The following is a 115,343-nucleotide window of genomic DNA, read 5'->3' as shown; positions in this document are numbered from 1 at the left end:
ATAAATATACCCTAGCACACCGAGAATAATACCTAGAATAATTAAAAAACCATAATATTTTAACGGTAAAGACGGAATTTTTCCTAGAGACAATACAGGTTTCAAACCGAAAAAATAAAGTGACACAAAATTAGCAGTGATCGCTGATGTAAAGGAGGTCAGCCAAACTAATGGAGAGAAAGAATGATGGATTTCTTCTAAAACAAATAATAACCCAGCAATCGGTGCATTAAATGCTGCTGCTAATCCCGCACTCGCTCCGCTAGAGATAAGAATTTTCTTTTCAGCTGAAGAGCTGTTTAATAATTGGCTTGTTCCTTCACCAACCACTGCGCCTAACTGGATTGATGGACCTTCTCGACCTAAGAATAAACCGGAACCAACCGATAACACGCCTCCAATAAATTTTTTCCATAGAACAGAAAACCATGAGACTGTTAATTCTCCTTGTAATTGTCCTTCAACTTGGGGAATGCCGCTTCCTTTAATATCGGGATCGCTTTTGATAAGAAATCCCACAAAAATAGCAATAATAATTGAAGCTGCTAAGATAAATGCTAAATATAAAGGTTCTTGTTGACTATGAAGGTAAACTTGTTCGGTTAATTTACCAAATTTCTCAATTGCCAAGCGAAAAATGCTAACGATACCGCCAGTGAGCAACCCAACTAAGACCCCTTTTAAAATATAATATAGTTGTGTTTTGTCGACATGTTTAAATAATGTTTTTGCTTTCATTGCTAATCCCTCGTTTCAATTTAATTTAGCGTGATTTTTTCTTTTTTACAAGAGGAAAAGAAAAGAAATTTTTTTTCATTGAAAATTCATCGCTTTGCAAACAAATTTTCATTTCGCTTGCAGTGATCAGATTGCGGTTATTACTACCCTATTCATAGATAATATATGCTTTAATGAAAGCTGGGGAAATGCTATAATTAAACGGATTGATAAAAGAAAGGATGTTGTAAATGTCATCCAAAAGTGAATTATTGAATGGGATGAATCCTCGACAAAAAGAAGCGGTTCTTCATACCGAGGGACCACTATTATTGATGGCCGGTGCAGGTAGTGGGAAAACGAGGGTCTTGACCCACCGAATTGCTTATTTGATTGAAGAAAAGGAAGTAAATCCGTGGAACATCCTAGCGATTACTTTTACCAATAAAGCCGCTAAAGAGATGAAGGAGCGGGTAAATGCCATTTTAGAATATGGTGGCGAAGATGTTTGGGTATCGACTTTCCATTCCATGTGTGTGCGTATCTTAAGAAGAGATGTCGATTTCATCGGTTACAACCGAAATTTTACCATTATCGATTCTTCTGAACAGTTGTCTTTAATGAAACGTATCTTAAAAGAATTGAATATTGATCCAAAAAAATATGATCCAAGAAGTATACTTGGATCGATTTCGCAAGCAAAAAACAACTTGCAAAACCCTCAGGAGTTTGCCAAGTTGCAGGGAAGTTACTATGAAGAAATTGCAGCTAAGTGTTATGTAGCTTATCAAAAAGAATTACAATATAACCAATGTATGGATTTTGATGACTTGATTATGAATACCATTCGGTTATTTGAAGAGCATCCTGATTCTTTGACTTATTATCAAAATAAATTCCATTACATCCATGTGGATGAATACCAAGACACGAACCATGCACAATATACTTTAGTTAATCTACTCGCCCAAAGATTCCAAAATTTATGTGTTGTGGGGGATGCTGATCAAAGTATTTACGGTTGGCGTGGCGCTGATATGCAAAATATTTTGGATTTTGAAAAAGATTATCCGAATGCCACAGTCATTTTATTAGAGCAAAACTACCGTTCGACTAAAACAATTTTAAGTGCTGCCAACCAAGTGATCGAAAATAATAGCAATCGAAAGCCGAAAAATCTTTGGACAGAAAACCGGGAAGGAAATAAAATCACTTACTACCGTGCAGATAACGAGCGAGATGAAACACGTTTCATTGTGGATCGTATGCAAGAGCAAATTCGTGAAAATCAACGGAATTATGGCGACTTTGCGATTTTGTATCGAACTAATGCTCAGTCTCGTGTGATGGAAGAAACCTTACTAAAAGCGAATATTCCTTATAAAATGGTGGGCGGACATAAGTTCTACGACCGTAAAGAAATTAAGGATATTTTAGCGTATTTAAATGTGATTGCGAATCCTCAAGACTCTATCAGTTTTGAACGGATCGTTAATTCGCCTAAACGCGGGATCGGACCTGGCTCAATCGAGAAATTAAGAAGTTTTGCGACGATCCACCAATGGCCACTCCTTGAAGCGGCGCAAAATGTTGATTTAACTAACATTGGTGGAAAAGCCGGTCAACAATTAGCAGTTTTTGGCTATATGATCAATGACGTCACACAAATGGTTCCCTATCTAACAGTGACCGAACTGACAAAAGAAATCTTAGAACGTAGTGGGTATCTAGAGGACTTAAAAATTCAAAATACTTTAGAATCACAAGCAAGAATCGAAAACTTGGAAGAATTTTTAACCGTTACTCAAGAATTTGATAAACAATTTGAAAAACAAAATGAAGAAAATGCGGATGCACCAGAAGAAAAATTAACTGTATTTTTAAATGACTTGGCCTTAGTTTCTGACATCGATAATTTAGAAGAAGAAACCACCCAAGTGACATTGATGACTTTGCATGCCGCAAAAGGTCTTGAATTTCCAGTCGTCTTTCTGATTGGTTTGGAAGAAGGGGTTTTCCCATTGTCACGAGCCTTGATGGAAGAAAGCGAATTGGAAGAAGAACGAAGACTTGCTTATGTCGGGATCACGAGAGCAGAAGAAGCACTCTACCTGACCAATGCTTTTTCCCGTACCTTATATGGCAGGACACAATATAATCGACCTTCTCGCTTTGTAGAAGAAATCGATCAAGAATTATTAGAAGTCCAAGGCATGCGGCCAACGCCAAAACAAACGAGTCCTTTTACGAGCAGAACAGCTAAACCAGCCTACAAACAACCAGTAACAACTGTTGTTTCTTCAAAAACAGCAACTGGTGGAGAAAGCAATAGCTGGAAAGCAGGCGATAAAGTCAATCATAAAAAATGGGGGATCGGAACAGTGGTAAGGGTAAATGGTACTGCCAAAGATTTAGAATTGGACGTGGCATTTCCTAGTCAAGGTGTGAAACGGTTGTTAGCAGCATTTGCGCCAATTGAAAAAGTTTAAACAGGGGGGATAAACGATGGAACATGAAATGACAATTGATGAAGCTGCAAAACGAGCAGAAGAACTACGATCTCGGTTAAATCGTTGGTCCAGAGAATATTATGTTGAAGATAAACCAACTGTCGAAGATTATGTTTATGATCAAGAATATGCTGAATTAGTAGCAATTGAAGAGCAATATCCTGATTTAATCACTTCGGATTCACCAACTCAGCGAGTAGGGGGGAAAGTTCTCAGTGGGTTTGAAAAAGTGACTCATGATATTCCGCTTTATAGTTTGAATGACGTATTTAGCAAAGACGAACTCTTTGCCTTTGATCAACGTGTCCAAAAAGCGATTGGTCGCCCTGTTGATTACTGCTGTGAGTTAAAAATTGATGGTTTATCGGTTTCCTTGCGCTATGAAAATGGCGAATTTGTTCGTGGTGCAACAAGAGGAGATGGGACGGTTGGCGAAAATATCACAGAAAATCTAAAAACAGTTCGTTCTGTCCCATTGAAGTTGAAAGATGCTATCAGTATCGAAGTCCGCGGCGAATGTTTTATGCCCAAAAAATCATTTGTGCAATTGAATCAAGCAAGAGAAGCAGAAGGAAAAGATATTTTTGCAAATCCTCGAAATGCAGCTGCAGGATCACTGAGACAACTGGACTCTAAAATTACTGCAAAACGTAATTTGGATACTTTTTTATATACGGTAGCGGATTTTGGACCGATGAAAGCAACAACCCAATATGATGCTTTAGAAGAATTAGAACAGATCGGTTTCCATACGAATCACGAAAAGCGTTTGTGTCATTCGATTGATGAAGTTTGGTCATTTATTGAAGAATACCATGAAAAACGAATGGACTTAACCTATGAAATTGATGGAATCGTCATCAAAGTGAATGAATTTTCTTTACAGGACCAATTAGGTTTTACTGTCAAAGCACCTCGTTGGGCAACAGCGTATAAATTCCCACCGGAAGAAGTAGAAACGAAGATCGAAGAAATCGAATGGACGGTTGGGCGGACTGGTGTTGTGACACCTACAGCGATTATGACTCCGGTACGAGTGGCTGGCACGACAGTTAGTCGAGCAAGTCTGCATAACGGTGATTACATCAAGTTAAAAGATATAAGGTTAAACGATATTGTTCGTATCTATAAAGCAGGAGATATTATCCCTGAAGTAGCACAAGTCGTGTTGGATCAACGACCTGCTGATAGCGAACCTTATGTTTTACCAACACATTGTCCGATCTGTCATAGTGAATTAGTTCATCTTGATGAAGAGGTTGCTCTTCGTTGTATCAATCCGAAGTGTCCAGCACAAATCAAAGAAGGATTGAATCATTTTGTTTCACGTAACGCCATGAATATCGATGGCCTAGGACCAAGAGTATTGGCACAGATGTATGATAAACAACTAGTTACAGATGTGGCTGATCTTTACAAGCTAACGGAAGAGGAATTGCTGACGTTAGATAAAATCAAAGAAAAATCAGCCAATAATATACTGACAGCGATCCACGATAGTAAGGATAATTCGGTCGAAAGATTGATATTTGGCTTAGGGATTCGCCACGTCGGCTCCAAGGCAGCGAAGATATTAGCAGAGCATTTTGGCGATCTGGAAACATTAAGTAAAAGTGACTTTGAATCGATCATTGCGCTAGACACGATTGGCGATACAATTGCTGATAGCGTAGTGACTTATTTCAGTAATGAAGAGGTCCATGACTTGATGTCCGAACTAAAACAAGCAGGTGTCAACTTTGAGTATAAAGGGATTCGTTCTTCACAGATTGAAACGATCGACTCACCTTTTAAAGAAAAAACAGTGGTTTTAACAGGGAAATTGACTCGTTTTACGCGTGAAGAAGCAAAAGAAACCATTGAAAATCTTGGAGGTAAGGTTACTGGCAGTGTGTCTAAGAAAACCGACATCGTGGTAGCAGGTGAAGACGCTGGTAGTAAGCTGACCAAAGCACAAGAACTAGGAATCGACGTATGGTCAGAAGAAAAAATGGCAGAAGCATTAGCTGACAGTCATTTTAATTAAGAAAATCTGATTTTTTTCAGACAAATTTCAAGAAACAATTTCAGATGGGAATCACTTATGTTAAAATAGAGAGCAAAGTTTTTAACTCGTTTAGAAAGAAGGGGTAGTATGGCGATCAGTGAAGAACAAGTAAAACACGTTGCCAAATTAGCAAAACTTGCGTTCGCAGATGAAGAACTTGCAAGTTTTACTGATCAATTAGGGAAAATCATTGATATGGTGGAAATGCTTGAGGAAGTTGATACAGAAGGTGTTCCATTTACATCAAATGTGGTTGAAACAGTGAACGTTATGCGACAAGACCGAGCAAGTGCTGGTTGGGATCGCGATGAATTGTTGAGAAATGTACCAGAAAAAGAAGATGGCTTTATCAAAGTGCCAGCAATTATTGACAATGGGGAGGCTGGCGCATAATGACAAAACTATATGATCTTTCTTTAGAAGAATTGCACGCATTATTGGTTTCTAAAGAAATCACTGCACAAGATTTAACAAGAGCAACCTTTGAGCGAATCAAAGAAACTGAGCCAGAGATTGAAGCTTTTATTACATTGAATGAAGAAAAAGCTCTGGCACAAGCCAAGGCGTTAGATGAAAAAGGAATTGACGAAAATAATGTCTTAGCTGGGATTCCAATTGGGATCAAAGACAATATCGTTACCAAAGATCTGTTGACGACTGCAGCTTCCAAAATTCTTTATAATTTTGATCCTATCTATGATGCTACTGTCATGGACAAAGTGTATCAAGCAGATATGATTCCAGTTGGTAAATTGAACATGGATGAGTTTGCGATGGGAGGAAGTACAGAAACTTCTTACTTTAAGAAAACAAAAAATGCTTGGGACCATTCGAAAGTTCCTGGTGGTTCTTCTGGTGGTTCGGCTGCTGCAGTCGCTGCTGGACAAATCCCAGTTTCCTTAGGTAGTGATACAGGCGGAAGTATTCGCCAACCAGCTTCATTTAATGGAATCGTGGGAATGAAACCTACCTACGGACGTGTGTCACGTTTTGGTTTGATCGCCTTTGCCTCATCACTAGATCAAATCGGGCCAATGACTCGCAACGTCAAAGATAATGCATTAGCTTTAACAGCAATCAGTGGCTATGATGAAAAAGATGGCACATCTTCTGGTGTTTCTGTTCCTAATTTTGCCGAAGGATTAACTGGCGACATCAAGGGGATGAAGATTGCTTTACCAAAAGAATATCTTGGCGAAGGAGTCGCTCCTGGCGTAAAAGAAAACATTTTGAAAGCGGCAGAAACTTTCCGTTCATTAGGCGCAACTGTAGAAGAAGTAAGTTTGCCACATTCAAAATATGGGGTAGCAGTCTACTATATCATTGCCTCATCAGAAGCAAGTTCCAACTTACAACGTTTTGATGGTATTCGTTTCGGTTACCGTTCAGAAAATGTGAAGAACTTAGAAGATGTATATGTGAATTCACGTACTGAAGGTTTTGGCGAAGAAGTCAAACGTCGGATCATGTTGGGAACATTCTCATTAAGTGCTGGATATTATGATGCTTACTTTAAAAAAGCGGGTCAAGTTCGAACATTGATCAAACGTGATTTTGAAAAAGTCTTTGCAGACTACGATTTGATCATCGGCCCATCTTCTCCAACAGTGGCATTTGGTATCGGTGAAAACATTAACGATCCAATCACGATGTACATGAGTGACATCTTAACAATTCCTGTTAACTTAGCTGGTTTACCTGGAATGTCAGTTCCTGCGGGATTATCTGAGAATATGCCGGTTGGTTTACAAATCATTGGTAATTATTTTGATGAAAAAACAATGTACCAAGCAGCCTATGCTTTTGAGCAAGCAACACAATTCCATAATCAAAAACCAGCAATTTTAGGAGGGAAAGGCGAATGAACTTTGAAACAATCATTGGGCTTGAAGTCCACGTTGAGTTAAAGACCAACTCAAAAATTTTCTCTCCAGCTCCTGCACATTTTGGAGCTGAACCAAACAGCAATACAAATGTGATCGACTGGGGATATCCTGGTGTTTTACCAGTAATGAATAAAGCAGCATTAGAATTTGGTATGCGAGCAGCACTCGCTTTGAACTGTGAAATTTCTAAAGACACACATTTTGATCGTAAAAATTATTTTTACCCAGATAATCCAAAAGCTTACCAAATCTCACAATTTGATCAACCCATTGGGCATGACGGTTGGATCGAGATCGAAGTTGAAGGTAAGAAAAAGAAAATACGGATCGAACGAGTTCACTTAGAAGAAGATGCTGGTAAGAACATGCATGGTATTGGTGGCTATTCTTACGTTGACTTAAACCGTCAAGGGACACCATTGATTGAGATCGTTTCTGAAGCTGATATGCGTTCACCAGAAGAAGCCTATGCTTATCTAGAAGCATTGCGTTCAATCATCCAATTTACTGAAGTTAGTGATGTGAAAATGGAAGAAGGTTCTATGCGCTGTGATGCCAATATTTCTTTACGACCTTATGGACAAGAAGAATTTGGAACAAAAGCAGAGTTGAAAAACTTAAACTCCCTTTCATTTGTTAAAAAAGGTCTAGCCTTTGAAGAAAAACGTCAAGCAAAAGTCTTACTTTCTGGTGGAGAAATCCAACAAGAGACACGACGTTTTGACGAAACAACTAATAAAACGATTTTGATGCGTGTCAAAGAAGGTTCTAGCGATTATCGTTATTTCCCTGAACCTGATATTCCTAAATTTGTGATTGACGATGAATGGATCCAAAAAGTGAAAGCAAGCTTGCCGGAAATGCCTGCCTCTCGTCGTCAACGTTATATCCAAGAATTAGGGTTACCAGAGTATGATGCAATGGTTCTAACTCTATCAAAAGAAATGTCTGACTTCTTTGAAGCGACTTTAGAGAATGGTGCGGATGCAAAACAGGCATCTAACTGGTTAATGGGTGAAGTATCTGCTTACTTGAACAGTGAGAAACTAGAATTAGCTCAAACGAACTTGACTCCTGAAAATCTAGCAGGCATGATTCGTCTGATTGCAGATGGTACGATTAGTTCTAAGATTGCGAAAAAAGTATTCCGAGAATTGATCACAAATGGTGGCGACGCACAAGATGTTGTTGAAAAAAATGGTTGGGTTCAGTTGTCTGATCCAAGCAAACTATTACCAATTATCAACGAAATCTTAGATAATAACCAACAATCAGTAGATGACTTCAAAAACGGAAAAGATCGTGCGGTTGGTTTCTTAGTAGGACAAATCATGAAAGCAACTAAAGGTCAAGCCAATCCAGGTGTCGTTAATAAACTGTTGCAAGAAGAATTAGCAAAACGCTAGGAGTAGATCATGAAAAAAGCTCGTGTTATTTATAATCCAACTTCTGGCAAAGAATTGTTGAAAAAAAATCTAGCGGATATCCTCCAAGCCTTGGAGGATTCTGGCTATGAAGCAAGTGCGTATGCGACAACACCAGAAAAAAATTCTGCCAAAAATGAAGCAAGAAGAGCAGCAGAAAATGGATTTGATCTGGTGGTAGCTGCGGGAGGCGATGGGACAATCAATGAGGTTGTTAACGGTATTGCACCGCTTGAGCATCGTCCTAAAATGGCGATTATCCCAGCAGGTACTACTAACGATTACGCACGTGCGTTAAAGATTCCACGGGATGATATCAAAGCCGCAGCTGAAGTTATCAAGAAGAATCAGACGGTTAAGATGGATATCGGTCAAACGGAAGATAGCTACTTTATCAACATCGCTGCGGGTGGTTATTTAACGGAGTTAACTTATGAAGTTCCTTCAGAACTAAAGAGTATTTTCGGCTATTTGGCATATTTAGCTAAAGGAGCAGAGATGCTGCCTCGAGTGAAACCAATCAAAATGCGCTTGAAATATGATGAAGGAGAATACATCGGGAATGCCTCTATGTTCTTTTTAGGACTCACTAATTCAGTCGGCGGGTTCGAAAAGATTGCTCCTGATGCCAAGCTAGACGATGGTAAATTTTCATTAATTATTGTCAAAACAGCGAATATTTTTGAAATTTTGCATATCGCAGCCTTGATGTTGAATGGTGGGCGCCATGTAGATGATTCTCGAGTGATTTATACGAAAACCAGCAGTTTGTATGTCGAAACAGAAGACGATATCAACCGACCGGTCATGATCAACTTAGACGGCGAATATGGTGGAAATGCACCTATGCACTTCCAAAACCTTCATCAACATATTGAATTTTATGCAAACATCGACCAAATTCCAGATGAAGCAATTACTGGTTCCGAAGAGGAGTTAGAAGAGGTCAGCAAAGAATTTGTCAAAGAAGTTGAGCGTTTGACTGATGAAGACATAGACGGTGACGGCAAGATTGCAGATAAAGAAAAATGACGTAAAGGGTGGGACAAATGATCGTTCCACCCTTTCGTATGATAAAAATTAATTCTTATTTATTGAAGATCATTATGTAACAGTATGTTATTTTTCTTTATTGAATCTAAAGCAGACGGACGAAAGATTGACAATTGGATCGTAAATGAAGTGAAGGCATCAAGTGAATAAATGGACTTGCCAAAAAAAGGCTCTATGTGCCTAAAAAAATGTCCTGAAGCAACCCGGTACCAAGTCCCTATCCAATAAAACACAAATGATCGTTTTTTGGATATGACCGTAGTACTAAAAGCAAAACTGCTTCAGTTACAAACCTAAATGAGGAGTTATTATGAAAGAGAAACTATCAGTTAAAAAAAATGAACGTTACACATTAGATATTATCGATTTAAGTTATGAAGGTATGGGCGTAGCTAAAATCGATGGCTATCCTTTGTTTATTGAAAATGCATTACCAGGTGAACGAGTGGAAGTGCTAGTAGTAAAAGCTGGGAATAAATTTGGTTATGGAAAAGTAGAAAAATGGCTAACCGAATCACCAGACCGTCAACCATTAAAGGATAATCGCCTTCTACGGACAGGAATTGCTCCTTTAGCACATTTAAACTATGAGCAACAATTACTTTTTAAACAAAAGCAAGTGGAAAATGTCATGAGCAAGATCGCAAAGATGCCAGAGGTTGACATTTTACCTACCATCCCAATGGAGAATCCTGTTGGCTATCGTAACAAAGCGCAGATTCCAGTGAGAAGAATGGATGGTCGTCTAGCAACTGGTTTTTATAAAAAGAATAGTCATGAACTAGTTGAAATCGAGGATTATTATATTCAAGATCCAGCAATCGATGAAGCCATCAAACGTGTGAGAGATATTTTGCAACGTTTCCAAGTACGTGGTTATAACGAGGCGAAAAATGAAGGACAGATCCGTCATATTATCATCAGAAGAGGTCATTACTCTCATGAAATGATGGTCGTTTTAGTTACACGAAAAGAAAAATTCTTTAAAGGTAAGGAAATTGCGTCTATTATTCATGAAGAATTGCCAGAAGTCGTTTCAGTCATTCAAAATATCAACGAAGAGAAAACTAACGTGATATTAGGCGATAAAGAGAAGGTTCTTTATGGTAGAAGTTATATTGAGGATCAACTATTGGGCAAAACTTACCGTATTTCCTCAAAATCATTCTATCAAGTGAATACTGAACAAACGGAAAAATTGTATCAAACAGCCATTGAATTTGCAGCGTTACAAAAAGAAGATACCGTCATTGATGCTTACTCTGGTATTGGAACGATCGGTTTATCTTTAGCTGATAAAGTTAAAGAGGTCTATGGCATGGAACTTGTTCCGGAAGCGATTGAAGATGCACAATTCAATGCATTAACAAACAAAATTGAAAATGCTCATTACGAAGTAGGTAAGGCAGAAACAGTCATGAAGAAATGGCAAGACAAAGGGATCAAACCATCTGTGATCGTTGTCGACCCGCCAAGAAAAGGATTAGATGCACGTTTTATTGCGTCAGCCATTGATATGGCACCTGCGAAATTAGTATATATCTCTTGCAATCCAGCAACTTTTGCCAGAGATGCAAAGTTATTTGCTGAGTCAGGCTACGAAGTGAAAAAAGTACAACCAGTCGATTTATTCCCACAAACACATCATGTGGAATTAGTGGCGCTATTAGCACCTAAGGGATAATTCAAACTTAGTGAATCATGTAAAAGAATCAGAAAACTAGAAAATGATAACGTAGCTGACAATCATGAAGAAAGGGGTACAAGATGGATACAAAGGAAAAAATGCTTGAATTGATCAAAAAGAAACAAGGCGGCGGACGTTCAAAAAAAATGGCTGAGCCTAAAAATGATCGACGGAATATGCGAAAAGGACCAAAAATCTATAATAAATAATTAAAAAGAATCAACACGAAACTAAAAATCGTGTTGATTCTTTTTTTGTTACTTGTTCAGCTAATGATCAATCATTGATTGGATAAGCTAATTTAAAAATGTATTGTTGTAGATCGAGCCATTCCTTTTTTGTAGGAAAATAAGAAAGTAAGAGTACTGGGCAAGGGCAGGTTGTACCTAGAAAATCATAATTGCAAACAACCAATGCAACCTCAGTTTCTAAAACCATCTTATGTGAAATAAATTTATTAGAGACAAAAAGAGGAACCACATTTTGTGGAAGCAATTGGCATACGAATCGAGTCAAATAGTCTTCTAATCCGGGTTCTCCTTGGAATGAAAATAAAATCGTCTGTTTTTTTTGGGTAGAGGAAGAGGTTAAATTGGCATAATGAATAATACTTAACGTTAAGGCGATATCTTGATAGTGGGTAACAGAAAAAGGTAATACATGTGTATACTTTTTTAAATAGTTCTGCCATTCTTTAAAAAGTTTTTTGACTTTCATAGGTACGCTGGTATGAAGTTCTAAAGTGATTCGCTCAAAATGAGAAGAGATTTTTGTCAGCAGACGCAGGTTGCTGAGATATCCTTTTAACTTTAGCAGGTCGACATTTGTGATAGTTGTAGAATTCTGTAATGGTCGTAAAAATGGTTCATACTGTTCTAAGGTTGGAATATCTTCTGGATAGCACAGATTCAAAGTTTTGTTAGCTGGGTAGTAAGAAACACAATGTAAGCGTATGAGGTAAGACCAAACAATTTCCTCCTCGGCTACTTGGGTAATACCAAATCTACTTTTAAAATACTTTTTAAAAACCGATTTAAACTGAATGAAACTTGTTCTTGCCTTAATTTCTTTACATAAGGACGGTTCGAGATGAATCATTTGTTTATTTAATAAGCGCTGTTTTAAAATATTCATCCATAAGTTGATGCGAAAATAATTTGTTGCGATTTGCGTTGTCGCTTCTTGGAGTTCTTCGTATGTATTGTTGATTGTTTGATAAGAATGATTGGTCGTAAATGTTTGTCTAAAACCATGGTAAAACTCAAATAAAAAGTAACGGATATCTGCTTCATTTCCTAATAAATCTAATTGTTTAGTCGATAAAGTAAGGCGATAAAATTTTAATTCTTTGTTAATATGGCGAATGGTCTTTCTCAAAACTGAATGCGAGAGATGAAACTGTTCGGTGGCAGTTTGGAATGAATGAATACGACCTCGGTAGATTTCGTCAATCAATTTATAAACAATTGTATCTTTAGCGATCTCCATGACAATGGAATCAATCGTTTTGAATGTAGACACCATCAATCGGTAACCGATCTTTTTATAATATTTGATGGTCATTCCCTTGGGAAGTAATTGTTGTAAAGAATCAATATCCGCGCGAAGTGTCGGTGCTGTTGTTTCAAGTTCTTTCACTAGTTTTTCAGTTGAAGAAATCGAATCACATTTATGTAAATAGTAAAGAATTCTTATCTGCCGCTGTAATTGCTTGTTATTTAATAATCTGAAAAATAGGTTATTCATTCTTATTCCTTCCCGACTTTAATTAAAAGCCGCGTAATTTATTTAGTGAAATCTTTTTTATTTTAACTTGAATAAACGATGAGCTCAATTTTTTTACTAATATTTTTTTTGAAAGAAAAAAATAGAAAACTTTTCCTTCAAGTAATCGTTGATTATATAAATAGCTTTTATTTTAAAAACATGGTGAATTTAGGGGGAAAATCAATGAACAAGAAAAAGTTAGTCAAATGTTCGTTAGCGATTTGGTTGGCGACACAATCTCTGCTTCATCCGTTTTCTTATTCTTATGCCGAAGAATGGAGTAAACCAGACGAAGAGCAAGTACAAACAGCAACTAGTTTAAACGAACCAGGAGGTAAAAACGATCTGGTCGAAAATCCATTAGAAACAATGATCCAGGAACCTGATGAAAATCAGCCAGAGTTAGAAGAGTCAATGACAGAAGTTCCGCAAGAAGAACTGGTAGAGGAATCAGAGAGCCTTGATCAACCAACTGAAAGTCAATCAGCTGTTGACTTAGATCAGGATCAATTGACGGAAAACACAGAACAAGAGGAGACACTTCTCAACACTGCCACACCTACAGAAGAATCCACCGATATTGCCAGTGGTGTTTTCGGAACTTGTTCTTGGCGAATCGATGCAGAAGGTACATTATATATTGGAGGAGGCACATTGGGAGAAACACCGGTTACGTTTTTTCCTCCTTGGTTCAACAGCTATCGATTTAAAATAAAAAAAATGGTATTCACTGGACCAACGATTGCTCCTAAAGAAACTCATCGCTTATTTTATGGATATAGTAATCTTTTGTCCATTGAGAATTTAGCTTATTTAGACGTAAGTCAAGTAACGGATATGACTTCCTTTTTTTCTGACTGTCGTGTACTAAATGGCGTTGATTTGTCAGGATGGGATACGTCAAATGTCACGAATATGTCTAATATGTTTTTTGAAGCATTTGACCAAACAGAGAATCTCATTCATCTTGATCTTTCAAGTTTCGATACAAGTAATGTAGTTGATATGAGTGGCATGTTCAGTCGATGTACCAAAGTACAATCAATCGATCTTTCTAGTTTTGATACGAGTAATGTTGTCAACATGAACAGAATGTTTTTTGCTTGTAATGAATTAATTACCTTAGATATCGCTCACTTTGATACATCAAATGTGGTTTATATGTCACGTTTATTCGCTGAATGTAAGAAGTTGCGCTATGTGGATGTCTCAAATTTCGATACATCAAGTGCGATTGATCTTTCAGTGATGTTTCGTTTGAATTATGAATTAGAGAGTGTGGACGTTTCTAATTTTGATACATCAAAGGTTGTTCATTTGCATTACATGTTTGATCAATGTCGCAAATTGAAAACGATCGCAGTGGAAGGTTTTGATACAAGTCAAGTAACATCCATGAATTATATGTTCAATGGCTGTAATAGTTTAACCTCTTTGGACGTTTCTAATTTTGACACCAGTCTAGTCCAAGCAATGAGATACATGTTTGCTAATTGTGAGTTACTAGAGACGATCGATGTGTCTAATTTCAATACAGAGTTTGTGAATTATCTGACATATATGTTCTTAAATTGTTCGAAAGTAAAAAAATTAGATCTTTCTTATTTTCAGTTTGAGGATCCCGTAGAAATGGCAGAAATGCTGGCTGGAACAACGAGCCTCAATGAATTGACTCTTGGTAAAGGCTATCGTTTTGTAGATTCAGCCAATCTTCCTGCTATTCCAGTAGAAGATGGAAACACTGGTTATTGGCAAAACGTTGGTTCTGGAACGGTTACGAACCCTGCAGGGGAATACGTGCTAACTTCAGAAGAATTGATGACGAACTATACAGGAGCGATGGCAGATACGTATGTTTGGCAGAAAGAGCCAAACTATGAATCAATTTTAGCCAAAGATTCGACGCTTTACCTTGGTGAAACCTGGGATCCACAGGATAATTTTATTTCAGCAACAGATAAGGAAGGAAATCCCCTTCCATTTGATATGAGTATGGTCAGTGGAACAGTGGATACCTCAGTAGCAGGAGTGACACCGATTACTTATACTAATGGTAGCGCTGCTCAAGTCATTCATGTAACAGTGAAAGAAAACCAGGAGAGCATTCAGGCCAAAGACTCAGTTATTTATGTGGGTGATCAATGGGATCCACAAGCTAATTTTGTTTCAGCTACTGATGAAGATGGGATGCCTCTAGCGTTCACTCCAAAAATGGTGGAAGGTTCGGTGGATAGCCAAAAAACGGGCGATTATTTTGTGACGTATACCAACGGAATAGCAAGTAAGACGATCAAAGTAACGGTCAAAGAGAACAAAGAAACACTCGTAGTTAAAGGTTCCACACTCTATGTAGGAGACAATTGGAATCCACAAGACAATTTTATTTCAGCCAATGATAAAGAAGGAAATCCCCTAACATTTGACCAGAAAATGGTTTCTGGTAAGGTGGATACGACAAAAGTTGGCGTTTATCCAGTGACCTATCAAAACGGTCATCAAAAGAAAACTGTTGAAATCCATGTGCTAGCTGAACCAACTAAAGAAAAACCAGATGCGGATACGAACCAATCGGGGGATAAAAAGCCAGTACCAGCAACGCCAAATGAGACAACGAATAACAACGATAAGAGAGATAAAAAAGACGAAGAAGATGAAAAAAATAAAAAAGATGAAAAAGATGATAAAGATGAAAAAGACGAACAAGAAGACAAAAAACTACCTACTACAGGTTATCAAAAATCAAGTCTTTCTATGATTGGCATGGCTTGCTTCTTACTTGGATTATACTTTGTTTACAAAAAAAAGATAAACGTTAAATAAAGCGTAAATCAACTAGTCAATCTCCTCGTTTTACGTCATAATGTAAAAAAGGAGATTGGCAAGATGGATAAAGAATTATTGATTATTGAATTGATGTCAGCAAAAGCAAAGATGTTGTCTATCATCAATCAACGAACGAAAAAAATGACATGGAAAATTGGGATGTGTTTTATCGCTAACTTGTTGTTCTTTGTCGGATGGGGAAACATCTACCATCATTTAAAGCAGAATCATCCACATTCATTTAAAATGGAGCGAATCACTAGTTTGTACCATTTTTCAAGTTATGTTGACTTTGCGATAGGACTATTCTTGTTTTTACTCGTTGCTGTGCTATGGTTCAAAAAGAGGAACATCTCTCGGCATTATGATCAATGGCTGGAAAAACAAGTGGCGAATATGTTACATATTTCAGTTGGCTCTCAGGACGAAAATTATCTCTACTTGAGTGATCATAACAAAAAGGAGTTTACACTTGCGAAAAAGAGGCGTTATTTTCTGCTGCAAACGATGGAGGGTGTCTCACTTTTTCTAGGAGAACAACTTACTTGGTATGGCAGTAATCGATACTATGTTTTTATGCAAGTAAATGAACCGATAGACCGAAAAAACAAAAAAAGAATTGAGCCTTTTTACTCTCATTTAGCAATTGGAGTTGGAACACTCTTGTTGATTGGCGGGGGTGTTTATCAATTCATTAATGCAGGACCAGTAGCAACGAATGTACACTCTATGATGCAAAGCGAAGAAAAAGTAAGAAAAATGCCAACTTCGACTAATCAGGACGGTTTATTGAAACCTGTTCAAACATCCGTCAATTTGACCACTGAGCAAACGAATGACGTAAAAATAGACCCAGAAACACAAGCCTTGTATTTGACGACGAATCAAGGAAAAGACTGGCGTTTCGTTCCAATTGCTGTGGACTGGTTGCGTTTTGGTGACTATACTTTGACTTCGGGTACTGTTGCAAAAGGGGAATGGATGGACAAAACATTTGATGTTTCTCCTACTTTTTCTTGGTTTATCTATTCACCTGATCAAAAAAACGTTTACCTATTATCATCAGCTGATAATGGGAAGACGTGGCAAAAAAGTCAGATTACAGATCAAGGCGGACAGGTTCGTTATCGTAAAGCAAACTTTTTCACAAACGATCAAGGCGTCATGGTATTTTCATCCTCTACAGGAATGTCTGCGGAAAGTCTAAAAATTTATACGACCAACGATAAAGGGCAAAGCTGGCAAAAAAGCGGCAGTACCATCGTAAATCAACCGATTCAAAATGTTAGTTTTGTGACGAAGACATTGGGTTTCCTCTCTACAAGAGAAAACATCTATTATACGAATGATGGGGGACTAACATTCAAAGAATCCTTGGTAGCTATCCCGGGTGAGTATCAATTGGGAGGGATCGATTTGTTCCAGTCACCAAATGAAGTGGTACAAGTAAGTGCCAATAAATTGGAAACCAAGTTTTACCTCCTAAAAAATGGATCGATCGATGCAGGGAAAATGTTTGCTTGTCTTTTTTATTCGACTGATGGTGGAGAAACATGGCAATTCGAACAACAATTATCGCAAGTAGAGAATCGCTAAAAAGGTTTAGATGAATTTCAACACCAAAAAGAAAATGGCGTAAGGAGAGACATTGACAATTTATGTAAGTGAAAGTTCTCTATGTAACGATTGAATTTGTGAATAAGAGAGATTGAAAGAATAGACCCATAAAAAAGAGCCTTGGAAAAAAGTCCAGGCTCTTTTTTATGGGTTTTAAAATAGGTAAAAAGTGTTCAAAATTACTTAGGTCAAAGCGTACTTTTCACAACCTCTTGATATAAACGGTGTTCAAAGTGCTGACCCTCGGTAATAAGTCTAAAAATCTCAAAACATGAGGAGCTGTTTCGAGATTTTCTTCCTTATTACTCGGGTCAAGACGCACTTTTCACAACCTCTTGATATAAACGGTGTTCAAAGTGCTGACCCTCGGTGATAAGTCTAAAAATCTCAAAACATGAGGAGCTGTTTCGAGATTTTCTTCCTTATTACTCGGGTCAAGGCGCACTTTTCACAACCTCTTTTATGTGATTTGAAATTGGCTATTATATAAACTAGCATAAAGTGTTGGTTTGCTTAATAGTGACTGATGAGTTCCTTGTTCAATAATATTTCCATTTTCCATCACTAAAATCAAGTCGGCATTTTCAATCGTAGATAACCGATGGGCGATGATAAAGCTGGTTCGGTTTTCTGTGACAGCATTCATTGCTTTTTGGATCATTGCTTCGGTGCGGGTATCCACGCTGGAGGTTGCTTCATCTAAAATAACTACGGAAGGATTCGCCAGCAATACCCGAGCAATGGTCAATAGCTGTTGTTGTCCTTGTGACAACGAACCATTTTCACTTGAAATAATCGTATCATATCCTTCAGGTAACGTACGGATGAAATGATCACATTGGGCAATTTTGGCAGCCGCAATGATTTCGTCTCTGGAAGCTTGCTGTTTCCCATAAGCAATATTATCTGCCACTGTGCCTTCAAAGAGCCACGTATTTTGCAAAACCATCCCAAAGTGTTTACGTAACTCACTACGAGAGAATTTCGTGATATCGATTCCGTCGAATTCGATTCTTCCATGGTTTAGCTCGTAAAATCGCATGAGTAAATTGACTAATGTCGTTTTTCCTGCCCCAGTTAGTCCCACGATTGCAATTGTTTGTTTTGGTTTAGCCGAAAAGTTGACATTTTCCATCAAGATCTTATCTGGACTATAACCAAATCGAACATCTTTGAACCTGATTGAACCAGCAGGCTGGTCAAGTGATGCTGTATTTTCGTGATCAGAACGCTCATTTGGTTCATCCATAATCTCAAAGATACGATCAATCGCCGCCATAGCAGATTGTAACGAATTGATGACATAAGAAGCGGTCGAGATCGGCTCAGAGATTTGATTGATGTACTGCAGATAAGCTTGTAACAATCCTAGTGTGAGTCCACCAGATATTACTAAGATCCCACCTAAGACAGCACTTAAAATGAACGCTGATTGATTGATCAAGCGAATCGCTGGATAGATGGCAAAGTTCATGAATTGCGCTTTTTTAAATGCTTGGTACTGTGAATGATTTGCTTGACGGATCGACTCGATCGCTTGATCTTGTTGATTGAATGTTTTGATGACCAAGTTACCTGCAAGATATTCTTCCACTTTATTATTTAATGAACCTAGTTCTGTTTGATTGTCATCAGAAATCTTTTTGTTTTTATTCGCAAAGAGTTGAGTGACCCAGGAACTACCAACGATCAATAAAAGAATCAGTAATGTCAATTTGCTGTCAATATAAAACAGCATCAAAATTGAAAATAAAATCGTTACGATGGAAGTGAAAAATTGATTGATCCCTGTTAGCAAGACTTGTGCTAGTTGATTCAAACCAGTCGTTGTTCGGCTGATGATATCTCCTACCTGATGCTGATCAAAGAAGGCCATTGGTAATGTTTTGAATTTCTTGGTCATTTCTTTTCTAACATTAAGTGTGATTTTTTCACTCAATGAAGCCATTGCGTATTCTTGAATGAAAGAAGTAATACTACTTAAAAAAGAAAAAACGAGTAATAAAACAACAGGGAACAAAAGGGAATCCTTGACATCATGAAATGTCATTTCAGCAATCCCGATCGTACGGATTCGACTTAAAAGCTGATCGATACCAACGCCCATGATCATCGGCATTGCAACGACCATCAGGTTACCGATTAAACTACATAATAGTAAGCCATAAAATGTTTTGTGATCAGATTGGATCATTTTCCAAAAGCAGATCAAACTATGTTTATTCATTTTTACATCAGTTGTTTTCATATATTTTCTTCTTTCAAAATCCCTTGTGATTTAGCAAATTCCTGATAAGAAAGACAAGTAGCAAGGAGTGTTTCGTGAGTTCCTTGTCCCACGATTCGGCCATTGTCTAAAACGATGATGTGATCAGCGTTCATGATTGTACTCAATCTTTGAGCCACAATGATTAATGTCTTATCAGCCATTTCTTCATGGAGGGCTGTTCTTAGTTTTGCATCCGTCTTGTAGTCCAAAGCAGAAAAGCTATCGTCGAAAACATAGATATCTGCTGGTTTGATGAGCGCTCGTGCAATACACATCCGTTGTTTTTGTCCGCCAGAATAATTATCTCCGCCTTGTGCAACAAAACTAGCTAATTTTTTGGGCAATTTATCCAAAACTTCCTCTAATTGTGAAATACGTATAGCTGAGGTCAATTCTTCTTCTGTTGCATGCTCATTGCCCATTTGCAGGTTTGATAAAATTGTTCCACTAAACAGAAACGCTTTTTGCGGAACATAGCTGATTTTTGAGCGAATCATTTCTTGTGTTAATTGTTGAAGTGGTTTCCCCCCTAATGTAATCTGTCCACTGGTCACATCATTCAAACGAAGAAGCAATTTGGCAATTGTACTTTTACCAGAACCAGTTCCGCCAACGATGGCAGTTGTTTTGCCTTTAGGTACCTTAAAATGGATATCTTCCAATACAGGTTTCGAATCTTTGGTATAACTGAAAGAAACGTGTTCAAAAGATAACACATGCTCATCATCCATATTCAGCGAAGCTGTTGATGGATTTTCCGGATCAATGATCTCAATAGGTTGATTCAACACTTCTTCGATCCGCCGAAGAGAGGACATCGATTTTGGAACGACGACTAACACCTTAGCTGCAGTCATTAGATAAGCCAACGTGAGCATCGAATATTCGACGATGGCAGTAACAGTCCCGATCTGTAGTGTACCTTCACTGACCAACGAACCACCAAACCAAAGAATGGCGCTGTATACGATCCCCATTAATAAAAATGCAATCGGAGTGACCCAAGCAAATACGCGATTGACTCGGATCATCTGTGTGGCATACTTCTCAAATGTTTGATTGGTGGGCTTCTCCTCATAGTCTTGATTGTTGAAGGCTCGAATCATATTCACACCTGTAAAAAATTCCCTTAAAGTCACTGTGATACGATCCATTTTTGGTTGAATACTGAGAGATAGAAGGGTTCCTTTTTTCATTAAAATGTAAATAACGACAGCATAAATAAACACAGAAATCAATGTAATCAACGTCAATGTCATGGAATATTGAAGCATCATGACAATTGTAAACACCGCAATGATTGGTGCAGGTAAGATCATTTGACAAAAGAGTACAATCATTTGTTGGATATTATCTACATCATTAGTCATTCGAGTCAGGAGTGAGGCACTTCCAAATTCATCTGCATCTTTCATCGATAATTGTTGGAACTTATCAAAATAGGTTTCCCTTGTTTGGTAGCCAAATTTTGCAGACACTAGTGCAGAAAAATAGCTAGAAGCAATCGCTGAAAAAGTACCTAGCAAGGCTACGAATACCATTTGTAGACCAATGGTATAAATTTTACTGTTTTGACCAGTAACTATCCCTTCGTCAATTAATGTTGCCACTAATTTAGGAACACCAAGTGTACCAATGATTTGTAAACAGACGAATAAAAAAGTCATGCCTACGATTTTTTTATTCTTCCATAGGAATTGTTTAAGTAATGTCATTTTGTTTCCTCCTTTTACTAGACAATAATGAATTTTACACCTTAAAGTTACTTGAAGGTCAATAGAAGAAGCGGTAAAATTAACAAGAGGTGAGCGGAAATGCCAAAACTTTACACAATCGGAGAAGTCTCGGAACTACTAAATGTACCAAAGTCAACGATTCGTTTTTGGGATGAGCAAGGGTTAATCCATTCTCTACGCCATGAAGAAAACGGGTATCGGATGTTTAATATTGATGATATTTTTCAGATCTATGACATCAATTTCTATCGAAAATTAGATGTTCCAATCAAACAGATGAAAAATTTATATGGAAAAACGATCGAAGAACATTATGCAACGATTGCAGAAACAGAGCAGCGGATCAAGCAAGAAAAAATAAGTCTGCAAAAAAAACATGAAGAAATCTTGGCTCGAAAAGAACAATTAAAACTTATGATTGACAATCGAGGCATTACCAAAGAAACAATTCCTTTTGCGGCAATCGTCATAGTGGATTCCGACGACATTTTAGATTCGAAAGCCTATCTTGAAAACTATGCCAGCTTCGGTGGGTATTTTGATTTTTCGCTGAGCGATGAAATGATTTATGGCTTCTGTACAGACCAAACATCAGCCACAATTCCACTGTCTAAAATTGTTTGGTACAATCAGCCTGGTAAAACTTATCATCGATTTTTATTACAAGTGGAAGTCAATCATACCGAAAAGAACAATATCGAAGAAGTAAGATTAACATTAGCTCAACGAGGGTATCAAACAGGAAATGTGATTGGACAGTATCTGCTAACGAAGCAAACGGAAGAAGGAGTCTATCATGAATATTATTTAGGATGGATCGAAAGCCAAAAAGTAGAAGCTGATTTAACAAATGAGGATAAGCAAAAGTAGACGAAGAAGGAGCGGGAAAGGATAGTTATCTCGCTCTTCTTCGTCTCTTTGGTTAGGATTTATCAGGATTAAAACTTTCTCTAATGATTAGTCGTGTAGGATAAGTGACAATGATCGGTTCATCTCTCAAACCATCGATTCGCTCCACCGCTAATCGAACAGCAGACTGACCAATGGCTTTTGCATTGATCGCTACACTTGTTAAACTAGGAGATAAATCAGCAATCGCCTCGATGTTATCGAAGCTAACTAGAACAATCTCTTCTCCAATTTTTCGATTGTCTTTTTGTAATGCTCGATAAACACCTAATGCTAAAGGATCGCTACCGATCAAAATGGCCGTCGGTAAATCATGTTTTTGTTTTTCGAGAAGTTTGGTCGCTAACTGCTCTCCGGATTCCTCTGTCCATTCTCCTAAATAATAATTGATCTGTTTGGTCAAATGATGATCTTGCATGAAATGGCGGTAGGCTCTGAGCCTTTTTTCATTCTCAGTTGTTGATTTCCGACCAGCTTCGTTAATATCGATTTGATAACCACCAATATAAGCGATGTTGGTGTGCCCATTGTCTAAAAAAAGTTCTAAAACAGATTTAGTCATTCGTTCGAGATCCCCATAGACCATATCCACTTCTTGTTGGATATCTGGATTATCAACTACAACTAATTGTCGGTTCTGTTTCAATAAATCGGCGATTGCACCTTTATCGATCGTACCGACTACGATTATAGCACCTAATTGATCCAAATCTTTCCACTCGGTCGGGTTATCCGACATATTATAAATTCGATTCATGCCGATATGGAGTCGGCTGGCTTCTTCTTCTAGACCTGCTCGTAATTCTCGATAATAAATATCTTTTTCTTCGCTGGCTTTACTGATTGCTGAAATGACACCGATGGAAGGACGGCGTTTTTTAATATATTTTCGCTTGTTGATATCATAATTTAATGTGGCAGCTGCAGTGAAAATCCGTTGACGAGTAGCAGCAGAGACACTGATCGTTTTGTCTTCATTCAAAACTCTTGAGACCGTAGCAGGTGAAACATTGGCTTTTCTTGCGACATCTCTAATTCCAACCATAAAATGGCACCCCTTACAAAAAAATAAAAATTTTTATTGACATATTTGTTTAGTAAACAGTATACAGGAAATGTAACAAAAGTAAACGGTTACTATTTATTTGAGAGGTGAAACAATGGAACAAGTGATGAAGAATCAAAGAGTAGCTTTAATCACATTTGACGAACAGGAAAAAGTATTTCATCTATCCAATTCAGAAATTTCCTATATTCTTCAAATTGAAGAAAGTGAAGTTCTGGCTCATGTTTATTTTGGTAAAAGAACGACCCATTATCATAATCATAAAAAATATCCTCGCAGAGATCGTGGCTTTTCTGGGAACGTCCCCTTAAATGAAGATCGAACGTATTCAAAAGATACATTACCACAAGAGTATTCAGGGCACGGAGGGATGGATTATCGATTACCTGCCTTGATGATTCGTCGAGAAAATGGATCAAATCTGCTTGATCTACGTTATGAAAGTTTTCAGATCCAAGAAGGAAAGCCAAATTTATCTGGATTACCGCAAGCGTATATCAAGAATGATACAGAGGCAGAAACGTTGATCGTGACGTTGAAAGATCGTGAAGAAAAGATTTACGTGGATCTTTCCTATACGATTTATCGAGAAAGAGCAGTGATTACACGTTCGCTGAAGGTAAGAAATGAAACCAATGATCCAGTGATGATTGAAAAAGCAGCCTCTTTTCAACTTGATTTTACGAATTCAGGCCGGTTTGATGAAGTGATTGCCTTACCAGGAGCGCATGTCAAAGAAAGGCAGATTTCTAGACAAAGCATAACAGATGGCATCAAATCATTTGAAAGCCGTCGTGGTTCAAGCAGTCATCAGATGAATTCATTCATTGCCTTGACAAATCATGCAACAACTGAATTCACAGGGGAAGCGATTGGGATCCATCTTGTTTATTCGGGAAATCATTCCTTTGAGATTGAAAAAGATGCCATTCAACAATTTAGAGTGATCGGTGGGATCAATCCCTATAATTTTTCTTGGGAGTTACAACCATATGAAAGCTTCCAAACACCGGAAATACTCTTAACTTATTCTGATCAAGGGTTGAATGGGATGAGTCAAGTGACCCATCATTTATTACGGGAACGAGTAGCAAGAGGGCGATTCCAATACCAAGAACGTCCGATCCTAGTCAACAATTGGGAAGCGACTTATTTTGACTTTACGAGCAAAAAGATCGAAGCGATCGTTGATGAAGCAAACGAATTAGCGATAGAGATGTTTGTTTTAGATGACGGCTGGTTTGGGAAAAGAGATTCGGACCAATCTTCTCTAGGAGACTGGTTTGAATATCAAGGGAAATTGAAAAATGGCTTAAAAGGGATCGCTGACTATGTTCACCAAAAAGGACTAAAGTTTGGCTTGTGGGTTGAGCCTGAAATGGTTTCCAGCGACTCTCAATTAAATCGGGATCATCCCGAATTTATGATGAAAGAACCAGGTCGTCAACCATCAGCTTCTAGATCTCAACACGTCCTTGATTTTACCCGAAAAGAAGTCCGGCAGACGATTGAAACACAGTTACGGCATTTGTTAGACAGTGTGGAGATCGACTATATCAAATGGGATATGAATCGATCGCTATCTGATGTCTATTCGGTGTCATTGGGCAAACAAAACCAAGGGGAAGTTTTGCATCGTTATCTATTAGGATTATATGAGATGATGGAAAACTTAACAAACGACTATCCTCATATCCTTTGGGAAGGATGTTCTGGTGGTGGTGGACGGTTCGATGCAGGGCTGCTTTATTATATGCCACAGTCTTGGACTAGTGACAATACAGATGCGGTTGAACGTATCAATATCCAATATGGGACAAGCTTAGCTTATCCTATTTCAGCTATGACTGCCCATGTATCAGCTGTTCCTAATCATCAAACGGGTCGAGTCACCAGTTTAAAAACACGTGGAGATGTGGCCATGGGCGGGGTGTTTGGATATGAACTCGATCTAACAAAATTATCTAGTGAGGAAAAGCAGGAAGTAGCCGCACAGGTAGAAATTTATAAAAAAATCAGACAGACAGTCCAATATGGTGATTTCTATCGTTTACAAAATCCCTTTGAGCAAAATATTGCTTCCTGGGAATTTGTTTCAAAAAACCAACAGGAAGTCCTCTTATTTATAAATCGTCGGTTGGCAAATGCACAGCCCGAATTTCATGAGGTACGCCTTGTTGGACTAAGCGAAGAAAAACTATACCAGAACCAGATAGATGGCAAAGTATATTCAGGATCGGAATTAATGACAATAGGTCTTTATTTCCCGGATTTTTATGGCGATTTTCAAACAGAATTGATTCATTTTATGAGTATAGACGAAGGAGAATAGAAAAATGAACGCATTGATTGAATGGTTAGATGATCCGCAAGTGTATCGAGTAAATCAAAGGAAAGCCCATAGTGATCATGTTATTTATGGTGCTAAAGAAGAAGTGGAAACAGGAAATACCAGAATCCAATCGCTGAATGGGAAGTGGCAATTTTGCTATTCCCGCAATGTTTTAGAACGTCCAGTGAATTTTTTTGAAAAGGAATTTGATAACAGTGGCTTCGATCAGATTGATGTTCCTAGGCATATCGAACTAGCAGGATACGACAAGATCCACTACATCAATACGATGTATCCATGGGAAGGGCATGAGTTTAGACGTCCGGCTTATACAACCGCTGGTAAGGAAGAAGCCGAGGGGATGTTTTCTCAAGCCGAGTATAACCCAGTTGGCTCATATGTGACGAACTTTACTTTAAATGAAGAAATGAAAGAAAAGGCGATCACCATTCGATTTGAAGGTGTCGAACAGGCAATGTATGTCTGGTTAAATGGGCACTTTGTCGGCTATGCAGAAGATTCTTTCACGCCTTCTGAATTTGATTTAACTCCTTATCTGGAAGAAGAGAATCGTTTAGCGGTAGAAGTCCATAAAAGAAGTAGTGCCGCTTTTCTCGAAGACCAAGATTTTTTCCGTTTCTTTGGGATTTTTAGAGATGTTTCATTGATCGCCAGAGGGAAAAATCATATAGAGGATATGTGGATCAAACCTCAAGTTGATCCCTCTTTTCAAAGCGGTTGGGTAGATATCGACTTGACTATTGAAAATCTTACTTCAAACGGAAAGCTACGTGTCCGACTCCTCAATTGCAAAGGAGAAGAGATCCATCAAGAAGAAGTGAGAATCGAAGAACAAATCTCGTTGCATATTCCAGTAGATAAAATTACTTTATGGGATCATTTTCAACCCAATTTATACACCGCCGAATTTGAAACGTTTGATGATACTGGGGTGACGGAGTATAGTTACTATCCATTTGGTTTTAGAAAGATCGAGATCAAAGAGCGGATCATTTATTTGAATGACCGACGTTTGATCATCAACGGTGTCAATCGACATGAATGGCATCCTGAAAAAGGAAGAGCTATCGATTTGATGGATATGAAGAAAGATCTAGAAATCATTAAACATGCGAATATCAATGGGGTTAGAACCTCACATTATCCAAATCAAATCCCTTGGTATTATCTTTGTGATCAGGCGGGGATTCACTTGATGGCAGAGACCAATCTGGAATCTCATGGTTCTTGGCAAAAGATGGGCGCGTTTGAGCCGTCTTACAATGTACCGGGTAACGTTCCTCAATGGCGGGAGATCGTTCTTGACAGAGCACAGACAAATTTTGAGACATTCAAGAACCATACGAGTATTTTATTCTGGTCTTTAGGAAATGAATCTTACGCAGAAGAGAATATTCGTTTGATGAATGATTACTTTAAAGAAAAAGATCCCGATCGCCTTGTTCACTATGAAGGAAATTTCCCTAATCCTGCATTCGAAGATTCGATTTCTGATGTCAAGAGTTGCATGTATGCTACGCCAACAGATATCTGTGATTACCTTGAAAATGATGGGAAAAAGCCTTTCATTTTATGTGAATACATGCATGACATGGGGAATTCGTTGGGAGGATTGAATTCTTACATGGAATTATTAGATCGATACCCAATGTATCAAGGTGGCTATATTTGGGACTTTAAAGATCAAGCGATTCAAGTGATCGATCCATTGACGAAACAAAAAGTAATGAGATACGGTGGGGACTTTGATGATCGTCCAAGTGATTATGAATTTTCAGGTAACGGGATCGTCTTTTCTGATGGTCAAGAAAAACCGGCATTACAGGAGGTAAGGTATTATTATGGAAAATACAGCGATTAAAATGAAGATTATTTATGGAGATTGTACATTTGCTTTAAAAGGTGAAGGATTTCATTATATCTTTTCCTATACAAGAGGTGGGTTGGAATCCTTAAATAAAAATGGGAAAGAATGGTTGTATCGAGAAACGCTGCCGACGTTTTGGCGGGCTTTGACGGATAATGATCGAGGGAATGGGTTTGGCTATCGTTCGTCCATGTGGCTAGGGGCTGGGATGTACCCGAAAGTAAAAAATGTTCAAGTTTCCATTGATCAAAAACCAATCGAACAGCCAATTGCTCCGATCAATAATCGCTATTCCAATCATGAATATGCGCAATCAGCAGCGATCAAATTCACGTTAGAAATCAATACGGTGCCCAAAACAGAAGTCATAGTCAACTATGAAGTACAATTTAATGGGGAAATGAAAATTTCTGTCTTTTATCATGGACAGCAAGGGCTGCCTGAATTACCTTTATTAGGTTTTCGCTTTATTATGCCAACCAAAGCGAAATATTTTGAATATGAAGGACTATCAGGAGAAACGTATCCAGATCGAATGGCAGGAGGAATCGAGGGTACTTATAAAGTAACTGGTTTACCAGTGACTCCCTATCTCGTGCCACAAGATTGTGGTGTCCATATGAAGACGAAATGGCTAGAAATCACTAGAGATTCTACGATGAATAATGCGGATCAAGGAAAGGAGGAATTTTCATTACGCTTTGAACAAGTGAACGGCGATTTTGCATTTTCAGCTCTCCCTTATAAAGCCGAAGAATTAGAAAATGCTACGCATCTTGAAGAGTTACCACCAGCTAGAAGAACCGTCTTAGTGATTCAAGGGAAGGTACGTGGTGTAGGAGGAATCAACAGCTGGGGAGCAGATGTTGAAGAAGCGTATCATATTTCAGCGGAAGAAGACCATGAATTTAGTTTTATCGTGAAGTAAAGGTCGTGAAAGAAGCGGTCAGCTCCGAGCAAATAAGAGGCAATTTTTTAAAACACCTTTTCATGTTAAAAAAATTTAGACTTATTTCAAGGAGCTGATGCTTGAATGCTGTCTATCTAGAGGAAGGATTGATAGCTAAGTATCGGTAAAGAACAATAGCTTTTCATATTATTAGCAGACACGAAAAATATAAAACCATAGACAAATAGACGTTGCTTTTCTAAAATCATCTATCTTAGAAGGGCAGCGTCTATTGCTTATAAGTATCAACTAACTGAATTGTTTATTTTTGAATTAACTGATTAATGGCAATGTGATTTTTACCGTTGTACCAACACCCATAATCGATTGGATCTGCAATCCATACTCTGTGCCGTAAAGAAATTTGATTCGCTCGTTCACATTCTTGACGCCGATTCCAGAAAAATAGTCCTTGTTTTTTTTCTTTTGATTTGTATCAAATCCATCACCGTTATCTACGATTTCAAAGATCAATTGTGTTTCATGAATTTTTCCGAATAAAGTAATAAACCCACTTTTTTTTGTTTGAAAAGCATGTAAAAAAGCATTCTCGATAATTGGCTGGATCATCATATTGGGCACTTTAAAAGGGTATAGTTCATCGGGGACCATGATCCGAGTGGCGATATCATCACCATATCTCAATGAAAGAATATGGATATAGCTTTGCACACTTTTTAATTCTTCTTCGACAGTGATTGTTTCTGCTTTTTTCCCAATGGTACTTCTCAACAAATCAATAAAATGATCGATTCCATGAATTGCTTTTTGATTTTCTTTTTGCCAGATCAAAAATTTTAGACTAGTTAACGTATTGTAGATAAAGTGAGGCTGGATTTGGGCTTGCATCGTTTGAATCTCTAATTGGCGTTTTTTCTTTTCGTTTTCAATTGAAGTAAAATAGTTCTCATCGATCGTTGTTAATAGTTGATTGATTGTAGTGCCTAAAGTCTTTGTTTCGTAGGTCCCTTGAACGTCTACTTGGGTATTATTAGGAATTTTTTTGATATGTTTTAAGGACTGAATCAAGGCATAAATCGACTTCGTCTGACGGTTCATATAGCGAAAGACAATAGCACCAACTACCATTAAAGTCATCAAATTAAAAAGGACGATCGGAACAATCAGTCCCATTTGATTGACTAGTGAACGAATATTTACTTTACTAATCAAAGCTAAGTTTTGTCGATATAATGGAACACGTGTTAAACGATTATAATCAACTGTTTTTGTTTCATTGGTATTTAAATCATTTAACAAGTTGGTTTTGGCACCAATCATGCCAGTTTCATTGGAGGTAATGATTTGATTTGCTTCATTGATGAGATAGATTTTGGAGACCTCCGAATGGATCGTTTCATTGAATAAATTCGCTAGCTCATCTGCAGTTATCGCAATGACAGCATACCCATAAATATGATTCAACGAGGAAGTCAATTTCTTAATGAATAGGATGCTGCTTTTTGTTTGGTCACGAGTAGTCAAACCAAAGTCGACAAAGAACATTTGGGTCGATGCTTTATGTGCCTTTGCTTTTTGTACGACATCAGATCTCATGAATGCCGCAGCATCCATACTGGCAAGCATCTCGTTTCCAACGAAGGTATGTCCACTTTCACCATAGATCATCAGATCGTAATTGATGGAAGGAGAGATCGAAGTAAAGCTTCGGTTCATTTGTTGGATTGTTTTTACATTTGCGTAGTTATCTAACGAAGAGTGCGGATCGTTAGAGAAATAATTTTCGACTGCAGGGTTGTTAGCGACCATCGTTAAGGTATTTTCGATATTATCATTCAATCGTTCAAAATCACGTTGTATTTTGCCAAGCGTTAGTTCATTCGATTTATCAAATAGATGGATATAAGCGTTTTTGGATCGATCATAAATGAAGAAGGACAGAATAATCGCTTGAGTAAGAAGCGCAATGACTAGGACAACCAGTAGTTTTGTAACTAGTTCATACTCTTTGAATTTTTTCTTCATGTTTCAAACTTCCTTTTCGATATTGAGAAGGATTTAGCCCAGTTTCTTCCTTGAATACTCTTGAGAAATAACCAAGTTCAGCAAATCCTACTTGGTAAGAGATTTGTGAAAGTGGCTCGGTTGTCTCAAGCAAAAGCCGTTTAGCATGTTGTATCCGGACTTTTTTTAGATATTTAGTGAAGCTAATCCCATATTTCTCGGTAAACATGGTAGATAAATAACTATAGGAAAAATGAAATTTTTCGGAGATGATTTGCAAGGAAATATCTTGATGATAATTTTCTTGAACATAATCATAGATCGCTGTCAGAATTTCTGAGTTTTCATTCTTTTCCGGCGTGCTCCAACGCATCAATTGAGTGATGATTTTAGTAAACGTAATGGAAAAATCTTCGATGGTGGCGACGTTCGTTATAAGTGTTGGTAACGTAATTTTTAATGTCGTCAATTCTTTCGTCGTTTGACCATCTTCTAAAGCATTGATGAGTGCGTAGAGACGATTGATTGTTTCGTGTTTTAAAAATAAAGGGTCAATTTTTAAAGCGATCAGAGTCTCAATCGCTGATTTCATTTCTCTGATAGCGGATACATAATCTTTGTTGACAATCTTTGTTAAGTAGCTTTTCGTGCTCTGATCAAAGTGTGGAATCAAAGGGACTAATTATTCTTCCGATACAACACCAGCACTTTTCTGATAAAAACGTTGTCCTTTGCCTAATTTTTTTAATCTTTGAAAACAATCGAACAGCTCACTTAGCTCTAAACAAGAGGAAATAATCAATAATGCATCAGATTTTTGCGCATATTCACGCAAAGAAGTCTGAATTTGTTCGAAACAATCCATGGAAGAAGCATTTAGTAAGCAACCATATTCATAGTCGAGAGTGGTAAAAGGCTGACAATCAATCCAGGGTTCAGCTCGTTCTTCGTTACTTTTTAGAGAAGCTAGTGGAGCTAAATCATCCATTTCGCTATAGACGATGTAAAATAACGGGAAATGAAAAGGATCGTTAGATATCGTTGTTTTTTGTCCAGAGAAATATTGTGTTAAAGCACTATCTAGAGAGAATTTAGAGTCTAGATTTTTTTGGCCTTTTTTAACCAAATGGTTCAAAGCAGAAAGCAGGTTTTCTGGATTCAATTTTGGTTTAAGTAAATAATCGGATACGCCTTCTTTAAAAGAGTCTTTCACTAGTTGAAACTCATCATGGCTTGATAACACTAATATTTGAATATCAGGCTTGCTTTTTTTTAAGAGGCGAGCAAGTTCAATCCCATCCAGTTCAGGCATGATAAGATCAGTAATGACAATATCAATATCATTAGAATGAATAGAGAAAAAATCAAGCGCTTCCAATGAGTTTGAAAAAGCGCCTTTAATTTGGAATCCGTGGTTTGACCAATCAACCAAATTGACTATGCCATGTAAGATTGTTTTTTCATCGTCGATCAATAATAAATTAATCAAGCTTGTTCCACCTTTTAAACAGTTTCTCTTTTTAAAATACGGTTTAATTGGCAGAAAAGCAAGATGAATTACTCAAAATAAAAAAATTTGAAATCTAAATTTGTGATTTTTTCTTATTTTGGGATATTTTTTGGAACTCTTTTAGAAATCAAGAAAACGATTACATTTTTTGGTATGATTCACATGTAAAGAATAAAAATGAAAAAGGAGGGTTGGATATGAAATTCAAAAAATTAGTAGCAAGTGCGACGCTTTTAGCTTCAGCAGCAGTTTTGTTTGCGGGATGTGGGAGTTCCTCAAATTCAGCAACGAAAGATGAAAATAAAATCAGTGTTTGGGCATGGGATGAAACGTTTAATATCAAAGCAGTCAATGAAGCAAAAAAAGTCTATGACAATAAAGATGTCGAAGTGGATGTCGTTACGATGTCACAAGATGATATCGTACAAAAGTTAAATACAGCATTAGCCAGTGGAAATACGGATGGATTACCGAATATCGTGTTGATTGAGGATTATCGTATTCAAGGTTATTTGAATTCTTATCCGGACGCATTTTCTGAGTTAACCGATATCGTAGATGAATCCAATTTTGCTTCGTATAAATTTGCGGTTAATAAGATCGATGATCAAATTTATGGCGTTCCATTTGATTCAGGTGTTACGGCTAATTTTTATCGAACAGATTTGTTAGAAGAAGCCGGTTACAGTCAAGCAGATATGCAGAATTTAAGTTGGGATGACTATTTACAAGTTGCTCGAGATGTTAAAGCAAAAACGGGTAAAAAAATTACTGAAGTGAATCCCTCAGATCTTGGACGTGTCCGTATGATCATGCAAGAAGCTGGTGAATGGTACACTTCGGAAGATGGAAAGACGGTTACGATCAAAGATAACCAATCATTGAAATATGGATTAAATCTATTTGCTACACTACTTAAAGAAGATCTAGTGGAACAAACTTCAGATTGGAATGCAGGTGTCACGGCTATTCAATCAGGGGCTGTTGCATCCAGTCCAATTGGTGCTTGGTATTCCTCAACGATCCAAGGTGCTGAAGATCAATCAGGGAAATGGGCAATTGCACCGACACCTTCATTACCTGCCAATATGCAAAAAGCACAAGCTTCTAATTTAGGCGGAGCTGGGTGGTATGTGATCAAAGGTGTTTCAGGCGAAGAAAATGCGAAAGACTTCTTGAAGAAGACCTTTGCGACTAACGAAGACTTGATGGGAACCTTAGCGAAAGAAATCGGGTTAGTTTCTACCATGTTAAGTGCAAAAGATCAACCTGCTTATCAAGAGTCTTCTGAATTCTATAGTAGTCAAAAGGTGTTTGAAGACTTTTCTAAATGGACAGCGGAAATTCCACAAGTTAATTATGGACAAGAAACCTATGCAATCGAAGCAGTTGTAGCAGAGTCATTACACCGAATCATCAATGGAGAAGATACTGATAAAGTCTTGGCAGATACGCAAAAACAAGTAGAAGCACAGTTAGCCAATTAAGCAGAGTGAAATGAATTGATTTAGAGGATCAAATTTGTGTTGGCTGGTGATTTTTGAACGGTCATCAGTCACACAAATTTGCTATCTATTAAAAATAGTTTCAATCAATACCGTAGAATTTTCGTGAGGACGCTGTCATTTACTCAGACAATTAGTTAAGAGGGAGGATTTGTGAGACGATGCTTAAATGACAGATAAAACGAAGATGAACGTAACGAAAGTGAGCAAAGCAGATGAAACAAAAAGATTTTTTCAAGAACGGAAATGCGTTTCTTGTTTTACCAGTTCTGATGATCTCGATCATGGTATTTATCCCAATGATTTTAGCGCTGATCACTTCATTTCAAAGTGGTCCCCCAGTTAATATGAGTTTTAATGGTTTGGGGAATTATCAACGCATGTTGAATGATGCGACCTTCAAAAAGGCTTTTTTTAACACCTTTTTATATTTATTGGTACAAGTACCGATTATGTTGTTTTTAGCTTTATTTGTCTCTAATTTATTAAATGATAAAAAGCTTAAAATGAAAGGATTCTTCCGGACAGCGATTTTTTTACCTTGTATCACATCCATGGTTAGCTATTCGCTTATTATGAAAAGCTTGTTTTCTCAATCGGGATTAGTGAATAATTTTTTGATGACGATCGGCTTGATCGATATGCCAATTGGCTGGCTGACTCATCCAGTTTGGGCGAAAGTATTAATCATCATTTCGATTACATGGCGTTGGACAGGTTATAACATGATTTTCTTTTTATCAGGAATGCAAAATATTGATCCAGCAATTTATGAAGCAGCAGAAATCGATGGCGCATCTAAGTGGCAACAATTGATCAAAGTCACGATTCCTAACTTAAAACCAATTATTTTGTTTACGTCAATCACATCAACGATCGGTACGTTGCAACTCTTTGATGAAGTACAAAATATTACGGGTGGTGGACCAGCAAATGCAACAACTACGCTATCTCAGTATATTTACAATTTAAGTTATAAATTTACACCGAATTTTGGTTATGCTGCGGCGGTTTCATTTGTGATCGTAGTCTTTATTGTACTGTTATCAATCATTCAAACGAAAGTCGGAGGTGAAAAAGCGTGATAGATCAAGCAGAAAACAAAGTACTTCTTAAAGAGAATGAAAAAAAAGCGACTAAAACATTCGATTGGTTAGCTGTTTTTAAATATGCCTCTTTGAGCGTGATTTCATTTATTTCGATTTTTCCTTTTGTTTGGATGATCTTAGGAATGACGAATACACCTATCGATATTACTGCCGGAAAATTAAAGATCGGTAGCCATTTAGTTGTCAACTTCCAGAATCTTTTTTCAAATGACTTAAACTTTGCACGCTCATTGTGGAATTCAGCTTTGATCGCTATTGTAACAACGGTCTTAGCTTTGTTGATTTCATCTATGGCTGGTTATGGGTTTGAGATCTATAAAAGTCGAAAAAAAGAACGATTATTTACGATTTTGCTTTTATCGATGATGGTTCCTTTTGCTGCGTTGATGATTCCTTTGTACCGCATGTTTTCTAATTTAAACGGAACGATCTTAGGGATTAATAGCTTCTTAGTCGTCATTTTGCCTTCAGTAAGTACAGCTTTTTTGATCTTCTTCTTTCGACAAAATGTTAAAGCGTTTCCTAAAGATTTAGTAGAAGCTGCACGTTTAGATGGATTAAAAGAATTAAGTATATTTTTCCGTGTCTACCTACCCACTGCTAAAAATACGTATGCAGCTGCTGCAATCATTACTTTTATGAGTAGCTGGAATAACTATCTTTGGCCTTTAGTTGCATTACAATCACCAGATAAGCGTACGGTCCCATTAGTTTTATCTGCCATGGGAGCCTCTTATACACCAGATTACGGAATGATTATGGCCGGGCTTGTGATTGCAACATTGCCAACAGCTATCGTGTTCTTTGTTTTACAAAAACAATTTGTTCAAGGAATGATCGGTTCTGTCAAGTAAACGCGACTCGATGATAAAATTAGTTTGGTATAAACTTTAAATGTATAGGAAAAGCTGTCCCACTAAGGGAGAGCTTTTTTTCTTTTTTAAATAACATTTTGTATCAAAAATATATTTATGGTTAATTATTTAAATAACTGTAATTATTATAGGTTGTAAGGATAAAAAATTATAAATATTATATTGTTGCTATTTATTTAGTTGTTATTTATAATTGAATTGTACAAAAGATAACGTTTTCGTAATGAATGGATAATTATTTTTTTGTTCATAAAATAATTTTAAGGAGTGAGGTAAATGAAAAAATATGCGGTTAGTCTGTTGTTGTTTGTGTTTGGTATCTTTGTACTTTCAGCCAATGTTGGGGCGCAAGAAGTCACGTCAAAAGAGATTTTTAGTATTCCGGAGCCGACGTGGATCTTCAACTCAGGGATGAGTAAAGGGAAAAACCATGATCGTCAGGATCTAGGTTTTATCTTAAGCGAAAATACCGAATTGAGAATGAGACAGACAAATGCTCATTTCAAGAATAAGTTAAAATTGCGACTACTAGGAAACGATAAAAAGAATGAAAAAAGTATCGAAGTTGGATCAAATTGGGTAAGTATACGTGCAGATGAGCCCTTGGTTCCATTTATTGATACACCGTACGGAGAAGGATCAGCACAGATCGAATACGAAGTGGTGACTTCCAAAGAAATGAAAGCGTTACCTGTTTATGAATATCATGGGAATGAGACCATGTTTTTTTCAATGTGGGATACGGAGGATGCAGAGTATGCGCTAATTCAAGGAGTAGATTTCCAATTACTCGTACCCAAATTGGACAAAGAACTAGTGAGAAACTTAAAAGATTTTCCATCAATTGATGCGTTGATTGAGTATCATCACGGTATTTTTGCTTTATTTAACGGTATCGCTGGTTTTGATGGTTCCGCACCAGAAAATCAGAACGGCGCGAATCGTTACTTTTTAAAGGCAGATGATTCTGGCGCAGGTGCTGCTTATTATGGGGGTGATTGGACAGCTAATAGTGAACCTACGACAGATATGTGGTTGAAAGAACTAAGTTGGGCAACATTACATGAAATTGCTCACGGTTATCAAGCTGGTTTTGATGGGCAAGATATGTATACTGGCGAAGTGTCAAATAATTTATTTGGGGTCCAATATCAGTATGAAAAATATGGAAAAAAAGCAGATGACATCGGTTGGTTGTTTAATTTAGGTAAAAAAGAAGAAGTCGAAAACAAGCTATATGATAAGTTGATCCGTGATGGAGACACTTACCATGATGTCGATGTGCGTGAACAACTGATTTTATTAACGATGCTCAAACAAAAAGCTGGAAATGACTCCTTCACTAAGATATATCAGGAATACCGTAAAATGGCTAATCAGAGTGATTTCAAAGATTGGGAATATACATTACCCAATTTAATGAATCGTATCTACAGTGAAAATAGTAAGCAGGATTTTTCTGCTGCCTTAAAAAAACGTGGGTTGTATCTTGATGAATTTCAAGCAGAAAAAAATCGTGTGGCAGGTTATCCAGCTGTGGCTTCATTGGCAGATATTGTCTCTGAAAATGAGTTGGTGCGTGCACGTCAATTGATTGACTCAAACTATTTGATCAATTCTAATTTTGAATTGGTTACTAACGAGGAAATCGCCTCTTTAGGGTTGGCTGGTGATTTGACCATTGAAATTCTTCCTAGCGATTTGAGTAACTTTGAAGGGCTCAAAGTTGAATTAAAAGATGGAGCAACTATTATAGCGAGTCAACCAGTACAACAAAAAATGACATTCAAAAATATTCCTAACGGGGTCTATCATTTAGAATTTTCTGGTGAACAAATGAAGTATTATTTATCAAGCGAAAATTATGTTTATGTAAAGGAAACCCAAAACCATGCTTCTCTTTCATTTATCAAAGCTGAAATAAGCAAGTTAGCCGATGAAGATTTTATCTTTTATGGTTTTAGTGATCAATGGTCGGGTTCATTAAGAACGAATTTGAATTCAAGAGAAGCAACACTTACCTTAAATATGCCAAAACCTCATTATTTATTTAAAGATGAACTTTATGTAAAAGTGACCATCAAATCTCAGGATGGCAAAATTAGGTATGAAAAATCGATTAATGGAGACGTACCAGAACGATTCACCGATGACCATTTGTTGCTTGAGATAGGAGATAGCATAGAAATCTACCATGCAGAAGCAAGAAATCGTTTGAAAGGTCCAGAAAATCTTATTGATCGTGGACAAAATACTAACCACTGGCTAGTTACGGAACATGGGTTAAAACACCTTGGATTAAACAATAATCCAGAAAAAGATCTTATGAAAAAAATTGAAAAATTAGGGAATTCATTAGTAAAAGCTGAGGGTATTAAACCGATGGCGTGGGAAAGATCAATGGCTAAAAAACAATTATGGACAGCCATACAATCTCTATCTCCAAAAGATACAGAACATTATATGTCCCAATATTATGTTTTGTTTAAATAGCTTATGATGAGCAGGCAAGATGAGCAGTCAAAATTATCGAATTGATCGTCTTTAGCAAAAAACTTAGCACCTTAGAGGTTGAGACGAAAGTGTTAATTATCAAGCACCAAAAAAAATTCCGGAACTTGCCAAGAAACACAAACGCTAGTTTTTTCTGTCGATTGTTATCTACTTGGTGCTTCTCCAATTTTTGATTAATTTCGGCTTATCTTTCGAAAATGCTGCTTTTATCTCGTCGTGAACAAGAGCTCTTTAAACACCGTTTATTCATTTTTAGATATAATAGAAGATACTGGGACAAAAAAGTTGTCTCAGTCTCTTCTTTTGTTTTATCACAAGCGTTTGGTTTTAGTGATGTAATAAAAATAAGACCAGTATAAAATATTAGCTAAATGGCTATGCTAGTATAAATGACTTGAATGATCCTAAGATTTACTCAAGAATTTTTTAAAAGAGCTTCTTTTATATAACAAACACTTCTTTTTTGATATAAAAATGGTTACGCTTTCATTGGAATAGAAATATCAAATAAAGGAGTGAGTAGAATGAAAAATAAATGTTGCATGATTACTTTGGCTTCTATTTTATTGTTAGGATGTGCTACACCAAGTATCGTTTACGGAAAGGAACAAGAGGGACTATTGGCAAGAACAAGCCTTGCATCTGTTTCTCAATCCCTCAACAAAGGAAACGAGGGGCAAGTAAAAACAACAACACTTGGACTATCTGACGATGAGCAAGCGATCATTCAAGCAATCGGTAAAGGCAAGAATTTCAAGGGAAAACTTTATTTAAATTATATCCGAGATAAAATAACTGAAGTTTTCAAAGAGTATAATGGAGATATTTTTAAACTTCTAAGTGAATTCTCTTCGTTGATATCAGACCAAATTTCAGAAGTGAATGTAAAAGAACGCTTTGATGTTAGTCCAGAAGTAATCAAACGTTTGATTACAATCAGTGCGATGTATGACATTGCTTTTGCAAAAGACAGTTGTTTTATGAGCTTGCTTGGTGCAGCGAATGATGGAACGGCACCTGCTGAGCCTACAGGTTTTTATCCTAATACCACTCAATTAGAAGGAACGACCGTAAATAAGCAAGATGGAAAATTAATGACGTTGAAATCTTATTATGTGGATCAAAAATCAGATGTAACGGTGATGATTCATGGTGGTTTTCGAGGAAATTGGAATTTAGGGACAGTAACGGATGAGTATAATATCTTTTACAATGCGGGCTATAATTTATTATTTGTAGACCCTCGTGCCACTGGAAACAGTGGGGGCGATTATGTCACTTATGGACAATATGAGTCAGATGATGTGCTCTATTGGATCAATCGAGAAGTAGGAACTAAGCCGACTCAAAAGATTTTACTTTATGGTGGCTCAATGGGGGCTGCAACTATGATGTCAACATTAGCTAAGGATATCCCAGCAAACGTAAAAGGAATCATCGAGAATTGCGGATTTAAATCAATTGATGAACAACTTAGATACACCTACAAAAATACCGTAGCGCCTTTATTAGGTTCTATATTTGGGGAAGAATTTGACATTGTAGCAGACGAAGAACATGAAGATCTATATATGGGATTGTTGAAAGAGTATTACTTTGACCAAGAATTAAAAATGAATGTGAATGAAAATCTACCTGAAATTGGTATGGCCACAACGATCCCCAAATTGATCATTCACGGAGATGCTGATCAAGTAGTTCCTCATGAAAATGCGGATGAACTCTATGATCTTTCCGGGGGCTATAAAGTCAAGTTGATTGTAGCAGGAGCTGGACATGGGGAAGCCCAATCAGTTGATCCCGTAGCGTATCAAACATATGTCACTAATTTTCTAAATTATCTTTTTGGAAGTCAAAGACATTAAGAAAAAATGATTGATCTTTCTGAGGAATGGGACGAAGTTTGACACGATCGAGAGAGTAGCGCCACGCATAATTAGGTTGATGAAATAAGCCGAAGAATCTAAAATCATTTCCTTGATTTTAGTGTTCTTCGGCTTGTTTTTACTACATTTACTCAAACCAAAAGCAGTTAAAAATACATACATGAAAGTATTGAACCTATCTGATCACGATCAAGATAAATGGAGAACGACTTAGTAGTTAAGGCATTTTCAGACTAATGAATGGGCATAGTGGATACTTTTGTATTCTTTTGGGGTACAGCCGGCGACCTTTTTGAACACTTGAATAAAATGACTTTGACTAGAATAAGCAAGCAAGTGACTGATTTCATCGTAAGAATGATCTGTAAACAATAACAAATGTTTTACTTCGGTTATCTTTTTTTCTTGAATGTATTCGTGAATGGTAATCCCCATTTCTTTTTTGAAGTGGCTGCAAATATGTGCTTTATGTTTTTCAGTGATGGCAGCTAACTCGTCGACGGTGATGCGTTCGTATAAATGATTATCAATGTGGTTGACAATCGTTTTTACTAACATGGATTTTTGAGCTAAAGGAAAATTATGAAGAAGTTCCATAAAACGGAAAGTTGCTTCTTTCATATATTGCAGACATTCTTTGACTGAGTGGATATAAATCAGTCCCTGAATCAAAGAGTCGGACAGACCGAAGGCTTGATTGATCGGTACGCCTTCTTCAATACTCATTCTGGTAACGATGGCTACGAACGAGGCAAATTTAAGTTTCAACCCTTCCAATTCAAAGGGGGATAAAGAGACTTTATAGGTTTCTTTCATTTTATTGAAGACCCAAATGACTTTTTCAGGTTCGTTTCGTTTGATGTAATCTAGATAGCGTAATTCAAAATGATACGAATCGAAGGTTTCTTTGTGGATCCGTCGATCATAAAGATTATTTTCCAGGCTGTAATCAGTGGATAGATTTTTTTTATTTTTTTCTTGTTGAAAGTACCAAATAAATTCTTCCTTTTTGGTTGGTCGCTGAGTCAGAATCGTGTGTAATAGTTGGATATATTCTTCAAATGAATACTTGTCTTCTTTGGAATAATGAATATTATAATGGTACTCATGTCCCATAAAAAAACAAGAGGTTTCTTTTGAACCGATAATACCGCAAGGGCCAATGATCATCTGATATTCCTTTTGTTCAGATTTAAAACAAAAATAGCCGTATAAATAGGATGTTGTATGGTAAAGCTGGATCTGCTCTGTTTTTCTAAATGGAAAATAGGTACTGATCGTGATTGGTAAGTCTTCTAAATTTTTTGGATGGATGAGATATCCGTTTTCATCAAATAATAGCATCGGAATCAGATATTTTCGGTACAATAAATCCATAGTTATTTTAATCGTATCGGTAGTCATAATATAAATACTCCTTGTGACGAATTCTTTCTTTTTATTTTACACGAATAAATTTTATATAGCGCGAATATTTTGGTATAAATGCTAATTTTTTTATATAAAATTCGTTTTTTATTCTTTATAATCTGTTATATAAAGCGGTTACAAATGAGGCGCCGATGGAAACAGATCAGTTACAAGCTTTGTTTGATCGATTATCTGTTCAGGAAAAAATCGCACAAACGATCCAACTGAATGGAAGTATTCTATCAGAAAATGATGTGATGAATACTGGGCCAATGGAAGAATTAGGATTACCTCAAGAGTTAGACGTATTTGAGATTGGCTCTATTTATAATATCAACGATCATCAAAAATTAAAAGAACTACAAACAAAAGTTTTAGCAAAAAGTAAACACAAGATACCCATGTTGTTTATGTCAGATGTCATTTATGGGTTTCGGACAATTTTCCCCATACCTCTAGCTCAAGCTGGTTCTTACGATTTTGAGTTAATCCAACAAGCAGCTAAGTTAACAGCAGAAGAAAGTTATTTAAATGGCTTACATGTCTTGTTTTCACCAATGTTAGATTTAGCGCGTGATCCACGTTGGGGAAGGGTAATGGAATCTCCAGGCGAAGATGTTTATACGGCGAAAGAGTTTGCAAAAAGTATCGTCAATGGTTATCAGGGAGATAGTGAGACAAAAATTCCAGAAAAACATGTAGCTGCATGTCTGAAGCACTTTGCAGCTTATGGAGCACCGGAAGCAGGACGGGAATATCAAGCGGTAGATATGTCCCATCAACGGCTTTTCAATGAATATCTACAGCCTTATCAAGCAGCAATTGAAGCAAAATGTGAATTAGTAATGACTGCTTTTAATTTGTTGAATGGAGTTCCTGCAACTGGAAATGAATGGTTGAATCGAGAGATTTTACGTTCTCGCTTTGGTTTTGATGGCGTATTAGTTTCAGACTATGCAGCAATCAAAGAACTGATTCCTCACGGGTATGCCAAAGACGAAATAGATGCAGCCAAAAAGGCACTCATTGCAGGTGTTGATTTAGACATGATGACTTCGATTTATGCCAATCACCTGTCTGAATTAGTACAAGAGCCACAATTTATGCAACTTCTCGATGAAGCGGTGTGGCGTATTTTAATGCTAAAAAATAAATTGGGCTTATTTGAAAATCCTTATCGTGGCTTGGAAGAAGTGAATACTGGAGAAATCTTAACCGAAAAAGCTAAAGAAGCAGCAGTCGAGTTGGTTGAAAAAAGTTGTGTTCTTTTAAAAAATAATGACACACTTCCATTAGTACCAAATCAAAAAATTGCTGTGATCGGTCCATACGGCGAAAGTCCTCTCACTTTAGGTTTTTGGGCTTCAGTCAGCGGAAAGCCACAAGATACGGTTACTTTGAAGGAAGGATTGAGTCGCCATTTTGCGACAGATCACTTAATGTTTGCTAAAGGATACAATTTATTCGATTCTTATGATGGGTTTGGACCTCTGAAAAAAGGAATGGAATTATTGAATGGGCCAATTGCAGAAGAGGAATCATTAATGAAAGAAGCTTACCAGATTTCTCAAAAGGCTGATGTGATTGTATTAACATTTGGCGAACAATTTCTCGAAAGTGGTGAAGGAGCTTCTAAAGCTCACTTACAGATTTCACAAAAACAACGTTTGATCAAAAAATTACATGAATTAAATAAACCAATTATAGGCGTACTATATACCGGTCGACCGCTAGTCATAACGGATATAGAAAAATATTTCGATAGTTTATTACTTGTCTGGTTTCCTGGAACGATGGGTGGGATCGGAATCGCTAATTTACTTGCTGGTAAAGTCAGTCCTTCTGCTCGTCTATCGATGACGTTTCCTAGAAGTGAAGGACAACTACCGATTTATTATGCTCAGACCTCCACAGGCAGACCAATATCAACAAGCAATCATTCTGAGCGTTTTGTCTCAAAATATATCGATGAATCCAATGATCCGCTATTCAAATTTGGAGCGGGAATGAGTTACGCCTCATTCGAAAGTCAATTACTGAGAAGTGAGCAAAAAGACCAATTTATTGAGATCAATTATTTAGTGAAAAATCGATCGGATGTTTCAGCAGAAACAGTGACACATCTTTATCTTCATCAAGAATATGCTTCGATTGTCCAACCGGAAAAACGATTGGTCGGCAGTCAGCGAATCTATTTAGAAGCAAATCAAGAAAAGCAAGCAAGAATCAATATTCCAATTTCTGACTTAGCTATCTTTGATAATAATGGAAATAGTTGGATAGAAGAAGGTGTCTACCATTTTTATTTAAATGTCGACGGGTTAGAAAGTGTTACCACATGGGAATATAAACAATAGGGGGATTACGATGGAAAAATTAGAAGCGTTTTTAGGAAGTAAGTTATTACCATTATCGCAAAAATTACAACAAAATAAAGTGTTAGCTGCTTTGATGGAAGGGTTTATTCGTACGAGTCCAATCACTTTGGGGATTGCGCTGATTACGATCGTAGGGAACTTCCCAATTCCTGGTTGGATTGATTATTTGACTTCATTAGGTATTTACCCACATGTAGAAGCTATTACAAATGGTGCAACTGGGGTATTTTCATTGTATGTCGTTTATAGTCTGGCTTTTTCTTATGCAAAACAACTGGGGACGAATGAGCGAAACGCAGCAATTATTTCTTTAGCTAGTTTTGTGATGTTGATGCCTCAAACTGTCGCAACAATGGCTATGCAAAATGGAGAGGCTGTAGACTCTACGATTGCAGCATTACGTTTAGATTTCTTAGGCGGACAAGGCTTGTTTATTGGAATGATCGTTGCGTTAGTGGTTACTCAACTTTATGCTTATCTATCGAAAAAAATATTGTGCTTAAATTACCAGATAGCGTACCTCCGATGGTTACGCAATCATTGGCACCGGTCTTTGTTGTAACAATCATCTTTGTCTTTGTATTTATTCTGCGTATCTTATTTGGTTTGACAAAATCTGGCTCGATTTTCCAATTCTTTATCGATGTGATCAATGCACCGCTTAACGCGTTGGTTGCTAGTCCATTATCAATTATTATTATCATGGAAGTATTAGCTGTCCTTTGGTTCTTTGGGATTCACAATGCAGTTTTACAAGGACCATTAGGAGCAATCAGTATGACGATGGTTGTCTCAAATATCGCAGCTTTCCAAAAAAATGAAGCTTTGCCTTACTTGATTCCTTCTGTGATCTACATGGGAATGTACGCTGCAGGCTTCATGGGATTTGTGACGTTCTTTATGATTCGTAGTAAATCTGCCAAAATGAAACAACTTGGGAAATTATCCGTGATTCCTGCCATTTTCAACATTACGGAACCCTTGATGTTTGGTATGCCGATTATTTTAAACCCATTGTTTTTCATTCCACAAGTCTTTACACAGTTGATCGCAGGCTTTGTGACGTGGGGATTAACCACAACCATTTTACCGATTTCATTGAACCCAATGATAAGTTTATTGCCTTGGACGACACCAACTTTTGTTAAGATGCCACTTTCTGGTGGGATAAATTATATAATCTTGATGGTTATTTGCATGGGTATCGGGATCTTGATGTGGTATCCATTTATCAAGATTGCTGACAAAAAAGAGTATGAATTAGAATTAAAAGCAGAAGCCGAAGCTAAGGAAGCAAAAGAAAAGATGGCTGGTGTGATTGCAGAAGAAGTTCAAGCATAATGGAGGAGAGCAAATGGTCGTTTTAGGGATTGATATTGGAGGGACGATGATCAAGACCGCTCTGATTTCTCAGAATGAAGTTTCTTTTAAAAAGCGTTTTCCAACACCTTCAGACAAAGAGCAATTTCAACGATTATTATCACAAATGATTCGTGACTATCAAGAGATCCAATCATTCCATAAAATTGCTTTTTCAGTACCTGGATCGGTTGATCAGTCTGGGACAGTTCGCTTCGGTGGTGCTGTTCCTTATCTGGATCAACTCCAATTGCAATCGTTTTTAGAGTTGGAGAATTTCGAAGTGTTCGTTGAAAATGATGCCAAAGCTGCTACTTCCTGTGAAATGAAATATGGCAATTTAAAAGGGATCCAACAAGCCGCAGCAATTATTTTAGGAACTGGAGTTGGCATGGGCATTTGTATCAATGGACAGCTTTATAAAGGAACGCACATGCAAGCCGGTGAAATTAGCTTTATGATCCGTGATCGTCAGATTACTGGTCAAGACTCGTTTGTAGGTATGGGACTGTCGGCTGTTTGGTTGATCAAACAATTAGCTGAATTATTAAAAGTAGACAACGAGGGCGAACAGGTCTTTGCTGCCTTAAAAGACAGTGAGAATGAGTCAGCCAAAGCTTTATTTCATGATTATTGTAAACAGGTTGCTTTTCTTTGTTTCAATGTTCAAACGCTGCTAGATGTTGAAAAGATCGTCATTGGTGGAGGAATCAGTCAACAAGAATATTTGGTCCAGACGATTCAACAAGCTTATCGAGAGCTGTTTACAGTAGCGCCAATCATCAAAAAAACATTACAACCAATGACGATTGAAGCAGCAAAATTTCAAGCAGACGCCAATTTAATTGGTGCGGCCATAAAGGAGAATGAAGATGAAAAATAAATTTCCAACAGATTTTTTATGGGGAGCTTCTACCAGTGCTTATCAAGTAGAAGGCGCTTGGAATGAAGAGGGGAAAGAACCATCTGTTCAGGATATCAAGTCTATCCCAGAAGGAACGACTGATTTTAAAGTTGCCTCTGACCACTACCATCGATTGGAAGAAGATGTCCGTTTATTTAAAGAGTTAGGACTAAAAGCTTATCGTTTTTCGATTTCATGGAGTCGTGTAATGCCTAATGGAAAAGTGAATCCAGCTGGTATTGCTTTTTACAAACGTTTGATTGAGTTATTGAAAGAAAATGATATCCAACCAATCGTAACTGTTTTCCATTTTGATTTGCCTGCGTCCATTGCCGAAAAAGGTGGTTGGGAAAATAGAGAAACGATTCAAGATTTTGCGGATTATTGTCAGGTATTATTTGACCATTTTGGGCAAGATGTTCCACTTTGGCAAACAATTAATGAACAAAATGTCATGGCATTGGCTGATTCTGTAATTGGGACAAGTAATAAAAGTATGAAAGAAAAATTCCAAGAAAACCATCATATGTTAGTCGCACAAGCCCTCGTGACCAGTAATTACCACAAAGGAAATTATAACGGCAAAATTGGACCAGCACCTAACATCGCTAGTGTGTATCCTGCTTCAGATAAACCAGAGGATCAGATGGCCGCTTTATATATGAGTGCGCTTAGAAATTGGCTCTTTTTAGATGTTGCTGTTTTTGGGAAGTACAATCATAATGCTTGGCATTTATTAGAGAAGATTGGTGCGGAACCAGTGATTACTGCAGAAGATCAAACGATTTTAGCAGAAGGAACAGGAGACTACATTGCTTTTAACTACTATAATACAATGACCGTCTCCAGTTATTTTGCTAAAGAACAAAAAATAGATCAGCAATCCGGTTTTGGGATTCCAGGATTCTTTCAAACAGTCGAAAATCCACATTTACCAATGACGGAATTTGGCTGGCCTATTGATCCAGAAGGGTTTCGTTTTACTTTAAATGAAATTTATTCTCGCTATCGCTTACCACTCTTGGTGACAGAAAATGGGATCGGTGCATCAGAACAACTCATTGACGGGAAAATCCATGATGATTATCGGATTGATTATTTACATCAACACATCCAGCAAATGGCTTTAGCGATTGAAGATGGCGTTGAGGTGATCGGTTATTGCCCATGGAGTGCGATTGATTTGATCAGTACCCATGAAGGAATCAATAAAAGGTACGGATTTATCTATGTCAATCGGACCGATGAAGAGTTACTCGATTTAGCACGGTATAAAAAGGATAGCTTTTATTGGTATCAACAAGTGATTGAGGAAAATGGCTTAGGAGAATGAAGCAATGAGAACAAAAGAAATTATTTTTGATCGCAAGGCAAATACCGGTCTCAAGCTTTACTTACAAGAAGAATTGTTTGAATCGCAGCCAATCGAAAAACGTCCGTTTATTTTAGTGATTCCTGGGGGTGGGTATTCTTTTTGTAGTGAAAGAGAAGGGGAACCGATCGCATTAAGCTTTCTGTCAAAGGGCTATCATGCAGGTGTTTTACATTATCATGTAGGAGAACATCGTCATTTTCAAAAAGCATTGTCTGATGGACAAAAAGCAATGGAATTACTTCAAGAATGTGCGGAAGAATGGCAGATTGATCGTCATAAGATTGCGGTCATTGGCTTTTCAGCAGGTGGGCATTTAGCAGCAGCCATGTCGACAATGTTAGCGACTAAACCCGCTCTATGTTTATTAGGTTATCCAGCTATCCTCTCTTCTTTTTCGGAGGTCATGGGTATTTCTGCTCCTTCTTTGGAAGAATGCGTGACGAGTGATACGCCGCCGACGTTTTTATTCTCCACATTTGAAGATTCGATCGTTCCTATCGAAAATTCCTTACTATATTTACGTGCGTTAGAAGAAAATGATGTTCCTTTTGAATCACATATTTTTCAAAAAGGACTTCATGGACTTTCTTTGGCAACTAAGTGGTACCGCACAACTGATGAAGTGACAGACGAACGTTTTGCTCGCTGGTTTCCATTTGCGATGGAATGGATGGAATCACAGTGGGAAGAACAAGAAAAAGGCAACGAATTATCGACCAGAGAGATCATCGACATACCGATTTTTCAACTCGTAAAAGAGGCAGAAAATCAGCAAGTTCTCCAACGATTTTTCCCTAGCTGGCAAGATCCTAGTCGTTTCAAATTGGTAAAAAGACTTAATTTAAAGCAATTACGGCGAATGATTCCAGATCAAATGACGAATGAACGATTTGAACAATTGATCGATGGATTGAATCGACCAAAGGAGGAGCATTGAATGCAAGCTTACCTTGTCCATGAAAGTTATAAAGCGACCAATCGTCTGACGGCTGAACAGCCTCAGGAACTTACGGAGTTAACTTTTTATAAGAACAGTAAAAATGCTTGTCAGTTACTACTTCATGACGGGCGAAAAAACCATTTCGTACTATCGGATGAATTTTCGATACCAGATGCTATTGAGATACCGATTTATCGTATCGCTATCGAATCCTCGTTACCAGTAAAAGCTCAATTTATTGACTATTATTTAGGCAACGAAGATATATTGTATGCTGATAAGTTGTTAGAACAAACAGTGAAAACTTATTCAGGCGATCGTTATGCGCCAATTTATCTGGAATTTCCTTTGGATACTGAAATCAAGTCTGGCAGCTATTCACTAGAAATAACAGTTTACCGTTCATATTTGACAGCCGGTGACGAAGAAGTAGTGACGAAAAAATTAATGATTGACGTTTCAGATTATTGTTTTCCAGATAACGTGACTCAGAAATTTAATTTGGACATCTGGCAACAACCGTCTAATTTAGCGAGAAGTTTTCAAGTCCCACTTTGGAGTGAGACTCATTTCCGATTGATTCGCGAAATGGCTGCCAGTTTAGCAGCTATTGGGCAAAAAGCGGTAACGGTGATCGCAGGCGAGATCCCTTGGAAAGGTTGGTTCAATTATATCGTCAAAGACTATCCAGCGAATCTCTATGAGTATTCAATGATCAAAGTCAAGAAGGATCTCAAAGGAGAATTGACGTGTGATTTCACCATTTTAGATCGCTATCTTCAAACAATGGCAGAAGCAGGTATCGATCAAGAAATCAACGTCTTTGGTTTGTTAGGTGTGTGGCAAGTACCCTTCTTCCCATTGATCCAACAATTAGATTACCCAGAAAAAATCGTGGTTCGTTATTTTGATGAAGCCTTGCAAAAGATCGGATTCATCGAAAACAAAAATGAATTGAAGTCCTATTTCAACCAATTATTTGAGCATTTCAAAGAGATTGGGGTATGGGACAAAGTCAGGATTATCTCTGATGAGCCGAAGATTCACGAAATAGACACCTTTAAAGCTTCATTAGCAGAATTAAAGTCAGTGGATACTAGTGTTCAGATAAAAGTCGCTTTTGATAAAGAAAACGTCTTGGAACAATTGCTGCCAGATGTCGATTTTCCGGTCACTTCTTTTTATTGTACGTGCAACCATTATCAGCAGTTAACACAAAGCCATCCAGGAAAGACACAATATTATATTTGTAATTATCCTGATCGTCCGAATACCTTTTTACACAGCTCATTACTAGAGACTCGTATCCAAGGAATTTTAGCGCATTGCTTCAAAACAGATGGTATGCTGCGTTGGGCATATAATTGCTGGCCAGAAAATGTGCGAGAAGATATCCGCTATAATACTAGTTCGTTACCGATCGGTGATACTTGTCTCATTTATCCTAGCTATTCTGGACAGTTATTGTTGTCTTTACGTTACAAACAATTGCAAAGAGGAATTGAAGATTTTTATCTGATTAAAGAAGCAGTGAAAAAGAATCCGATTGTCACACAACAATTGTTAGATGCATTTCTAGGCAGCAGCGAACCAAAAGAATGGATGCAAGATAGCCATACAAGCAACCAACGTTTGTTTAATCAACAGGCAGACGAATACGAAGCATTTCGAAAACACTTGATTGCTTCCTTGTCTTAGAGCTGAGTACTTGTTTTGTGGTTACTTCCCACAGGTGAAACAAGAAGAGACTCTTAGTTCCAGACGCTTTTTGATCACCTTGCTAAACAACATGCCTTTCTTTTAAAATCAAGCCCCAAAATTTGAAAAGTTCTTTCTGATTTTTCATTCTTGATTTGAGGCATTGTTGCTTATAACATAAAGAGAAGCCAAAGGAGCCGAAACCAAGTTTGATTTTCGCTCAATTTGGCTTCTTTTTACGGTAATGTCATATTTGAGTTTTTTTTTTATTGAAAAAAATAACAGCGTTTACCTGTTCTGCTCGTAACTTGTGAAGGAATCAGGTAAAATAGAGTAAAGGAGGAGGATATATGCTAAAAAATTTAAAAGAAGTTGTTATCGCCATTTTACCAATGACGCTTTTAATTGTTATTTTAACTTTTATTTTCGCACCGCTTGACTCAGATGAAATGATTTCTTTTTTGTTTGGGGCAGGGATTATGATGATTGGCATGACACTATTTTTATTTGGCGCCGATTATTCGATGATGGAAGTCGGGCGATTAGTGGGAAAATATATGATCAAAAAGAAAAGTCTCACAATCCTCATTGCTTTAGGATTTATGATTGGAATTGTAATCACGATCGCAGAACCTTCCGTTCAAGCGTTGGGACAACAAGTCAATCAGATTTCTGAAGGAAAGATTGGCCGAGTTGTGTTAATTGGAATTGTAAGCGTTGGCACAGGTGTCTTTTTAGCGTTTGCTCTGTTACGGGTTGTCTTCAAATTATCTTATTATCAATTGATGGCGATTGGTTATGTTGGTGTATTAGTCGCTTCATTTTTTACAAGTAATGAATTTATGCCGATTGCTTTTGATTCTGGAGGCGTTACGACTGGACCGATTACTGTTCCTTTTATTCTAGCATTAGCTGGCGGACTGACTAGTATGATTCGTCAAGAAACGAGTGCCAATGATAGCTTTGGGATGGTAGGGATTGCATCTTTAGGTCCAATTCTGGCAGTAATGATTTTAGGGGTGATTTTTCAATGAAGATAGTCCAAGAATTATTCTCGGGGATAGAAATCATTTCCTATGAGGTGTTAATCGCCATATCGCCGATCATACTATTATTCTTAGTCATGAACTTCCTGAGCTTTCAGATGAGTAAAGAACGTTTCTGGGCTATTATCAAGGGCTTTTTGATCACTACTGTCGGATTGATCTTATTCCTGCATGGTGTCGATCTGGCTTACGTTCCTGTTGGACAACATCTAGGTAGTGTACTTGCTAGTTTAGAACATAATCAGCTTTTGATACCTTTAGGGTTCTTGATGGGGTTTTTAGTTGGTTTCGCAGAACCAGCGATCCATGTCATGGTTAAACAAGTGGAAGAATTGAGTGAGGGAAGAATCAAAGCAAAAATCATGTTAGCAGTCATCTCTATTGGGATTGGTTTAGCAGTTGGGTTATCTATGTGGCGTTTATTAGTTGGTTTTTCTCTCTACTATTTTTTGATTCCAGGATATGGCTTAGCTTTCATTTTAGGACGCAAGGTTGATAAAATTTTTCTTGCTATGGCATTTGATAACGGAGGGGTAGCGACTGGCCCCATGTGTTCCACGTTCATTTTATCGATGTGTGTGGCAATCGCCACGCAAATTGAAGGAAGAGATCCGATTATTGATGGATTTGGAGTAGTGGCTATGATTGCATTGACGCCCATATTATCGACATTGGTTCTAGGCTATATCTACAAAAGGAAAGATGAAAAAGATAAACAAGCCAAACACAAATTACAACAGTTGGAGGGAAAAAAATGAAAGATCCTGTAGCGTTGAATCTGAATATGATCGTCACGATTGTTGATGGGGGAATGGGGTACGAAGTGATTAAGTTTTCAAAAACCGCCGGAGCAGCTGGAGGTACGATACTCCATGGGCGTGGATCAGGGATTCATGATTCTAGTAATTTTTTAGGTCTGGAAATCTCCCCTGAAAAAGATATTGTGTTAACCCTCATACCTGATAGTTTAACCAATCAAGTCATGGAGACGATTGGTCAGGGAATCAACATTGATGTTCCAGGTAATGGTATTTGTTTTAGTATTGATGTTGATAAAGTCATTGGGATCACTAAAATCCACCAATATCGGGAAGTGATCGAGATGAAAGAATTGATGGAAAAAGAGGAGTGAATCTGCAATCGCTCAGGTGGTTTCATTGTTTTAAGGAGAATTTGATGAATTACTAAATTTTTATGAAACCCTCCTCTTTTACCAGACAACTTTTTAAAAATATGCTATGTTAAAAATGATAAAGGGGGAGAAAAATGAATTTTTTAGTGGTGCTAAAGGATCAAGTCATCAACCGTTCGACCTTTCTTTATGTTCAGTTAAACAAGGGGAAAACTTTGTTGCATTTTTCGCCAGAGTTTCATTTAGAAGGTCAAACACTAGGAGAAATCTATCAATCAGAAGGGTTAACTGCACTTTTGCTCTTTTTTAATAGAGAACTTGATTTACCTGTGAAAGATTATCTTGAGCTTTCATTGACAAGTTGGGATCAGGCAGTAACAGAGCTATTTCCAAATGGCTTGATAATCAAGGAGAACGGCCAGTTGATACAGTTAACGGTCAGTGAACTTCAAAGACAAATGCGTTATAAAATTGATGAGAAAGATTCGTTTTCAATTTTTCAACGGCAACAAAAAATCTTAAAAAGTTTTTTAAGTGAAATTGGTAAAAAACGCCATTTATTAAAGACAACTCAATTATTAAAAAAATATCCTGATTTAGTTCATACATCGATTCAATTAACACAATTCTTAACGCTGATTCGCCGATTTGTTCGCTTGAAGGAAGTGCCTTCTAGAAAGCTCACGTTACCGTTAGCGGATACATTTCGTGTCGTCCAAAGAGCGCAGGAAAAGAAAGTCATCGTGATTGACTTTATGAAGAATCGGAATGCACTTCATCAATTAACAATGGAAAAAGCGAATTAAAGCTTTTTCTTTTTGCTTTTTTTTGCCATAATAAGAGCAACAGGAGGAGTTACGATGGCACAAATTTGGTTAAGACGCTTGATTGAATACAAAAGAAAATACAACCAAGTGATGCAAGGACGTTATGCAACATTTGATTCGTTGAACCGAGTATTGTTGATTCTGGCACTATTCTTTCGTCTGTTTCAATTTTTACTTCCTTTTTCAATCGGTTATTTCTTATTTTGGGGATTACTCGGTCTAATCGTATTTCGATTGTTATCGAAGAAAATCTATGTAAGAATAAATGAAAATCGTAAATTCATCGAAAAATCGAATCAAATGAAATTATGGTTTTCTCAGTTGAGAAAGCCAAAAAATTCAAAGAAAGTGATGGAGTACACGTTTTTTTCTTGTCCTACTTGTCACCAAAAGCAAAGAGCGCCACGAGGTAAAGGGCGAATTCGAGTGACTTGTAAAAAATGCGGTACCCAATTTGAAACGAAAGTCTAGGTGAAGAGGATGAAGTTAGTCTTATTACGACATGGTGAAAGTGAAGCTAATTTTCAAAATTATTGGACTGGCTGGTTAGATGTTGCGCTAACTGAAAAGGGGATGCAACAAGCAACGGAAGCTGGACGAAAAATGAATGAGCAAGGATTGGTTTTTGATATCGTTTATACATCTGTACTAAAAAGAGCAATCAAAACGTCACAGTTAGCTTTAGAAGAAATGAATCAATTGTATCTTCCCGTCCAAAAAACTTGGCGGTTAAATGAGCGACATTATGGGGCATTAGTTGGTAAAAATAAAACGGAGATGAAAAAAGAATATGGCGAAGAACAAGTCAAAAAATGGCGTCGTGGCTATCGAGAAGTTCCGCCACTCGTATCAGAAAACCATTTTGATCGACGCTATGATTCTTTAGATCCACGTTTGCTCTCCCATGGTGAAAGCTTAGAGATGACAGTTGAGCGCGTGGTTCCTTTATGGCAAGATGAACTTGCACCACACTTATTAGCTGGTAAAAATGTCTTAGTGGTTGGACATGGGAATAGCTTACGTGCGTTAACGAAATATTTAGAAGATGTACCAGAAAATCAGTTGGATACGATTGATATCCCGAATGCGCAACCGATCCAATACAATTTAAATAAAGAGTTAGAAATCCTCGGAAAAGAATTGTTATAAGAGGGACATGTTTTGTGGGAATATGAATAGATTTAAAGGAAAGAAGTTACGATGATAAAAAATTATGTTTGGGATTTTGATGGAACATTATTTGATACTTATCCAGCCATGGTCGATGGAGCGCTTCAAGCAATGGCTGCGTTAGGTATCTTAGCGGATCAAGAAACGATTTATCCGATTATGAAGAAATTTTCCACCCGTCAACTAATCAAAGAATACCAATTACCAGAAGAACAATTTACACCCTTGTTTCATCGTTATGAAGCAGCGAGTCAGAAAATTTCCAAGCCTTTTGCAGGCACCCAAGAAGTGTTACGATTATTGAAAAGCCAAGGTGCAAAGCATTTTATTTTGACCCATCGACTCTCAACCTCAACTTGGGGATTACTTGAGCAGTTTGATCTAACTGATTTAATTGAAGAAGTCATTGGGATTGATCGGAATTTTCCTCGTAAGCCAGCGCCCGACTCATTAAATGATTTGATCCAAAGACATCAATTGAAAAAGTCGGAAACGATCATGATTGGTGATCGTCGTTTAGATATAGAAGCTGGTAAGAATGCAGGAGTCTTGACTTGTTTGTATGATATTGATCATTTTTTACAAGATATTCCTGCGGATTATGTTGTAGATGATCTCTTAAAAATCCTTGATATCAAGGAGAAAGCAATAAAATAGTATCCTCTTTCAAAGTGAGGTATGTTATAATTTGAATAAGGAGTGATCAAATGGAAATCAAAAGACAAAAAGAAGTAGTAGAGGCATTTCACTATGATTTTAAAAGGCCTGATCAAGAAGTTGAAACAGATTTAAAAGTAGGATTTTCTCCTCTGAAAGAGACGATTGAGAACTATCCGAAAGAACACAGTATCGTAGGGGCACGTTTAGAATTTCGGTTAGTCTTTGATACATATGTTTTATCAGGAAGCGTGAGTCAAATTAACCATATCCTTAATCGAAAGATTGAAGGACAAAATGATGTCACACAAGAAGAAGTGGATGAGCTAGTTGCGCCATTATTTGACATCGTCAAACGAATGGCCTATGAAATAACTGAGATTGCATTGGATCAACCAGGCGTGAAACTAAATTTTCAATCTGAAAAAGAAGAAAACGAAGCATAAAACGTGCTTAAAACCAGTAGTGATAGTCAAAGGCTATCACTACTGGTTTTTTTCTATTACTAATTGTAAGCAAAACGAATGTATTTTTTACATAAATAGTCTAGAATGAACGAGTCGCTGAAAAAAATATTTTCAGGAAAATGATTGAAGAATCATTTTCGGGAACCTTTACTTCCTTAGATGGACTTGTCATTAAAAATTAGAGGAGGAGTAAAATGACAACACTCATCACAGTTTTAGTGGTTCTAGTTTTTGCGGTATTATTATATGTTTTCTATCGCATGCAAAAGCGCCATGCAAAATTTTCAACAAGGGTTTATACAGCTCTAGCTATCGGAATCGTATTTGGTGGCTTATTACAATTGATTTTTGGAGTAGATAACCAAGTCATCAGTCAATCAATGGAATGGATCAATATCGTAGGTGAAGGCTATGTCGGCTTCTTACAAATGCTGATTATGCCATTAGTATTCGTCTCGATCGTTGGCGCATTTACAAAAATGAAAGTTTCTGAAAAATTAGGTAAAATCAGTGCAACAGTATTAACCTCACTGCTTGCAACAACAGCAATTGCTGCATTGATTGGAATCGGTACAACCATATTATTTGGTCTTCAAGGAGCGAAGTTTACCGAGGGCGCAGCAGAAACAGCTCGAATCTCGGAATTAGCCACTCGCCAAGAGAGTATCCAAGGATTAACGATTCCGCAACAAATATTATCATTCATCCCTAAAAATGTTTTTGCTGATCTAGCTGGTACACGTGCAACAAGTACGATCGGTGTTGTGATTTTTGCTGCATTTGTCGGGATTGCTTATCTAGGAGTCAAAAGAAAAGCACCGAAAGAAGCAGAATTTTTTGCCAATTTGATTGATAGTTTATATAAAATCGTTATGCGTATCGTTACCTTAGTTTTACGTTTGACTCCATATGGCGTCTTTGCGTTGATGACGAATGTGATGGCTACTAGTGATTTTGTTGCCATTATCAATTTAGGAAAATTCGTACTTGCTTCGTATGTTGCTTTACTAGCAGTCTTGATTGTTCATTCATTGATCTTGCTTTCAGTGAAAGTCAATCCGTTTGACTACTTTAAAAAAGCTTTTCCAGTATTGAGCTTTGCTTTTACTTCACGTTCAAGTGCAGGGGCATTGCCATTGAATATCGAAACACAGACCAAAGCGTTAGGTGTGGATGAAGCAACAGCGAATTTTTCAGCCAGCTTTGGTTTATCAATTGGGCAAAACGGCTGTGCAGGTGTGTATCCAGCGATGCTAGCCACGATCGTTGCTCCAGCTGCTGGAATTGATGTTTTTAGTATTGGCTTTATCTTGATGTTAGTTGCAATCGTCACGATCAGCTCATTTGGTGTAGCCGGTGTTGGTGGTGGCGCAACGTTTGCTTCATTGATCGTCTTAGGGGCGATGAATTTGCCAGTTGCCATCGTTGGCTTAGTTATCTCAGTAGAACCATTGATTGATATGGCTCGAACAGCAACGAACGTCAGTGGCAGTATGGTTGCCGGGATTGTCACAAGTGCTAGAATTAAGGACTTGGATCGTGAAGCAATCAAAGATGATTCAAAAGTCATTGATGTCAATGCTTAGTTATAAGCCAAAAACAGATTTCGTCTTTGAGACGGGATCTGTTTTTTTTATAAGCGATTGATACAGAGAATCTATTTTATTCCGAAAAGTGAAAACGAGATTCCATCCACTCCAAAAACTATGACAATAAGGGCAAGTATAAGAGTATAAAGATGGAGTGAAGATAGCTTTTCCGATCTCCGTATGCTAAAATAGTTAAGCTTATGACTTCTAAAACGAAGAAATGTAGGAGGATTTACATGTTTACCAATGAAATGAAAATCATGTTATATGTTGATGATGTGAAAAAAAACGTTGATTTTTGGACTGCGGTTGGATTCAAAGAATTAGATCGTCAAGAAATGGATGGCACACTGGTTGTAGAAATCGCCCAATCGGAGAAGGCGACTACTTCACTTGTCTTATACGATCGGGAATTCATTGAACAACATTCCCCAGAAGTTGCTGGAAGTTCCCCATCCTTGATGTTTTATAGCGATGATATTTTTGATTTATATAAGAAAATGCAAGCACAAGGTACGGTATTAGGCGAATTAGTCCAGTTAGGTGAAGAATACGTATTTAATTTTGCCGATCCTGATGGTAATTATTTTGCAGTAACAGGGAAATAAAGAAATGATTTGAAGGTAGTCTTCAGACACTCATTCTACTAGTAGTTAAACAGGTAATGTTTAGCGACTAGTAGAGTGGGTGTTTTTCACTTGGTAGAACCTAGTTTATGTAAATGGTCATTCCATCGTTGAGGTCATCTTATTCCATCTTTTATGTAGTAAAGTTTGCCTAAATTAAAAAACGATAATTATATTATGTTAACTGAAGAGTTTGAACATAAATACACAAGCATAAATATCGTCAAACGAACCTTACTTTTTTTATACTATTCTGGAGAGAAGAGAAGGAAGGAAAGAAAACATGGATTACCAAGTATTACTTTATTACAACTACACAACCATTGAAGACCCAGAGCAATTTGCGAAGGAACATTTAGCCTTTTGTAAATCGTTGAATTTAAAAGGAAGAATCTTAGTTGCCAAAGAGGGTATCAACGGCACATTGTCTGGAACAATCGAAGAAACTGAAAAATATATGGCGATGATGCATCAAGACGAGCGTTTTGCTGATACATTTTTTAAAATTGATCCAAGTGAAGGCCACGCATTTAAGAAAATGTTTGTTCGTGCACGACCAGAACTTGTTTCTTTGAAATTAGAAGACGATATCGATCCTCACGAATTGACAGGAGATTATCTCTCACCAAAAGAATTCAAAGAGGCAATTTTAGATGAAGATACTGTTGTCATTGATGCCAGAAATGATTACGAGTATGATCTAGGACATTTTCGTGGGGCTGTTCGTCCTGATATTAGAAGCTTTAGGGAACTCCCTAAATGGATCCGTGATCATAAAGAAGAATTTATGGAAAAACGAGTGGTTACTTATTGTACTGGTGGGATTCGTTGCGAAAAATTTTCTGGTTGGTTAGTCCGTGAAGGCTTCAAAGATGTTGGTCAACTACACGGCGGGATCGCAACTTATGGAAAAGACCCTGAAGTTCAAGGAGAATTGTGGGATGGTAAGATGTATGTGTTTGATGAACGTATTGCAGTTGATATCAATCAAGTGGATAAACGAATCGTAGGCAAAGATTGGTTCGACGGTACGCCTTGCGAACGCTACATCAATTGTGGCAATCCTGAATGCAATCGTCAGATGTTGACTTCTGTTGAAAATGAAGAAAAACATTTAGGTTCTTGTTCGATCGAATGCGCAAAACATCCACAAAACCGCTACATCAAAGAGCATCAACTGTCTGAAAAAGAAGTAGAAGAAAAATTAGCTGCTTTTTTTAACTAGCATTTAGTGACAAGCTGAAAAATAAACATAGCAGGAGAAGCTGTTCTCCAATCACCTAGCTCTAGTTGAGCGCTGAGTGAATAAGGGAATTCCTTTGCTATCTTTATTTTTGGCTTGTCTTTTTTTCTTTTTATTGAGAAAATCAGTATGGGAAAGGGAAAAACCTTTTCGATAAGTGTAAATCTATGCGAAAGATACGTTATACTACAATGGAAAGGGAGAGTTTCATCATGAAAAAGTGGGTTTATGCGATTGGCGATGTTCATGGAAAATACGATCTCTTTAAAAAATTGGTCAACGAATTTGATCCATTAAATCACCAATTAGTATTGATGGGGGATTTGAATGATAGAGGCCCTAATACGAAAGAGTGTTTTTTACTAGGTATGCAACTAGTAAAAGAAAATAACGCGATTTATCTTCGAGGAAACCACGAAGAGTACTTTTTGCAGTTCCTCCAAAGTCCTGAAGACTGGTATGAGCCCTATTTACGGAATGGTGGCAAAGAAACATTTGACAGTCTTTTACACCCTGGGTCAACTGAAGAGTATTCACCCACAGAGATTGCGTTGATGATTCGCTCACGATATGGCGAACTGATTGATTTTTTATGTGAGCGACCGCTTTATTATGAATGGCATAATTATCTCTTTGTCCATGCAGGGGTTGACTTAACTAAGAAAGATTGGCATGATACAAACCCTCATGATTTCATCTGGATCCGCGAACCTTTCCATGAAGGTAAAAATAATACAGGAAAAACAATCGTTTTTGGTCATACCATTACCCCTATGCTACACGGAGATATGGAAACGACAGATTTATGGATTCACGATAAGAAAATCGGAATTGACGGTGGAGCAGTCTTTGGTGGATCGATGCATGGTGTGGTTTTTGATGAAACTGGTATCGTTCAAGACATTGAGTATCAAAACACTGAAGGACCGTGGCAAGGAAATTAATGGATCAGGATAACAGTACATGATTCCTTATAAAAGTATTGAGGAAACTCAAATTCCTCAACTATTATAGGGGATTTTTAGTGTGATTGATTTGTTTTGCTAAGAGCTGCTATAAGTACTGTTATCAAATATGATAAAATGAATAAGTATGTGAGAAAATCCACCATTTTTATTTAGAAACAGGGAATAATGAAAATGGCTTTAACTTAAAAAGGGAGTATATTGATGGCAGAGAATTTAAATCAAACAATTGTCCAGTTAGTTCAAAAAGAACTAACGATGTATCATTCAAAACAACTTACCACCGTATTGAATTTATTGAACGAGGGAAATACTGTCCCATTTATTGCACGTTACCGAAAAGAAATGACCGGTAGCTTAGATGAGGTACAAATTCGAGAAATTGAAGAGCGTTATGCTTATTTAGAAAACTTAGAGAAACGAAAACAAGAAGTGATTCGTTTAATCGATGAACAAGGTAAGCTAACGCCAGAATTGAAAAAAGACATTACTTTAGCAGTTAAAATGCAACAAGTAGAAGACTTGTATCGTCCTTATAAACAAAAACGCAGAACGAAAGCGACGATCGCAAAAGAAAAAGGATTAGAGCCTTTTGCCCAGTGGCTTCGTCAATTGCCCAATGAAGATGTCTATGCAGAAGCAAAAAAATACCTCAATGATGAAAAAGAAGTTCATACGGTCGAGGAAGTATTGCAAGGCGCTCACGAAATCATTGCTGAAGAAGTCAGTGATAATGCAACTTACAGAACGTGGGTACGCTCCTATACCTACAATAAAGGTTCTTATGTCAGTGTCGTTAAAAAGAAGGAGCTAGATGAAAAAGCGGTATATGAAATGTATTATGATTATGCCGAACCCATTCATAAAATCGTCTCTCATCGCATTTTAGCGACGAATCGTGGTGAAAAAGAAGGCATTTTGAAAGTCGGACTCCAAGTAGAAGAGGAACCTATTTTGTCTTATCTGGAGCGGCAATTGATCAATAACCCAGCTTCTCCCGCAACTATGTTTGTTAGGAATGCTTATCAAGATAGTTACAAACGATTTATTCAACCTGCGATTGAGCGGGAAGTGCGCAATGAATTAACTGAAAAAGCTGATGAGCAAGCAATTGCGATCTTTGGAGAAAACCTCCGTAATCTCTTGTTACAACCTCCTTTAAAAGGAAAAGTCGTTCTAGGATTCGATCCAGCCTATCGTACAGGATGTAAGTTAGCTGTAGTAGATGCGACAGGTAAAGTTTTGGCAATTGAAGTCATCTATCCGCATAAACCTGCTTCTCAAGCGAAACGTGAAGCTGCAGGACCTGCTTTTGTTCAATTGATCAACCAATACCAAGTAGATATGGTCGCAATAGGAAATGGTACTGCTAGCCGTGAATCAGAACAATTTGTTGCTGAACAATTAAAATCAGCTGATCATAAAGCGTACTATGCGATCGTGAATGAGGCGGGAGCTTCTGTTTATTCTGCAAGTGATATTGCCCGCAAAGAATTTCCTGACCTCCAAGTGGAAGAGCGAAGTGCAGTGTCGATCGCTCGACGTTTGCAAGATCCATTAGCTGAATTAGTGAAGATTGACCCTAAAGCTGTAGGAGTTGGACAATACCAACATGATGTTTCTCAAAAACGTTTAGCGGAACAATTAGATTTTGTAGTAGAAACTGTGGTCAATCAAGTGGGTGTGGATGTTAATACTGCAAGCCCTCAATTATTGCAACACATCTCTGGTTTGAATAAAACAACTGCTCAAAATATTGTGACTTATCGAGAAGAAAATGGTGCGTTTGAGACGCGAGCGCAATTGAAAAAAGTTCCTCGCTTAGGACCAAAGGCTTATGAGCAAGCGATCGGGTTTATCCGTGTACCAGGTGGGAAAAACATTCTTGATAATACAGGCATTCACCCGGAAAGCTATCCAATTGCAAAAGAAATTCTAAAAAGCAACGGGTTATCAGAAAAAGCATTAGGTAAAAAAGAAGCAATCGAAACCCTATCTCAACTTTCTTCCACTCATTTATCCAAAACATTATCTGTAGGAGAAGAAACGTTAGCTGATATTCTTGAAGGGTTAACCCGACCTGGTAGAGATATGCGGGATGAAATGCCAGCCCCACTCTTGCGTTCAGATGTTTTAAGTATGGAAGATTTGAAACCAGGGATGGAGTTGAAAGGGACTGTACGGAATGTAATCGACTTTGGTGCGTTTGTTGATATCGGTGTAAAGCAAGACGGATTAGTTCATCTTTCTAAATTAAGTAAAAAATTTGTTAAACATCCTACTGATGTCGTTTCTGTAGGCGATGTTGTAACAGTTTGGATTGAAGCTGTTGATGTCAATAAAGGAAGAATCAGTTTAACGATGCTTTCCCCTTATGAGGCGAAATAAAGTGACAGAAATCGAATTGCAGCAACTCGTTGAAAAAATCTCGCTAGATAGTTTTTCATTGCCCTTTAAGCATCAAGCAAAATTCAATTCTCGTTTGCGATCTACAGGGGGACGTTATCACTTAAACGACCATCATTTAGATTTTAATTGGAAGATGTTTCAAGAAGTGGATGAAGCGACAAAAGTTGCAATCATTAAACATGAATTATGTCATTATCATTTGCATTTAGCTAATAAAGGTTATCGTCATCGAGATGCTGATTTTAAGGCTTTACTAAAAAAAACGGGTGGTTTAAGATACGCTCCTGCTCTTTCTGTTAAGAAAACGACTAAAATTGAATGGTATCAGTGTGCTAGTTGTACAACCGATATTTACCGCAAACGAAAAATCGATACCAAACGCTATGTTTGCGGGAAATGTCGAGGGCATTTGATTTGGAAGGAAACACTGGATAAAGTGCCAAATGAACAGCTTTCCAGTAAGTAAAAAATCTTAAAAAGGAGAAAAAAGCTCATGACGAATCAAGGGGAACAATTGAAAGATTGGAATTGTTTGCTATCCTTTTTGGCTGATGCAAGTGATCAAAGAACAAATGATTCGGCACCAATAGTGATTCTAGCAGGTAATGGCTTACCGATTCTTGCTGATAAGGCAGCTGAACTGTATTTGCAAGGACAAGTGCAGCAAATTTTTCTAGTCGGAGGAATCGGACATGCTACTAAGGTGCTTCGCCAAAATTTTGCAAAGCAAGGGGTTTTATTTGAGGATGGACTCAGTGAAAGTGAGATGTGTTTTCGTTACTTAACAGAAAAATACCACATTCCAACTGAAAGATTCATTTTAGAAACAACCTCGACGAACTCTGGGGAAAATGCACAACATGCCTTGACGATCCTTCAAAAAAAGGGCGCTTTACCTGAACGGATTTTTCTTATGAATGATCCAACATTACAGCGACGTACCAGAGCAACTTTTGAGAAGGTCTGGAAAGGCACAGGAGTAGAATGGTGTAACTATGTCCCATTTGTTCCCCAATTAATTGAACTAGCGGAAGAGTTACATTTTTCTCAGCCAGAGTTGAACGATCAATGGTCGAAAGATTATTTCTATGCGTTAGTTTTAGGAGAAATGGTTCGTTTGAAGGATGATGAACAGGGCTATGGACCAAATGGGAAAAATTATATGAATCATGTGGACATCCCACAAAAAGTTTGGTCAGCCTATCAACGGATCCGTTCTTCTGTTTCAGGAACTTTCTTGCGTTCATGAGAAAATCATCCCTAGTAGACCAAACGAGAGCGTTAGCCAGTTTTTAAATTTGAACGATTTTTCAAGTAAGTAACCTCTTCAAATATATTTGGTTGAAATTTTTTTAGGTTTATATGATAATGAGGAACGTGTTGTAATAGAAAACAAAATAATGGATGATATTTAAGAGAAGAGGATTCAAATGGAAAATCAAAATAAATTATACCATTTTGTTGGTATTAAAGGATCAGGAATGAGCTCATTGGCACTTGTCCTACACGAGCAAGGGTTACCAGTACAAGGATCAGATATCGAAAAATATTTCTTTACACAAAGGGATTTAGAAAAAGCAAATATCAAAATTTTGCCTTTTGGTGCAGAGAATGTTCAACCTGGAATGACGATCATTGCTGGTAATGCTTTCCCAGATACGCATGAGGAGATTCAAAGAGCGAAAGAGTTGGGATTAGAAGTTGTTCGTTATCATGACTTTATTGGCGACTTTATCCAAAACTACACGAGTATTGCAGTGACTGGTTCACATGGTAAAACGAGTACGACAGGATTACTTTCACATATGTTGACTGGCATTCGTCCAACAAGTTATTTAATTGGTGATGGCACAGGACATGGCGATCCCGAAGCAGAATTTTTTGCATTTGAAGCTTGTGAATATCGTCGCCATTTCTTAGCATATTCGCCTGATTATGTTATCATGACAAATATTGATTTTGATCATCCAGATTATTATACAAGTATTGATGATGTGTTTACCGCATTTCAATCAATGGCAAATCAAGTGAAAAAAGCGATCTTTGCCTATGGAGATGATGCTTACTTAAGAAAATTAGAAGCAGATGTTCCGATCTATTATTATGGTGTTTCTGAAGACGATGATATCCAAGCTCGGAATATCGAACGCACAACGACGGGGTCAGCTTTCGATGTGTACCACAAAGATGAATTTGTGGGACATTTCACTGTTCCTGCTTTTGGTAAACATAATATATTAAACGCATTAGGCGTGATCGCAGTTGCTTATTTTGAAAAACTAGACCAAGAAGAAGTAGCGAAAGAATTGTTAACATTCCCAGGTGTAAAACGTCGCTTCAGCGAAAAAATCGTAGCTGATATGACAGTTGTAGATGATTATGCTCATCATCCAGCTGAAATCAAAGCAACAATCGATGGGGCTCGACAAAAGTACCCTGATAAAGAAATCATTGCAGTTTTCCAACCTCATACATTTACCCGCACAATTGCTTTGATGGATGAGTTTGCAGAAGCACTAGATCTTGCAGATAAAGTTTACCTATGTGATATATTTGGCTCTGCTCGAGAAGAACAGGGCGATGTCAAAATTGAAGATCTTGGCAATAAAATCAAAAAAGGTGGTCAAGTGATCAAAGAAGACAATGTTTCTCCTTTACTTGATTTCCACGATGCTGTCATTATCTTTATGGGTGCAGGGGACGTTCAAAAATTTGAACAAGCGTATGAAAAATTATTAAGTAGCACGACAAAGAATGTATTGTAATCTATTTTTTAAGTAGTCGATTGTAAAGCAGTCTCTATCTGTTAAAGAATGAAACTTAACAGGTAGAGATTTTTTGATCTTTCTGGGTTTCAAAAGAGGAATCAACGTCGCTGTCTTCTTTCAGTTTCGTTAATAATTTCTTGTTTTAATCAGTGTAACTTGCCTTTTTGTACTGTTTTGATACAATAAGAAGTGATCAATATATAAACTGGAGGGTTACTAACTTGAACATAAGTAAACCACGTAAATTAGGAAAAACCATCAATGAACTGGAGGAAGGGGACTCGTTGTCTTTAACTGAATCGATTGAAGACAATCAGCTGTTATTGTATTTAGGACTAACAAATGATGCGAATCCACTCTACATCCAACATGATTTTGCGAAACAAACGGAGTACCAACAACCGATTGTGCCTTCTGTCATGTTGATGGGCATCATCACCAGTGCAATTTCAAAACATTTGCCAGGTCCTGGGTCTCATGTAGTCAATTTTTCTGTCAATTTTATTGAGCCAGTTTTCCATTATCAAACATTGACTTTTCAGTTTGATATTATCAAAGTAGACAAAATGAAAAATGTCGTGACAATCTCTGTCGAAGCAAACAATAGCGAAGAAAATCGGGTATTGGATGCAGTAGTGATGGTTCAGCCACCGGTCGAAACAGAATTAGAGATTACTCTTGAAAGTGAAGGTGAAACATATGAATAATCAAGGTACTATTTCAACAGGACTGAATCGCTTCTATGCTAAGGTCTATGGTTATCTAGGAGGAGGTCTAGCATTAAGTGCGATTATCTCTTATCTCGCATTACAAGTATATCCTCAACAAGTTTTCTCGTTCATCAATAATTTCCCATTAGGCTTTATGGGTCTCTGGATCGTAGAGTTGATTTTAGTAGTTGTATTGGGCGTTAAAGCAGCTAAAAACCCAAGTTTAGCTATTGGTGGTTTTATTGCGTATTCGCTCTTGAATGGACTGACGTTAGCTGTCACATTAGCGATGTATGATATCGGTAGCATTACCAGAGCGTTTATTACAGCAACTGGAATGTTTTTAGGGATGTCCGTTGTAGGCTTGGTTACTAAAAAAGATTTGACAGGTGTCGGCCGTGCCGGAATGGCCGCATTGATCGGTGTCATTATTGCCATGGTCTTAAATGTCTTTATCTTACGAAGCAGCGCAGTAGAGTTGTTTATTTCTCTTCTTTTAGTCGTAATCTTCGCAGGAATTACCGCATATGACAACCAAAAGATCCGGTCAATCTATATAGAATCAAATGGGACAGCACACAGTGGGATTGCCGTTTTCTTGGCATTACAACTATACCTTGATTTTATCAACTTGTTCTTAGCATTCTTAAGAATTTTCGGACGTAACAATTAAGCGATTGAATGGATCGTTCAGTTGAACAATAATTATGAGAGTGAAAAGCATTGAGTCTTTTCACTCTTTTTTGTCCAGTAAAGTGGTTAATTTGCGTTTTTCTTTTCGCTTTCCTCAGTATTCTTTGTTAGAATAAATAAGAACTTTACAGTAAGGAGTTAGGCAGATGACAAAAAATAAATTATTACTTGTAGATGGAAATAGTGTTGCTTTTCGCGCATTTTTTGCTTTACACAATTCATTAGAACGGTTTAAAAATAGAAATGGGTTGCATACAAATGCGATCTATGCTTTTAACACGATGTTTGAAAATGTGATGCAAAAAGAGCAACCTACTCATGTATTAGTTGCATTCGATGCAGGAAAGACGACGTTTAGAACCGAGATGTATGCAGAATACAAAGGTGGCCGTTCAAAAACTCCTGGAGAATTTAAAGAACAGATGCCTTACATTCGTGAATTACTCACAGGACTAGGTGTCCAATACTATGAATTACCTAATTATGAAGCGGATGACATCATTGGGACATTAGCCGAAAAAGTCAATAAAGAAGAATTTGATGTCGTTGTTTTATCTGGTGATCGAGATCTGACTCAATTAGCTAGTAATGAAATCAAAGTAGACATTACGGTGAAAGGTGTGAGTGATATCGAAAGTTACACACCTGAACATGTGGCTGAAAAATATGATGGGTTGACGCCAAATCAAATCATTGATATGAAAGGTTTGGCAGGAGACGCTTCAGACAATATTCCTGGTGTGACGAAAATCGGCGAAAAAACAGCAATCAAATTGTTAAAACAATATGGATCCGTTGAAGGAATCTATGAGCATATTGATGAAATGAAACAAAGCAAAATGAAAGAAAATTTGATCAATGATAAAGAACAAGCTTTCTTATCCAAACAATTAGCGACGATCAATACAGATGCGCCAGTTGAAGTCTCAATTGATTCATTGAAATATGAAGGGAAAAACTTAGAGAAATTGGTGCCATTTTATAAAGAAATGGAATTTAAACAATTTCTGGCAAAGCTGGACCTTGTTGAGGAAGAAGTAGAACTTGAAGATATCCTATTTGATGTAGTCCATGAATACCATGAGGACATGTTCACGACTGACATGGCTTTATATGTGGAGATGATGGGAGACAATTACCATACAGAAGATATCGTGGGTGTAGCTTGGGGGACGAAACAAAAAATTTATGTTACGAATGATCTAGCGTTATTTGAGAACGAAGCTTTTTGTGCTTGGTTAGCTGATCCAACACGGTTGAAAAAAGTCTATGATGCTAAACGGACTTATGTAGCTTTAAATCGTTATGCCACGAAAACAAAAGGGATCGATTTTGATGTATTGCTTGGTGCCTACTTGCTTGATACAAATGAGAAAAGCACGGATATTGAAGGAATCGCTGCCCATTATGGCTATCATGAAGTGCAGTCAGATGAAGCAATTTATGGAAAAGGGGCAAAAAAAGGATTACCGGAAGAGGAAGAAGTATTTTTTGCCCACCTTGCCAGAAAAGTATCTGCCATTAATGTTTTAACACCTAAGTTAAGTCAAGAATTAACAGAAAAAAACCAAATGGCCTTGTTCCGTGAGATGGAACTACCCCTTTCAATCATCTTAGCTGAAATGGAAATCACTGGTATCAAAGTTGATGCTTCTCGTTTACAAGAAATGAAAATCGAATTCTCCGATCGATTGAAAGAGATTGAGGAAACAATCTATCAAGAGGCTGGTGAATCCTTCAATTTAAACTCACCAAAACAATTAGGGGTCATTTTATTTGAAAAAATGGGGTTACCAGTGATCAAGAAAACGAAGACAGGCTATTCCACTGCGGTCGATGTTTTAAAACAATTAAGAGAACAAGCCCCAATCGTCGATGACATCTTGACGTATCGCCAAATCGCCAAGATCCAGTCAACTTATGTAGAAGGTTTGTTAAAAGTCATTCAATCCGATGGGAAAGTCCATACCAGATATGTTCAAACATTGACTCAAACAGGGCGTTTAAGTTCAGTAGATCCTAATTTACAGAATATTCCTATCCGATTAGATGAAGGGCGAAAGATTCGCCAAGCGTTTGTGCCTAGAGAAAAAGACTGGTTGATCTATTCATCTGACTATTCACAAATCGAATTGCGAGTCTTGGCCCATATCTCAAATGATGAACATTTAAAAGCCGCCTTTCTTGAAGGACAAGACATCCATGCAAGTACTGCTATGCGTGTTTTTGGGATTGAAAAAGCAGAAGATGTCACACCAAATATGCGTCGCCAAGCAAAAGCAGTCAATTTTGGGATCGTTTATGGCATTTCTGACTATGGTTTATCACAAAACCTTGGGATTACAAGAAAAGCAGCACAACAGTACATTGATACGTATTTTGAGAAATATCCTGGAGTCAAAGAATATATGGAACGTATCGTTCGTGAAGCGAAGGAACAAGGATTTGTCGAAACCCTTTACCATCGCAGACGTTATTTGCCTGATATCAATTCACGAAATTATAATATACGTTCTTTTGCTGAAAGAATCGCAATCAATACCCCAATCCAAGGAAGTGCCGCTGATATTCTTAAAATCGCGATGATCGAGTTGGATAAACGCTTAAAAGAAGAAAAACTATCAGCAACTATGTTGTTACAAGTACACGATGAATTGGTTTTTGAAGTGCCAGAAACAGAATTAGAACGATTAGACAAATTAGTAAGTGAAGTCATGGAACATGCCGTGTCCTTACACGTACCATTGATTACAGATAGTAGTTGGGGGGAAACGTGGTATGAAGCGAAATAGCTGATTGCCACTATTGAACCGACCTGCTCAATAAATAGATAAAAAAGCAAATAAGTCGAAGGTGAAAACATGCCAGAATTACCAGAAGTAGAAACTGTACGAAAAGGCTTGTCTCGTTTAGTCGTTGGAAAGAAAATCCAAAAAATCCAAGTCTTATGGCCAAGAATCATTGAACAACCAGAAACAGCAATCTTTGAAGCTTCGTTAGTTGGCGAAGAGATTCTGGCTATTGATCGAAGAGGCAAGTTTTTAATTTTTCGTTTGACTCATTATGAATTGATCTCACATTTACGTATGGAAGGAAAATACCAATTTGTTGAAAAAAATGAACCGATCGATAAACACACGCATGTCATTTTTTTCTTTGAAGATGGTAGCCAACTCCGATACCATGATGTACGTAAATTTGGACGAATGACATTAGTTGAAAAAGGAGCGAGTGATGCTTACAAAGGCATCATGAAATTAGGTCCAGAGCCGTTGCCAGATACATTTTTATTAGACGGCTTTCGTTTAGGCTTACAAAAATCTCATAAAGCGATTAAACCATTATTATTAGATCAAAAATTAGTAACAGGTTTAGGGAATATCTATGTGGATGAAGCGCTTTGGGAAGCGAAGATCCATCCAGAACAGCCAGCGGATACATTGAAGCCCAAAGAAGCAGAGTTGTTACGAAAAGCAATTATTGACGTGTTGTCTCGGGCAATTGAGGCTGGCGGAACGACGATCAGGAGTTATCTCAATGCGTTAGGCGAGTCAGGTAACTTTCAAGTAGCTTTACATGTCTATGGTCAGACTGGTCAACCATGTGTTCGTTGTCATACACCGATCGTCAAAACAAAAGTAGCGCAAAGGGGGACTCACTATTGTCCAAATTGCCAAAGACTAAAAATCAGCAAGTAAGCTATGTCTTAGGCTTAACTGGTGGGATTGCTACTGGGAAAAGCACTGCAGCAGCTGTTTTTAGCCGTCACCAAATCCCGATGATCGATGGAGATATCATCGCCCGTGAAGTCGTCCAACCTCAGACTCCTGGATGGGCGGCAATCGTTCAAGAATTTGGGGAAGAAATCCTTCAAGAAGATGGCACGCTTGATCGAGTAGCTTTAGCCAAGATTATTTTCGATTCGACAGAACAAAGACAAAAACTTGATCACTTATTAGACCCATTTATCCGTCAAGCGATTACGGAACAGATTAAGCAACAAAAAGCAAATTATCCTTTAGTTGTCGTTGATATCCCTTTATTATTTGAAGGTCATTATGAACAGGAAATGGATGCTGTAGCAGTCGTTTACCTTCCAGAAGAAATTCAATTGCAACGTTTGATGAAAAGAAATCAATTGACACTGGACGAAGCAAAGAAAAGAATACAAAGCCAGATGCCGATTGAAGAAAAGAAAAAATTAGCAGATATCGTTTTTGACAATTCCGGTAGTAAGGATGAACTGACTTGTCAAATCGAACGTTGGCTCTCGGACTTCAACAATCGATTTCTTTGAGTATATTTAGATAGTTTGCTATGCTGAATATAAAGAAAAGAGGGGGATTGGTATGGGGACTTTTAAAAATCAAAAAGATAAAGTAGTCGGTTCTGCAAAAGAAAAACTAGGAGAGATCTTGAATAAAGATGAACTGGTAGATGAAGGACGGGCACAATCAGAAGCTGCAAAAGAAAATGATGAACGCTACAAAGCCAGAGTCGATGAATTAGAAGACCAACAAGCAGAAAAAGAAGCCAAGGAGCAAGATCTGACACAAGAACGAAAAAAAGATGATCCAACACACAAAAAAACACCTTTACCAGAAGCCGATCATATTCCTGAACAACAAAAAATCGATGAACAACGAATGAAACATTATACAGGGATTGAAGAAAAACTTTAATGGGTATAACTTAGACTGTTGAAACAGAGAGTGAGACAAGTTTTGTCTCACTCTCTGTTTTTTTTTGAAGTATGCACCTGAAAGAAGTTTTTAAGAAGCACTGTTTTACATGCAGTTTTCTCGAAAGTCAAGCCTAATTGTTTTGCTTTGGAACAATTTCGATCAATCGATTGAAAAAAAGGTTCTTCTAACGAGGTTTTTTATACAGGAGAGTCGCCTGTAAGAATTGTTTCATGTTATAATACAACTAGTTACATGTGTGAAACTTTTTTTATGAAAAGCAGGAGTAAATCATAAAAATATTATTTCATACGTAATTATTTACGTAACTATTATCGAGTGAAAATTTATCCTTTGAATGTTCGTTGAATCAATACTATATAAATTGATTCAATATATTAAATGAATGTATATCAGAAAAATTTCAGATTAAGAGGTGAAAATAATGAGATGTCCTAGATGTCAACATAACAATTCCCGAGTGATTGATAGTCGACAAGCGGATGATGGTCGAGCAATTCGTCGAAGACGAGAGTGCGAAAACTGTTCTTTTCGTTTTACAACATTTGAAAGAATTGAAGCAGCACCTTTATTAGTGATCAAAAAAAATGGGGAACGGGAAGAATTTAATCGTGACAAGATTTTAAGAGGATTAATCCGTTCAGCAGAAAAAAGACCAGTTGCGATGGAACAAATGGAGCAAATCGTAAATCATGTTGAAAATCGGGTGCGAAGTCTTGGTGAAAATGAAGTATCGACGACGTTGATCGGAGAATACGTGATGGAAGATCTGGTCAATTTAGATGAGATTGCTTATATCCGTTTTGCCAGTGTTTATCGTCAATTTAAAGATATGTCGGTGTTTTTAAAAGAATTACAAGACATCGTTGATAAAGCAAAAGAAAATAATAAAGAGAATCATAAAGAAAACAACGAATAAATCAGAAATAAAATCAAGTCATAAAAGGAGGCCAAATTCCTTGGATAACGCATGGAAAGAGCTTCAACCTAAAAATATCTACCAAGGAAGAAAAAGCTATCCGCTAAGAGAAGAAGGGAAATCCTCATTACTTTATCTCTACCAGCCATTAATCGGCAGTGAAGCTTTGAGTTTGTATTTTACCTTACTATCAGAAATTCCTTTACAAAAAGGCGTTGGACCGGAAGGATTACATGCTGATCTGTTAAGTAGCTTGAATTGTGGTATTCCTCAGCTTTATGAAGCACGAAAAAAACTAGAAGGGATCGGACTTTTAGAAGTTTTTTTCAAAGAAGACCCTAGCTTAGGGGGATGTTTTATTTATGAGTTACTTGAGCCAATTGAACCGTTAGCATTTTTTAAAGATACATTATTGTCTTTTCTGCTATTAGAAAAAGTCGGTCAACGGCGTTTCGATCAGTTGATCCAACTATTTCAGCCGGAACATTTTTCGACGAATGATTATCAAAAGATCACGAAGAAATTTTTAGAAGTATATCGCTTTAATGAAAAAACATATGCTGCAGATCAAGAGAAACTCGTGGAAAACCAACAGTCATTTACAACCAAATCAACTGATCTGGGGAAGTCCATGGAACAATCCACTCTTGATTGGCGCTTTTTGACAGATTGGTTGGCAAAAAAACATATCATGAATCTAGATGAATCATTGAAGGAACAGTTAACAATGTATCATTTACTTTATGGCGTGGATGAGTTGACATTAGGTGAATGGGCCGTACAAGCGTATGATTTTTCTGAGCAGACAGTATCTGTCAAAGAGCTTCAACGCATCGTATTGATGAACCAACAGACGAAGCGAACAAATACATTGGCTAATCAAAATGAAGAAGCAACCTCTGCCAATCAGAATGAGACACCTAAGGAAGCAACTGCTCTGACAAATGCGACACTACAGTTAGTGAACGAAGCCAAAAGCATTCCGCCAATGAAATATTTAGAGGCACTGAAACAAGCAAAAGGCGGCTATGTGTCAAAACAAGAAACTTGGCTTTTACAGGATTTAGTTTCACAATCGGGATTGTCGAATAGTTTGATCAATATCCTGATCAATTATGTCTTAGTAATCAAAGATCGTCCTAGCTTAACCGCAAGCTTTGTCAACACGATCGCTAACGAATGGGCACAAAAAAAGATCATGACCCCAGAAGAAGCCATTGAACATATTCGGAAAACCAATAGCAAAGGCAAACAAAATACTAAAAATACGAACCATAATTATTCAACTAATCGTCGAAACGTTCGTCGTGAGAAACTACCGGATTGGGTCAACCAGCCTAAAGAAGAGAAAAAAATTAGTAGTGAGAAAAAAGCGGAGATCGAACGACGATTTCAGGATTATCTCAAGTGGAAGGAGGAGGATAAATAATGGAAGATGTAGGAAAAGAATTAAAGCGGATCATCAGCCAGCGAAATTATCAACAAAAATATGCTGAAATGATCGAAGAAGTCCTCAACGATCCAGATGTGCAAGCCTTTTTGGCGGATCACAAAGATGAATTAACACAAGCAGATATCGAAAAAAGTTATGCAAAACTATATGAATTTGTCCAAGAAAAACGAAAATACCAAAAAAATGACCCTACGATGATCGCTCCTGGCTATGAGCCCAAGCTAACCTTAAATTTTCATTATGTCGATGTGACTTATGTTCCAACAGAAGCCTTATTGGCGAAGAAAAGACAAGAAGAAATTAGGAACCGGATCAAAGCTGTCGATATGCCAAAAGATATCCAAAATGCCTCATTCAAAGGATTTGAGCAAGTAGATGGTAGAAGTGATGCTTTTGCACAATCGTTCATTTTTGTAAAAGACTATGCTACTGATCCAACGAAATATCATAAGGGGCTTTATTTAGTTGGAAGCTTTGGTATCGGTAAAACTTACTTACTTGGTGCAATTGCTAGAGAATTAGCAGAAAAAGGCTTTACAACTACACTTGTCCATTTTCCGACTTTTGCTGTTGAAATGAAACAAGCGATTGGAAAAGATCAAGTCGCAGAAAAACTAGATGCGGTCAAACGTTCACCCATTTTAATGATGGATGACATTGGCGCTGATGCAATGAGTAGTTGGATCAGAGATGAAGTCTTTGGTGTGATTTTGCAATATCGAATGCAAGAGCAACTGCCAACCTTTTTCTCTTCCAATTTTACAATGAATGAATTGGAACAACATCTTGCTGTGACACAGCGTGGAGATGAAGAACCATTGAAAGCCAAACGAATCATGGAACGGATTCGTTATTTGACAAAAGAAATTGAAATGACTGGACGCAATCGAAGAAATGGCTAGCGAAAAGAGAAAGCATAGAAGTCATAATTGTAGCCTTAGTAGGCTTAGAAGATGTGATCGAGAAAGCCTTTTGCTGAATTAGTTATTGCCCTATTTCCTACCTATTGCTTTGATGGGTAGGAAAATAAGCAATGCAAACAATTAATTGAGAAAAGTCTGCAAATAATTCTCTTTTCAATGACTCTCGATGTTCACTTAGTTATTCAAGAAACTCATAATTTGAGATGAAAGTGTATCTGAATTCATACTTAACGCCACTTTTATTGATCGTAACAAGCTACAAAAGTGGTGTCATACTGGATAGAGTGATGATTACAGAGAAGCTTACGCCTGATCAATAGTCATCATGGTAACGAAAAAAGACAACCATAAATTTCTGATGAACAAGTATCAAAAACAAAATTGAACGACTAAAAACAGAATGTATTGATTATCGTCAACTAAATAAAAAGTCAAAGAACGATCATCAATTGAAGTAATGTAAATAATTAGCCGGAGGATAAAGATATGAAAGTGATTTTTTCTTGTTTGTTGGCGACAGGGTTACTTTTTTCGCTAACAGGTTGTGGTAATGGAGATAAAAATGAGGCATCGATCGATTCGATTAGTGCGGAAACAACGACTAAAGCGAAGGATTCTTCTAACGAAGGACAAAGTATTTTTAAGGGTGAAATTGAAAGTATTGATGACTCAGTCGATGATACCATTCAAATCAAAGTGGTCAATGTAGATGAAATCGAAGACCCCGAGAATATTGGAACCTCTTTTGATAATGATGGTGTAACACTAAATGTTTCGAATGATCAATTAGTCGGAGGTAAGGAATCTTTTCAAAAAGGTGACGAGATCAAGTTTACTTTAAAAGAAAAACCAATTATGACAATGTCAATCCCTCCGCAAATTCCTGGTAATTCGATCGTTGAGGTAAGAGTTATTGAATAGTCAGTGTTAAACGTTTCGTAAAAGCAAATAGCTCATCAGGAGATTTGAAATTTTTCTTTTTCAAATCTCCTTCATTTATAGGGAAAATGTTATAATGAGGGGGAAGGAGTGAAGGTATGAACCACTTAGATTTATCGAAACGCTTAGCATTAGTGGGAGAACATGTCCCAACAGGAGCGTTTTTAGCAGATATTGGCTCTGACCACGCTTACTTGCCAGTTGCATTAATGTTAAAGGATAAAATTGAATTTGCTGTAGCTGGCGAAGTGGTGAAAGGCCCTTATGAGTCAGCAAAAAAACAAGTACAGAAAAATGGTTTAGAAAAGCGGATCGTTGTTCGTTTAGCTAACGGATTAGATGCGATTGAGCCAACAGATCAGATCAATGCGATCACGATTGCTGGTATGGGTGGGGCTTTGATTCGAGATATTTTAGAAGCAGGCGCCAAACAACATCGCTTAACAGGGAAGGAGCGTTTGATTCTCCAACCAAATATTGGCGAGCAAGCAGTGAGGAAATGGTTGCAAGACAATCACTATCAAATTATTGCAGAAGAGATTTTAGAGGAAAACAAAAAAATCTATGAAATCATTGTAGCTGAAAAAACATCGACGAAGCATATCTATAATGAGGAAGAGATTCTGTTTGGTCCATTTTTATTGCAAGGAAAAACAGTGGTATTCCAAAAGAAATGGCAAAGAGAATTAAAACAAAGACAAGCGATTTTAAAACAATTGGCACAAGCACAGAACCAAGAAGAACGTGTTGAAGCGATAAAAAAAGAAATTCAGATGATCGAGGAGGTTTTAGCTTAATGGCGATCAACGGTAATGAATTTATTCGCAAATTTGAAGAATATTGTCCTCAATGGTTGGCTGAAGAAGGAGATCCTGTGGGGCTACACTTCGGAACATTAAATAAACCGATTCAACGCATAATGATGACGTTAGATGTTCGTCCAGAAGTTGTGCAAGAAGCCATCGAAAAAAAGATTGATTTATTAATTGCTAAACATCCTCCCATTTTTCGACCAATTAAACGATTAACAACGGATCATCCACAAGGAAAAATGTATGCTGATTTATTAAAACATGATATTGCTGTCTATGCAGCACATACCAATATGGATATTATCGAGGATGGATTGAATGATTGGTTTTGTGAAGCATTAGGAATCAATGTCGAAAATTATTTGTTAAAGACACATACAAGGCATTACAAAAAACTAGCTGTTTATGTACCGATCGAAGACGCTGACAAATTACGTAAGGCTTTAGCTGAGGCTGGTGCGGGTGAACAAGGTCATTACGATCATACAAGTTTTACCAGTATTGGCGAAGGTCGTTTTCGACCGAATGAACAGGCACATCCCGCAATTGGTAAAAACGGCCAACTAGAAAAGGTTGAAGAAGCTAAAGTGGAAGTGATTTTTCCTGAAGACCGTGAGGAAAAAGTGTTATCAGCTATGTATCGTGTCCATCCTTATGAAGAAGTAGCATTTGATTTGTTTTCAATTGACGAACCGACTCAAACCTGGGGGATCGGTCGAATCGGAGAATTACCAGAAGAGCTTGATTTAGATACCTTTGTATCTAAAGTAAAAGAAGTCTTCCAATTAGAAGGGCTACGAGTTGTTCGTCCAACTCATACAAATAGCACTGTTAAAAGAATCGCCATTTGTGGTGGTAGCGGCGAAAAGTTCTATCCTTTCGCATTAGCTCAAAAAGCGGATGTTTATATTACTGGAGATATCTATTACCACACAGCTCAAGATATGCAAAGTGCAGGCTTGATTGCGATTGATCCAGGTCATTATATTGAATCTTTATGTAAAGAAAAGTTTGTCGAAAAATTTGAGAAATGGAAACAAGAAGAAAATTGGACCGTTGATTTCTTTGTTTCAGAAACGGATACGAACCCATTTCAATTTAACTAAAGGAGAGCTGTTGTATGTACGAAAATCTTTTACCACGTTTTTTACGCTATGTTAAGACTGAAACCAGATCTGATGAAAGTAGTCAAACGACTCCTTCAACACAAACACAAGTCGCTTTTGCGCAAGTATTAAAAAAGGAATTAGAAGATTTAGGACTAACCAATGTATTTTACAATGAAGAAAATGGATTTGTTATAGGAACATTGCCAAGTAACATTGAAAAGAAAGTTCGCTCGATCGGTTTCATTGCCCACATGGATACCGCAGATTTCAATGCAGTAAATGTTAATCCACAAATCATTGAGAACTACGATGGGGAATCAACGATTGTTCTAGATAGTGAAGAACATTATACATTAAATACCAAAGACTTCCCTAATTTGAAAAACTACGAAGGACACACATTGATCACAACTGATGGCAGTACGTTGTTAGGTGCGGACGATAAAGCTGGGATCGCTGAAATTATGACCGCAATGGAAATTCTGCTGAAAAACCCAACTATCCCTCATGGTGAGATTAAAGTAGCTTTTGGACCAGATGAAGAGATTGGGGTAGGAGCAGATAAATTTGATGTCCAGCAGTTTGATGTTGATTTTGCCTATACCGTTGATGGTGGACCTTTAGGCGAATTGCAATATGAAACATTCAGCGCAGCTCAGGCTAATATTTCAATTCAAGGAAAAAATGTCCATCCTGGTACAGCCAAAGATACGATGATCAATGCATTACAATTAGCGATAGACTTCCATAATCAACTACCAGCAGATGAAGTCCCAGAAAAAACGACAGGTTATGAAGGGTTCTTCCATTTGATGGGATTAAATGGAAATGTCGAAGAAGCAACTATGAGTTATATTATCCGTGACCACGATCGAAAAAAATTTGAAGCACGGAAAGCGAAAATTACTGAAATCCAAGAAAAACTAAATAGTCGCTTCGATCAGGCACGTGTGAAAGTTGATATGTATGATCAGTACTATAATATGCGAGAAATTATTGAAAAAGATATGAGCATTGTTGAATTAGCAAAACAAGCGATGATCGATTTAGAAATCGAGCCTGTGATTGAACCAGTACGAGGTGGAACAGATGGATCGAAAATTTCTTATCTAGGCATTCCAACGCCTAATTTGTTCGCAGGTGGCGAAAATATGCACGGCCGATTTGAGTTTGTTTCTCTGCAAGTGATGGAAAAAGCAACAGATGTGATTGTAAAAATTGCAGAATTGAATACAAACGTATAAAATCAAATAGGAACGTGGATGGATCAAGTAAGTGAACGAAGTGGATCTATCCTTTTAGCTGGGGGTGGGCGTATTCCAACAATGGAACGTCTGACCCCTTGGTTTTTGTGTAAAAATGGGAGGAAGAAAGAAATGGAAAAATTGCTAGTTTTTTATAATCAAAGCTCAGGACAAGATGAAGGTGAAAAATTAGCAAGCTGGTTTAAAGAATATGCCTTAAAGAAACGACCAGAACTAATCATCAATCTGACGGAAACAGGTCCTTCGATCAAGCATGAGACATTAGTCAAAAAAGCTGAAGAAACGCACTCAGATACCTTAATCGTAATCGGAGGCGATGGTACGATCCATCATATTGTACAGGCTTTTCAAGATAAACTTGAGCATTATCAAGTAGGATTACTACCAGGAGGAACAGTCAATAATTTAGCCCGTGTTCTCGGTATTCCATTAGAAAAGGAAAAAGCTGCAGACATTATCTTAGAGGGACAAATCTGTCAAATCGATTATGGAAAAGTCAATGATGAAGTCATTATCTCAACTTTAACGATCGGTATACTGGCAGATACAGCTGTTTGGATCAGTCAAAAAGAAAAGCAAAAATATGGTTCTTGGATTTTTATCAAACGGTTCATCAAGTTATTATTAAAAAAGAGAAAGTATCATTTAGATATCAAAACAGAAAAAGAACATTGGCGAGGAAAAACACAATTATTGACAGTCACAATGTCTAACTCAGTAGGTGGTTATACGAATTTTGATGATTCAGCTTCACCCGATGATGGTATGTTTCATGTCACAATCATCCCATCTTTAGATATTTTTCGATTTGTTTTTTATTTGCCTCGTTTAATCAAAGGAAAAATTTACTCTGTCCCAGGTATCAATTATTTGACTGCTAGTCAAATCAATATCCAAGCACGGGAGAAATCAGTTGGTACTCGTACAGATGGTGATACGACAGATAATCTGCCTATCGAATTAGTCGTAGTCAAAAAAGGGTTGTCGGTCTTTGCTCCCAAAGAAGAGCAAAAATGATGTGCTAGAGGTGGAGGAAAACACGTATGGAAGCTTTACTACACAATCCTTTGTGGTTTTATTTAGTGATTGTCAATTTATATTTATTTTGTTTGATGGGTTACGACAAGTATCAAGCAAAAAAAGGCGGTTGGCGCGTTCCAGAAAATAATTTGATTTTTGTTAGTTTATTAGGCGGTGGAATTGGGGGATTAATTTCTCGTAAAGTATTCCATCATAAAACGAGAAAAAAATTTACAGTAGGATTTGTACTAGGTGTATTGGTGGATTTACTGTTGATTTATTTTTTTCATTAAGGAGTAGTTGATGGCGACAAAAGGTGTAAAAACGAAAATAGCGTTTAATCTATTCTTATTGATTGGAATTTTTGCCATTATTTATTATTTGATCAACCAATCTTTTGCAGATATTTTCGCTGAATTGCTGTCTACAAGTTTTATCGTTCTGGTAGCGGCATTCTTGTTAGGAACGATCTATCAGGTGGCAGAAGGTCGTTCAATCAAAGAGATTGCCCAGCCGTTCGAACCAACATTTTCCACTTGGGATGGTTTTTGGACGTCTTGCTATATTGCATTTTATCGAATCGTTTCATTTGGAACAGGCACTTTGATTTCAGAAATTTATTTTTATAATAAAAAAGGAATGAAATACTCACAAGGTGCAGGTGTCACTGCGTTGCATATGATTATGTATAAATTAGCCGTGATTACCTATGCGATCATTGGTTTGATCATCCAGTTCTCTTTATTTTATTCCAAAGGACCAAACATGATTTGGTTCATTATTGCTGGCATTATTTTAACTGGGCTGATCATTGCCTTTTTATTGATGGTCTCAATGAGTCTGAATCTACAAATTTTCTTTGTGAGTATCTCAAACAAACTGTTTCGAAGTGAACGCATCAGAAGTTGGGTAGATACATGTAATACACAAATCTATTCGTTGAGAGAAACTGTCCAGACAATTGTCAAAGATCGAACAGCTTTATTACGCATCTATTTTTGGAATATGGTCAAACTTATTTTTTGGTATATCATGCCCTATCTCTTTTTGGTTGAAAACCATCCCACGATCGACTTTCTCTTGACCTTTTCATTTATCAGTTTTGCGGTAGTTTTATCTGGTGTCATCCCTACCCCAGCTGGAATCGGTTCATTTGAATTTGTCTATCTGTTGTTATTCAGACCACTTGTGGGAACCGTAGATGCTGTTTCTTCTTTATTACTGTATCGGTTTAGCTCATTTATCTTACCTTTTATTTATGGGTTATGTTACGTGATTGCTGATCGTCGAAGGGTAATAAAACAAGAGATCCAAGATGTAAAAAACAACAAAAAAGAATCAAATTGATTATTACAGCGATTGTATAGAGTCATTTTATTAGATCTAAAACACAACAGTAAGTCCATCCAAGTTGGCTCTGTTGTGTTTTTTTTGATCACTTATTTCCGATAAAATAAGAGAGGTTATCTTTTGACCAAGACTGACCAAAGAGGTATAATGTTTATTGGAACGAGATGTATCATATTGAATATTGAAATTTTATATTCAGGAGGTAAGTAAAATGAACATTGAAAAAATGACAACCACGCTTCAAGAAGCGATTGCTGAAGCGCAACAAATCGCTGTCACAAGAAAACATCAAGAAATTGATATTGCGCATTTGTGGAAGATTTTTTTACAACCAAACCATTTTGGGCGCAATCTATACACTGATGCGGGAATGGATGTTGATACGTTTGAAAAGGAAGTAGATCGTGTATTAGATGAATATCCCACAGTTTCAGGGGGAAACGTCCAATATGGTCAGAATCTAAGCCAAAATCTATTCCGTTTATTAAATGAAGCAGACCAGTTAAGAGAAAGTTTTGGCGATGAATTTCTTTCAACAGAGATTGTAATTTTAGCCTTGATGAAATTGAAAAATTATCCATTGACGGTTTATTTGACCAAAAATGGTTTATCAGAAAAAGAGTTACGTAAAAATATCGAAGACATGAGAGGAGGAGAAAAGGTGACATCTAAAAATCAAGAAGAACAATACAAAGCATTAGAAAAATACGGCGTTGATCTTGTTCAACAAGTCAGAAGCGGGAAAATGGATCCAATCATTGGACGTGATGAAGAAATTCGGGATGTTATCCGTATCTTATCTCGTAAAACCAAGAATAATCCAGTATTGATTGGTGAACCTGGTGTCGGTAAAACAGCAATTGTAGAAGGGTTAGCACAACGTATCGTACGAAAAGACGTGCCAGAAAACTTGAAAGATAAAACGATCTTTTCATTAGACATGGGGGCATTGATTGCTGGTGCTAAATTCCGTGGTGAATTTGAGGAACGATTAAAAGCTGTGCTGAAAGAAGTCAAGAAAAGTGATGGACGAATCATCTTATTTATTGATGAAATCCATAATATCGTTGGTGCAGGGAAAACTGAAGGCAGCATGGATGCTGGAAATTTATTGAAACCAATGCTTGCTCGAGGTGAATTGCATTTAATCGGTGCTACTACATTAGATGAATATCGTCAATATATGGAAAAAGATAAAGCATTAGAACGACGTTTCCAAAAAGTCTTAGTTAAAGAACCGACAGTAGAAGATACAATCAGTATCTTACGAGGATTGAAAGAACGTTTTGAGATTCATCATGGAGTCAACATTCATGATAATGCATTAGTCGCTGCTGCAACTTTATCTGACCGTTATATCACAGACCGCTTTTTACCAGATAAAGCAATTGATTTGATCGATGAAGCAAGTGCAACGATCCGAGTAGAAATGAACTCTATGCCGACTGAGCTAGATCAAGTGACTCGTCGCTTGATGCAATTAGAGATCGAAGAAGCAGCATTGAAAAAAGAATCAGACGATGCAAGTAAAAAACGTTTGAAAAATCTACAAGAAGAGTTAGCTGATCTTCGAGAAGAAGCAAACTCGATGAAAATGCAATGGGAAACAGAAAAACAAGAAGTCAATAGCGTTTCTTCTAAACGTGCGGAAATCGATAAAGCCAAACATGAATTAGAAGACGCAGAAAACAACTATGATTTAGAACGGGCTGCCGTCCTAAGACATGGAACGATTCCTCAATTAGAAAAAGAATTAAAGGAATTGGAAGCAAAAGCTAAAGACAGTGAAATCAAAATGGTTCAAGAATCAGTCACTGAAAACGAAATTGCGCAAGTGGTTGGACGTTTAACTGGTATCCCAGTCACAAAATTAGTGGAAGGGGAACGAGAAAAACTAATCAAGCTCAACGAAACATTGCATAAACGTGTGATTGGACAAGATGAAGCAGTAGATGCAGTCAGTGATGCGGTCATTCGCTCTCGGGCAGGATTGCAAGATCCAAACCGCCCACTAGGTTCTTTCTTATTCTTAGGACCAACCGGAGTTGGGAAAACAGAATTAGCGAAAGCTTTAGCAGAAAACTTATTTGATTCTGAAGAACACATGGTGCGGATCGATATGAGTGAGTATATGGAGAAACATGCCGTATCTCGTTTGGTTGGGGCTCCTCCAGGCTATGTTGGCTATGAAGAAGGCGGACAATTGACGGAAGCCGTTCGCAGAAATCCTTATACGATCGTTTTACTCGATGAAATCGAAAAAGCCCATCCAGATGTCTTTAATATCTTGTTACAAGTATTAGATGATGGACGTTTAACTGATTCTAAAGGACGTGTGGTTGACTTCAAAAATACCGTTCTTATCATGACCAGCAACATTGGTTCTCAACTGTTATTAGAAGGAGTGTCAGCAGATGGCACTATCCCTGAAGAAGTGGAAGAACAAGTAAGAACGATCCTTCGAGGTCATTTCAAACCAGAATTCTTAAATCGAATCGATGATACGATTTTATTCACACCATTAAGTCTTGAAAATGTGAAAGGAATCGTTGATAAAATGGTGGCGCAATTGGCAAAACGATTGGATTATCAAGAAATTCATCTAACAATCAGCGACGAAGCCAAAACATGGATCGCAGAAAATGCCTACGAACCAGCATACGGGGCTCGACCATTGAAACGCTTTATTACGAAAGAAGTAGAAACACCATTAGCCAAAGAAATCGTAGCAGGACACATCTTACCAAAATCTAAAGTAACGATTACCTTGCTAGCAGAGAAACTTCATTTCGAAACGGAAGAACTTGAAGATACGGAAGAGTAAAGAAACGGTTAACATTCGCAAGGAAATGTGTGTTGACGAGAAGTAGAATTGATCAAATTTCAAGTTGAGTCACACACCATCTCAGCTTTTAATAAAAAAACAATAAAGTTAGGTCAACCACCTAGCTTTATTGTTTTTTTGTAATTTGGTCATAAGTCTGAAAAAATCATTCATAAAATAAGTTGATCTCAATCGTTATCTCCAAGTTCATCTACTAAGGTAATGTTTTTATTCCCCATATAAATAGGAGTGGTCAGGTAAATATCTTCTTTGGTTCCCATCATTTCAACCCTTGTTACTAAGTACAATTTTCATTGGGAATGGTAACAAAATCACCGTAAGGGTTGATGATAAGAAATAAGTGGGTGAGACAAAATGAGATGCCACCTAACCATTGACGTTTTCACGCACAATTTTTAGAAAGCATCTCACTTTTGTCACAATTCTTTAATGTGATATTTTTTTTGCTCTATTTCAAAATTTTCAACCGATAATTTTCAAAATAATCACGATTGTTTCTTCCTTGGGTCCAAGCAAAGATTCCCATGACCAATGCACCAATCGTATTTGTGAATAAATCACCCATCGTGTCCATCAAAGCAGCTCGTCCGACAAATAAGGTGCCATCTGAAGCGGCAAACCGTTGGAGATTCATTCCTAAGAATTGATCACAGAGAAATTCCCAAAATTCCCAAAACACGCCACAGAGACCAGCAAAGGCAAAACCAAACAGTAAAAACAACCATGGACTAGTCTTCGCAATTGGTGCATCTTTCAATAATAAGCCGATCAATCCGTAACCTAGGGCAGTCAATACCATAGGACTAACGGCGTGTAAAATTTTATCCCAGAATGAAATGATACTGATCAAATGCATACCGGTACCTAAAAACACGGAAATAAACAAGAAAAACCAATAAAATAAAACAATGGCATCTGGAACGTATAATTTTGCGATCTTTCTAACGATCTGAGGGAGAAAAATCAATAGAATCCCAGCTAAAGATTCGATGATGAAAGTAACTCCCTGAGTAGTTGAATATTTTTTAGTAATAAATTCATAAAGGTTATAACAAACCACAAACACACCAAAAGCAACAAGTGCAAGTTGGATTTTTTTCATTGTCTTATTCATGGCTCAAACCTCCATCTAAGTAAGTCTTTACTTGGCTGAGTAACGCTTCTTCACTAGTTACGAGAGCGCCATTTAGCTTGATTAACCCAATTGTATAAAGATTTAAATAATGGAATTGGTTTTCAGCTACTTCTTGTAAAGCAGCAATTTTTTGCGGGTGGGTACCGCCTTGTTGCCGACTATCTGTATACAATCCAATGACAGGAATCCCTTTAGCATAGGCAACACCAATTTCGGATGCAACACCAGGATCGATCGTCAAACCATCTAATAGTGCAATCATCAAATCACTTTCCAACACCTTTTCTGTATCGGCTAAAGCAATCATCTGACTATCAGCATAGGCTGTTTTATCATTGATCGCTTCGTTTTCTTGCGGAAGATAAATGGTTAATTCATTGGAAAGACTCCTGATTTCTTCTACAAGTTTCGCATTATATAATAAGTCACTTTTCGCAAAAAGTGGGGCAGCAAAATAAATATTCATTTTCATCGTCCTTTTCTTAGAAATAGTCACTGAAATAAGCTTCCATATTTGGAAGAATCAATTCAAGTGTTTTAAGTGTTTCATCATCTGTTTTGATTCGTTCGATCCTTGCAAGATAAGAAGGGCGACGATAATTCATCATCAAACAACTTAATGTTTGAATGGACAACTGGACCGATTGTCCGACAGGTTCGTCCACGACATCCAATTGTCCGTCTTCGTTCCAGACCAACCCAAAAACACCATTGTTCCATGAGGCGATAGGGTCCTCGACAACAAAGTGGAAAGGTTTCGCAGTAGAAACGAAGGGGAATTGCTTTAGAAACTCTTTGACATCTACGATTCTCGCCATGTAATAAGGCTCGATCTGTTCTTTTATTTGACTATCTTCAATCAAGAAAGCCAGTGGTTCATTTTTGTAGATGTCACCGTGAACCCAGTAAACCATTGAAAAGTGTGCTGAAATAAAATTCCATAAACCATTCCGAGCTTCTTGATTCAAGTAAAACATCTCTTTGACATGGAAAATTTCTTCAGCGACCCAATAAAATAAAACACCAATTGGTTCATGCTCTTTCGTATAGTAGATCGCAGCTGTCCGTTCCTCTTTATTTTCAAAGCGCCAATATTCTTCCCAATGAAATTGGCTACGAAACAAAGCACCGTGATTTTGAGCCGCAAACTTCTGGTACACTCGGTAAACATCTGGATGATCTACTGGTAATCGTTCAACCATTCCATCCACAGGAACATTCTTCGGTAATTGGGTATCACGAATTTTAAATGTCAACTTATCAGACATGATTTCCCAACCCTTGCGTCGATAATAAGGCACGCTATAGGGATAAAGATAAGAGATCCATTGTTTGTTTTTACGCATATTATCTAACGCAACCAAGATCAAATCTTGCATCAATCCATGATTTGCATATTCAGGATACGTTCCGACACCGGTAACGCCACCCATTTTGTAGGGTTTACCGTGGATGTTGACTTCACATGGATAGATCGCAATTTGAGAAATCAATTTGTTATGGTGGAACCAGCCAAATACTTCCGATAGTTCCAAAATTGGGCGCTTGGAGCGAATAAATGCCCCTTTGCTTTCAAAACCACTTTCTTCGATGTCTGCTTCTGTTACTTGAAAGACATAAGACAATAACTCATTGAATTGATCAACATCTTTTTCAGTAACAGGTTTTAATTCAAGATTTTCTCTGAAATCTTTTTCATCCATTCTTTCATCTCCAATTATTTACTTGTTATTAGTATAGCAAATTTTCATAAAAAAAACTTCTAAAGCTGACTAGGTAAAAAGTCTTTAAATTCATGCTTTTCATTGATATAATGAGAGGTGCTGATTAAACGAAAAGAGGAGACGCTATGGATATAAAAAAAATGAAACAACGACAAGAGCAAATTCGAAATTTTTCGATCATTGCTCATATCGACCATGGAAAATCAACGCTGGCCGATCGTATTCTGGAAAAGACGAACACTGTGACGTCTCGTGAAATGCAGGATCAGCTATTAGACTCAATGGATCTAGAGCGTGAACGTGGAATCACGATTAAATTAAATGCTGTCGAATTGAATTATACAGCCAAAAATGGCGAAACCTATATCTTCCATCTAATCGACACCCCTGGGCACGTCGATTTCACTTATGAAGTATCAAGGAGTTTAGCAGCCTGTGAAGGTGCGGTATTAGTAGTTGATGCGGCACAGGGAATCGAGGCTCAAACATTAGCAAATGTTTACTTAGCTTTGGATAATGATCTGGAAATTTTGCCAGTCATCAATAAAATCGATCTTCCAGCTGCTGATCCAGAACGTGTACGTCAAGAAATCGAAGATGTTATCGGAATCGATGCCAGTGAGGCAGTCCTGGCTAGTGCTAAAGCAGGAATTGGGATTGAAGAAATACTTGAACAAATCGTTGAATATGTACCAGCCCCATCTGGCGAGCTGGATGCCCCTTTGAAAGCATTGATCTTTGATTCCGTGTATGATAGTTATCGAGGAGTCGTTCTGAATGTTCGAATCACAGACGGCATGGTCAAACCAGGCGATAAAATCAAATTGATGAGTAACGGCAAAACATTTGATGTGACAGAAGTGGGAGTCTTTTCACCCAAAGCTGTTGCTAGAGATTTCTTAATGGTCGGTGATGTAGGGTATATCACGGCAAGCATCAAAACAGTCCAAGACACACGAGTAGGGGACACAGTGACGCTGGCAGATAATCCAGCAGAAGAAGCGCTACCTGGATACCGTAAAATGAATCCAATGGTTTACTGTGGTTTATATCCAATTGATACTTCCCGCTACAATGATCTGCGCGAAGCACTTGAAAAATTACAACTAAACGACGCAGCATTACAGTTTGAACCTGAAACCTCACAAGCACTTGGTTTTGGCTTCCGTTGTGGATTCTTAGGCTTATTACACATGGATGTAGTCCAAGAACGTTTGGAACGTGAGTTCAACTTAGAGTTGATCACAACGGCACCTTCTGTAATCTATCATGTGAATAAAACAGATGGTTCTATGACAGTCGTCGATAATCCAGCAGATTTTCCAGAACCAGTAACGATCCAAGACGTTGAAGAACCTTTTGTCAAGGCACAAATCATGGTTCCAAATGACTTCGTCGGTGCAGTGATGGAATTATCTCAAAGAAAACGTGGAGAATTCATCACAATGGATTATTTAGATGATTATCGAGTGAATGTCGTTTATAACATTCCACTTTCTGAAATCGTTTTTGACTTTTTCGATAAACTAAAATCCAGCACGAAAGGTTATGCTTCCTTGGATTATGAAATGTCTGGTTATCAAAAGAGCAAGTTAGTAAAAATGGATATTTTATTAAATGGAGAAAAAGTCGATGCGTTAAGTTTCATCGTTCACCGAGACTTTGCTTACGAACGAGGAAAAGCAATCGTTGAAAAACTGAAAAAACTAATTCCACGTCAACAATTTGAAGTGCCGATCCAAGCAGCTATCGGACAAAAAATCGTTGCTCGTTCAGATATCAAAGCATTACGTAAAAACGTCTTAGCAAAATGTTATGGTGGAGATGTCTCACGTAAACGTAAACTTCTTGAAAAACAAAAAGAAGGAAAGAAACGAATGAAACAAATCGGTAGCGTCGAAGTCCCACAAGAAGCCTTCATGGCTGTTCTGAAGATGGACGACCAGGATAACGCGAAATAGCTTGTTTTCAATGGGAAACCCTATTAAATCAACCTTTTCGAGTGGCGTAAAATTCGTGATTTACCCGTTTAAAAAAGTTTAAACTGTCATACGGTTGTCACGGCAGTATTAAAATTAACAAAAATGGAATATTTTCCTTGAAGGTTTTTAACCGTCAGCGTATGATGAAAGCATCTCATAGGAGGTGCTTTTTTCATGTCTGAAAATATAAGTGGAGAATTTCTTAAATCTTTAAGGAAAGAGAAAAAAATGTCTCAAAAGAAGCTGGCCGACTTAGCGGGGATTTCGCAAAGTGCTTTAGTCAAGTATGAAAAAGGAACAAGGAAAATTCCAAAAGATGTAGATGTTACACTAAGTAAAATTCTGAATGTAGAAACTCTATTAAAAGATGAGAAGGATAGAGTTGGGCTTCTTATTGATCAACTAATTGCATACAGAGACATGAACAAGTTACTCAATAAAGAGTTGGCTACTAAAGTAGGGACTAGTGAAGTATCACTTAGTTATGTTTTAAACGGAAAGAGAAAACCATCGAAAGAAATGCAACAAAAAATTGCTGTATTCCTCTCTAACGATGGTAAAGAAATTTTGATGGATATAAAACAAGATGACGGTTCGTTTAAATTACCCATCGTCGATAAAATAGCGATGGGAAAACGAATCCAAGAGATTCGGAAAAATCGAGGTGAGACACTGGAAAAATTTGGTAAGAACTTTACTCGACCAGCAGGTAAGAATGTTGTGAATAGATGGGAAAAAGGTGCGAACATTCCTGATATTGAAAGATTAATGAATGTTGCCTATCTTGGGAAAGTGACTGTCCCTTATATTTTGTATGGCGAGACTTTTAGCAAGATGTTGAAAAGGGGAAATACGATTAACCAATTTGAAAAGTTGGATTCTTTCCGGATGGGACTAAGATTCAGAAAAATTCGAAGGGATTATCGTTTAGAAAGAGAAGACTTTGGAAAGTTTTTTTCACCGCCTATTACAAAATGGTCAATGGACAAGTACGAGAACGGAAAAGATATCCCAAATACCGACCGCATTATTCAGTATGCCTATATAGGAAAAGTCTCTTTGGAGTTTTTGATATATGGTATCTGACAATTTTTGAAAAGAATAGTTTTAAACATTTGAGACATTTAATTGGAATGCCCCTTTTTATTTTCCAAGAGAAGTCAGATTACAAACGTAAAGCAATACCGCAGGAGATAAAGAGTACTTTATCAGCTAGCGGACTATCAAGGTGTTCTTCGAGTCATCGAAAATGGGCTTAAATTGGATAGCAATCCGGAAATTATAACGAACGCCCTAATCACTTATGACCCAATATGTACACGTCTGGCTTCAGGAAAGAATGGGGGACTATACTGTTATTGATATTGTTCCGAAGTATTTGTCTCCAAAATTAGGACGGGTCTTACGAGCGGAATAGTTAAAAAAATTGAATTATATTGGTATACCGCAATGTTGTGAAAGTCCAAACGGCTTACCAAAAAAGGCGAGAATTAGCTATCCTTTAAGTAGGAAACTGACTCTCGTTTTTTTGGTAAAAAATCTGATGTTTTTTATTATTTATGCTTTGTTTCATATCGTTAAAATTACATTTATTAGACTAGAGAGAGGGGGGGTATGAACTTTTCTATCATTGTGTGTGTCGTTTAAATTTTCTTATAGGTACTATCTAAACTGTATCCCGGATGTCGGATAAAGAAACTAAGAACTGCTAGCGCCGCCGCACCGTGGGCACCTCGATGGTCATCAAATGGAATAATTTCGATGGCGGTATCACGTTTAGTAGGAATGAAGGAGAGCTGTTCTTTTACTGAATCTGTAATCTGTTCTTTAAAATCTTCATGATTCAACAACTCACTGTTTAGATAGATTTTTTCAGCATCTTGAAGGATTAAGGTATTGGCGATGGAAGTAGCTAATAGCTTCAGTCCCAAATCGATCTGGTTATTCAGATAAATATCTCCAAGTTTGTACCCGTTGATAATCGTATTTAGAGAAATTTCGTCGGAAGAATCCACTAAGCTTTTCAGCGTCGTGTTGTTAGCACGGTCAAATAAAAAGCGTGCATTCTTTAATAACCAAGAATCTGAGATATACGTCTGCAGACAACCTCTTTTACCACATTCACATTTTGGACCGTTAATATCTACAACTGTGTGTCCGATTTCGCCTATGTAGTAATTGTCATTGAATCCTAGTTGCCCTGCTTGAAAAAAAGAACAGAACATGCCTGCTCCAATGTGGAAGAACAGAAAATTTTCTGGTGTGACGAGGGGGTTGAAGAGGTATTCTCCCAAAGCCATACATTCAATATTATTGTCAGCAATAAATGGAAAAGAAAATTCATTTTTTATTTTTGATAAATTGAAATGCTGCCATTGATGATTGTTTGAAATAATGGTTTGTTCTTGACGATCGAAGTGTCCTGGCACGGCGATTCCAGCACCGCAGACTTGCCTTTCATCTTGATTTTGCAAGACTTCTTGAAGGAGGTTCACAATAGTTTCATTAATTTTGGTGGCGGCATAATCGTCTATTGAAACAACTGCTTTAGACAAACAATCCCCAGCCATATCAGTCAATGTGGCGAAGATACCTTTCATGTTAATCTCAATCCCAACCAATAGTCCCGCCTGACGGTTTAGTTGAATGACTTTTCGTTTGCGACCGGAACCGGTTCCACCATTAATCTCCGCTCCAGTTTCAATGACTGCCTTACGCTCCACTAGGTCACCTACGATACTAGTGATAGCGGCTGGTGTTAGGCCGGTTTGTTTAGAGATTTCAATGCGAGAGGTTTCCGGTGTCCGGTAGAGGTATTCTAAGACTGTTGCGGTATTTTGTAGATATGTATCAGAGATTTTTTTATGCATACTGTGCTCCTTTCAAAAACTTTTCGTACCTTTATTCTACTCTATAGTCGCAAAATTGTATTGTATTTTAATATTTATTTATAAAAAATAATACTTTACAAAATAGCGCTTTCGAGGTATTCTTTGTTTATAGAAAATAAATAAAAAGCGAGGTAGAGAAAAATGAAGGGATTTTTGAGTTTTCTCGAGAACAAGTTGGCTCCGTGGGGAGAACGAATCGGCAAGCAACGCCATCTGAAAGCATTGCGAGAAGGAATCATGATGGCAATGCCACTTGTTTTGATTGGATCATTCTTCGTCTTAATCAAAGATTTTCCGGTATCAGCTTGGACGACATGGCTGCAAACACATTGGGATTTGGCGGGCTTGTTGAACATAATGGCCAATAATTCATTTGGTTTGATGGCGTTAGTCACAGTCTTCGGTATCGCGTATCGTTTGGCAGAGTCCTATGAAACTGACGGACCCTCAGCAGGTGTTTTAGCTTTAGGAGCTTTTCTCTTGATGACTCCTTCAATTGCCGATAAAGCGGGTGCGATTGGGATTCCTTATGGAATGTTGGGAGGTAAAGGGATTTTTGCCGCCATTGTTGTAGGGATGATTTCGGCAGAAATTTACCGATGGTTTATTCAAAAAAATATCACTATTAAAATGCCTGATAGTGTACCAGATGTTGTTAGTAAATCTTTTTCTGCACTGATTCCAGGGATCGTAATTCTAGTCCTGTTTGCTGGTTTACTGAAAGCAATCGAAGCATTGGGATTGGGGAGTTTAAATAATATTCTTTCCATTGTTATTGGAACCCCGCTGGGTTATATTGCTAGCACTTTACCGGGGACATTTGTAGCAGTGCTACTGAATTCTATCTTCTGGTTTTGTGGTGTTAATGGTGGCCAAGTCGTTGGTTCAGTAATGAATCCATTATGGATTCAATACGCAGATGATAACCGGATTGCTCAGGCAGCTGGAGAAGCGTTACCTCATATTGTAACTGCACCCTTTATGGACTTGTTCGTTTATATTGGTGGTGGCGGTGCGACAATTGGACTGGCATTGTGTTTAATGTTCTTTAGTAAAAGTAAAGAGTACAAGACACTTGGAAAAGTTTCTGGGATCCCTGCGTTGTTCAACATCAATACCGCAATTTTATTTACATTCCCAACTGTTTTGAATCCAATTATGCTGATTCCGTTTGTGATCACACCAGTAGTGAATGCGATTTTGACCTACTCATCAATGGCTTTAGGATTGGTACCATTCACAACAGGGGTCACGTTGCCATGGACAACTCCTCCAATTATCGGTGGGTTCTTAGCCACGGGCAGCTGGCAAGGAGCTGTTCTACAAGTTGTGTTGGTGGCAGTTTCCTTTATGATCTATTTCCCGTTCTTCAAAGCTGCTGACCGCAATAATTTAATGGAAGAAACTACAAATACGAAAGAGGTAACAGTATGAGTATCAAAATATGGTATGACGAAAAAATCAAAGACTCTGATTTTATAGCAAGTGAGTGTGGTTACTATTTTAAGAACGTCTTTCAAATGGAAACTGAATCGACAACCTTGGTAACCGAAGCGGATATAATCTTTAGCTTCGTAGATGACAATACATCGCTGGATGAGATTGTGATTTCACTTGCTGATGGCAAAGGTCGTATTACAGCGAATTCTGAAGTGGGACTGTTGATTGCTTTGTACCGACTATTCAAGGAGGTTGGAGTACGCTATCTCCGACCTGGACGGGACCAAGAAGTTCTTCCAATGTTAGATTTCGAAGCTTTCTCCACTATGAAAATTGACATCCGAGAAACCGCCAGCTTCAAACATCGAGGTGTCTGTATCGAAGGAGCAGATTCCTTTGAAAATATCCGCAATTTTATTGATTGGTTGCCAAAGATTGGCATGAATTCCTTCTTTATTCAGTTTGAAAATCCCTATTCTTTCTTCAAGCGTTGGTATGAGCATGAGTTCAATCCTTATCTGGAAAAAGAACCATTCTCCAATGAAATTGCAGAAGCCATGAGCGATAAGATCGACCATGAAATTGAAATTCGTGGCTTGCAACATCATCGGGTAGGCCATGGCTGGACGGGAGAGGTGCTAGGTTACTCCTCCAAGTTTGGCTGGGAATCTGGTTTGACGTTACCAGAAGAAAAGAAACCGCTGGTAGCTGAACTCAACGGTAAGCGGGAGCTATATGATACAGCACCAATCCTTACTAGCTTGGACTTTGCTAATCCTGAAGTTGGCAAGAAAATGGTTGCTTCTATTGTAAAATATGCAAAAGAGCGACAAGATGTGGATTACCTTCATGTTTGGCTTTCAGATGCCCGAAATAATATTTGTGAATGTACAGAATGCCAAAAAAATCTGCCATCTGATCAATATGTTCGAATTTTGAACCAGTTGGATGAGGCCTTGACTGAAGCTGGATTGAATACTAAGATTTGTTTCTTGCTGTATCATGAGTTACTCTTCGCACCTAAAAAAGAAACGATCCATAACCCGGAACGCTTCACCATGATGTTTGCGCCGATTACCCGGACCTTTGAAAAGAGCTATGCAGATGTAGATTACGAAAATGGTATCCCAGAACCGAAGCCCTATGTTCGCAACCAGATTGTCTTGCCAAATTCCTTGGAGGAAAATCTTTCCTACTTGTTCAGTTGGCAAAATCAGTTTAAAGGGGATAGTTTTGTCTATGATTACCCACTGGGGCGAGCTCACTACGGCGATTTAGGTTACATGAAAATCAGCCGGATTATCAGCCGTGATATCAAGTATTTGGATAAGCTTCACCTACATGGGTACATTAGCTGTCAGGAATTACGTGCAGGATTTCCTCATAACTTCCCCAACTATATTATGGGAGAAATGCTTTGGAACAAAGAAACTGATTATGAGGTAGTCTTAGCAGATTATTTCAGACATATGTATGGTGAGGATTGGGAACAAGTTACCGAGTATTTAGAACAGCTTTCTCAGTATTCTTCTTGTGATCATTTTAATGCTATCGGACCTCGAGTGGCTCCTGACTTGAAACTACGTTACCAGACAGCTATTTACTTAGCGCAAGGAAGCCTAACACTTATTGAAAAAAATACTCAGGAAAAGACTGGAGTCGTTAAAGCCCAATGGTTACAGCTAGGTTATCATCGAGAATATACTGAAAAACTTGGCAAATCGTTAGCCTTGTTGAGTGAGGGGCGCTATCAACCGGCTCAATTAGCTTGGCGGGATTTCCTTGATTTCATTCGGCGCAACGAAGAAAATTTCCAACCCAACTTAGATGTTTATCGTGTCATCGAAGTGGCCAAAAATTATGCTGGTTTTACAATATAATAAAGATATAAAGGGTTGATACCTCTCACCGCAGTGGTCTAGTCCTTTGTAAATAAGCCTTTTCGGATCTCCAATGATTCGTAAAGGCTTTGGGTGTTTTTTGCAAATGGTAGGATTGAGAGTGAAGGGTATGTGGCCAAACTCGGGTTGCTTTTGCTTACAAAACAGTATAAGTCAATTTCACAATCTCGTGTGATGTAGATGCATGAAAGGAGAATACTATGAAGACAGGGACCAGCAAAAAATTAATTCGGATATTTCTGATACCGATGCTGCTATTCTATATTGGGTTTACTATTTATCCATTTCTATTGAATATCTTGTATTCCTTTCTGAATTGGAATGGAATCACCAAGACGGCTAATTTTATCGGATGGGAAAATTACCGAAAGTTGATAAGCAACGGGATTTTTTGGAATGCCGTAAAAAATAGTCTTCTATATGCCCTGTTTGGGACGATTTTTCAGATTCTAATTTCGTTCTTGCTAGCATATCTGGTAGAATTTGGTCCCTTTAAACGTAAAAAATTGCTGCGTATTCTTTTTATTTTGCCCATCGTGGCAACAACAGCAACAATGGGAATGATGATGAAGAGTTTTTTCAATCACGAAGGTTTGCTGAATACTTTTCTTATTAGTATTGGCTTGTCGGCTCAACCTTTCTTGACGGATCCTAAATATGTTTTTGGAGTGGTGATATTGGTTTCTGTTTGGAAAGAGACTGGGACTTTGTTCATCTACTGGTTAGCAGGGTTTCAGATGGTATCAAAAGAGGTTGTGGAAGCAGCGAAAATCGATGGTGTTACTAGCTTTTCTTTATTGACGAAAATTATCATGCCTATGATTAAGCCAGTATTGATTATGATTACAACCGTGACATTTTTGAACTCACTAAAAGTTTTTGATCTGATTCAGACTATGACCGCTGGGGGGCCATATTTCGCAACTGATGTCTTATCTACTTTTATTTATCGAACGGCTTTCTCTAGTTCATTTGGTTCACCACAGCTCAGCTATGCCAGTTCAGCAGCCGTCGTTTCAGTCTTGATCATGGTAATCGTGTCATTGGTATTTCGCTTGATTATACAAAAACGAAAGGAGACGGTCTCATGAAAAAAGTGTTAACCTACATACTTGCTGCACTTTGGATATTACCTTTTCTGGTAATGTTATTGACCGCTCTTAGTAGCAAAAACACCACCAGTTTTACGGAATTGTTTGACCTGTCTGCCTTAACATTGAATAATTTTAGACGAGCCTGGACTGAGGGGGCGTTCTCTCGTTACTTTTTAAACACGGTAATTGTGACGCTTGTTTCGGTTTTGATTATCTTAGGTGTGACTGCGCTCGCAGGTTACGTGATGGGACGTTTTGAGTTTGGTGGTAAGAAGGCGCTGTACCGCGTGATGATCTTGTCTATGGGAATTCCTACAATTTTCTTTACCGTTCCTGTATATCAATTATTGCGAATGCTTCATGCGGATACCTCAATTATTGGACTAATTTTAGCCGAAATCGGTGGAGGACACATCATCTTCCTTTTGCTATTTGCCAATTTTTTTGAATCAGTCCCCTCTGAACTGGAGGAGTCAGCAGTTATCGATGGGGCAACGGAATTTGACGTCTTTTTCAGAATTATGTTTCCTTTGGCCAAACCGATTATTGGCACCGTTGTTATCACCCAGTCTATTTGGACATGGAATTCTTTTTTGTATCCCTTGATTCTATCGGTAAATGACCCCACGATACGCACACTTTCTGTAGGAATGTATGCATTTCAAGGGGAAAACATTGTAGACTGGAGTAGTATGGCAGCAGGCGCTTGTATTACGATTTTGCCAATGGTGATTCTCTTTATTTTCTTCCAACGTTACTTTGTCAATGGCATTTCAGGTGCGGTAAAGGGGTGAAAGTATGAAAAAACAAATTAGTTTAGGGGTGGCCGGGCTAGTGCTCCTGACTGGCTGTGGCGTGAAGATTCTACCAACAGATGAGAAAAAAGGGGGGCCCCCGACAACCATTGAAAAAATCACCACTGCTCCTGATGAAAAGGTCACGTTGAATATTGTTGACTGGAGCGATAGTACTAAAGAAGCTAGAAAACAATTGAACCAGCGATTTGAAAGAGATCATCCCAATGTAACTATCAACTACACGACGTTAACCCAGGCCCAATTCAATGAAACCATGCTTTCAGGCATCCGTTCAGGGAAAGCTCCGGATTTGTTTCCTCTTCCCAGCAATACGGATTTTCAAACCGCTGTCTCTGAAGGTTGGTTTGTACCGCTAAACACTTATCTTGGTGATGACTTTTTCCAACAATTGAAGCCGGAAGCTCTTCAGCAGAATATCACTCAGCGGGATGATAATATCTATCTGTTGCCAGAAGCTCAGGAAATCAGCAGTACGCTAATGTTTTATAACCGGAAGTTATTAACTGCTGACGAGTTGCAGTTGGTAACTTCCGGTAAGGTAAACTGGCAGCAGTTTCGCGAGATTTGTCAACGGGTAACTAAGGGAGGAAAAAGTAATACTTATGGAATAATTACCAGTGGCGCACAGAAAAATCGCGTAGACTTGGAGTTGCGGGCCTTTTCAGAGCTGGCGGGAGCACCTTTAGGTCCTGGAGAACAGATTTTTGTACAACAAGGAAAAACTATGTATACTTCAGAAGCAGTTCGACAAGCTTTTGGCTGGTACCAGAATTTGATGACTGATGGTAGCTTCTACCCAGATTCTGCCTCATTGACGGCACCGGAAGCACGGAATCTCTTCGCGGAAAACAAGGCGGCCTTTATTGTACAAGGGTCCTGGTGTATCCCTGAATGGGAAAGCCGAAATCCTCAATTAGATTTTGGTGTGATGCCACTACCTGTGCCGGAAACCAACGAGAATGCTCGGCAGATTCGACCGTTTATGAAAGGCTGGATGGGGATTTCCGCCACGAGCAAGCATCCTGACGTGGCAGCGGAATATTTAAAGTATCTGTATTCTTATGAGTATCAGAATCAGCTAGTACAAGCAGGGGGATTTGTCTCCATTCGTAGTGATTTAACAGAGAAAGACATTTCTAACGAACGGATGCGAGCATATTATCGGCTGGCGGAAGCGCAAAGTCGCCCAATAATAAATCCCATGACTCGAGATGACGATTTGTACTTGGTTTACAGTATTATTCAGCCGGTACAACCAGATTTTGGAGATATCGCCGCTGGATTATTAACTGGAGAATCCGATTATTCTTCGCGTTTAAGAAGTTATAATGATAAAGTGCAGTTGAATCTGGAACTGGCGGTAGATACCATTGGTAAGGATTTATCGGTGACATTGGCAGATTTCGAGGTAGAGGAACCTTAAAAACATAGTTTGAACTTGTAAAGAAAATGAGGCCTGAAATTCTTAATTCCAGGTACTTTCACCGACATGTGAGATGTATCGGTGAGGGTGATAACACTGGAAATAAGGAGATTAGGGACCATTTTAATGTGCCAGTTCTTATGGACCGAGCCTGTAAGGATACATCAAAGTGCAGTAGTAATCTTGATTTTGAATAGCAATACGTGAAAGCATTGAATAGAAATTATTCAATGCTTTTTTGTTTGCAAAAATCTCGGGAGATACATGGAGAGAGGAATTTTTAGGTGAATAATTTACAAAGGAGAAATGAAATGAAAAATGTAAAAATTAGAAATTGGCGACTAGTTGTATCAATAGTCTTGTTGTACCAAATACTTAGTGGATTAATTATTCCTACTATTGCTTTTGCAGATGAAATTACTCATCCACAAACGGTAACCGTGGAATTAGATTTAGCGCATCAGTATGCTGTCGAAGGAACCTTTAGTGACGGCCGTCCAATGTCAGAAGTCACTGTTCCACATTATGCGGTATACAATGGCGTGAAACAAGATATTTTTTGTATTGAACCAGGGGTGCCAATTTACAATGAGTTCACGCCAGGTTATGAGAAAAATCCATTGCCTGATATGTCGGAGAAAGCCAAATTAGTTTCGGTGTTATGGAAAAACGCCGGTACAGATATTGATACACAAATGGTTGCTCAAAAGATGATCTGGCAGGAGGTCAATGGGTATACGCTTCACTCTATGAAGCATCCAGATGGCAGTGCCGTAAATATCGCAGCTATTGAGGCAAAAATTAACAAAGCAATCGCGGACTATCAGAAGAAACCAAGCTTCCATAATAGCACGGCTAAAACAGTGTTAGGTCAATCAACTACTGTAACGGACACGAATAATTTGAATTTGTCAGAATTTGATGAGGTTGTGGAAAACACCGCAAATATTGATTATCGTGTCAATGGCAATCAATTGGTCATCACACCTAATACCAATTCAAAAGAAAGCGGTGTGTTGACGCTTAAGAAATCTGCGGGAACTGGAACACCGATTGCTTATAAGATGGCTGGTCAACAGACCTTGATGGCCGGGGCAATTGATAAACCGAACACTTACACGATCAAAATGGATGTGGAAACCGAGGGTTCTTTAAAGATTAAAAAAGTCGATAAAGAATCAGGTGATGTTGTACCAGGAACGGTTTTCCATTTAGACTTTGGAAAAACTTTGCCTGCAAAAGATGTGACTACCGATAAAGAAGGCATTGCGACATTGGATGGAATTCCTCATGGTACAAAGGTAACCATTACTGAAAAATCAGTGCCGGCGCCTTATACGATTGATGCCACATCTATGACTGCCACGATTAAAGCAGGTGAAACCATTTCTGTGACTTCAAAAAATACGAGAGAAAAAGGTCAAATCATTCTGGATAAAACCGGAGTTGAAACAGGGAGTGATCTTTGGAATGACAATTACTCTTTAGCTGGAAATACGTTTGCCATTCGCAAGGGCAGTCCAACTGGTGAAATCGTTCAAGAAATGACCACGGATGAAAACGGTCATGCAGAAACACCAAAAGAGATTGCCAATGCGTTGGAATTGGGAACCTATTATGTGACCGAAACCAAAGCATCTAATGGCTTCGTGAATACCTTCGAACCCGTAAAAGTCGAATTGAAGTATGCCAATCAAACTGTGGCCCTTGTGACCAGTAACGTAAAAGGGCAAAACCAAGAAATCACTGGTGAAACCACTTTGACAAAAGAAGACAAAGATACCGGTAATGAGACTCAAGGGAAAGCTGAGTTTAAAGGAGCTGAATATACTCTCTTTACTGCAAAAGATGGTCAAGCGGTTAAATGGATTGAGTCTTTTAAACCAGAATTAGTGAAAGGAACGAAGGCTTCTGATGAAACAGTGACTTTAGTTTTAGATGAAAAGAATCAAGCTGCCGTTAAACACTTAGCCATCAACGAGTATTATTGGCAAGAAACCAAAGCGGCTGAAGGATATACCTTGGATGAAACGAAGTATCCTGTATCCATCAAAAAGGTGGATGATAGCGAAAAAAATGCCGTAATTACCCGAGATGTTACGGCAAAAGAACAAGTGATTCGCTTTGGGTTTGATTTCTTCAAATTCGCCGGATCAGCTGCGGGAACTGCCGAAACTGGCTTTAATGATCTGACTTTTAAAGTATCGCCATTGGAAGGAACCAATGAAATCACAGGCGCTGAAGATGAAGCGACCACAGCTTATAACGAGCAACTAGGTTTTGATGGCTATGGCAAGTTTGAAAATCTTCCTTATGGGGATTATTTACTTGAAGAAGTAGAAGCCCCAGAAGGATTTCAAAAGATTACACCATTAGAAATCCGTTCTACTTTTAAAGAAGATAAAGAGGATTACGCCAAGAGTGAGTATGTCTTCACCATTACCGAAAAGGGACAAAAACAACCGATTAAGACGGTGACCGTTTCTTACGAGAAACTGACGAACAAAGAATTCTCCGTTAGTTTGAACCGTTTGATGCTCTATGATTTGCCTGAGGAAGAAGATAGTTTGACTTCCCTTGCGACTTGGAAAGACGGAGAAAAAGAATTGACGACCCTTGATTCTACCAATCTAGTTGATAAATTGAGTTACAATCTACATGAAATCAAAGAAGACTGGTATGTGGTAGCGCAAGCCATTGATGTGGAAGCCACAAAAGCTGCCCAAGAAAAAGATGAAAAAGCCAAACCAGTGGTAATTGCCGAAACAACGGCTACCTTGGCGAACAAAGAGAAAACAGGAACTTGGAAAATTCTGCATAAATTAACCGCTGAACAAGTTTTAGATAAAACTATTGTCTTATTCAACTATGTGTATGAAAACAAGGAAGCCTTTGAAGCAGGCGATGAGCCAGTAGCGAAGGATGCCAGTTTGAATAACCAAGCCCAAACTGTTAATTGTACGGTGGAACGCCATGTTTCCATCCAAACAAAAGCGCACTTAGAAGACGGTTCGCAAACTTTCACTCATGGTGACGTGGTAGATATGTTTGATGATGTATCCATTACCCATGATGTACTGGATGGCTCAAAAGAAGCCTTCGAAACAATTTTGTATGCTTTACTGCCAGATGGTACGAACAAAGAAATTTGGAAATCTGGCAAGATTGATTACGAAGTGAACGACAAAGAATTTACCAAAACCGTGCTTGCGGAAAAAGTGGATACAAGTAAATATCCAGAAGGTACAAGTTTTACCTTTAAAGAAATTAACTATGATAAAGATGGAAATATCAATGGAAAACACAATGAAGATTTGAAAGAAAAATCTCAAACCTTAACACCAAAAGAAGTGCCAACCACACCAAGTACGCCAGAACAACCAGAAACACCAACTGTTCCAAGCGACTCTCAAGAATCTAGTCCTATAGTGAAGACATTCCCACAAACTGGGGAGAAAAGTTCCAATGTATTACTGTTCATTGGCTTTACCTTGATCTTTGCGACGGCTGGCTATTATTTCTGGAATCGCCGGAACTAAGGTGATGCGATGAAACAAGTAAATAGGAAAACTCAACGTGCGCGACCGCCTCCTAAAAAAGTGGTCGCGCTATTTTTGTATCCAAAACTAACAATGAAAAGAGGAAAAAAATATGGAATTGAAATTTGTTGTGCCAGATATGGCCGAAACATTTGGAAAGATAAGTTATGCCGGTGAAGGTGAAATTTTAACAGAAGGATATGGTCGGAATACCACAGTGATTGGTCGCAGTTATCATTTATATTCCAGTAAACAACGGGCTGATGATATTGAAGTGGTGGTAGCTGCGGAAGCTGGCGAAAAGGATTTTGACCAAGACCAACCGTTAAAAGTCGTGAATCCTCACTTGGTTGCCAAAGGCTATGAGATTGAGAATCGTGGGTTTACTGATTACGTGTTGTATGTCGATGATTTAGTGAAAGCATAGGAGGAAAAGAAGATGAGATTAACAGAAGGTATTGTCGTAGATTCAGGATTAACGTTTGGGAAGTTGCGCTTTTCTGCATTACGTCGAGAAGTACGGAAACAAAACGAGGATGGAACGGTTAGTAACGAGGTAAAAGAACGAACCTATAATTTGAAATCCTCCGCGCAAGGTCGAATGATTCAAGTTAGTATTCCGGCAAATGTGCCCCTACGCGAGTTTGCTTATGATGCAGAGGTAGAGCTGGTCAATCCAATCGTGGATACCGTTGCCAATTATGTTTTTCGAGAAGGAACCACCGTTAATTGGTTCATTAAGGCAGATGATTTAGTCTTGAAACGGCAACCGAATCAAGGAAAGAAATAGGTGAAGAATATGGAAATCAATGTGGAACATATTTTAGATTGTCTCGATCGTTATGGCAAAGGGGAACTAACTAAAGAGCAAGTCAACGAGGATTTGACGATAGACGAAAAAGTATTTCTTATTATGAATCAGGATTTTTTTGAAACCAATGAAGAAGATTTTGACGTACTCAAATGGTTGGATGAGGAAGAGTCCTTCTTTATGGTTGTCGAAGTAAATGAAAATTTATGTCGCCAGGCAGAATCTGTCTTGGAAGAAATCGGTGTAGAGATGCCGGATGCCATTGAAAGTTTTTTAACACAATTGGTTGAAACGAAACAACTTCCCGTGTCAGTAAATGACTAGCATAACTTTTTGAAATTGCCCAATAAAATCCTATTGGGCAATTTTCCATTGGAGGTGGAAACCATCAAAATGTACAAAGGGCATCGCATACGCGCAGGAGATCGGCACTTGGTTTATCACTTTGTTCTTGGCTGGCTAATCGCTTTATTCATCGGTTGGATGAGCGTCTTTTATTTTCATGAGTTTAGACAATTTGAGATTTTTAAGCTATCACTTTCCACTATTGAAATTGTTTTGTCCATGAAAGATTTAATCTGCTTACTAGGAAGTCTCGCTCTTTCAGGAAGCATGATGTTGCTTTATATTCACTTTTTTCAGGACCATTGGCGAAGTTTATGGCATCGACAAAAGTTGGCTCGGATGATTCTAGAAAACCATTGGTATGAAGTGAAACAAACTCAAAGTGAAGGTTTTTTCAAAGATTTGAATAGTAGTCGAACCAAAGAGAGTATTAGTTACTTTCCCAAAATCTATTATCGAATGAAGGATGGGTTACTTTATATTCGCGTTCAAATTTCACTGGGAAAATATCAAGATCAGCTCTTGAAGTTGGAAAAGAAGTTAGAAAGTGGGCTGTATTGTGAGCTAGTAGAAAAGGAACTCAAAGACTCCTATGTGGAATACACCTTGTTATACGATATGATTGCCAATCGAATTGGAATTGAAGAAGTAGTGGCAGAAAACGGGACTTTGCGATTGATGAAAAATCAAGTATGGGCATATGACTCCTTGCCCCATATGTTAATTGCTGGCGGTACAGGTGGAGGGAAGACCTATTTCTTACTCACCATTATCGAAGCACTATTGAAGTCAGATGCAGAATTGTTTATCCTCGATCCCAAAAATGCCGACCTAGCCGATTTAGGTACAGTAATGCCTCACGTATACTCCCAAAAAGAGGAAATCTCTGCTTGTGTGGAAGATTTCTATGAACGCATGATGGCTCGTAGTAAGGAAATGAAAGAAATGCCCGACTACAAAACAGGAGAGAATTATGCCTATCTTGGACTTCCGCCAACCTTTTTAATCTTTGATGAATACGTGGCTTATATGGAAATGTTAACGACTAAGGAGAGTGCGGTAATTTTGAATAAGCTCAAACAAATCGTGATGTTAGGCCGTCAATCTGGTTTCTTTCTGATTTTGGCTTGTCAAAGACCAGATGCGAAATACTTGGGAGATGGGATTCGCGATCAATTCAACTTTCGTGTAGCTTTAGGACGTATGAGTGAACTAGGATATTCCATGATGTTTGGGGAGGTTGATAAAAATTTCTTCATGAAACGAATTAAAGGTCGAGGTTATGTAGATACAGGGGGCAGTGTGATTAGTGAGTTTTATACGCCATTTGTACCAAAAGGGTATGATTTCTTGGAATCCATCAAACAAGTAGCGCAATCAAAAGAAAAATGACAACTACAGAGAAATTTAGTCTTCTAGAGTATCGGACTTAAAGTATGATAAACTAGAGATGAAAGCGTCAGGAGGTGCAGTAAAAATGACAGAAGATTATTCTTTACAGTATGCTAAAGAGAACAAAAAAGTATTAATTTCTTCGATTACTGATGGGAAAGAAAAAGAGGAAGAAAAGACTGCCATTTTTATGGCCGGAAGTCCTGGGGCTGGAAAGACTGAGGCTACACAAACTTTGACGGCATTGAATAGTAATCTTTGTGTAATCGATGCTGATAAATTTCGTGAACTATTTCCGGGCTATGCTAGGAATAATTCAGATGAATTTCAACGAGGATCAGCACTTTTGGTAGATGCTGCTCTCGATTTAGTTCTTAAAAAGGGTTATAGTTTTATTCTTGATGGCACGTTTGCGACTTCTAAGGTAAATCAAAATATTGAACGGGCACTCAAAAAGAATTATAATGTGCTTGTTTATTATGTATATCAAGATCCATTTATTGCTTGGGACTTTACTAAAAAACGAGAAGAAGTTGAAGGCCGTTTTGTTCCTAAAGAACGTTTTATCAATGCTTTTTTTCAATCGAGAAAAAATTTGATGCAGGTGAAAAAGCAATTTCAAGAGAAAGTAACCATCAATATCTTAGTGAAGGACTTTCAAAATACGATTTCTGATTTTCTAATGGACATTGATAATGTTGAACTAGCATTACCAATCAGTTATACGAAAGAAAGATTGGAGGAAGAACTACATGACTGAGAAAGAAAAAGTTGAAGAAATTATGGAGAAGTATAACCGTAACTTTTCTACACTACAAAAGAATGCCTCTGCGAAAGAGCTGAAGACAGTCTTTAAATTTGTAGCAGATGAATCCAATCGAAAACAACGAGAATTGATTGGTTTGGATAAAGAAAAATAAATTTGAAATTGAAATATTTTTAAGAGCCAAGAGCAAAAATGTTCTTGGCTTTTTCTTTGCAATGAATGAGGTGACTTATGACATTTTTAGATTTATTCGCTGGGATTGGTGGCTTTCGCTTAGGTATGGAACAAGCGGGTCACCAGTGTATCGGCTTTTGTGAAATTGATGAATTTGCTCGGCGGAGTTATAAGGCAATCCATGATACAAGAAAGGAGGTGGAAATGCATGACATCACAAGTGTACCAGACGAGTTTGTTCAATCCCTCGGACCAGTGGACATCCTTTGCGGCGGATTTCCGTGCCAAGCTTTTTCAATTGCGGGAAAGCGGCAAGGATTTTCCGATACTCGAGGTACTTTATTCTTTGAAATCGCTCGGTTTGCCGCTCTTCTCCGACCTAAGTTTTTATTCCTTGAGAATGTCCGGGGATTGCTCAATCACGAAGGAGGGGCTACGTTCGAGACGATCCTCCGAACGCTGGATGGACTGGGGTATGATGTGGAATGGCAGGTGCTTAACTCAAAGGCCTACGTTCCCCAAAGCCGCGAGCGGATCTTCCTTATCGGACATTCTCGAGACGCATGTACCGAACAAGTATTTCCTATCATTGGAGCGTCTCCAACATCTGATCAAAACATCCGAAACTTGGTAAATATCAATCCCTCCAATCGAGGCATGGGGGGACAAGTCTATGGTTCAGATGGCGTGGTGCCAACCTTAACCGGCAATGAAGGAATCAAAATCGCACTCCCGGTGAATGATGGAATTTCAGTGGCTGGTATGTTGTCGGGAAATTTTGAACAAGGCAATCGGGTCTATGATGTAACCGGAACAGCTCCCACCTTGTCAACGAAACAAGGGGGAACGAAGATTATGATTCGGAAAAATAAAACAGAATATCAAGAGGTAAAACCAGGGGACAGTGTGAACCTGGCTTTTCCTAACTCCACAAGTCGCCGAGGCCGTCTGGGAAAACAAAGTGTGCATACCTTACTAACAGGAGACCAACAAGCAGTCGTCACAGATGAGTATCAGATTCGGAAGCTAACGCCCAGGGAATGCTGGCGACTTCAAGGATTTCCTGATTGGGCTTTTGACCGGGCCTCTCAAGTCAATTCAGATAGCCAGTTGTATAAGCAAGCCGGAAACTCTGTAACAGTTCCGGTCATTTTTGATATTGCTAGAAGATTAAAGGAGGCAAAACTAGATGATTTATGATGAGTTGATTGGAGAGATCTACTGGGTGATTGGTAAGATTCAGTCAGATCCGGAACTGGAAGAAGAACTGTACCGGCTCAATTTTGATATTCGCAAAAACGGGGTGAAGGTCCCTTGTGATTCATATGTAATGGACGAGGAAACCGATGCTCGAATTGAGCTAAATCAACTCATCAGTGAATTGGAACGGATTGCAGACCTTGCCAAAGAACCAGATATCCGCCAATACTTGTTTGAGATAAAAGCAGAATTGGAAATTGAGGGCATTACCGCGGAGTAACGGCTAAATAAACCACTACTGATAGGCGCTGGCCGCGGGGGATTTGCGAAGCAGAAATCCTCCGTGGAGCTGTGCCTGTTCATGGACGGCGCCAGCCGGCCATGATGTCTCACCCCCCGTATCTAACAGGGGGGTACAAAAACACAAAAAACAAGCAAGCAACGATTGAGAATTGCTGGTGTATCAAGGGAAATTAACGATTTGATTCAGTGTGAAGTATTCGTCAATTACTTCACACTTTTGTTAGGAGGTGATTATTTGGCGAAAAGAAATTTAAGCAAGGAATTGCTAAAAGAAAAGCGTAAGGATTATAAGGTTTCGCAGAACAAATTAGCTGTCGCATGTCATTTGACTCGAGAATATATCAACAAGATTGAATCAGGTCTACTTACACCATCAGAAAAGACCATGAGAAAAATTTTTGACCAACTGGAAAGTTTCAATCCCGATTTGCCTTTGACGTTACTGTTTGACTATGTAAGGATTCGTTTCCCCACAACGGATGTACGGAAAATTATTCAAGAAGTTCTCCATTTGAAATTTGAATATATGCTCCATGAAGATTACGCCTTTTACTCCTATCAAGAACAATATGTTATGGGAGACATTGTGGTGATGTTATCTCATGAAGAAGATAAAGGCGTCCTTTTGGAATTAAAAGGGCGAGGTTGTCGACAGTTTGAAACGTTTTTACTCGCTCAAAAGCGTAATTGGTACGACTTTTTCGAAGATTGTCTAAAAGCTGGTGGCGTGATGAAGCGCTTGGACTTGGCAATCAATGATCGAGTGGGGCTACTGGATATTCCTGATTTAACGAAAAAATGTCAGAAGGAAGAATGTATCTCCTTGTTTCGTACCTTCAAAAGTTATCGTTCCGGTGAGTTGTTGAAAGCTGATGAAAAGGATGGTATGGGCAATACCTTATATATCGGCAGCCTCAAGAGTGAGGTTTATTTTTGTTTGTACGAAAAAGATTATGAGCAATATATCAAGCTAGGGATTCCATTAGACCAAACTGAAACGAAAAATCGCTTTGAGATTCGACTGAAAAATGACCGTGCTTTTCATGCGATTCAAGATTTGTTAAAAGGTCGTAGCATTGAGAGCACCACGTTTTCCATTATCAATCGTTATTTGCGATTTGCGGACAAGGTGGAAGGAAAACGGCGAACCAATTGGCCCTTGAATGAACAATGGGGGCGCTTTATTGGACGGAATCGTAAGGAAATTCAATTAACCTCTGAACCGAAACCGTATACCATTGAACGAACCTTGAATTGGCTTGGACGTCAAGTCGCCCCTACGTGGAAGATGGCCAAGGAGTTGGATCGTTTGAACGAGACAACCTATATCCAGGATATGGTACAGAATGCGCGCTTATCAGACCGGCATAAAAAGATTTTGGAACAACAAAGTATGGCAATTGAAAACTTGATTATATGAAAAGAGGAAAGGTCATGGGAATTGTAAAAGATATTTTATTGGTGTTTGGTGGGAGTATGCTCGGTGTTACTGTGATGTGCTTGATGTATGCAAGTGCAGCAGCAGACCGAGCAATGGAAAAGAAAGGAAAGTGATGAAATGAATTTCGGACAAAATTTATATCAATGGTTTTTAACCAATGCCCAATCTTTGGTTTTACTAGCGATTGTAGTCATTGGTTTATTTTTAGGATTTAAGCGGGAGTTTTCTAAATTAATTGGCTTTTTGGTGATTGCCTTGATTGCGGTAGGTCTGGTCTTTAATGCGTCTGGTGTGAAAGATGTCTTACTCAATTTGTTTAACCGAATTGTCGGTGCGTAAGGGGGGAAGCACAATGGAACAGATGCGCGTTTATATTGCGAATCTCGGGAAATATAACGAAGGTGAATTGGTGGGGGCGTGGTTTACCCCACCTGTCGATTTTGATGAGGTCAAAGAACTGATTGGATTAAATGACGAATACGAAGAGTACGCGATTCATGATTATGAACTGCCTTTTGAAATTGATGAATATACACCAATTGAGGAAATTAATCGGTTGTGTGGCTTAGCGGAGGAGCTTGAAGGAACGCCGATTGGTGAAGTTGCTTCTGAGATTCAACATGCTTTTTTCAATTCTTTTGAAGAAATGGTAGAGCATGTGGATGATATTGTCTATTATCCAGATTGCGATGATATGAGTGATGTAGCATATTTCTTGATTGTAGAAAATGGTGATTTTGGAGAAGTACCAGAACACTTGAAGACGTATATTGATTTTGATGCGTGTGGTCGAGACTTGGAGATTGGAGGCAACTATTTGGTTACGAGTCGTGGGGTCTTTGAATATCTTAATTAATGCATATAAAACATCTACAATATCTCATTTATTTCGTTTACTAAAAATGATAAGATTGTTATGAATAAGTGAGATTGGGGTAGGGTAGATGAAAAAGATAGACTTGCATATTCATACAATCAGATCTATTAGTGATTCAAAAAAAATTGATTTTTCAGTAGATAAGTTATCAGAGTATATAGATGAAAAAAAACTTAATGCTATTGCTATTACGAATCATAATATTTTTGATATTGATCAGTTCAGGGAAATAACAGAGAAAATTGAAATACCAGTTTTTCCTGGAGTAGAGATTGATTTGGAGAAAGGCCACTTGTTGTTGATCGGTGATTATTTAGATTTTTCAATTGAAGAATTTGCTTTATCATGTGAAAGATTAGGTAATTTCATAAAGGAACAATCTGATTCTCTGACTTTAGCAGAGTTTTATTCAGTTTTTCCAAAACATACTTTGAGAAAGTATTTATTGATTCCACATTACCGTAAATCACCTAAGATTCCAGAAGAAATTATTCAGGAACTGTCGGAGCATTCTACTATTACAGCTGGGGAAGTCAGTTCTCCACGTAAATTTATGGAGTTAAAAAATGAAGTTGATAATTTAACGCCTGTATTATTTAGTGATCAAAGAATTTGCTGCTTTATGAATAGTTTTAACAATCATCAGACATATTTTAATATTTCTGAAATTAGTTTATCAGCAATTAAAGGAGCATTATCGGATAAAACAAAAGTAAGTTTGTCTAAAAAAGAGGGAAAAGACTTATTTGAAATTCATAATGGAATTAATGCATCCACAGGATTAAATGTTTTATTGGGAGAAAGATCTTCTGGCAAAACTCATCTATTAAATAAAATTGAGGAAAGTACTAAAAATACAAAATATATTCGTCAATTTGAATTAGTCGAAACTAATGAAAAACGCTCTGAAGAGACTTTTCATACTCAATTACAGAATGATGAAAGTTTATTTTCAGCGGAATATTTAGCTGAGTTTAATGAAATTGTCAAAGATATGCTGAATATTAATATTCTTGCTACAAATAAAACTGTTAATGAATATGTACAGTCACTGGTAAAAAATGCAGAAAGTACGGAGAAGAAGGACGCGTTTGCTAAATCGGCACTTTTTAGTGAGGAAAAGTTTAAACTTAAGGATTTATCAACCTTAGAAGAATTAATTAAAGCAACCCAAATAATCCTTGATAATAATGAATATTCGACGATAATTGACGAAGTTCTTGAAAGAAAACAACTTGAAGAATTACTTCTTCGTTTGATTAAAGAGCACAGACGCATTTCTTTGGAAAATGTAATAAAGGAAAAGGCAAATACTATTATTAGTAATGTTCAAAGTGAGCTGTCGTTAAAAACAACAACTCAAAGGATTATAGATATTGACTTGGGAATGATTGCTGAAGAACAGTTGAAAATGCAAAAGTTTAACGAACTCACGAAAAAACTCCAACAAGATGAAATTCTTGATGAAAAGCAAATTTATGATTTCACAGTTAGAAAATCAAAAAGAAAGTTTGCGAACCCACGTGAGATGCTTGATCAAGCAAAAATGAAAATCCGTTTTTCTGAGATATTTCCAGCATATTCAGTCCCATTTGATTTTTTGCAAAAATTAAAAAGTAAAGAAAAACTTGAAACTGCAGATTTTTATAAGTACTTCGTTAAAATACAAGTTGAGATTTTAAATAAAGATTTGAAGCCGGTTTCTGGTGGACAAAGGGCTGAGTATAATTTTTTAAGAAAAATTGAGGGAGCTCTAGAATACGATATGTTACTCATCGATGAGCCTGAATCCTCGTTTGATAATCCATTTCTTGATACAAAAATAAATACAATGTTGAAGAGCATTTCAAAAAATATCCCAGTATTTGTTTCAACCCATAACAATACAATTGGTGGTTCTATCAATCCAGACTTCATTTTGCATACAAAAAGGAGTATTGAAAAGGATAATCCTGTTTTTAGAGTGTTTACTGGTTATCCAACCGATAAAGTATTATACTCAAATGATGGAAAATCTATTAATAATTTATCTGTTCAATTAACTTGTCTTGAAGCAGGAGAGGATTCATATAGTAAGAGGAGCGAGATGTATGAAATACTTAAAAATTGAAAACAACCAAGGCTTTTTCCTAAAAAAAGATAATTGGATTGCGATTGACCAAATCACAAAGGATGATCTTTTTAATTTTATTAGTGTGATCTTGGACAATGGTGATGGAGAATTTGAGATGGATGAGTTCGATGAAGAAATAATCCAACATGCTGCTCATAAAATTATATATAAAAATATTTATAATAAACTTTTGGAATTAAAAAAAGAGAGAGATAACCTTCAGGACAAAGTAAATCAGCAGTTTTCAACTGCATTCCAAAAATATGCAAATGATTAATGACAAAATTTTGAAAGACTCATTCAATGGAATGGGTCTTTTACTGTGTTAAGGAAGATGAGCTAATGAAAAAAATAAAAAGCTATACCAGTATCTGGGCAGTTGAAAAGGTTATTTACGCAATTAATGACTTTCAGCTGCCTTTTCCTGTGACCTTTAACCAGATGGCTTGGTTCGTTTTATCCTTGCTGTTTGTCATCGTTTTTGCCCATGTGCCTCCGCTATCTATGATAGAGGGGGCCTTTTTAAAATACTTAGGCATACCGGTGGCGGTTACTTGGTTCATGTCGCAAAAGACGTTTGACGGTAAGAAACCATTGGGATTTTTACGATCCTTTATCAGTTATCACTTACGATTTAAGGTTACTTTTGCTGGAAAAAAAGTCAAAGAACAGAAGAAACGATGGGATGAGCCCATTACTCTTGTAAGGAGTGTGAATTATGTACCCGATTAAGTATATTGAAAATAATCTTGTCTTTAATCAAGAAGGCGAGTGTTTTGCCTACTATGAATTAGTGCCTTATAACTATTCCTTTTTATCGCCTGAACAGAAGTATCAAGTACATGATAACTTTCGCCAATTAATTGCTCAGAACCGAGAGGGAAAGATCCATGCCTTACAAATTGCCACAGAAAGTAGTATTCGTGCCACGCAAGAAAGATCGAAAAAGGAAATTACCGGGCGATTAAAAGAAGTCGCGAAACAACGGATTGACCTACAGACGGATGCATTAGTATCCATGATTGGCGATAGTCAGATTGATTATCGCTTTTTTATTGGCTTTAAACTAATTGCCACAGATGAAGAGGTCAACCTAAAGAATCTCAAGAAATCTTTCTTCTCCGGTTTTCAAGAATTTATCTATGGGGTCAATCATCATTTGATGGGCGATTTTGTTTCGTTATCCAATGAAGAAATTCGCCGATATACCAAGCTTGAAAAACTAATGGAGAGTAAATTGGCTCGAAGATTTAAAGTCAGACGAGTCACACCCAGTGATCTGACGTATTTGATTGAACATATTTATGGTGAAAAAGGTACACCATTTGAAGAGTATGAATTTCAATTGCCAAAGAAAAAGCTAAAGTCGGAAACTTTGGTGAAACGCTACGACTTGTTACGTCCCACTCGTTGTTTGATTGAAGAAAAACCACGGTACTTACGCATAGAACATGAAAACCATGAATCGTATGTAGCGTACTTAACAATCAATACGATTGTAGGGGAGATGGAGTTTCCTTCCTCAGAACTTTTCTATTATCAGCAACAACAATTTACTTTTCCAATTGATACTTCAATGAATGTAGAGATTGTGACGAACAAAAAGGCACTTGCTACTGTTCGCAATAAGAAAAAGGAACTGAAAGATTTAGACAACCACGCCTATCAATCTGACAATGAGACGAATTCCAATGTCTTAGATGCGTTGGATTCCGTGGATGAATTGGAAACCGCCTTGGATCAGTCGAAAGAATCTATGTACAAACTAAGCTATGTGGTTCGGGTGAGTGCGGATTCTGTGGATGAATTAAAGCGGCGTTGTGATGAAGTGCTTGATTTTTATGATGATACCAATGTAAAAATAGTCCGGCCCTTTGGCGATATGATGGGACTACATGAAGAATTCTTACCTTCTAGTAAGCGATACATGAATGATTATATCCAGTATGTTACGTCGGATTTTCTCGCCGGACTTGGATTTGGCGCTACACAGATGTTAGGCGAGTTAGAAGGCATTTACTTTGGCTATAACGTAGATACGGGGCGCAATGTTTACCTGAAACCGGCATTGGCCTCACAAGGGGTAAAGGGTTCAGTTACCAATGCGCTAGCTGCCGCTTTCCTTGGTTCACTTGGTGGTGGGAAGTCCTTTAGTAACAATCTCTTAGTCTATTATGCCGTCCTTTTTGGTGGGCAAGCTGTGATTGTCGATCCAAAGGGAGAACGCGGTGGTTGGAAAGAAACCTTGCCAGAAATTGCGGATGAAATCAATATTCTCAACTTAACTAGTAAGCCAAAAAATCAAGGCTTACTTGATCCCTATGTCATCATGAAGAAAAAGAAAGACTCAGAAAGTTTAGCAATTGATATCCTGACCTTTTTAACAGGAATTTCTAGTCGAGATGGGGAGAAGTTTCCAGTGTTGCGTAAGGCCATTCGGACGGTTACCCAAAGCAATCAACGGGGATTATTACAAGTAATTAATGAGCTTCGAAAAGAAGGCTCACCAGTTGCGGAAAATATCGCGGATCACATCGAGTCCTTTACCGATTATGATTTTGCCCATTTGCTTTTCTCAGATGGTTCGATTACCCAGTCGATTAGTTTAGATAGGCAGTTAAATATCATTCAAGTAGCGGATTTGGTTTTACCAGATGCAGAAACCACTTTTGAAGAATATACCACCATGGAATTGCTTAGTGTTTCCATGCTAATCGTCATTTCTACTTTTGCCTTGGACTTTATCCATAGCAATCGAGAAATCTTCAAAATTGTAGACTTGGATGAGGCGTGGAGTTTTCTTCAAGTAGCGCAAGGGAAAACATTATCGAATAAGCTCGTTCGTGCTGGGCGGGCTATGAATGCTGGGGTTTACTTTGTCACGCAAAACAGTGACGATTTACTGGATGAACGCTTGAAGAATAATATCGGATTGAAATTTGCTTTTCGTAGTACCGATATTCATGAAATCAAGAAGACTTTGGAATTTTTTGGGTTGGATCAAGAAGATGAAAGTAATCAAAAACGCCTACGAGATTTGGAAAATGGCCAATGCTTGATGCAGGATTTGTATGGTCGGGTAGGCGTGGTTCAGGTACATCCAGTCTTTGAAGAACTCTTCCATGCCTTTGATACCCGTCCACCTGTTCAAGAGAGAATGGAGTGAGGAGATGAAAAAGAAACTTTTTCGGATTGTGGGAATCGTTTTTATTAGCATCATCACTCTGACAGTTCTATTGAGTTTAGTCGGTGCGGTAGCTGAGGCGACTGGATTAGTTGATGATACAGTTGAAGCGGGAAATCTTTATTCTCAATATTCTCTTGGGAACTATCAGTTAGATTTCTTTGTGGATAGTTCTTGGGATTGGCTGCCTTGGAATTGGGGCGATGGCTTAGGGAAAAGCGTGATGTATGGACTTTATGCTATTACTAATTTCATTTGGACGGTGAGTTTGTATTTGTCGAACGCCACGGGTTATGTGGTTCAAGAAGCTTATAAACTAGATTTCATTTCGGATACGGCTGAAAGTATTGGAAAGAATATCCAAACATTGGCTGGTATTACTGAAAATGGACTCCAGACCTCGGGTTTCTATTTCGGTTTCTTATTATTAATGATTTTAGCTTTAGGAGTTTACGTGGCGTATACAGGTTTATTAAAACGAGAAACCACGAAAGCAGTCCGAGCTGTCATTAATTTTATGATGATCTTTCTACTTTCGGGTTCTTTTATTGCGTATGCGCCTACCTATATCACAAAAATCAATGACTTTAGCTCAGATGTTAGTGAAGCGGCTCTTAACCTTGGAACAGAGATTGTCGTACCGAATTCAGAAAGCCAAGGAAAAGATAGTGTGGATTTGATTCGAGACAGCTTGTTTTCGATTCAAGTCCAACAACCTTGGTTACTCTTGCAATTTGATGATTCCAATATAGAAGAAATTGGCGAAGACCGGGTCAACAAGATTCTATCTGTGAGTCCAGATGAAAACAAAGGCAAAGATCGGGAAGAAGCAGTCAAAGCGGAGATTGAAGACAATGACAATGCGAATCTCAGTATTATCAAGACCATGAACCGTTTAGGGACCGTGGTCTTTTTGGTATTGTTCAATCTTGGCATTTCCTTCTTTGTTTTTCTTCTAACAGGGATTATGTTGTTCTCGCAAATTCTCTTCATTATCTTTGCGATGTTTCTGCCAATTAGTTTCTTATTGTCCATGTTGCCG

94 protein-coding genes and 2 pseudogenes (2 of these 96 cut by a window edge) are annotated in these 115,343 nt (G+C 37.8%); 83 read left to right on the top strand and 13 right to left on the bottom strand.

Going from position 1 to position 115,343, the window contains the following annotated elements; all coding sequences use genetic code 11:
* A protein-coding gene (locus IGL30_RS07335) for a ClC family H(+)/Cl(-) exchange transporter (protein ID WP_123874719.1) crosses the window boundary here: on the bottom strand, window positions 1-738 show its 5' portion. It extends 822 nt beyond the left edge of the window; the window shows 738 of its 1,560 coding nt (coding positions 1-738); it begins with the start codon at window positions 736-738; its stop codon lies off the left edge, out of view.
* A 230-nt stretch (window positions 739-968) separates the two neighbouring features.
* Here IGL30_RS07335 and pcrA point away from each other — a divergent pair, with 230 nt between their 5' ends.
* From pcrA to IGL30_RS07295, 8 genes are all read left to right on the top strand, one after another.
* Window positions 969-3,206 (top strand): DNA helicase PcrA, encoded by a 2,238-nt coding sequence (pcrA, locus tag IGL30_RS07330; RefSeq protein WP_123874720.1) that lies wholly within the window; start codon window positions 969-971, stop codon window positions 3,204-3,206.
* A gap of 16 nt (window positions 3,207-3,222) precedes the next feature.
* Window positions 3,223-5,253: an NAD-dependent DNA ligase LigA gene (gene ligA / locus IGL30_RS07325; protein WP_010718982.1), complete on the top strand. Its 2,031-nt coding sequence runs from the start codon at window positions 3,223-3,225 to the stop codon at window positions 5,251-5,253.
* Window positions 5,254-5,361: 108 nt separating this feature from the next.
* A complete protein-coding gene (gene gatC, locus IGL30_RS07320; RefSeq protein WP_010718983.1) occupies window positions 5,362-5,667 on the top strand; it encodes an Asp-tRNA(Asn)/Glu-tRNA(Gln) amidotransferase subunit GatC in 306 nt (101 codons plus the stop codon).
* Window positions 5,667-7,139, top strand: coding sequence for an Asp-tRNA(Asn)/Glu-tRNA(Gln) amidotransferase subunit GatA (gene gatA, locus IGL30_RS07315; RefSeq protein ID WP_010718984.1), 1,473 nt, complete (start codon window positions 5,667-5,669; stop codon window positions 7,137-7,139). Before gatC ends, gatA begins: the two co-directional genes overlap by 1 nt.
* On the top strand, window positions 7,136-8,566 hold the full coding sequence (gatB, locus tag IGL30_RS07310; RefSeq protein WP_053766786.1) for an Asp-tRNA(Asn)/Glu-tRNA(Gln) amidotransferase subunit GatB: 1,431 nt from the start codon (window positions 7,136-7,138) through the stop codon (window positions 8,564-8,566). The genes gatA and gatB overlap by 4 nt, the downstream gene beginning before the upstream one ends.
* Before the next feature lie 9 nt (window positions 8,567-8,575).
* Entirely contained in the window at window positions 8,576-9,616 is a 1,041-nt protein-coding gene (locus tag IGL30_RS07305) for a diacylglycerol kinase (RefSeq protein ID WP_010718986.1), read from the top strand.
* 331 nt (window positions 9,617-9,947) lie between these two features.
* Complete coding sequence (rlmD, locus tag IGL30_RS07300; RefSeq protein ID WP_088744890.1) at window positions 9,948-11,321, top strand: 23S rRNA (uracil(1939)-C(5))-methyltransferase RlmD; 1,374 nt, start codon at window positions 9,948-9,950, stop codon at window positions 11,319-11,321.
* An 83-nt stretch (window positions 11,322-11,404) separates the two neighbouring features.
* Entirely contained in the window at window positions 11,405-11,533 is a 129-nt protein-coding gene (locus IGL30_RS07295) for a hypothetical protein (RefSeq protein WP_010718988.1), read from the top strand.
* Between the two features lie 67 nt (window positions 11,534-11,600).
* Here the strand turns inward: IGL30_RS07295 and IGL30_RS07290 are convergent, their stop codons facing one another.
* Entirely contained in the window at window positions 11,601-13,070 is a 1,470-nt protein-coding gene (locus IGL30_RS07290; protein ID WP_088744889.1) for a helix-turn-helix domain-containing protein, read from the bottom strand.
* Between the two features lie 204 nt (window positions 13,071-13,274).
* On the opposite strand from IGL30_RS07290, the gene IGL30_RS07285 reads away from it, so the two are divergent.
* Window positions 13,275-15,911: a bacterial Ig-like domain-containing protein gene (locus tag IGL30_RS07285; protein ID WP_123874721.1), complete on the top strand. Its 2,637-nt coding sequence runs from the start codon at window positions 13,275-13,277 to the stop codon at window positions 15,909-15,911.
* 63 nt (window positions 15,912-15,974) lie between these two features.
* A complete protein-coding gene (locus tag IGL30_RS07280; protein ID WP_123874722.1) occupies window positions 15,975-17,510 on the top strand; it encodes a WD40/YVTN/BNR-like repeat-containing protein in 1,536 nt (511 codons plus the stop codon).
* Between the two features lie 481 nt (window positions 17,511-17,991).
* On the opposite strand, the gene IGL30_RS07275 is transcribed toward IGL30_RS07280, so the two are convergent.
* Both IGL30_RS07275 and IGL30_RS07270 read right to left on the bottom strand, forming a co-directional pair.
* A complete protein-coding gene (locus IGL30_RS07275; RefSeq protein ID WP_123874723.1) occupies window positions 17,992-19,779 on the bottom strand; it encodes an ABC transporter ATP-binding protein in 1,788 nt (595 codons plus the stop codon).
* Window positions 19,776-21,515: an ABC transporter ATP-binding protein gene (locus IGL30_RS07270; protein WP_123874724.1), complete on the bottom strand. Its 1,740-nt coding sequence runs from the start codon at window positions 21,513-21,515 to the stop codon at window positions 19,776-19,778. Before IGL30_RS07270 ends, IGL30_RS07275 begins: the two co-directional genes overlap by 4 nt.
* A gap of 99 nt (window positions 21,516-21,614) precedes the next feature.
* On the opposite strand from IGL30_RS07270, the gene IGL30_RS07265 reads away from it, so the two are divergent.
* Window positions 21,615-22,406, top strand: coding sequence for a MerR family transcriptional regulator (locus tag IGL30_RS07265; RefSeq protein WP_010718996.1), 792 nt, complete (start codon window positions 21,615-21,617; stop codon window positions 22,404-22,406).
* A gap of 52 nt (window positions 22,407-22,458) precedes the next feature.
* On the opposite strand, the gene IGL30_RS07260 is transcribed toward IGL30_RS07265, so the two are convergent.
* Window positions 22,459-23,490 (bottom strand): LacI family DNA-binding transcriptional regulator, encoded by a 1,032-nt coding sequence (locus tag IGL30_RS07260; protein ID WP_053766792.1) that lies wholly within the window; start codon window positions 23,488-23,490, stop codon window positions 22,459-22,461.
* A 115-nt stretch (window positions 23,491-23,605) separates the two neighbouring features.
* Here IGL30_RS07260 and IGL30_RS07255 point away from each other — a divergent pair, with 115 nt between their 5' ends.
* Genes IGL30_RS07255 through IGL30_RS07245 form a run of 3 tightly spaced genes read left to right on the top strand, consistent with a single transcriptional unit; the run spans window position 23,606 to window position 28,659 of the window.
* Window positions 23,606-25,843 carry an alpha-galactosidase gene (locus IGL30_RS07255; RefSeq protein ID WP_123874726.1) on the top strand — a complete coding sequence of 746 codons (2,238 nt, stop codon included), beginning with the start codon at window positions 23,606-23,608 and terminating at the stop codon, window positions 25,841-25,843.
* A 4-nt stretch (window positions 25,844-25,847) separates the two neighbouring features.
* On the top strand, window positions 25,848-27,725 hold the full coding sequence (locus IGL30_RS07250; RefSeq protein ID WP_088744887.1) for a glycoside hydrolase family 2 protein: 1,878 nt from the start codon (window positions 25,848-25,850) through the stop codon (window positions 27,723-27,725).
* Window positions 27,706-28,659, top strand: a complete 954-nt coding sequence (locus IGL30_RS07245; protein WP_123874728.1) for a beta-galactosidase small subunit — start codon at window positions 27,706-27,708, stop codon at window positions 28,657-28,659. Before IGL30_RS07250 ends, IGL30_RS07245 begins: the two co-directional genes overlap by 20 nt.
* Before the next feature lie 294 nt (window positions 28,660-28,953).
* Here IGL30_RS07245 and IGL30_RS07240 read toward each other — a convergent pair whose 3' ends face one another.
* From IGL30_RS07240 to IGL30_RS07230, 3 genes are all read right to left on the bottom strand, one after another.
* Window positions 28,954-30,666 carry a cache domain-containing sensor histidine kinase gene (locus IGL30_RS07240; protein WP_123874729.1) on the bottom strand — a complete coding sequence of 571 codons (1,713 nt, stop codon included), beginning with the start codon at window positions 30,664-30,666 and terminating at the stop codon, window positions 28,954-28,956.
* Window positions 30,641-31,237: a helix-turn-helix transcriptional regulator gene (locus IGL30_RS07235; RefSeq protein WP_010719002.1), complete on the bottom strand. Its 597-nt coding sequence runs from the start codon at window positions 31,235-31,237 to the stop codon at window positions 30,641-30,643. Before IGL30_RS07235 ends, IGL30_RS07240 begins: the two co-directional genes overlap by 26 nt.
* A gap of 90 nt (window positions 31,238-31,327) precedes the next feature.
* Entirely contained in the window at window positions 31,328-32,134 is an 807-nt protein-coding gene (locus IGL30_RS07230; RefSeq protein ID WP_260221400.1) for a response regulator, read from the bottom strand.
* Between the two features lie 218 nt (window positions 32,135-32,352).
* On the opposite strand from IGL30_RS07230, the gene IGL30_RS07225 reads away from it, so the two are divergent.
* The 5 genes and pseudogenes from IGL30_RS07225 to IGL30_RS07205 form a co-directional block, all read left to right on the top strand.
* On the top strand, window positions 32,353-33,642 hold the full coding sequence (locus IGL30_RS07225; protein WP_123874730.1) for an ABC transporter substrate-binding protein: 1,290 nt from the start codon (window positions 32,353-32,355) through the stop codon (window positions 33,640-33,642).
* 233 nt (window positions 33,643-33,875) lie between these two features.
* Complete coding sequence (locus tag IGL30_RS07220; RefSeq protein WP_010719005.1) at window positions 33,876-34,745, top strand: carbohydrate ABC transporter permease; 870 nt, start codon at window positions 33,876-33,878, stop codon at window positions 34,743-34,745.
* A complete protein-coding gene (locus tag IGL30_RS07215) occupies window positions 34,742-35,623 on the top strand; it encodes a carbohydrate ABC transporter permease (RefSeq protein ID WP_010719006.1) in 882 nt (293 codons plus the stop codon). The genes IGL30_RS07220 and IGL30_RS07215 overlap by 4 nt, the downstream gene beginning before the upstream one ends.
* A 297-nt stretch (window positions 35,624-35,920) precedes the next feature.
* Entirely contained in the window at window positions 35,921-38,137 is a 2,217-nt protein-coding gene (locus tag IGL30_RS07210; RefSeq protein WP_123874731.1) for a putative mucin/carbohydrate-binding domain-containing protein, read from the top strand.
* A 647-nt stretch (window positions 38,138-38,784) separates the two neighbouring features.
* A pseudogene (locus IGL30_RS07205) lies at window positions 38,785-40,014 on the top strand (alpha/beta hydrolase); the annotation flags it as partial.
* Between the two features lie 258 nt (window positions 40,015-40,272).
* On the opposite strand, the gene IGL30_RS07200 reads toward IGL30_RS07205, so the two are convergent.
* Window positions 40,273-41,448 (bottom strand): helix-turn-helix transcriptional regulator, encoded by a 1,176-nt coding sequence (locus tag IGL30_RS07200; RefSeq protein ID WP_123874732.1) that lies wholly within the window; start codon window positions 41,446-41,448, stop codon window positions 40,273-40,275.
* A 158-nt stretch (window positions 41,449-41,606) separates the two neighbouring features.
* Between IGL30_RS07200 and IGL30_RS07195 the strand changes: the two genes are divergently transcribed.
* The 39 genes and pseudogenes from IGL30_RS07195 to clpB all read left to right on the top strand — a co-directional run bounded on the left by IGL30_RS07195 (window position 41,607) and on the right by clpB (window position 83,727).
* Window positions 41,607-43,811, top strand: coding sequence for a glycoside hydrolase family 3 N-terminal domain-containing protein (locus tag IGL30_RS07195; protein WP_088744882.1), 2,205 nt, complete (start codon window positions 41,607-41,609; stop codon window positions 43,809-43,811).
* 10 nt (window positions 43,812-43,821) lie between these two features.
* Window positions 43,822-45,173: pseudogene (locus IGL30_RS07190) on the top strand (PTS sugar transporter subunit IIC).
* A 13-nt stretch (window positions 45,174-45,186) separates the two neighbouring features.
* Complete coding sequence (locus tag IGL30_RS07185; RefSeq protein ID WP_088744881.1) at window positions 45,187-46,074, top strand: ROK family protein; 888 nt, start codon at window positions 45,187-45,189, stop codon at window positions 46,072-46,074.
* Entirely contained in the window at window positions 46,064-47,428 is a 1,365-nt protein-coding gene (locus IGL30_RS07180; RefSeq protein WP_375371649.1) for a glycoside hydrolase family 1 protein, read from the top strand. Before IGL30_RS07185 ends, IGL30_RS07180 begins: the two co-directional genes overlap by 11 nt.
* A gap of 4 nt (window positions 47,429-47,432) precedes the next feature.
* On the top strand, window positions 47,433-48,407 hold the full coding sequence (locus IGL30_RS07175; RefSeq protein ID WP_123874735.1) for an alpha/beta hydrolase: 975 nt from the start codon (window positions 47,433-47,435) through the stop codon (window positions 48,405-48,407).
* On the top strand, window positions 48,408-50,108 hold the full coding sequence (locus tag IGL30_RS07170) for a DUF4091 domain-containing protein (RefSeq protein WP_123874736.1): 1,701 nt from the start codon (window positions 48,408-48,410) through the stop codon (window positions 50,106-50,108).
* A 350-nt stretch (window positions 50,109-50,458) separates the two neighbouring features.
* Window positions 50,459-51,142, top strand: coding sequence for a DUF1538 domain-containing protein (locus tag IGL30_RS07165; RefSeq protein WP_088744874.1), 684 nt, complete (start codon window positions 50,459-50,461; stop codon window positions 51,140-51,142).
* On the top strand, window positions 51,139-51,912 hold the full coding sequence (locus IGL30_RS07160; protein WP_010719018.1) for a DUF1538 domain-containing protein: 774 nt from the start codon (window positions 51,139-51,141) through the stop codon (window positions 51,910-51,912). Before IGL30_RS07165 ends, IGL30_RS07160 begins: the two co-directional genes overlap by 4 nt.
* Window positions 51,909-52,286 (top strand): P-II family nitrogen regulator, encoded by a 378-nt coding sequence (locus IGL30_RS07155; RefSeq protein WP_088744870.1) that lies wholly within the window; start codon window positions 51,909-51,911, stop codon window positions 52,284-52,286. Before IGL30_RS07160 ends, IGL30_RS07155 begins: the two co-directional genes overlap by 4 nt.
* 134 nt (window positions 52,287-52,420) lie before the next feature.
* The gene (locus IGL30_RS07150) at window positions 52,421-53,092 is read left to right on the top strand and encodes a hypothetical protein (RefSeq protein WP_010737691.1); all 672 of its coding nucleotides are present in this window, start codon (window positions 52,421-52,423) and stop codon (window positions 53,090-53,092) included.
* A gap of 54 nt (window positions 53,093-53,146) precedes the next feature.
* The gene (locus IGL30_RS07145) at window positions 53,147-53,584 is read left to right on the top strand and encodes a hypothetical protein (RefSeq protein ID WP_088744868.1); all 438 of its coding nucleotides are present in this window, start codon (window positions 53,147-53,149) and stop codon (window positions 53,582-53,584) included.
* A 9-nt stretch (window positions 53,585-53,593) separates the two neighbouring features.
* Window positions 53,594-54,262, top strand: a complete 669-nt coding sequence (locus IGL30_RS07140) for a 2,3-bisphosphoglycerate-dependent phosphoglycerate mutase (protein ID WP_088744866.1) — start codon at window positions 53,594-53,596, stop codon at window positions 54,260-54,262.
* A gap of 54 nt (window positions 54,263-54,316) precedes the next feature.
* The gene (locus tag IGL30_RS07135; RefSeq protein WP_185068146.1) at window positions 54,317-54,940 is read left to right on the top strand and encodes an HAD-IA family hydrolase; all 624 of its coding nucleotides are present in this window, start codon (window positions 54,317-54,319) and stop codon (window positions 54,938-54,940) included.
* 50 nt (window positions 54,941-54,990) lie between these two features.
* On the top strand, window positions 54,991-55,386 hold the full coding sequence (locus IGL30_RS07130) for a DUF1149 family protein (protein ID WP_010719024.1): 396 nt from the start codon (window positions 54,991-54,993) through the stop codon (window positions 55,384-55,386).
* Window positions 55,387-55,601: 215 nt separating this feature from the next.
* A complete protein-coding gene (locus tag IGL30_RS07125) occupies window positions 55,602-56,993 on the top strand; it encodes an L-cystine transporter (RefSeq protein WP_010719025.1) in 1,392 nt (463 codons plus the stop codon).
* 239 nt (window positions 56,994-57,232) lie between these two features.
* Window positions 57,233-57,604, top strand: coding sequence for a VOC family protein (locus IGL30_RS07120; RefSeq protein ID WP_010719026.1), 372 nt, complete (start codon window positions 57,233-57,235; stop codon window positions 57,602-57,604).
* A 301-nt stretch (window positions 57,605-57,905) separates the two neighbouring features.
* Complete coding sequence (locus tag IGL30_RS07115) at window positions 57,906-58,847, top strand: rhodanese-related sulfurtransferase (protein WP_010719027.1); 942 nt, start codon at window positions 57,906-57,908, stop codon at window positions 58,845-58,847.
* 230 nt (window positions 58,848-59,077) lie between these two features.
* Window positions 59,078-59,809 (top strand): metallophosphoesterase family protein, encoded by a 732-nt coding sequence (locus IGL30_RS07110; protein ID WP_010719028.1) that lies wholly within the window; start codon window positions 59,078-59,080, stop codon window positions 59,807-59,809.
* A 225-nt stretch (window positions 59,810-60,034) separates the two neighbouring features.
* Complete coding sequence (locus IGL30_RS07105) at window positions 60,035-62,218, top strand: Tex family protein (protein WP_010737685.1); 2,184 nt, start codon at window positions 60,035-60,037, stop codon at window positions 62,216-62,218.
* Window position 62,219: 1 nt separating this feature from the next.
* Window positions 62,220-62,705 (top strand): SprT family protein, encoded by a 486-nt coding sequence (locus IGL30_RS07100; protein WP_123874737.1) that lies wholly within the window; start codon window positions 62,220-62,222, stop codon window positions 62,703-62,705.
* Between the two features lie 27 nt (window positions 62,706-62,732).
* Window positions 62,733-63,488 (top strand): YdcF family protein, encoded by a 756-nt coding sequence (locus IGL30_RS07095; protein ID WP_010737683.1) that lies wholly within the window; start codon window positions 62,733-62,735, stop codon window positions 63,486-63,488.
* A 181-nt stretch (window positions 63,489-63,669) separates the two neighbouring features.
* Window positions 63,670-65,004 carry a UDP-N-acetylmuramate--L-alanine ligase gene (gene murC, locus IGL30_RS07090; RefSeq protein WP_088744860.1) on the top strand — a complete coding sequence of 445 codons (1,335 nt, stop codon included), beginning with the start codon at window positions 63,670-63,672 and terminating at the stop codon, window positions 65,002-65,004.
* Window positions 65,005-65,228: 224 nt separating this feature from the next.
* Window positions 65,229-65,714: a MaoC/PaaZ C-terminal domain-containing protein gene (locus tag IGL30_RS07085; protein WP_123874738.1), complete on the top strand. Its 486-nt coding sequence runs from the start codon at window positions 65,229-65,231 to the stop codon at window positions 65,712-65,714.
* Window positions 65,707-66,390: a Bax inhibitor-1/YccA family protein gene (locus tag IGL30_RS07080; RefSeq protein ID WP_010737680.1), complete on the top strand. Its 684-nt coding sequence runs from the start codon at window positions 65,707-65,709 to the stop codon at window positions 66,388-66,390. The genes IGL30_RS07085 and IGL30_RS07080 overlap by 8 nt, the downstream gene beginning before the upstream one ends.
* Before the next feature lie 166 nt (window positions 66,391-66,556).
* Window positions 66,557-69,202 carry a DNA polymerase I gene (polA, locus tag IGL30_RS07075; protein ID WP_123874739.1) on the top strand — a complete coding sequence of 882 codons (2,646 nt, stop codon included), beginning with the start codon at window positions 66,557-66,559 and terminating at the stop codon, window positions 69,200-69,202.
* Window positions 69,203-69,271: 69 nt separating this feature from the next.
* Window positions 69,272-70,108: a DNA-formamidopyrimidine glycosylase gene (mutM, locus tag IGL30_RS07070; protein WP_096709056.1), complete on the top strand. Its 837-nt coding sequence runs from the start codon at window positions 69,272-69,274 to the stop codon at window positions 70,106-70,108.
* On the top strand, window positions 70,072-70,707 hold the full coding sequence (coaE, locus tag IGL30_RS07065) for a dephospho-CoA kinase (protein ID WP_088744858.1): 636 nt from the start codon (window positions 70,072-70,074) through the stop codon (window positions 70,705-70,707). Before mutM ends, coaE begins: the two co-directional genes overlap by 37 nt.
* Window positions 70,708-70,759: 52 nt before the next feature.
* Complete coding sequence (locus IGL30_RS07060; RefSeq protein ID WP_010719038.1) at window positions 70,760-71,092, top strand: hypothetical protein; 333 nt, start codon at window positions 70,760-70,762, stop codon at window positions 71,090-71,092.
* A 445-nt stretch (window positions 71,093-71,537) separates the two neighbouring features.
* Window positions 71,538-72,032 carry a transcriptional regulator NrdR gene (gene nrdR, locus IGL30_RS07055; protein ID WP_010719039.1) on the top strand — a complete coding sequence of 165 codons (495 nt, stop codon included), beginning with the start codon at window positions 71,538-71,540 and terminating at the stop codon, window positions 72,030-72,032.
* 40 nt (window positions 72,033-72,072) lie between these two features.
* Entirely contained in the window at window positions 72,073-73,461 is a 1,389-nt protein-coding gene (locus IGL30_RS07050; protein ID WP_123874740.1) for a replication initiation and membrane attachment family protein, read from the top strand.
* A complete protein-coding gene (gene dnaI / locus IGL30_RS07045; protein WP_123874741.1) occupies window positions 73,461-74,387 on the top strand; it encodes a primosomal protein DnaI in 927 nt (308 codons plus the stop codon). Before IGL30_RS07050 ends, dnaI begins: the two co-directional genes overlap by 1 nt.
* 507 nt (window positions 74,388-74,894) lie before the next feature.
* The gene (locus tag IGL30_RS07040) at window positions 74,895-75,329 is read left to right on the top strand and encodes an LptM family lipoprotein (protein WP_010737674.1); all 435 of its coding nucleotides are present in this window, start codon (window positions 74,895-74,897) and stop codon (window positions 75,327-75,329) included.
* Between the two features lie 116 nt (window positions 75,330-75,445).
* A complete protein-coding gene (locus IGL30_RS07035) occupies window positions 75,446-76,144 on the top strand; it encodes a tRNA (adenine(22)-N(1))-methyltransferase (RefSeq protein WP_063627171.1) in 699 nt (232 codons plus the stop codon).
* The gene (locus IGL30_RS07030; RefSeq protein ID WP_123874742.1) at window positions 76,144-77,265 is read left to right on the top strand and encodes a Nif3-like dinuclear metal center hexameric protein; all 1,122 of its coding nucleotides are present in this window, start codon (window positions 76,144-76,146) and stop codon (window positions 77,263-77,265) included. Before IGL30_RS07035 ends, IGL30_RS07030 begins: the two co-directional genes overlap by 1 nt.
* A 14-nt stretch (window positions 77,266-77,279) precedes the next feature.
* Window positions 77,280-78,512, top strand: a complete 1,233-nt coding sequence (gene pepT / locus IGL30_RS07025; RefSeq protein WP_088744851.1) for a peptidase T — start codon at window positions 77,280-77,282, stop codon at window positions 78,510-78,512.
* Window positions 78,513-78,644: 132 nt separating this feature from the next.
* Window positions 78,645-79,550, top strand: a complete 906-nt coding sequence (locus IGL30_RS07020) for a diacylglycerol/lipid kinase family protein (RefSeq protein WP_088744947.1) — start codon at window positions 78,645-78,647, stop codon at window positions 79,548-79,550.
* 26 nt (window positions 79,551-79,576) lie between these two features.
* A complete protein-coding gene (locus tag IGL30_RS07015; RefSeq protein ID WP_088744850.1) occupies window positions 79,577-79,846 on the top strand; it encodes a DUF1294 domain-containing protein in 270 nt (89 codons plus the stop codon).
* A gap of 10 nt (window positions 79,847-79,856) precedes the next feature.
* A complete protein-coding gene (locus IGL30_RS07010) occupies window positions 79,857-80,900 on the top strand; it encodes a lysylphosphatidylglycerol synthase transmembrane domain-containing protein (protein ID WP_123874743.1) in 1,044 nt (347 codons plus the stop codon).
* A 214-nt stretch (window positions 80,901-81,114) separates the two neighbouring features.
* Window positions 81,115-83,727, top strand: a complete 2,613-nt coding sequence (gene clpB, locus IGL30_RS07005) for an ATP-dependent chaperone ClpB (protein WP_088744848.1) — start codon at window positions 81,115-81,117, stop codon at window positions 83,725-83,727.
* A gap of 469 nt (window positions 83,728-84,196) precedes the next feature.
* On the opposite strand, the gene IGL30_RS07000 is transcribed toward clpB, so the two are convergent.
* From IGL30_RS07000 to IGL30_RS06990, 3 genes are read right to left on the bottom strand one after another with little or no spacing between them, the layout of a single operon-like run.
* Complete coding sequence (locus IGL30_RS07000) at window positions 84,197-84,862, bottom strand: hypothetical protein (protein WP_010719050.1); 666 nt, start codon at window positions 84,860-84,862, stop codon at window positions 84,197-84,199.
* Window positions 84,855-85,349 carry a nucleoside 2-deoxyribosyltransferase gene (locus tag IGL30_RS06995; RefSeq protein WP_010719051.1) on the bottom strand — a complete coding sequence of 165 codons (495 nt, stop codon included), beginning with the start codon at window positions 85,347-85,349 and terminating at the stop codon, window positions 84,855-84,857. The genes IGL30_RS07000 and IGL30_RS06995 overlap by 8 nt, the downstream gene beginning before the upstream one ends.
* A 16-nt stretch (window positions 85,350-85,365) precedes the next feature.
* Window positions 85,366-86,586, bottom strand: coding sequence for a GNAT family N-acetyltransferase (locus tag IGL30_RS06990; protein ID WP_010719052.1), 1,221 nt, complete (start codon window positions 86,584-86,586; stop codon window positions 85,366-85,368).
* 146 nt (window positions 86,587-86,732) lie between these two features.
* Here IGL30_RS06990 and lepA point away from each other — a divergent pair, with 146 nt between their 5' ends.
* Together lepA and IGL30_RS06980 are read left to right on the top strand one after the other, a co-directional pair.
* Complete coding sequence (lepA, locus tag IGL30_RS06985; protein ID WP_081123277.1) at window positions 86,733-88,568, top strand: translation elongation factor 4; 1,836 nt, start codon at window positions 86,733-86,735, stop codon at window positions 88,566-88,568.
* A gap of 195 nt (window positions 88,569-88,763) precedes the next feature.
* Window positions 88,764-89,675 (top strand): helix-turn-helix domain-containing protein, encoded by a 912-nt coding sequence (locus IGL30_RS06980; protein ID WP_115872293.1) that lies wholly within the window; start codon window positions 88,764-88,766, stop codon window positions 89,673-89,675.
* 557 nt (window positions 89,676-90,232) lie between these two features.
* Here the strand turns inward: IGL30_RS06980 and IGL30_RS06975 are convergent.
* Window positions 90,233-91,459: an ROK family protein gene (locus IGL30_RS06975; protein ID WP_131732112.1), complete on the bottom strand. Its 1,227-nt coding sequence runs from the start codon at window positions 91,457-91,459 to the stop codon at window positions 90,233-90,235.
* A gap of 162 nt (window positions 91,460-91,621) precedes the next feature.
* Between IGL30_RS06975 and celB the strand changes: the two genes are divergently transcribed.
* The 23 genes from celB to IGL30_RS06860 form a co-directional block, all read left to right on the top strand.
* Window positions 91,622-92,914 (top strand): PTS cellobiose transporter subunit IIC, encoded by a 1,293-nt coding sequence (celB, locus tag IGL30_RS06970; protein WP_131732113.1) that lies wholly within the window; start codon window positions 91,622-91,624, stop codon window positions 92,912-92,914.
* Entirely contained in the window at window positions 92,911-94,800 is a 1,890-nt protein-coding gene (locus IGL30_RS06965; protein ID WP_131732114.1) for a DUF4838 domain-containing protein, read from the top strand. Before celB ends, IGL30_RS06965 begins: the two co-directional genes overlap by 4 nt.
* A gap of 221 nt (window positions 94,801-95,021) precedes the next feature.
* Entirely contained in the window at window positions 95,022-95,912 is an 891-nt protein-coding gene (locus IGL30_RS06960; protein ID WP_131732115.1) for a carbohydrate ABC transporter permease, read from the top strand.
* Complete coding sequence (locus tag IGL30_RS06955; RefSeq protein ID WP_131732116.1) at window positions 95,909-96,709, top strand: carbohydrate ABC transporter permease; 801 nt, start codon at window positions 95,909-95,911, stop codon at window positions 96,707-96,709. The genes IGL30_RS06960 and IGL30_RS06955 overlap by 4 nt, the downstream gene beginning before the upstream one ends.
* 4 nt (window positions 96,710-96,713) lie before the next feature.
* Window positions 96,714-98,156, top strand: a complete 1,443-nt coding sequence (locus IGL30_RS06950) for an ABC transporter substrate-binding protein (protein ID WP_131732117.1) — start codon at window positions 96,714-96,716, stop codon at window positions 98,154-98,156.
* 311 nt (window positions 98,157-98,467) lie between these two features.
* Window positions 98,468-101,695: a fibrinogen-binding MSCRAMM adhesin Fss3 gene (gene fss3, locus IGL30_RS06945; protein ID WP_311811752.1), complete on the top strand. Its 3,228-nt coding sequence runs from the start codon at window positions 98,468-98,470 to the stop codon at window positions 101,693-101,695.
* Window positions 101,696-101,807: 112 nt separating this feature from the next.
* Window positions 101,808-102,122, top strand: a complete 315-nt coding sequence (locus tag IGL30_RS06940; protein ID WP_086269165.1) for a YdcP family protein — start codon at window positions 101,808-101,810, stop codon at window positions 102,120-102,122.
* A gap of 12 nt (window positions 102,123-102,134) precedes the next feature.
* On the top strand, window positions 102,135-102,485 hold the full coding sequence (locus tag IGL30_RS06935; RefSeq protein WP_086269166.1) for a YdcP family protein: 351 nt from the start codon (window positions 102,135-102,137) through the stop codon (window positions 102,483-102,485).
* A gap of 9 nt (window positions 102,486-102,494) precedes the next feature.
* Window positions 102,495-102,830, top strand: coding sequence for a type II toxin-antitoxin system RelB/DinJ family antitoxin (locus IGL30_RS06930; protein WP_086269305.1), 336 nt, complete (start codon window positions 102,495-102,497; stop codon window positions 102,828-102,830).
* A gap of 69 nt (window positions 102,831-102,899) precedes the next feature.
* Window positions 102,900-104,243, top strand: coding sequence for an FtsK/SpoIIIE domain-containing protein (locus IGL30_RS06925; protein ID WP_086269167.1), 1,344 nt, complete (start codon window positions 102,900-102,902; stop codon window positions 104,241-104,243).
* An 85-nt stretch (window positions 104,244-104,328) separates the two neighbouring features.
* Window positions 104,329-105,003 (top strand): zeta toxin family protein, encoded by a 675-nt coding sequence (locus IGL30_RS06920; RefSeq protein ID WP_086269168.1) that lies wholly within the window; start codon window positions 104,329-104,331, stop codon window positions 105,001-105,003.
* The gene (locus IGL30_RS06915) at window positions 104,996-105,163 is read left to right on the top strand and encodes a hypothetical protein (protein ID WP_002298811.1); all 168 of its coding nucleotides are present in this window, start codon (window positions 104,996-104,998) and stop codon (window positions 105,161-105,163) included. Before IGL30_RS06920 ends, IGL30_RS06915 begins: the two co-directional genes overlap by 8 nt.
* 77 nt (window positions 105,164-105,240) lie before the next feature.
* The gene (locus IGL30_RS06910) at window positions 105,241-106,383 is read left to right on the top strand and encodes a DNA cytosine methyltransferase (protein ID WP_086269169.1); all 1,143 of its coding nucleotides are present in this window, start codon (window positions 105,241-105,243) and stop codon (window positions 106,381-106,383) included.
* Entirely contained in the window at window positions 106,373-106,663 is a 291-nt protein-coding gene (locus IGL30_RS06905) for a hypothetical protein (protein WP_086269170.1), read from the top strand. The genes IGL30_RS06910 and IGL30_RS06905 overlap by 11 nt, the downstream gene beginning before the upstream one ends.
* 258 nt (window positions 106,664-106,921) lie before the next feature.
* Complete coding sequence (gene mobT, locus IGL30_RS06900; protein WP_086269171.1) at window positions 106,922-108,106, top strand: MobT family relaxase; 1,185 nt, start codon at window positions 106,922-106,924, stop codon at window positions 108,104-108,106.
* Window positions 108,103-108,240, top strand: coding sequence for a DUF3789 domain-containing protein (locus tag IGL30_RS06895; RefSeq protein ID WP_086269172.1), 138 nt, complete (start codon window positions 108,103-108,105; stop codon window positions 108,238-108,240). Before mobT ends, IGL30_RS06895 begins: the two co-directional genes overlap by 4 nt.
* 4 nt (window positions 108,241-108,244) lie before the next feature.
* Window positions 108,245-108,466 carry a hypothetical protein gene (locus IGL30_RS06890; RefSeq protein WP_002298822.1) on the top strand — a complete coding sequence of 74 codons (222 nt, stop codon included), beginning with the start codon at window positions 108,245-108,247 and terminating at the stop codon, window positions 108,464-108,466.
* A gap of 13 nt (window positions 108,467-108,479) precedes the next feature.
* Window positions 108,480-108,983, top strand: a complete 504-nt coding sequence (locus IGL30_RS06885) for an antirestriction protein ArdA (protein WP_086269173.1) — start codon at window positions 108,480-108,482, stop codon at window positions 108,981-108,983.
* Window positions 108,984-109,071: 88 nt separating this feature from the next.
* The gene (locus IGL30_RS06880; protein ID WP_002390857.1) at window positions 109,072-111,114 is read left to right on the top strand and encodes a PHP domain-containing protein; all 2,043 of its coding nucleotides are present in this window, start codon (window positions 109,072-109,074) and stop codon (window positions 111,112-111,114) included.
* Window positions 111,095-111,394 carry a hypothetical protein gene (locus IGL30_RS06875; RefSeq protein WP_002390855.1) on the top strand — a complete coding sequence of 100 codons (300 nt, stop codon included), beginning with the start codon at window positions 111,095-111,097 and terminating at the stop codon, window positions 111,392-111,394. The genes IGL30_RS06880 and IGL30_RS06875 overlap by 20 nt, the downstream gene beginning before the upstream one ends.
* 65 nt (window positions 111,395-111,459) lie before the next feature.
* Complete coding sequence (locus tag IGL30_RS06870; protein WP_002297349.1) at window positions 111,460-111,849, top strand: conjugal transfer protein; 390 nt, start codon at window positions 111,460-111,462, stop codon at window positions 111,847-111,849.
* Complete coding sequence (locus tag IGL30_RS06865; protein WP_086269175.1) at window positions 111,836-114,283, top strand: ATP-binding protein; 2,448 nt, start codon at window positions 111,836-111,838, stop codon at window positions 114,281-114,283. The genes IGL30_RS06870 and IGL30_RS06865 overlap by 14 nt, the downstream gene beginning before the upstream one ends.
* Window positions 114,284-114,287: 4 nt before the next feature.
* Window positions 114,288-115,343: the start of a CD3337/EF1877 family mobilome membrane protein gene (locus IGL30_RS06860; protein ID WP_086269176.1), read on the top strand. It continues 1,068 nt past the right edge of the window; the window shows 1,056 of its 2,124 coding nt (coding positions 1-1,056); the start codon lies at window positions 114,288-114,290; the stop codon falls past the right edge of the window.

Origin of the sequence: Enterococcus sp. DIV1089c (assembly GCF_050530965.1) — a bacterium.
In the GTDB taxonomy this organism is placed as follows: domain Bacteria; phylum Bacillota; class Bacilli; order Lactobacillales; family Enterococcaceae; genus Enterococcus_B; species Enterococcus_B hirae.
This window is presented reverse-complemented; position numbering and strand designations above follow the sequence as displayed.

Bases quoted from the DNA above. Each gene is read 5' to 3' on its own strand.
- pcrA (WP_123874720.1), top strand. From the start codon at position 969: ATGTCATCCAAAAGTGAATTATTGAATGGGATGAATCCTCGACAAAAA.
- ligA (WP_010718982.1), top strand. From the start codon at position 3,223: ATGGAACATGAAATGACAATTGATGAAGCTGCAAAACGAGCAGAAGAA.
- gatC (WP_010718983.1), top strand. From the start codon at position 5,362: ATGGCGATCAGTGAAGAACAAGTAAAACACGTTGCCAAATTAGCAAAA.
- gatA (WP_010718984.1), top strand. From the start codon at position 5,667: ATGACAAAACTATATGATCTTTCTTTAGAAGAATTGCACGCATTATTG.
- gatB (WP_053766786.1), top strand. From the start codon at position 7,136: ATGAACTTTGAAACAATCATTGGGCTTGAAGTCCACGTTGAGTTAAAG.
- IGL30_RS07305 (WP_010718986.1), top strand. From the start codon at position 8,576: ATGAAAAAAGCTCGTGTTATTTATAATCCAACTTCTGGCAAAGAATTG.
- rlmD (WP_088744890.1), top strand. From the start codon at position 9,948: ATGAAAGAGAAACTATCAGTTAAAAAAAATGAACGTTACACATTAGAT.
- IGL30_RS07295 (WP_010718988.1), top strand. From the start codon at position 11,405: ATGGATACAAAGGAAAAAATGCTTGAATTGATCAAAAAGAAACAAGGC.
- IGL30_RS07290 (WP_088744889.1), bottom strand. From the start codon at position 13,070: ATGAATAACCTATTTTTCAGATTATTAAATAACAAGCAATTACAGCGG.
- IGL30_RS07285 (WP_123874721.1), top strand. From the start codon at position 13,275: ATGAACAAGAAAAAGTTAGTCAAATGTTCGTTAGCGATTTGGTTGGCG.
- IGL30_RS07280 (WP_123874722.1), top strand. From the start codon at position 15,975: ATGGATAAAGAATTATTGATTATTGAATTGATGTCAGCAAAAGCAAAG.
- IGL30_RS07275 (WP_123874723.1), bottom strand. From the start codon at position 19,779: ATGAAAACAACTGATGTAAAAATGAATAAACATAGTTTGATCTGCTTT.
- IGL30_RS07270 (WP_123874724.1), bottom strand. From the start codon at position 21,515: ATGACATTACTTAAACAATTCCTATGGAAGAATAAAAAAATCGTAGGC.
- IGL30_RS07265 (WP_010718996.1), top strand. From the start codon at position 21,615: ATGCCAAAACTTTACACAATCGGAGAAGTCTCGGAACTACTAAATGTA.
- IGL30_RS07260 (WP_053766792.1), bottom strand. From the start codon at position 23,490: ATGGTTGGAATTAGAGATGTCGCAAGAAAAGCCAATGTTTCACCTGCT.
- IGL30_RS07255 (WP_123874726.1), top strand. From the start codon at position 23,606: ATGGAACAAGTGATGAAGAATCAAAGAGTAGCTTTAATCACATTTGAC.
- IGL30_RS07250 (WP_088744887.1), top strand. From the start codon at position 25,848: ATGAACGCATTGATTGAATGGTTAGATGATCCGCAAGTGTATCGAGTA.
- IGL30_RS07245 (WP_123874728.1), top strand. From the start codon at position 27,706: ATGGAAAATACAGCGATTAAAATGAAGATTATTTATGGAGATTGTACA.
- IGL30_RS07240 (WP_123874729.1), bottom strand. From the start codon at position 30,666: ATGAAGAAAAAATTCAAAGAGTATGAACTAGTTACAAAACTACTGGTT.
- IGL30_RS07235 (WP_010719002.1), bottom strand. From the start codon at position 31,237: ATGAAATCAGCGATTGAGACTCTGATCGCTTTAAAAATTGACCCTTTA.
- IGL30_RS07225 (WP_123874730.1), top strand. From the start codon at position 32,353: ATGAAATTCAAAAAATTAGTAGCAAGTGCGACGCTTTTAGCTTCAGCA.
- IGL30_RS07220 (WP_010719005.1), top strand. From the start codon at position 33,876: ATGAAACAAAAAGATTTTTTCAAGAACGGAAATGCGTTTCTTGTTTTA.
- IGL30_RS07210 (WP_123874731.1), top strand. From the start codon at position 35,921: ATGAAAAAATATGCGGTTAGTCTGTTGTTGTTTGTGTTTGGTATCTTT.
- IGL30_RS07200 (WP_123874732.1), bottom strand. From the start codon at position 41,448: ATGACTACCGATACGATTAAAATAACTATGGATTTATTGTACCGAAAA.
- IGL30_RS07195 (WP_088744882.1), top strand. From the start codon at position 41,607: ATGGAAACAGATCAGTTACAAGCTTTGTTTGATCGATTATCTGTTCAG.
- IGL30_RS07185 (WP_088744881.1), top strand. From the start codon at position 45,187: ATGGTCGTTTTAGGGATTGATATTGGAGGGACGATGATCAAGACCGCT.
- IGL30_RS07180 (WP_375371649.1), top strand. From the start codon at position 46,064: ATGAAAAATAAATTTCCAACAGATTTTTTATGGGGAGCTTCTACCAGT.
- IGL30_RS07175 (WP_123874735.1), top strand. From the start codon at position 47,433: ATGAGAACAAAAGAAATTATTTTTGATCGCAAGGCAAATACCGGTCTC.
- IGL30_RS07170 (WP_123874736.1), top strand. From the start codon at position 48,408: ATGCAAGCTTACCTTGTCCATGAAAGTTATAAAGCGACCAATCGTCTG.
- IGL30_RS07165 (WP_088744874.1), top strand. From the start codon at position 50,459: ATGCTAAAAAATTTAAAAGAAGTTGTTATCGCCATTTTACCAATGACG.
- IGL30_RS07160 (WP_010719018.1), top strand. From the start codon at position 51,139: ATGAAGATAGTCCAAGAATTATTCTCGGGGATAGAAATCATTTCCTAT.
- IGL30_RS07155 (WP_088744870.1), top strand. From the start codon at position 51,909: ATGAAAGATCCTGTAGCGTTGAATCTGAATATGATCGTCACGATTGTT.
- IGL30_RS07150 (WP_010737691.1), top strand. From the start codon at position 52,421: ATGAATTTTTTAGTGGTGCTAAAGGATCAAGTCATCAACCGTTCGACC.
- IGL30_RS07145 (WP_088744868.1), top strand. From the start codon at position 53,147: ATGGCACAAATTTGGTTAAGACGCTTGATTGAATACAAAAGAAAATAC.
- IGL30_RS07140 (WP_088744866.1), top strand. From the start codon at position 53,594: ATGAAGTTAGTCTTATTACGACATGGTGAAAGTGAAGCTAATTTTCAA.
- IGL30_RS07130 (WP_010719024.1), top strand. From the start codon at position 54,991: ATGGAAATCAAAAGACAAAAAGAAGTAGTAGAGGCATTTCACTATGAT.
- IGL30_RS07125 (WP_010719025.1), top strand. From the start codon at position 55,602: ATGACAACACTCATCACAGTTTTAGTGGTTCTAGTTTTTGCGGTATTA.
- IGL30_RS07120 (WP_010719026.1), top strand. From the start codon at position 57,233: ATGTTTACCAATGAAATGAAAATCATGTTATATGTTGATGATGTGAAA.
- IGL30_RS07115 (WP_010719027.1), top strand. From the start codon at position 57,906: ATGGATTACCAAGTATTACTTTATTACAACTACACAACCATTGAAGAC.
- IGL30_RS07110 (WP_010719028.1), top strand. From the start codon at position 59,078: ATGAAAAAGTGGGTTTATGCGATTGGCGATGTTCATGGAAAATACGAT.
- IGL30_RS07105 (WP_010737685.1), top strand. From the start codon at position 60,035: ATGGCAGAGAATTTAAATCAAACAATTGTCCAGTTAGTTCAAAAAGAA.
- IGL30_RS07095 (WP_010737683.1), top strand. From the start codon at position 62,733: ATGACGAATCAAGGGGAACAATTGAAAGATTGGAATTGTTTGCTATCC.
- murC (WP_088744860.1), top strand. From the start codon at position 63,670: ATGGAAAATCAAAATAAATTATACCATTTTGTTGGTATTAAAGGATCA.
- IGL30_RS07080 (WP_010737680.1), top strand. From the start codon at position 65,707: ATGAATAATCAAGGTACTATTTCAACAGGACTGAATCGCTTCTATGCT.
- polA (WP_123874739.1), top strand. From the start codon at position 66,557: ATGACAAAAAATAAATTATTACTTGTAGATGGAAATAGTGTTGCTTTT.
- mutM (WP_096709056.1), top strand. From the start codon at position 69,272: ATGCCAGAATTACCAGAAGTAGAAACTGTACGAAAAGGCTTGTCTCGT.
- IGL30_RS07060 (WP_010719038.1), top strand. From the start codon at position 70,760: ATGGGGACTTTTAAAAATCAAAAAGATAAAGTAGTCGGTTCTGCAAAA.
- nrdR (WP_010719039.1), top strand. From the start codon at position 71,538: ATGAGATGTCCTAGATGTCAACATAACAATTCCCGAGTGATTGATAGT.
- dnaI (WP_123874741.1), top strand. From the start codon at position 73,461: ATGGAAGATGTAGGAAAAGAATTAAAGCGGATCATCAGCCAGCGAAAT.
- IGL30_RS07040 (WP_010737674.1), top strand. From the start codon at position 74,895: ATGAAAGTGATTTTTTCTTGTTTGTTGGCGACAGGGTTACTTTTTTCG.
- IGL30_RS07035 (WP_063627171.1), top strand. From the start codon at position 75,446: ATGAACCACTTAGATTTATCGAAACGCTTAGCATTAGTGGGAGAACAT.
- IGL30_RS07030 (WP_123874742.1), top strand. From the start codon at position 76,144: ATGGCGATCAACGGTAATGAATTTATTCGCAAATTTGAAGAATATTGT.
- pepT (WP_088744851.1), top strand. From the start codon at position 77,280: ATGTACGAAAATCTTTTACCACGTTTTTTACGCTATGTTAAGACTGAA.
- IGL30_RS07020 (WP_088744947.1), top strand. From the start codon at position 78,645: ATGGAAAAATTGCTAGTTTTTTATAATCAAAGCTCAGGACAAGATGAA.
- IGL30_RS07015 (WP_088744850.1), top strand. From the start codon at position 79,577: ATGGAAGCTTTACTACACAATCCTTTGTGGTTTTATTTAGTGATTGTC.
- IGL30_RS07010 (WP_123874743.1), top strand. From the start codon at position 79,857: ATGGCGACAAAAGGTGTAAAAACGAAAATAGCGTTTAATCTATTCTTA.
- clpB (WP_088744848.1), top strand. From the start codon at position 81,115: ATGAACATTGAAAAAATGACAACCACGCTTCAAGAAGCGATTGCTGAA.
- IGL30_RS07000 (WP_010719050.1), bottom strand. From the start codon at position 84,862: ATGAATAAGACAATGAAAAAAATCCAACTTGCACTTGTTGCTTTTGGT.
- IGL30_RS06995 (WP_010719051.1), bottom strand. From the start codon at position 85,349: ATGAATATTTATTTTGCTGCCCCACTTTTTGCGAAAAGTGACTTATTA.
- IGL30_RS06990 (WP_010719052.1), bottom strand. From the start codon at position 86,586: ATGGATGAAAAAGATTTCAGAGAAAATCTTGAATTAAAACCTGTTACT.
- lepA (WP_081123277.1), top strand. From the start codon at position 86,733: ATGGATATAAAAAAAATGAAACAACGACAAGAGCAAATTCGAAATTTT.
- IGL30_RS06980 (WP_115872293.1), top strand. From the start codon at position 88,764: ATGTCTGAAAATATAAGTGGAGAATTTCTTAAATCTTTAAGGAAAGAG.
- IGL30_RS06975 (WP_131732112.1), bottom strand. From the start codon at position 91,459: ATGCATAAAAAAATCTCTGATACATATCTACAAAATACCGCAACAGTC.
- celB (WP_131732113.1), top strand. From the start codon at position 91,622: ATGAAGGGATTTTTGAGTTTTCTCGAGAACAAGTTGGCTCCGTGGGGA.
- IGL30_RS06965 (WP_131732114.1), top strand. From the start codon at position 92,911: ATGAGTATCAAAATATGGTATGACGAAAAAATCAAAGACTCTGATTTT.
- IGL30_RS06960 (WP_131732115.1), top strand. From the start codon at position 95,022: ATGAAGACAGGGACCAGCAAAAAATTAATTCGGATATTTCTGATACCG.
- IGL30_RS06955 (WP_131732116.1), top strand. From the start codon at position 95,909: ATGAAAAAAGTGTTAACCTACATACTTGCTGCACTTTGGATATTACCT.
- IGL30_RS06950 (WP_131732117.1), top strand. From the start codon at position 96,714: ATGAAAAAACAAATTAGTTTAGGGGTGGCCGGGCTAGTGCTCCTGACT.
- fss3 (WP_311811752.1), top strand. From the start codon at position 98,468: ATGAAAAATGTAAAAATTAGAAATTGGCGACTAGTTGTATCAATAGTC.
- IGL30_RS06940 (WP_086269165.1), top strand. From the start codon at position 101,808: ATGGAATTGAAATTTGTTGTGCCAGATATGGCCGAAACATTTGGAAAG.
- IGL30_RS06935 (WP_086269166.1), top strand. From the start codon at position 102,135: ATGAGATTAACAGAAGGTATTGTCGTAGATTCAGGATTAACGTTTGGG.
- IGL30_RS06930 (WP_086269305.1), top strand. From the start codon at position 102,495: ATGGAAATCAATGTGGAACATATTTTAGATTGTCTCGATCGTTATGGC.
- IGL30_RS06925 (WP_086269167.1), top strand. From the start codon at position 102,900: ATGTACAAAGGGCATCGCATACGCGCAGGAGATCGGCACTTGGTTTAT.
- IGL30_RS06920 (WP_086269168.1), top strand. From the start codon at position 104,329: ATGACAGAAGATTATTCTTTACAGTATGCTAAAGAGAACAAAAAAGTA.
- IGL30_RS06915 (WP_002298811.1), top strand. From the start codon at position 104,996: ATGACTGAGAAAGAAAAAGTTGAAGAAATTATGGAGAAGTATAACCGT.
- IGL30_RS06910 (WP_086269169.1), top strand. From the start codon at position 105,241: ATGACATTTTTAGATTTATTCGCTGGGATTGGTGGCTTTCGCTTAGGT.
- IGL30_RS06905 (WP_086269170.1), top strand. From the start codon at position 106,373: ATGATTTATGATGAGTTGATTGGAGAGATCTACTGGGTGATTGGTAAG.
- IGL30_RS06895 (WP_086269172.1), top strand. From the start codon at position 108,103: ATGAAAAGAGGAAAGGTCATGGGAATTGTAAAAGATATTTTATTGGTG.
- IGL30_RS06890 (WP_002298822.1), top strand. From the start codon at position 108,245: ATGAATTTCGGACAAAATTTATATCAATGGTTTTTAACCAATGCCCAA.
- IGL30_RS06885 (WP_086269173.1), top strand. From the start codon at position 108,480: ATGGAACAGATGCGCGTTTATATTGCGAATCTCGGGAAATATAACGAA.
- IGL30_RS06880 (WP_002390857.1), top strand. From the start codon at position 109,072: ATGAAAAAGATAGACTTGCATATTCATACAATCAGATCTATTAGTGAT.
- IGL30_RS06875 (WP_002390855.1), top strand. From the start codon at position 111,095: ATGAAATACTTAAAAATTGAAAACAACCAAGGCTTTTTCCTAAAAAAA.
- IGL30_RS06870 (WP_002297349.1), top strand. From the start codon at position 111,460: ATGAAAAAAATAAAAAGCTATACCAGTATCTGGGCAGTTGAAAAGGTT.
- IGL30_RS06865 (WP_086269175.1), top strand. From the start codon at position 111,836: ATGTACCCGATTAAGTATATTGAAAATAATCTTGTCTTTAATCAAGAA.